The organism is Pseudomonas sp. Con_6 (assembly GCF_059379395.1).
The window spans coordinates 2636165-2748100 of record NZ_CM182011.1; the positions used below are offsets into that span (position 1 = coordinate 2636165).

103 protein-coding genes and 1 pseudogene (2 of these 104 only partly in view) are annotated in these 111936 nt (G+C 64.8%); 41 read left to right on the top strand and 63 right to left on the bottom strand.

The features are described from left to right. From hflD to AC5QPF_RS11800, 4 genes are all read right to left on the bottom strand, one after another. Positions 1–406, bottom strand: the 5' portion of a protein-coding gene (gene hflD / locus AC5QPF_RS11785; protein WP_494963372.1) for a high frequency lysogenization protein HflD. The gene continues 215 nt to the left of window position 1, outside the view; only the first 406 of its 621 coding nucleotides appear in the window; it begins with the start codon at positions 404–406; the stop codon falls past the left edge of the window. Continuing rightward, positions 403–1527, bottom strand: a complete 1125-nt coding sequence (gene mnmA / locus AC5QPF_RS11790; RefSeq protein WP_494963373.1) for a tRNA 2-thiouridine(34) synthase MnmA — start codon at positions 1525–1527, stop codon at positions 403–405. Before mnmA ends, hflD begins: the two co-directional genes overlap by 4 nt. 69 nt (positions 1528–1596) lie before the next feature. After that, positions 1597–2037, bottom strand: coding sequence for an NUDIX domain-containing protein (locus tag AC5QPF_RS11795; protein WP_494963374.1), 441 nt, complete (start codon positions 2035–2037; stop codon positions 1597–1599). Positions 2038–2167: 130 nt separating this feature from the next. Then, positions 2168–4393, bottom strand: coding sequence for an NADP-dependent isocitrate dehydrogenase (locus tag AC5QPF_RS11800; RefSeq protein WP_494963375.1), 2226 nt, complete (start codon positions 4391–4393; stop codon positions 2168–2170). 416 nt (positions 4394–4809) lie between these two features. On the opposite strand from AC5QPF_RS11800, the gene icd reads away from it, so the two are divergent. Then, positions 4810–6066: an NADP-dependent isocitrate dehydrogenase gene (gene icd, locus AC5QPF_RS11805; RefSeq protein WP_458976251.1), complete on the top strand. Its 1257-nt coding sequence runs from the start codon at positions 4810–4812 to the stop codon at positions 6064–6066. Between the two features lie 62 nt (positions 6067–6128). Here the strand turns inward: icd and cspD are convergent, their stop codons facing one another. Beyond that, positions 6129–6380, bottom strand: coding sequence for a cold shock domain-containing protein CspD (gene cspD / locus AC5QPF_RS11810; RefSeq protein ID WP_494963376.1), 252 nt, complete (start codon positions 6378–6380; stop codon positions 6129–6131). 229 nt (positions 6381–6609) lie between these two features. Here cspD and clpS point away from each other — a divergent pair, with 229 nt between their 5' ends. Both clpS and clpA read left to right on the top strand, forming a co-directional pair. Next, positions 6610–6972, top strand: a complete 363-nt coding sequence (clpS, locus tag AC5QPF_RS11815; RefSeq protein WP_045188377.1) for an ATP-dependent Clp protease adapter ClpS — start codon at positions 6610–6612, stop codon at positions 6970–6972. 30 nt (positions 6973–7002) lie between these two features. Beyond that, positions 7003–9273 carry an ATP-dependent Clp protease ATP-binding subunit ClpA gene (clpA, locus tag AC5QPF_RS11820; protein ID WP_494963377.1) on the top strand — a complete coding sequence of 757 codons (2271 nt, stop codon included), beginning with the start codon at positions 7003–7005 and terminating at the stop codon, positions 9271–9273. 84 nt (positions 9274–9357) lie between these two features. Here clpA and infA read toward each other — a convergent pair whose 3' ends face one another. The 3 genes from infA to aat all read right to left on the bottom strand — a co-directional run bounded on the left by infA (position 9358) and on the right by aat (position 11136). Further along, positions 9358–9576: a translation initiation factor IF-1 gene (gene infA, locus AC5QPF_RS11825; protein WP_002553999.1), complete on the bottom strand. Its 219-nt coding sequence runs from the start codon at positions 9574–9576 to the stop codon at positions 9358–9360. Between the two features lie 102 nt (positions 9577–9678). Continuing rightward, on the bottom strand, positions 9679–10386 hold the full coding sequence (locus AC5QPF_RS11830; protein WP_494963378.1) for an arginyltransferase: 708 nt from the start codon (positions 10384–10386) through the stop codon (positions 9679–9681). A 54-nt stretch (positions 10387–10440) separates the two neighbouring features. Continuing rightward, on the bottom strand, positions 10441–11136 hold the full coding sequence (aat, locus tag AC5QPF_RS11835) for a leucyl/phenylalanyl-tRNA--protein transferase (RefSeq protein ID WP_494963379.1): 696 nt from the start codon (positions 11134–11136) through the stop codon (positions 10441–10443). A 354-nt stretch (positions 11137–11490) separates the two neighbouring features. Here aat and ftsK point away from each other — a divergent pair, with 354 nt between their 5' ends. The 6 genes from ftsK to cysG all read left to right on the top strand — a co-directional run bounded on the left by ftsK (position 11491) and on the right by cysG (position 18995). Beyond that, positions 11491–13896: a DNA translocase FtsK gene (ftsK, locus tag AC5QPF_RS11840; RefSeq protein ID WP_494963380.1), complete on the top strand. Its 2406-nt coding sequence runs from the start codon at positions 11491–11493 to the stop codon at positions 13894–13896. A 64-nt stretch (positions 13897–13960) separates the two neighbouring features. Then, the gene (lolA, locus tag AC5QPF_RS11845) at positions 13961–14584 is read left to right on the top strand and encodes an outer membrane lipoprotein periplasmic chaperone LolA (RefSeq protein WP_494963381.1); all 624 of its coding nucleotides are present in this window, start codon (positions 13961–13963) and stop codon (positions 14582–14584) included. A gap of 18 nt (positions 14585–14602) precedes the next feature. Beyond that, a complete protein-coding gene (locus AC5QPF_RS11850; protein ID WP_494963382.1) occupies positions 14603–15928 on the top strand; it encodes an AAA family ATPase in 1326 nt (441 codons plus the stop codon). Further along, entirely contained in the window at positions 15925–16299 is a 375-nt protein-coding gene (crcB, locus tag AC5QPF_RS11855; RefSeq protein WP_494963383.1) for a fluoride efflux transporter CrcB, read from the top strand. Before AC5QPF_RS11850 ends, crcB begins: the two co-directional genes overlap by 4 nt. 29 nt (positions 16300–16328) lie before the next feature. After that, a complete protein-coding gene (gene serS / locus AC5QPF_RS11860; RefSeq protein ID WP_494963384.1) occupies positions 16329–17609 on the top strand; it encodes a serine--tRNA ligase in 1281 nt (426 codons plus the stop codon). Continuing rightward, positions 17610–18995, top strand: a complete 1386-nt coding sequence (cysG, locus tag AC5QPF_RS11865) for a siroheme synthase CysG (RefSeq protein ID WP_494963385.1) — start codon at positions 17610–17612, stop codon at positions 18993–18995. It begins immediately after the preceding gene. Between the two features lie 55 nt (positions 18996–19050). Here cysG and AC5QPF_RS11870 read toward each other — a convergent pair whose 3' ends face one another. From AC5QPF_RS11870 to AC5QPF_RS11905, 8 genes are all read right to left on the bottom strand, one after another. Continuing rightward, positions 19051–20019 carry a glutathione S-transferase C-terminal domain-containing protein gene (locus tag AC5QPF_RS11870; protein WP_494963386.1) on the bottom strand — a complete coding sequence of 323 codons (969 nt, stop codon included), beginning with the start codon at positions 20017–20019 and terminating at the stop codon, positions 19051–19053. Between the two features lie 112 nt (positions 20020–20131). After that, positions 20132–21127 carry a glycosyl transferase family protein gene (locus AC5QPF_RS11875; protein ID WP_494963387.1) on the bottom strand — a complete coding sequence of 332 codons (996 nt, stop codon included), beginning with the start codon at positions 21125–21127 and terminating at the stop codon, positions 20132–20134. Continuing rightward, positions 21124–21459, bottom strand: coding sequence for a TusE/DsrC/DsvC family sulfur relay protein (locus AC5QPF_RS11880; RefSeq protein WP_494963388.1), 336 nt, complete (start codon positions 21457–21459; stop codon positions 21124–21126). Before AC5QPF_RS11880 ends, AC5QPF_RS11875 begins: the two co-directional genes overlap by 4 nt. After that, a complete protein-coding gene (gene tusB, locus AC5QPF_RS11885) occupies positions 21456–21746 on the bottom strand; it encodes a sulfurtransferase complex subunit TusB (protein ID WP_494963389.1) in 291 nt (96 codons plus the stop codon). Before tusB ends, AC5QPF_RS11880 begins: the two co-directional genes overlap by 4 nt. Beyond that, complete coding sequence (tusC, locus tag AC5QPF_RS11890; RefSeq protein ID WP_494963390.1) at positions 21746–22105, bottom strand: sulfurtransferase complex subunit TusC; 360 nt, start codon at positions 22103–22105, stop codon at positions 21746–21748. The genes tusB and tusC overlap by 1 nt, the downstream gene beginning before the upstream one ends. A 1-nt stretch (position 22106) precedes the next feature. Next, positions 22107–22499: a sulfurtransferase complex subunit TusD gene (gene tusD, locus AC5QPF_RS11895; protein ID WP_494963391.1), complete on the bottom strand. Its 393-nt coding sequence runs from the start codon at positions 22497–22499 to the stop codon at positions 22107–22109. 84 nt (positions 22500–22583) lie between these two features. Then, entirely contained in the window at positions 22584–23960 is a 1377-nt protein-coding gene (locus tag AC5QPF_RS11900; protein WP_494963392.1) for a solute carrier family 23 protein, read from the bottom strand. A 172-nt stretch (positions 23961–24132) separates the two neighbouring features. After that, a complete protein-coding gene (locus AC5QPF_RS11905) occupies positions 24133–24828 on the bottom strand; it encodes a methyltransferase domain-containing protein (protein WP_494963393.1) in 696 nt (231 codons plus the stop codon). 121 nt (positions 24829–24949) lie between these two features. Between AC5QPF_RS11905 and AC5QPF_RS11910 the strand changes: the two genes are divergently transcribed. From AC5QPF_RS11910 to AC5QPF_RS11940, 7 genes are all read left to right on the top strand, one after another. Next, entirely contained in the window at positions 24950–25375 is a 426-nt protein-coding gene (locus AC5QPF_RS11910; RefSeq protein ID WP_494963394.1) for a hypothetical protein, read from the top strand. A gap of 78 nt (positions 25376–25453) precedes the next feature. Beyond that, positions 25454–25693 (top strand): hypothetical protein, encoded by a 240-nt coding sequence (locus AC5QPF_RS11915; RefSeq protein WP_494963395.1) that lies wholly within the window; start codon positions 25454–25456, stop codon positions 25691–25693. A 123-nt stretch (positions 25694–25816) separates the two neighbouring features. Beyond that, positions 25817–26098 (top strand): His-Xaa-Ser system protein HxsD, encoded by a 282-nt coding sequence (gene hxsD / locus AC5QPF_RS11920; RefSeq protein WP_494963396.1) that lies wholly within the window; start codon positions 25817–25819, stop codon positions 26096–26098. Continuing rightward, positions 26095–27582, top strand: a complete 1488-nt coding sequence (hxsB, locus tag AC5QPF_RS11925) for a His-Xaa-Ser system radical SAM maturase HxsB (protein ID WP_494963397.1) — start codon at positions 26095–26097, stop codon at positions 27580–27582. The genes hxsD and hxsB overlap by 4 nt, the downstream gene beginning before the upstream one ends. 4 nt (positions 27583–27586) lie before the next feature. After that, positions 27587–28816 carry a His-Xaa-Ser system radical SAM maturase HxsC gene (gene hxsC, locus AC5QPF_RS11930; RefSeq protein ID WP_494963398.1) on the top strand — a complete coding sequence of 410 codons (1230 nt, stop codon included), beginning with the start codon at positions 27587–27589 and terminating at the stop codon, positions 28814–28816. After that, on the top strand, positions 28813–29439 hold the full coding sequence (hxsA, locus tag AC5QPF_RS11935) for a His-Xaa-Ser repeat protein HxsA (protein ID WP_494963399.1): 627 nt from the start codon (positions 28813–28815) through the stop codon (positions 29437–29439). The genes hxsC and hxsA overlap by 4 nt, the downstream gene beginning before the upstream one ends. Before the next feature lie 134 nt (positions 29440–29573). After that, positions 29574–30122: a TetR family transcriptional regulator gene (locus AC5QPF_RS11940; RefSeq protein ID WP_494963400.1), complete on the top strand. Its 549-nt coding sequence runs from the start codon at positions 29574–29576 to the stop codon at positions 30120–30122. A 233-nt stretch (positions 30123–30355) separates the two neighbouring features. On the opposite strand, the gene AC5QPF_RS11945 is transcribed toward AC5QPF_RS11940, so the two are convergent. Beyond that, entirely contained in the window at positions 30356–30826 is a 471-nt protein-coding gene (locus AC5QPF_RS11945) for an MFS transporter (RefSeq protein ID WP_494963401.1), read from the bottom strand. Positions 30827–30853: 27 nt separating this feature from the next. On the opposite strand from AC5QPF_RS11945, the gene AC5QPF_RS11950 reads away from it, so the two are divergent. Both AC5QPF_RS11950 and AC5QPF_RS11955 read left to right on the top strand, forming a co-directional pair. Beyond that, complete coding sequence (locus AC5QPF_RS11950) at positions 30854–31729, top strand: AEC family transporter (RefSeq protein WP_494963402.1); 876 nt, start codon at positions 30854–30856, stop codon at positions 31727–31729. A 45-nt stretch (positions 31730–31774) separates the two neighbouring features. Further along, positions 31775–32245 (top strand): VOC family protein, encoded by a 471-nt coding sequence (locus AC5QPF_RS11955; protein ID WP_494963403.1) that lies wholly within the window; start codon positions 31775–31777, stop codon positions 32243–32245. A 28-nt stretch (positions 32246–32273) separates the two neighbouring features. On the opposite strand, the pseudogene AC5QPF_RS11960 reads toward AC5QPF_RS11955, so the two are convergent. From AC5QPF_RS11960 to ctpM, 3 genes and pseudogenes are all read right to left on the bottom strand, one after another. Then, positions 32274–32429 (bottom strand): annotated as a pseudogene (locus tag AC5QPF_RS11960) (con-10 family general stress protein); the annotation flags it as partial. Between the two features lie 279 nt (positions 32430–32708). Then, on the bottom strand, positions 32709–33113 hold the full coding sequence (locus AC5QPF_RS11965) for a hypothetical protein (RefSeq protein WP_494963404.1): 405 nt from the start codon (positions 33111–33113) through the stop codon (positions 32709–32711). 150 nt (positions 33114–33263) lie between these two features. Then, positions 33264–35174 carry a methyl-accepting chemotaxis protein CtpM gene (gene ctpM, locus AC5QPF_RS11970; protein WP_494963405.1) on the bottom strand — a complete coding sequence of 637 codons (1911 nt, stop codon included), beginning with the start codon at positions 35172–35174 and terminating at the stop codon, positions 33264–33266. Here ctpM and AC5QPF_RS11975 point away from each other — a divergent pair. Together AC5QPF_RS11975 and AC5QPF_RS11980 are read left to right on the top strand one after the other, a co-directional pair. After that, positions 35110–36054, top strand: coding sequence for a Ppx/GppA phosphatase family protein (locus AC5QPF_RS11975; RefSeq protein WP_494963406.1), 945 nt, complete (start codon positions 35110–35112; stop codon positions 36052–36054). The genes ctpM and AC5QPF_RS11975 overlap by 65 nt on opposite strands. Before the next feature lie 21 nt (positions 36055–36075). Beyond that, entirely contained in the window at positions 36076–37092 is a 1017-nt protein-coding gene (locus tag AC5QPF_RS11980; protein ID WP_494963407.1) for a CorA family divalent cation transporter, read from the top strand. A gap of 160 nt (positions 37093–37252) precedes the next feature. On the opposite strand, the gene AC5QPF_RS11985 is transcribed toward AC5QPF_RS11980, so the two are convergent. From AC5QPF_RS11985 to AC5QPF_RS12000, 4 genes are all read right to left on the bottom strand, one after another. Continuing rightward, on the bottom strand, positions 37253–38866 hold the full coding sequence (locus tag AC5QPF_RS11985; RefSeq protein WP_494963408.1) for an inorganic phosphate transporter: 1614 nt from the start codon (positions 38864–38866) through the stop codon (positions 37253–37255). A gap of 74 nt (positions 38867–38940) precedes the next feature. After that, the gene (gene ppk2 / locus AC5QPF_RS11990; RefSeq protein ID WP_494963409.1) at positions 38941–39858 is read right to left on the bottom strand and encodes a polyphosphate kinase 2; all 918 of its coding nucleotides are present in this window, start codon (positions 39856–39858) and stop codon (positions 38941–38943) included. Between the two features lie 70 nt (positions 39859–39928). After that, positions 39929–40783 carry a GyrI-like domain-containing protein gene (locus AC5QPF_RS11995; RefSeq protein ID WP_494963410.1) on the bottom strand — a complete coding sequence of 285 codons (855 nt, stop codon included), beginning with the start codon at positions 40781–40783 and terminating at the stop codon, positions 39929–39931. A gap of 193 nt (positions 40784–40976) precedes the next feature. Beyond that, positions 40977–41693, bottom strand: coding sequence for a glutamine amidotransferase-related protein (locus AC5QPF_RS12000; protein WP_494963411.1), 717 nt, complete (start codon positions 41691–41693; stop codon positions 40977–40979). 155 nt (positions 41694–41848) lie between these two features. On the opposite strand from AC5QPF_RS12000, the gene AC5QPF_RS12005 reads away from it, so the two are divergent. Further along, a complete protein-coding gene (locus AC5QPF_RS12005; RefSeq protein ID WP_494963412.1) occupies positions 41849–42592 on the top strand; it encodes a TSUP family transporter in 744 nt (247 codons plus the stop codon). On the opposite strand, the gene AC5QPF_RS12010 is transcribed toward AC5QPF_RS12005, so the two are convergent. Next, positions 42589–43056, bottom strand: a complete 468-nt coding sequence (locus AC5QPF_RS12010) for an Lrp/AsnC ligand binding domain-containing protein (RefSeq protein WP_494963413.1) — start codon at positions 43054–43056, stop codon at positions 42589–42591. The two genes, AC5QPF_RS12005 and AC5QPF_RS12010, sit on opposite strands and share 4 nt — an antisense overlap. 126 nt (positions 43057–43182) lie before the next feature. Here AC5QPF_RS12010 and AC5QPF_RS12015 point away from each other — a divergent pair, with 126 nt between their 5' ends. The 4 genes from AC5QPF_RS12015 to AC5QPF_RS12030 all read left to right on the top strand — a co-directional run bounded on the left by AC5QPF_RS12015 (position 43183) and on the right by AC5QPF_RS12030 (position 48613). Beyond that, positions 43183–44412 carry a hydantoinase/carbamoylase family amidase gene (locus AC5QPF_RS12015; protein WP_494963414.1) on the top strand — a complete coding sequence of 410 codons (1230 nt, stop codon included), beginning with the start codon at positions 43183–43185 and terminating at the stop codon, positions 44410–44412. A 73-nt stretch (positions 44413–44485) separates the two neighbouring features. Continuing rightward, complete coding sequence (locus AC5QPF_RS12020; protein ID WP_494963415.1) at positions 44486–45694, top strand: diaminopropionate ammonia-lyase; 1209 nt, start codon at positions 44486–44488, stop codon at positions 45692–45694. A 94-nt stretch (positions 45695–45788) separates the two neighbouring features. Then, on the top strand, positions 45789–47411 hold the full coding sequence (locus AC5QPF_RS12025) for an amino acid permease (protein WP_494963416.1): 1623 nt from the start codon (positions 45789–45791) through the stop codon (positions 47409–47411). Positions 47412–47425: 14 nt separating this feature from the next. Beyond that, positions 47426–48613: an amidohydrolase gene (locus AC5QPF_RS12030; RefSeq protein ID WP_494963417.1), complete on the top strand. Its 1188-nt coding sequence runs from the start codon at positions 47426–47428 to the stop codon at positions 48611–48613. A 99-nt stretch (positions 48614–48712) separates the two neighbouring features. On the opposite strand, the gene AC5QPF_RS12035 is transcribed toward AC5QPF_RS12030, so the two are convergent. The 6 genes from AC5QPF_RS12035 to AC5QPF_RS12060 form a co-directional block, all read right to left on the bottom strand. Continuing rightward, positions 48713–49624 (bottom strand): EamA family transporter, encoded by a 912-nt coding sequence (locus tag AC5QPF_RS12035; RefSeq protein ID WP_494963418.1) that lies wholly within the window; start codon positions 49622–49624, stop codon positions 48713–48715. A gap of 256 nt (positions 49625–49880) precedes the next feature. Next, complete coding sequence (locus AC5QPF_RS12040; protein ID WP_494963419.1) at positions 49881–51371, bottom strand: aldehyde dehydrogenase family protein; 1491 nt, start codon at positions 51369–51371, stop codon at positions 49881–49883. A 1-nt stretch (position 51372) separates the two neighbouring features. Continuing rightward, the gene (locus tag AC5QPF_RS12045) at positions 51373–52275 is read right to left on the bottom strand and encodes a dihydrodipicolinate synthase family protein (RefSeq protein WP_494963420.1); all 903 of its coding nucleotides are present in this window, start codon (positions 52273–52275) and stop codon (positions 51373–51375) included. 40 nt (positions 52276–52315) lie between these two features. Further along, on the bottom strand, positions 52316–53644 hold the full coding sequence (locus AC5QPF_RS12050; RefSeq protein WP_494963421.1) for an MFS transporter: 1329 nt from the start codon (positions 53642–53644) through the stop codon (positions 52316–52318). Positions 53645–53842: 198 nt separating this feature from the next. Next, the gene (locus AC5QPF_RS12055; protein WP_494963422.1) at positions 53843–55162 is read right to left on the bottom strand and encodes an FAD-dependent oxidoreductase; all 1320 of its coding nucleotides are present in this window, start codon (positions 55160–55162) and stop codon (positions 53843–53845) included. Positions 55163–55256: 94 nt separating this feature from the next. After that, on the bottom strand, positions 55257–55976 hold the full coding sequence (locus AC5QPF_RS12060; RefSeq protein ID WP_494963423.1) for an FCD domain-containing protein: 720 nt from the start codon (positions 55974–55976) through the stop codon (positions 55257–55259). Between the two features lie 576 nt (positions 55977–56552). Here AC5QPF_RS12060 and AC5QPF_RS12065 point away from each other — a divergent pair. The 5 genes from AC5QPF_RS12065 (at position 56553) to AC5QPF_RS12085 (ending at position 61470) form a co-directional block, all read left to right on the top strand. Continuing rightward, positions 56553–57404: a glycine betaine ABC transporter substrate-binding protein gene (locus AC5QPF_RS12065; protein ID WP_494963424.1), complete on the top strand. Its 852-nt coding sequence runs from the start codon at positions 56553–56555 to the stop codon at positions 57402–57404. Positions 57405–57510: 106 nt separating this feature from the next. Further along, the gene (locus AC5QPF_RS12070) at positions 57511–58608 is read left to right on the top strand and encodes a betaine/proline/choline family ABC transporter ATP-binding protein (RefSeq protein ID WP_494963425.1); all 1098 of its coding nucleotides are present in this window, start codon (positions 57511–57513) and stop codon (positions 58606–58608) included. Beyond that, a complete protein-coding gene (locus tag AC5QPF_RS12075; RefSeq protein ID WP_494963426.1) occupies positions 58605–59456 on the top strand; it encodes an ABC transporter permease subunit in 852 nt (283 codons plus the stop codon). Before AC5QPF_RS12070 ends, AC5QPF_RS12075 begins: the two co-directional genes overlap by 4 nt. After that, entirely contained in the window at positions 59453–60304 is an 852-nt protein-coding gene (locus AC5QPF_RS12080; RefSeq protein WP_494963427.1) for an ABC transporter permease subunit, read from the top strand. Before AC5QPF_RS12075 ends, AC5QPF_RS12080 begins: the two co-directional genes overlap by 4 nt. Positions 60305–60456: 152 nt before the next feature. Next, entirely contained in the window at positions 60457–61470 is a 1014-nt protein-coding gene (locus AC5QPF_RS12085; protein ID WP_494964160.1) for a helix-turn-helix domain-containing protein, read from the top strand. A 259-nt stretch (positions 61471–61729) separates the two neighbouring features. Here the strand turns inward: AC5QPF_RS12085 and ydiJ are convergent, their stop codons facing one another. Next, a complete protein-coding gene (gene ydiJ / locus AC5QPF_RS12090) occupies positions 61730–64744 on the bottom strand; it encodes a D-2-hydroxyglutarate dehydrogenase YdiJ (protein ID WP_494963428.1) in 3015 nt (1004 codons plus the stop codon). Positions 64745–64896: 152 nt separating this feature from the next. Here ydiJ and AC5QPF_RS12095 point away from each other — a divergent pair, with 152 nt between their 5' ends. Then, entirely contained in the window at positions 64897–65796 is a 900-nt protein-coding gene (locus AC5QPF_RS12095; protein WP_494963429.1) for a LysR substrate-binding domain-containing protein, read from the top strand. 116 nt (positions 65797–65912) lie between these two features. Here AC5QPF_RS12095 and AC5QPF_RS12100 read toward each other — a convergent pair whose 3' ends face one another. The 9 genes from AC5QPF_RS12100 to AC5QPF_RS12140 form a co-directional block, all read right to left on the bottom strand. Beyond that, complete coding sequence (locus AC5QPF_RS12100) at positions 65913–67880, bottom strand: response regulator (protein WP_494963430.1); 1968 nt, start codon at positions 67878–67880, stop codon at positions 65913–65915. Next, positions 67870–68742: an ATP-binding protein gene (locus AC5QPF_RS12105; protein WP_494963431.1), complete on the bottom strand. Its 873-nt coding sequence runs from the start codon at positions 68740–68742 to the stop codon at positions 67870–67872. Before AC5QPF_RS12105 ends, AC5QPF_RS12100 begins: the two co-directional genes overlap by 11 nt. Continuing rightward, positions 68735–69745: an ATP-binding protein gene (locus AC5QPF_RS12110; protein ID WP_494964161.1), complete on the bottom strand. Its 1011-nt coding sequence runs from the start codon at positions 69743–69745 to the stop codon at positions 68735–68737. Before AC5QPF_RS12110 ends, AC5QPF_RS12105 begins: the two co-directional genes overlap by 8 nt. Beyond that, positions 69742–70146, bottom strand: a complete 405-nt coding sequence (locus tag AC5QPF_RS12115; RefSeq protein WP_494963432.1) for an ATP-binding protein — start codon at positions 70144–70146, stop codon at positions 69742–69744. The genes AC5QPF_RS12110 and AC5QPF_RS12115 overlap by 4 nt, the downstream gene beginning before the upstream one ends. Beyond that, positions 70143–70505, bottom strand: coding sequence for an STAS domain-containing protein (locus AC5QPF_RS12120; protein WP_494963433.1), 363 nt, complete (start codon positions 70503–70505; stop codon positions 70143–70145). Before AC5QPF_RS12120 ends, AC5QPF_RS12115 begins: the two co-directional genes overlap by 4 nt. 4 nt (positions 70506–70509) lie before the next feature. Further along, positions 70510–71361 (bottom strand): RsbRD N-terminal domain-containing protein, encoded by an 852-nt coding sequence (locus AC5QPF_RS12125; RefSeq protein ID WP_494963434.1) that lies wholly within the window; start codon positions 71359–71361, stop codon positions 70510–70512. Positions 71362–71564: 203 nt separating this feature from the next. Further along, a complete protein-coding gene (locus tag AC5QPF_RS12130) occupies positions 71565–72323 on the bottom strand; it encodes a methyltransferase domain-containing protein (RefSeq protein ID WP_494963435.1) in 759 nt (252 codons plus the stop codon). Positions 72324–72360: 37 nt separating this feature from the next. Further along, positions 72361–72891, bottom strand: a complete 531-nt coding sequence (locus tag AC5QPF_RS12135; protein ID WP_494963436.1) for a FecR domain-containing protein — start codon at positions 72889–72891, stop codon at positions 72361–72363. A 65-nt stretch (positions 72892–72956) separates the two neighbouring features. Then, a complete protein-coding gene (locus tag AC5QPF_RS12140; protein WP_494963437.1) occupies positions 72957–74384 on the bottom strand; it encodes an aminotransferase class I/II-fold pyridoxal phosphate-dependent enzyme in 1428 nt (475 codons plus the stop codon). 422 nt (positions 74385–74806) lie between these two features. Between AC5QPF_RS12140 and AC5QPF_RS12145 the strand changes: the two genes are divergently transcribed. Next, on the top strand, positions 74807–76225 hold the full coding sequence (locus tag AC5QPF_RS12145) for an amino acid permease (protein ID WP_494963438.1): 1419 nt from the start codon (positions 74807–74809) through the stop codon (positions 76223–76225). 105 nt (positions 76226–76330) lie between these two features. Here the strand turns inward: AC5QPF_RS12145 and AC5QPF_RS12150 are convergent, their stop codons facing one another. The 3 genes from AC5QPF_RS12150 to AC5QPF_RS12160 form a co-directional block, all read right to left on the bottom strand. Next, positions 76331–77545 carry a DUF3422 family protein gene (locus AC5QPF_RS12150; RefSeq protein WP_494963439.1) on the bottom strand — a complete coding sequence of 405 codons (1215 nt, stop codon included), beginning with the start codon at positions 77543–77545 and terminating at the stop codon, positions 76331–76333. A gap of 102 nt (positions 77546–77647) precedes the next feature. Beyond that, complete coding sequence (locus AC5QPF_RS12155; RefSeq protein ID WP_494963440.1) at positions 77648–79051, bottom strand: amino acid permease; 1404 nt, start codon at positions 79049–79051, stop codon at positions 77648–77650. Positions 79052–79118: 67 nt separating this feature from the next. After that, positions 79119–80150, bottom strand: coding sequence for a histone deacetylase family protein (locus tag AC5QPF_RS12160; protein ID WP_494963441.1), 1032 nt, complete (start codon positions 80148–80150; stop codon positions 79119–79121). A gap of 121 nt (positions 80151–80271) precedes the next feature. Between AC5QPF_RS12160 and AC5QPF_RS12165 the strand changes: the two genes are divergently transcribed. Next, entirely contained in the window at positions 80272–80757 is a 486-nt protein-coding gene (locus AC5QPF_RS12165) for an Lrp/AsnC ligand binding domain-containing protein (protein ID WP_494963442.1), read from the top strand. A gap of 217 nt (positions 80758–80974) precedes the next feature. Further along, the gene (sodC, locus tag AC5QPF_RS12170) at positions 80975–81502 is read left to right on the top strand and encodes a superoxide dismutase [Cu-Zn] SodC (RefSeq protein WP_494963443.1); all 528 of its coding nucleotides are present in this window, start codon (positions 80975–80977) and stop codon (positions 81500–81502) included. Between the two features lie 110 nt (positions 81503–81612). Here sodC and AC5QPF_RS12175 read toward each other — a convergent pair whose 3' ends face one another. From AC5QPF_RS12175 to AC5QPF_RS12210, 8 genes are all read right to left on the bottom strand, one after another. Further along, on the bottom strand, positions 81613–83217 hold the full coding sequence (locus AC5QPF_RS12175) for a dipeptide ABC transporter ATP-binding protein (protein ID WP_494963444.1): 1605 nt from the start codon (positions 83215–83217) through the stop codon (positions 81613–81615). Beyond that, positions 83214–84107, bottom strand: coding sequence for an ABC transporter permease subunit (locus AC5QPF_RS12180; RefSeq protein WP_494963445.1), 894 nt, complete (start codon positions 84105–84107; stop codon positions 83214–83216). Before AC5QPF_RS12180 ends, AC5QPF_RS12175 begins: the two co-directional genes overlap by 4 nt. Position 84108: 1 nt before the next feature. Next, positions 84109–85059, bottom strand: coding sequence for an ABC transporter permease subunit (locus AC5QPF_RS12185; RefSeq protein ID WP_494963446.1), 951 nt, complete (start codon positions 85057–85059; stop codon positions 84109–84111). Continuing rightward, positions 85056–86684, bottom strand: coding sequence for an ABC transporter substrate-binding protein (locus AC5QPF_RS12190; protein ID WP_494963447.1), 1629 nt, complete (start codon positions 86682–86684; stop codon positions 85056–85058). The genes AC5QPF_RS12185 and AC5QPF_RS12190 overlap by 4 nt, the downstream gene beginning before the upstream one ends. A gap of 54 nt (positions 86685–86738) precedes the next feature. Next, the gene (locus tag AC5QPF_RS12195) at positions 86739–89147 is read right to left on the bottom strand and encodes a TonB-dependent receptor domain-containing protein (protein WP_494963448.1); all 2409 of its coding nucleotides are present in this window, start codon (positions 89145–89147) and stop codon (positions 86739–86741) included. A 382-nt stretch (positions 89148–89529) separates the two neighbouring features. After that, positions 89530–91104, bottom strand: a complete 1575-nt coding sequence (locus tag AC5QPF_RS12200) for a rhodanese-like domain-containing protein (RefSeq protein WP_494963449.1) — start codon at positions 91102–91104, stop codon at positions 89530–89532. Then, a complete protein-coding gene (locus AC5QPF_RS12205) occupies positions 91101–91709 on the bottom strand; it encodes a cysteine dioxygenase family protein (protein ID WP_494963450.1) in 609 nt (202 codons plus the stop codon). The genes AC5QPF_RS12200 and AC5QPF_RS12205 overlap by 4 nt, the downstream gene beginning before the upstream one ends. Before the next feature lie 138 nt (positions 91710–91847). Next, positions 91848–92429: a TetR family transcriptional regulator gene (locus AC5QPF_RS12210; protein WP_494963451.1), complete on the bottom strand. Its 582-nt coding sequence runs from the start codon at positions 92427–92429 to the stop codon at positions 91848–91850. 297 nt (positions 92430–92726) lie between these two features. Here AC5QPF_RS12210 and AC5QPF_RS12215 point away from each other — a divergent pair, with 297 nt between their 5' ends. Beyond that, a complete protein-coding gene (locus AC5QPF_RS12215) occupies positions 92727–94352 on the top strand; it encodes a methyl-accepting chemotaxis protein (protein ID WP_494963452.1) in 1626 nt (541 codons plus the stop codon). Positions 94353–94626: 274 nt separating this feature from the next. Here the strand turns inward: AC5QPF_RS12215 and AC5QPF_RS12220 are convergent, their stop codons facing one another. The 4 genes from AC5QPF_RS12220 to araD1 form a co-directional block, all read right to left on the bottom strand. Further along, positions 94627–96195 carry an aldehyde dehydrogenase family protein gene (locus tag AC5QPF_RS12220; protein ID WP_494963453.1) on the bottom strand — a complete coding sequence of 523 codons (1569 nt, stop codon included), beginning with the start codon at positions 96193–96195 and terminating at the stop codon, positions 94627–94629. Between the two features lie 31 nt (positions 96196–96226). After that, positions 96227–97780 (bottom strand): UxaA family hydrolase, encoded by a 1554-nt coding sequence (locus AC5QPF_RS12225; RefSeq protein WP_494963454.1) that lies wholly within the window; start codon positions 97778–97780, stop codon positions 96227–96229. A gap of 28 nt (positions 97781–97808) precedes the next feature. Next, positions 97809–99128 carry an MFS transporter gene (locus AC5QPF_RS12230; protein WP_494963455.1) on the bottom strand — a complete coding sequence of 440 codons (1320 nt, stop codon included), beginning with the start codon at positions 99126–99128 and terminating at the stop codon, positions 97809–97811. Positions 99129–99195: 67 nt separating this feature from the next. Continuing rightward, positions 99196–100194, bottom strand: coding sequence for an AraD1 family protein (gene araD1, locus AC5QPF_RS12235; RefSeq protein WP_494963456.1), 999 nt, complete (start codon positions 100192–100194; stop codon positions 99196–99198). 109 nt (positions 100195–100303) lie between these two features. Between araD1 and AC5QPF_RS12240 the strand changes: the two genes are divergently transcribed. The 3 genes from AC5QPF_RS12240 (at position 100304) to yghU (ending at position 102779) form a co-directional block, all read left to right on the top strand. Then, complete coding sequence (locus AC5QPF_RS12240) at positions 100304–101233, top strand: LysR substrate-binding domain-containing protein (RefSeq protein ID WP_494963457.1); 930 nt, start codon at positions 100304–100306, stop codon at positions 101231–101233. A 74-nt stretch (positions 101234–101307) separates the two neighbouring features. Continuing rightward, a complete protein-coding gene (locus AC5QPF_RS12245) occupies positions 101308–101847 on the top strand; it encodes a methylated-DNA--[protein]-cysteine S-methyltransferase (protein WP_494963458.1) in 540 nt (179 codons plus the stop codon). Between the two features lie 92 nt (positions 101848–101939). Beyond that, a complete protein-coding gene (gene yghU, locus AC5QPF_RS12250) occupies positions 101940–102779 on the top strand; it encodes a glutathione-dependent disulfide-bond oxidoreductase (RefSeq protein WP_494963459.1) in 840 nt (279 codons plus the stop codon). Between the two features lie 147 nt (positions 102780–102926). On the opposite strand, the gene hpaC is transcribed toward yghU, so the two are convergent. From hpaC to AC5QPF_RS12285, 7 genes are all read right to left on the bottom strand, one after another. Then, entirely contained in the window at positions 102927–103430 is a 504-nt protein-coding gene (gene hpaC, locus AC5QPF_RS12255; protein ID WP_494963460.1) for a 4-hydroxyphenylacetate 3-monooxygenase, reductase component, read from the bottom strand. Then, positions 103427–104977, bottom strand: coding sequence for a 4-hydroxyphenylacetate 3-monooxygenase, oxygenase component (gene hpaB, locus AC5QPF_RS12260; protein ID WP_494963461.1), 1551 nt, complete (start codon positions 104975–104977; stop codon positions 103427–103429). Before hpaB ends, hpaC begins: the two co-directional genes overlap by 4 nt. Before the next feature lie 85 nt (positions 104978–105062). Further along, positions 105063–105977 carry a 4-hydroxyphenylacetate catabolism regulatory protein HpaA gene (hpaA, locus tag AC5QPF_RS12265; protein ID WP_494963462.1) on the bottom strand — a complete coding sequence of 305 codons (915 nt, stop codon included), beginning with the start codon at positions 105975–105977 and terminating at the stop codon, positions 105063–105065. Between the two features lie 142 nt (positions 105978–106119). Further along, a complete protein-coding gene (locus tag AC5QPF_RS12270) occupies positions 106120–107334 on the bottom strand; it encodes an aminotransferase class I/II-fold pyridoxal phosphate-dependent enzyme (protein ID WP_494963463.1) in 1215 nt (404 codons plus the stop codon). Further along, positions 107331–107972: an RraA family protein gene (locus AC5QPF_RS12275; RefSeq protein ID WP_494963464.1), complete on the bottom strand. Its 642-nt coding sequence runs from the start codon at positions 107970–107972 to the stop codon at positions 107331–107333. The genes AC5QPF_RS12270 and AC5QPF_RS12275 overlap by 4 nt, the downstream gene beginning before the upstream one ends. Beyond that, positions 107969–108634: an RraA family protein gene (locus AC5QPF_RS12280; protein WP_494963465.1), complete on the bottom strand. Its 666-nt coding sequence runs from the start codon at positions 108632–108634 to the stop codon at positions 107969–107971. Before AC5QPF_RS12280 ends, AC5QPF_RS12275 begins: the two co-directional genes overlap by 4 nt. Continuing rightward, positions 108631–109299: an RraA family protein gene (locus AC5QPF_RS12285; RefSeq protein WP_494963466.1), complete on the bottom strand. Its 669-nt coding sequence runs from the start codon at positions 109297–109299 to the stop codon at positions 108631–108633. The genes AC5QPF_RS12280 and AC5QPF_RS12285 overlap by 4 nt, the downstream gene beginning before the upstream one ends. A 105-nt stretch (positions 109300–109404) precedes the next feature. Between AC5QPF_RS12285 and AC5QPF_RS12290 the strand changes: the two genes are divergently transcribed. From AC5QPF_RS12290 to AC5QPF_RS12300, 3 genes are all read left to right on the top strand, one after another. Continuing rightward, on the top strand, positions 109405–110298 hold the full coding sequence (locus tag AC5QPF_RS12290; protein WP_494963467.1) for a LysR substrate-binding domain-containing protein: 894 nt from the start codon (positions 109405–109407) through the stop codon (positions 110296–110298). A gap of 127 nt (positions 110299–110425) precedes the next feature. Beyond that, a complete protein-coding gene (locus tag AC5QPF_RS12295) occupies positions 110426–111208 on the top strand; it encodes an alpha/beta fold hydrolase (protein WP_494964162.1) in 783 nt (260 codons plus the stop codon). Between the two features lie 108 nt (positions 111209–111316). Next, positions 111317–111936, top strand: the 5' portion of a protein-coding gene (locus AC5QPF_RS12300) for an SDR family oxidoreductase (RefSeq protein ID WP_494963468.1). 145 nt of this gene lie beyond the right edge of the window; 620 of the gene's 765 nt are visible here — the first part of the coding sequence; it begins with the start codon at positions 111317–111319; its stop codon lies beyond the right edge, outside the window.

The window sequence follows — 111936 nt, forward strand, 5'->3', positions numbered from 1 at the left end:
ACAGCGCGCCGCTCGACGCGATGACGTTTTCATGAACCAGGCCGAAGTGATCGGCCTGGGACTGGATCTGCGGCAGGCGGTTGCCGATGATTTCCAGCATGTCGCCACGCTTGGCCAGCTGGCGCTCCAGACCGAGCATCGACAGGGCGTAGCGCAGCGGCTCGCGCTGCAGGCTGCCGGGGTCGCGCTCCAGGGCGCTGGCCAGGGCGCGGTAGCCATCGCGCAGGTTGATATCATCGCCGCCAAAGACTTCCAGGGTGTCCTTCGGATCACGCACCAGCAGGCTGCCAAGCATGCAGCCGATATTGGCTTCGCTGGCCGAGCCGGTGCGGGCGATGCGGTCCACCAGTACGGCGGCCTGGAACACACCACCCAGCGCGATCAATTGCTCCTGCGTCTGGTTCATCCGCGGGCGCTCCACGGCTCGGCGATCTCGATCACGCCGCCACCGAGGCAGACTTCACCGTCGTAGAAGACCACGGACTGGCCGGGGGTGACGGCGCGCTGTGGCTCGTCGAACACCGCGCGGTAGCCGCTTTCGGTGCGTTCCAGGGTGCAGTCCTGGTCGCTCTGGCGGTAGCGCACCTTGGCAGTCAGGCGCCGTGGCGCGGACAGGTCGATCGGGTTGACCCAGAAGATCTCCGAGGCGAGCAGGGCGCGGGAGAACAGCCACGGGTGCTCGTTGCCCTGGCCGACCACCAGCACATTGCGCGACAGGTCCTTCTCCAGCACGTACCACGGCTCGTCGCCGGCGTCCTTGAGGCCGCCGATGCCGAGGCCCTGGCGCTGACCGATGGTGTGGTACATCAGGCCGTGGTGCTGACCGATGACTTCGCCTTCGGTAGTCTGGATCTCGCCCGGCTGAGCTGGCAGGTATTGCTTGAGGAAATCGCTGAAGCGACGTTCGCCGATAAAGCAGATACCGGTGGAGTCCTTCTTCTTCGCCGTGGCCAGACCGTGTTTCTCGGCGATGGCTCGCACTTGCGGCTTCTCCAGTTCGCCCACCGGGAACAGGGTGCGGGCGATCTGCTCGCCGCCGACGGCGTGGAGGAAGTAGCTCTGGTCCTTGTTCGGGTCCAGGCCCTTGAGCAGTTCGGTGCGGCCGTCGATATCGCGGCGGCGCACGTAGTGACCGGTGGCGATCAGGTCGGCGCCGAGGGACAGGGCGTAGTCGAGGAACGCCTTGAACTTGATTTCGCGGTTGCACAGGATGTCCGGGTTCGGCGTACGGCCGGCCTTGTACTCTTCGAGGAAGTGCTCGAAGACGTTGTCCCAGTATTCCGCGGCGAAGTTGGCGGTGTGCAGCTTGATGCCGATGCGGTCGCACACGGCCTGGGCGTCTGCCAGGTCTTCACGGGCGGTGCAGTACTCGGTGCCGTCGTCCTCTTCCCAGTTCTTCATGAACAGGCCTTCCACCTGGTAACCCTGCTCCATCAGCAGGAGGGCGGAGACGGAAGAGTCCACGCCGCCGGACATGCCGACGATGACGCGCGTCTTTTCGGGTGCTTGGAGAGCTGGTTCGGACATGGGCATGGGTGCGTATCTGGAAAAAGACGACGATTCTAACAGGCTGCGTCCTGCAAGGCGAAAGGCGCCTTAATTGCGGATCAGCGCCAGGCTGTGGAGCGGGCCGGCAAGGTAATCGTCGATGCACTGTGGTACCAGTTCGCTGCGCCAGCGCTGCGGATCGGCCAGCAGTTCCTCGCGAGTCATCCAGACGGCGCGGACGATATCGCTATCCAGGGCGCGGTCGGCATGGTGCTTGACCGGTCTGGCGGCGAAGCAGATGCGCTGGTAGGTCACGCCGTTGCTCGGGGCTGTATAGAGGTAGATGCCCACCACGCCGGTGAGCTCGACGTCCCAGGCGGTTTCCTCGAGGGTTTCGCGCAGGGCGGCCTGGAGCAGGGTTTCGTTGGCTTCGAGATGGCCGGCCGGCTGGTTGAGCACGTGCTTGCCAGCCTTGAACTCCTCGACCAGGAGGAAGCGGTCCTGGTCTTCGACGACGGTGGCGACAGTGATGTGGGGTTGCCAGGTCATGGTGTATTCCTTTCGGAGCTGCACGCTCCAAGCGGTCAGCTGCAAGACGGCGCTGTGTGCTTGAAGCTTATGGCTGAAAAAGAAAACCCCGGTGCGTGGCCGGGGTTTTCCTTGTTACTTCAAGCTGCCTTTACAGTGCGGCGATCGCGCTGTTGAAGGTCTGGCTCGGGCGCATCACCTTGCTGGTCAGCTCGGCGTCGGTGAAGTAGTAGCCACCGATCTCGGCTGGTTTGCCTTGCACGGCGTTGAGTTCGGCGACGATGGTCGCTTCGTTCTCGGTCAGTGCCTTGGCCAGCGGGGCGAAGCGTGCCTGCAGGGCGGCGTCTTCGGTTTGTGCAGCCAGTGCCTGCGCCCAGTACAGGGTCAGGTAGAAGTGGCTGCCACGGTTGTCGATACCGCCGACCTTGCGCGCAGGGGACTTGTTGGTGTCCAGGAACTCGCCGGTGGCCTGGTCCAGGGTCGCCGCGAGTACCTTGGCTTTCGGGTTGGCGTAGGCATTGCCCAGGTGCTCGAGGGAGGCGGCCAGGGCCAGGAATTCACCCAAGGAATCCCAGCGCAGGAAGTTCTCCTCGACCAGTTGCTGTACGTGCTTCGGAGCCGAACCGCCGGCGCCGGTCTCGAACAGGCCGCCGTTGTTCATCAGCGGCACGATCGACAGCATCTTGGCGCTGGTGCCCAGTTCCATGATCGGGAACAGGTCGGTCAGGTAGTCGCGCAGTACGTTGCCGGTGACCGAGATGGTGTCCTGGCCGGCGCGGATGCGCTCCAGGGAAACCTTCATCGCCTCGACCGGTGCCAGGACGCGGATGTCCAGGCCGGTGGTGTCGTGGTTCTTCAGGTAGGTCTGCACTTTCTCGATCAGCACGCCGTCGTGGGCGCGTTGCGGGTCGAGCCAGAAGATCGCCGGGGTGGCGCTTGCGCGGGCACGGTTGACGGCCAGCTTGACCCAGTCCTGGATCGGCGCGTCCTTGGTCTGGCACATGCGGAAGATGTCCCCCGCTTCCACTTCCTGTTGCAGCAGCAGGTTGCCCTTGCTGTCCAGGACGCGGATGGTGCCATCGACCTTGGCCTGGAAGGTCTTGTCGTGGGAACCGTACTCTTCGGCTTTCTGCGCCATCAGGCCGACGTTCGGCACGCTGCCCATGGTGGTCGGGTCGAAGGCGCCGTGCTGCTTGCAGTCTTCGATCACGGCCTGGTAGATGGTCGCGTAGCAACGATCCGGGATCAGTGCCTTGGTGTCCTGCAGCTCGCCGGCGGCGTTCCACATCTTGCCCGAGTCACGGATCATCGCCGGCATCGAGGCGTCGACGATCACGTCGCTCGGCACGTGCAGGTTGGTGATGCCCTTGTCGGAGTTGACCATGGCCAGGGCCGGGCGAACGGCGTAGACGGCCTGGATGTCGGCTTCGATCTGCGCCTGCTGCTCGGCTGGCAGGGACTTGATACGGGCGTACAGGTCGCCGATACCGTTGTTCAGGTTGAAGCCGATTTCTTCCAGGACTGCGGCGTGCTTGTTCAGCGCGTCGGCGTAGTACTCGGCGACGATCTGGCCGAACATGATCGGGTCGGAGACCTTCATCATGGTGGCTTTCAGGTGAGCCGACAGCAGTACGCCGCTGGCCTTGGCGTCTTCGATTTCCTTGGCGACGAAGGCGCGCAGGGCCTTGGTGCTCATGACGGCGCAGTCGACGATCTCGCCGGCCTTGACCGAGGTTTTCTCTTTCAGGACGGTGGTGGCGCCGTCCTTGCCCAGCAGTTCGATGCGCAGGCTGTCATCGGCTTCGATCAGTGCGGCTTTTTCGCTGCCATAGAAGTCGCCGCTGTTCATGTGCGCGACGTGGGATTTCGAATCGGCAGCCCAGGCGCCCATCTTGTGCGGGTGCTTGCGCGCGTAGTTCTTGACCGACAGCGGGGCACGACGGTCGGAGTTGCCTTCGCGCAGGACCGGGTTCACGGCGCTGCCCTTGATGCGGTCGTAGCGAGCGCGGGCTTCCTTCTCGGCGTCGTTGGCCGGTGCTTCCGGGTAGTCCGGGATGTTGAAGCCCTTGCCTTGCAGTTCCTTGATCGCGGCTTTCAGTTGTGGAACCGAGGCGCTGATGTTCGGCAGCTTGATGATGTTGGCTTCAGGGGTGGTCGCCAGTTGGCCCAGTTCCGCCAGGTGATCGGCCACTTGCTTGTCGGCGCCGAGCTGTTCTGGGAAGGCGGAAAGGATACGGCCCGCGAGAGAGATGTCCCGGGTTTCTACCGCGATGTCGGCAGTAGCGGTGAAGGCTTCGACGATGGGCAGCAGGGAGAAGGTGGCGAGGGCGGGGGCTTCGTCGGTGAAGGTGTAGATGATCTTCGAACGGGTGGACATATTCGGGTTAACTCTCTGTTTTGCTGAGCGTGCTCGGAATCTCGGTAGGGCGCGCAGGGTAAGCGCTTCGCTCAGACACATCCATGAGCGGAAAGTCGAGGATCCCGGGCTGTGATGGTGGGTTGCATCAGTCGAGTGTCAAACGGCTGCACTGCTGTAACAGTTCAGTCTTGTCGGGGCCGTGGGGCCTGTGGCGGACATCTCGCCCCCGAGTGACCCTTGAGTCACCGGCGTAGTATACCAATTCCTAGGTCCTAATCATCAAGCCGAACCTGTCGGATAGTCGTTTATAGACCAAAGATGTAGAGCTTTTTGCCGCTTCATGACGGTTTTGGCGACATGGTTTCCGTTCTCCGTCAACTGGGTTAGGCTCAGTGGATTGCATGACTTCAAACCAAGAAAAAGCGGAGTGCAGCATGGGATACCAGAAAATCGAGGTTCCGGCAGTCGGCGACAAAATCACCGTCAACGCAGACCATTCTCTAAATGTTCCAGACAATCCGATCATCCCGTACATCGAAGGCGACGGCATTGGCGTCGACGTTACCCCGGTCATGATCAAGGTGGTCGACGCTGCGGTCGAGAAGGCTTACGGCGGCAAGCGCAAGATTTCCTGGATGGAAGTCTATGCCGGCGAGAAGGCCACCCAGGTGTATGACCAGGATACCTGGCTGCCCCAGGAAACCCTCGATGCGGTGAAGGATTACGTGGTTTCCATCAAGGGCCCGCTGACCACCCCGGTCGGTGGCGGCATCCGCTCCCTCAACGTGGCCCTGCGCCAACAGCTTGATCTGTACGTCTGCCTGCGCCCGGTGGTGTGGTTCGACGGCGTGCCGAGCCCGGTGAAGAAGCCAGGTGACGTCGACATGGTGATCTTCCGCGAGAACTCCGAGGACATCTACGCTGGCATCGAGTGGAAGGCCGGCTCGCCCGAGGCGAACAAGGTCATCAAGTTCCTCAAGGAAGAAATGGGCGTCACCAAGATCCGTTTCGACCAGGACTGCGGCATCGGCGTCAAGCCGGTATCGAAGGAAGGCACCCAGCGCCTGGTGCGCAAAGCCCTGCAATATGTCGTGGACAACGACCGCAAGTCGCTGACCATCGTGCACAAAGGCAACATCATGAAGTTCACCGAAGGTGCCTTCAAGGATTGGGGCTATGAGGTGGCGAAGAACGAGTTCGGCGCGGAGCTGCTTGACGGCGGCCCGTGGATGAAGTTCAAGAACCCGCGCACCGGCCGCGAAGTCATCGTCAAGGACGCCATCGCCGACGCAATGCTCCAGCAGATTCTCCTGCGTCCGGCGGAATACGATGTGATTGCCACTCTCAACCTCAACGGTGACTACCTGTCAGACGCTCTGGCGGCGGAAGTGGGCGGCATCGGTATCGCCCCGGGTGCCAACCTGTCCGACACCGTGGCCATGTTCGAGGCGACCCACGGTACCGCGCCGAAGTACGCCGGCAAGGACCAGGTCAATCCGGGGTCGGTCATCCTTTCCGCCGAGATGATGCTGCGCCACCTGGGTTGGACCGAGGCGGCCGATCTGATCATCAAGGGCACCAACGGCGCGATCCGGGCCAAGACCGTGACCTATGACTTCGAGCGCCTGATGGAAGGTGCGACTCTGGTCTCGTCGTCCGGCTTCGGTGCTGCGCTGATCAAGCACATGTAAATAAAAACCGGCCAGCCGCGCGAGCGCGGTTGGCCGGTTTCATGAGGTGCCGCTTTTGGTGATCAGGCGTTTGCAGCTGTGGTGGCCGCGATCGGCGCCTCGCTGCTGGCTGACACTCCATTGATATTGATGGCCTGTAGTCCCTTGGGCCCTTGGGCAATTTCGAATGTTACGGCCTGTCCGGCTTTCAGCGTCTTGTAGCCTTCCATACGGATTGCCGAGAAGTGAGCGAACAGGTCCTCGGATTTTCCATCTTCATTGATGAAGCCGAAACCCTTGGCATTGTTGAACCACTTGACTTTACCGCTTGCCATCCTCATATCCCTCTGCAAAGGACTCCATCACTGGAGTATCATCCACTCCATCCGCATACGAACCTGCGAAATTCCTGGTTGACTGCGCGGATCTTTACGACCACGGTGGGTTCTTATTGGTTGTAACACCGTTTTGCCGATAGTCAAGGTCAGGCGACGGGCCGTATCCTGCGCCGGTTACAGCGGTCAACCCACAACGTTAACCTGCCGAAATGATGAAATTCTTTCCATGCATGCACATAGCCAGATTCGACTAACATTCAATCAGGATCGCCCGCAGTCGCATGAGGACGATGGCGCTGGCCTGGCCGTACAGGAAGCCAAGCCGGCGCTGCAGGCGCCACCGATGTACAAGGTGGTTTTGTTCAACGATGACTACACGCCGATGGATTTCGTCGTCGAAGTGCTCGAGGTGTTTTTCAACCTGAACCGCGAGCTGGCGACCAAGGTCATGCTGGCCGTCCATACAGAAGGACGGGCAGTGTGCGGATTGTTTACCCGCGACATCGCCGAGACCAAGGCCATGCAGGTCAACCAATACGCAAGGGAAAGCCAGCATCCGCTACTCTGTGAAATCGAGAAGGACGGTTAATCGCCGACCACTTGGGTATGAGGTGAAGCTATGTTAAACCGCGAGCTCGAAGTCACCCTCAATCTGGCCTTCAAGGAGGCGCGCTCGAAGCGTCATGAGTTCATGACCGTCGAGCACCTTCTGCTGGCATTGCTGGACAACGAGGCCGCCGCCACGGTATTGCGTGCATGCGGGGCAAATCTCGACAAGCTCAAACACGATCTGCAGGAGTTCATCGACTCCACCACGCCGCTGATCCCCGTTCACGACGAGGACCGCGAGACCCAGCCGACCCTGGGCTTCCAGCGGGTGCTGCAGCGTGCCGTTTTCCATGTACAGAGCTCGGGCAAGCGTGAAGTGACCGGCGCCAACGTGCTGGTAGCGATTTTCAGCGAGCAGGAAAGCCAGGCCGTATTCCTGCTCAAGCAGCAGAGCGTTGCCCGCATCGATGTGGTCAACTACATCGCCCACGGCATTTCCAAGGTGCCCGGGCACGGCGAACACCAGGAAGGCGAGCAGGACATGCAGGATGAAGACGGCGGGGAAACCTCGTCGTCGAGCAATCCGCTGGATGCCTACGCGAGCAACCTCAACGAACTCGCCCGCCAGGGCCGGATCGATCCTCTCGTCGGGCGTGAGACCGAAGTCGAGCGGGTCGCGCAGATCCTTGCCCGGCGCCGCAAGAACAACCCGCTGCTGGTGGGCGAGGCCGGTGTCGGCAAGACCGCCATCGCCGAAGGCCTGGCCAAGCGCATCGTCGACGGCCAGGTGCCGGACCTGCTGTCCCACAGCGTGGTCTACTCGCTGGACCTCGGTGCCCTGCTGGCCGGGACCAAGTACCGTGGCGACTTCGAGAAGCGCTTCAAGGCGTTGCTCGGCGAGCTGCGCAAACGCCCGCAAGCCATCCTGTTCATCGACGAGATTCATACCATCATCGGCGCCGGTGCGGCGTCCGGTGGGGTAATGGACGCCTCGAACCTGCTCAAGCCACTGCTGTCCTCGGGCGATATCCGTTGCATCGGGTCCACCACCTTCCAGGAGTTCCGCGGCATCTTCGAGAAGGATCGGGCCTTGGCGCGGCGCTTCCAGAAGGTCGACGTCAGTGAGCCATCGGTGGAAGACACCGTCGGCATCCTGCGCGGCCTGAAAGGCCGTTTCGAGTCGCACCACAGCATCGAGTACAGCGATGAGGCCCTGCGCGCAGCGGCCGAGCTCGCGGCACGCTACATCAATGACCGGCACATGCCGGACAAGGCCATCGACGTGATCGACGAGGCCGGCGCCTACCAGCGCCTGCAACCGGTCGAGGCACGGGTCAAGCGCATCGAGGTGCCTCAGGTCGAGGACATCGTCGCCAAGATCGCGCGGATTCCACCAAAGCACGTCACCAGTTCCGACAAGGAACTGCTGCGTAACCTGGAGCGCGACCTGAAGCTGACGGTGTTCGGCCAGGATGCGGCGATCGATTCGCTGTCCACGGCGATCAAGCTGTCCCGTGCGGGCCTGAAGGCACCGGACAAGCCGGTTGGTTCCTTCCTGTTCTCCGGTCCGACCGGGGTGGGCAAGACCGAGGTGGCGCGGCAGTTGGCCAAGGCGCTGGGCGTCGAGCTGGTACGCTTCGACATGTCCGAGTACATGGAGCGGCATACCGTGTCGCGCCTGATCGGTGCGCCTCCGGGCTATGTCGGCTTCGATCAGGGTGGCCTGCTCACCGAAGCGATCACCAAGCAGCCGCATTGCGTGTTGCTGCTCGACGAGATCGAGAAGGCGCATCCGGAGGTCTTCAACCTGCTGCTGCAGGTAATGGACCACGGTACTCTGACCGACAACAACGGGCGCAAGGCGGACTTCCGCAACGTGATCCTTATCATGACCACCAACGCCGGCGCGGAAACTGCAGCCCGTGCGTCGATCGGCTTCACTCACCAGGATCACTCCAACGATGCGATGGAAGTGATCAAGAAGAGCTTTACGCCGGAGTTCCGCAACCGCCTGGATACCATCATCCAGTTCGGTCGCCTCACTCACGAGACCATCAAAAGCGTGGTGGACAAGTTCCTCACCGAGCTTCAGGCGCAACTGGAGGACAAACGCGTCCTGCTGGAAGTGTCCGATGCGGCGCGCAGCTGGCTGGCCGCTGGCGGCTACGATGTGCAGATGGGCGCGCGGCCGATGGCCCGGCTTATCCAGGACAAGATCAAGCGGCCGCTGGCCGAGGAGATCCTGTTCGGCGAGCTGGCCGAGCACGGTGGTGTGGTCCACATCGATATCCGCGATGGCGAGCTGGTTTTCGACTTCGAAACCACGGCGGAAATGGCCTGACGAGGATCGCGGGGTTTACCCCGCGATTTTCCTGCAGCGACAAAAAAGCCCGGCATCTACCGGGCTTTTTTGTTGTATCGACTGTTAACGGGCGCGGTAGGTGATGCGCCCTTTGCTCAGGTCGTACGGCGTCAGTTCGACGCGGACCTTGTCGCCAGTCAGGATACGGATGTAGTTCTTGCGCATCTTTCCGGAGATGTGCGCGGTTACGACGTGCCCGTTTTCCAACTCCACGCGGAACATGGTGTTGGGCAGGGTGTCGACGACAGTGCCTTCCATTTCGAAGCTGTCTTCTTTCGACATGCAGTAAAGCCCTCGGTGTTCAGTTATGGCCGGCCACAGAAGCACCCGGCTACAAAAAGTGGCGTGCATTGTGCCCGAAAAAGGGAGGTCAAGCCAAGGTTTTCAATTAAGGGTGACCCAGCGCTGGTTGATCAGCAACTCAATAGGGCGGTATTGGGTCTTGTAGTTCATTTTTTTGCAGTTCTTGATCCAGTAGCCAAGGTAGACCGCATCCAGTCCCAGGCGCAGGGTTTCGCCGATCTGCCAGAGAATGGCGAAGCGGCCGAGGCTGCGCCGCTCCTCGTTCGGTTCATAGAAGGTGTACACCGCCGACAGGCCGTTGGGCAGCAGGTCGGTCACCGCCACGGCGACCAGGCGGCCGTCCAGGCGGAACTCGTAGAAGCGCGAGAAGGGCAGGTCACGGACCAAGAAGGTGGAGAACTGGTCGCGGCTCGGCGGGTACATGTCGCCGTCGGCATGTCGCTGCTCGATATACCGCCGGTACAGGTCGAAGTATTCTTCATTGAAGGAAGGCCGGGCAGCCCTCACCACCAGATCGGCGTTGCGCTTGATGATGCGTTTCTGCTGACGGTTCGGGGTGAAACGCGCAGCCGGGATCCGCGCCGGAACGCAGGCGTTGCAGTTCTGGCAGTGGGGCCGGTACAGATGGTCGCCACTGCGACGAAAGCCCATTTCCGACAGGTCCGCATAGACGGTGGCGTCCATTGGCTGGCTCGGGTCGAGGAACAGCGTGGTGGCCTGCTCGTCAGGCAGGTAGCTGCAGGCATGGGGTTGAGTGGCATAAAACTTCAGGCGCGCCAGCTCGGTCATGATCAACCCCTCGGCAGGTGTTTTTCTAAGTGTAAGCCAGCTACGAAAACTCGCCTAGGTAACGACTTGGGTGCAGACCCACGTGGCACGATTGGGCTGGTCCAGATATTGACGCAGATAATCGGCGAAGGTTGCCCTGGCGATGGGGCGAGCACCTAGACTGTGCAGGTGCTCGGTTGGCATCTGGCAATCGATAAGAACGAAACCGGCCTCGCGCAGGTGTTCGACCAGGGCGACGAAGCCGACTTTCGACGCATTGTCGGCGCGGCTGAACATCGATTCGCCGAAGAACAGCCGGCCCATGGCCAGGCCATACAGGCCGCCCACCAGCTCACCGTCGCGACGGACCTCCACGGAGTGGGCGAAGCCTTGGCGATAGAGTTCGATATAGGCCGCTTGCATGCTGTCGGTGATCCAGGTGCCATCGGCATAGGCCCGCGGCGCGGCGCAGGCGTGGATCACCGCGGCAAAGTCCTGGTCGAAGCTGACCTGGTAATGGCCTTGGCGGATCACCTTGCGCAGCGAGCGCGACACATGCAATTCATCGGGGAACACGACGGTGCGCGGATCCGGCGACCACCAGAGGATTGGCTGGCCATCCTGGTACCAGGGGAAGCAGCCATGGCGGTAGGCTTGAACCAGACGCTCCGGGCGCAGGTCGCCGCCGGCGGCGAGCAGGCCGTTGGGTTCGCGCAGGGCTTTTTCCAGCGGCGGGAAGTCCAGGGTGGTGCGGTTCAACCAGGTCAGCATGGTGAAGTTTCGCGTGATGGCGGGGCAGGGGAGGGCGCCCAGCATGACCCGAAAGCGCGCTGCGGGACAAGCCCGGCGCAGACGCATCTGCGCAGGGTCGGTAGTGGCCAGTTGCCTGGGGCGCAACTTAAATCAAGGGCAGTTGTCCCAACTACGCAAAAACCCCGTATAAGCCTTTGTCACAAAAGAAAATGCGTGCTCAAATTGTTGCATGGGAATTTGTTCCCGCCATGGCCTGTTCCGCCGAGCCGTCATGGCGATCGATTGGCAGTAATGATAAAAGTAGTGATTTGTTGACCGGCCCCCTTGGTCAATCACGGTTGGACGCGCAAGTAGCGCAGGAATAGACGAGTTTTGAAGAAACCCACAGCAACACCCAATCCCGAGCCGCTCTGGCGCCAGCAGTTGCACTACAGGCTCAAGGAAGGTGCCCTGATCGCCATGGGCGCCCTGTGCCTTTATCTGTGGATGGCCTTGCTGACCTACGACCAGGCCGACCCCGGCTTCAGCCACACCAGCAACGTCGACCAGGTGCAGAACGCCGCGGGCCGTGCTGGTGCGTTCTTCGCCGACATCCTGTTCATGGTCCTGGGCTACTTCGCCTATATCTTCCCGCTGCTGCTGGCGATCAAGACCTGGCAGATCTTCCGCGAGCGCCACCAGCCCTGGCAGTGGAGCGGCTGGCTGTTCTCCTGGCGTCTGATCGGCCTGGTATTTCTGGTCCTCTCTGGCGCCGCCCTGGCGCATATCCACTTCCATTCCACGCCAAGCCTGCCGGCTTCGGCGGGCGGTGCGCTGGGCGAAAGCCTTGGCGACCTGGCGAAGAACGCCCTGAACGTGCAGGGCAGCACCTTGATGTTCATTGCCCTGTTCCTCTTCGGCCTGACCGTGTTCACCGACCTGTCATGGTTCAAAGTCATGGACCTGACAGGCAAGATCACCCTCGACCTCTTCGAACTGTTCCAGGGCGCTGCCAGCCGCTGGTGGTCGGCGCGCAACGAGCGCAAGCAACTGGTCGCGCAATTGCGCGAGGTCGATGTGCAGGTCAATGAGGTGGTGGCCCCGGTGGTCCCGGACCGACGCGAACAGGCCAAGGCCCGCGAGCGCATCATCGAGCGCGACCAGGCCCTGGCCAAGCATGTCGCCGAACGCGAGGAAAAGACCCCGCCGGTGATCATGCCGGCCCCGGCCAAGGCGCCGGAGCCGAGCAAGCGCGTGCAAAAAGAAAAGCAGGCGCCGCTGTTCGTCGACAGCGCTGTCGAAGGTACTCTGCCGCCGATCTCCATCCTCGATCCGGCCGAGCAGAAGAAGGTCAACTACTCGCCAGAATCCCTGGCCGGCGTCGGCCAGTTGCTGGAAATCAAGCTCAAGGAGTTCGGCGTCGAGGTTTCGGTGGACTCGATCCACCCGGGGCCGGTGATCACCCGCTACGAAATCCAGCCCGCTGCCGGTGTGAAGGTCAGCCGCATCGCCAACCTGGCCAAGGACCTTGCCCGTTCCCTGGCGGTGACCAGCGTGCGCGTGGTCGAGGTGATTCCCGGCAAGACCACCGTCGGCATCGAGATCCCCAACGAAGACCGGCAGATCGTGCGCTTCTCCGAAGTGCTGTCGTCGCCGCAGTACGACGAGGCCAAGTCGCCGGTCACCATGGCCCTGGGCCATGACATTGGCGGCAAGCCGGTGATCACCGACCTGGCCAAGATGCCCCACCTGCTGGTGGCCGGTACCACCGGTTCCGGTAAGTCGGTGGGCGTCAACGCGATGATCCTGTCGATCCTGTTCAAGTCCGGCCCGGAAGACGCCAAGCTGATCATGATCGACCCGAAGATGCTCGAACTGTCGATCTACGAGGGCATCCCGCACCTGCTCTGCCCGGTGGTCACCGACATGAAGGACGCCGCCAACGCCCTGCGCTGGAGCGTCGCCGAGATGGAGCGGCGCTATAAGCTGATGGCGGCCATGGGCGTGCGCAACCTGGCCGGCTTCAACCGCAAGATCAAGGACGCCGAGGAAGCCGGCGAGCCGATCTACGATCCGATGTTCCGTCGCGAAAGCATGGACGATGTGCCGCCGACCCTGACCACCCTGCCAACCATCGTGGTGATCGTGGACGAGTTCGCCGACATGATGATGATCGTCGGCAAGAAGGTCGAGGAACTGATCGCCCGGATCGCGCAGAAGGCGCGGGCCGCGGGTATCCACCTGATCCTCGCCACCCAGCGGCCGTCGGTGGACGTGATCACCGGCCTGATCAAGGCCAACATCCCGACGCGGATGGCCTTTCAGGTATCGAGCAAGATCGACTCGCGGACCATCATCGACCAAGGCGGCGCCGAACAGTTGCTTGGCCATGGTGACATGCTCTACATGCCGCCGGGTACCAGTCTGCCGATCCGCGTGCACGGCGCCTTCGTCTCCGACGATGAGGTGCACCGCGTCGTCGAGGCGTGGAAGCTGCGCGGTGCCCCGGACTACAACGACGACATCCTCAACGGTGTCGAGGAAGCCGGCAGCGGCTTCGACGGCGGTGGTGGCGGTGAAGGCGGCGACGACGCCGAGACCGACGCGCTCTACGACGAAGCGGTACAGTTCGTCCTGGAAAGCCGCCGTGCCTCGATTTCCGCGGTGCAGCGCAAGCTGAAGATCGGCTACAACCGCGCCGCGCGGATGATCGAGGCCATGGAAATGGCTGGCGTGGTCACGCCCATGAACACCAACGGCTCCCGCGAAGTCATCGCGCCGGGATCGCCGCGGGACTGATACCCCGGTTTCGCCAGCGGGCAACGACGCCCGCCGGTTCATTCATTCTGCAACGAGGATTGCCATGCGCCTGATTCGCATGATGTTGGTATCCGCGCTGGGCCTGTCCAGCGCCGCGGTGTTCGCCGGTGAAGCCGACGTGGCCCGCCTGACCCAGCTGTTGAACAACTCGAAGACCATCAGCGCCAACTTCTCCCAGCTGACCCTCGACGCCAGCGGCACCCAGCTGCAGGAAACCACGGGGCAGATGGCGGTACAGCGTCCGGGCCTGTTCTACTGGCACACCGACGCGCCGCAGGAGCAGGTGGTGGTCTCCGACGGCGCCAAGGTCACCCTGTGGGACCCTGACCTGGAGCAGGCGACCATCAAGAAGCTCGACCAGCGCCTGACCCAGACTCCGGCGCTGCTGCTGTCCGGCGACGTGTCGAAGATCAGCCAGAGCTTTGACATCAGCTCGAAGGAGCAGGGCGAGGTGATGGACTTCGAACTGCGCCCGAAGACCAAGGACACCCTGTTCGATTCCCTGCGCCTGTCGTTCCGCAAGGGCCTGGTCAATGACATGCAACTGATCGACAGTGTCGGCCAGCGCACCAACATTATCTTCACCGGGGTCAAGGCCAACGAGGCGGTCCCGGCGAGCAAGTTCAAGTTCGACATCCCCAAAGGCGCGGATGTGATCCAGGAATAAGAGGTCGTACAGCTGTCCATGGACCTGTTTCGCAGTGAACCGGTTGCCCAGCCACTGGCCGCGCGCATGCGCCCGGCCAACCTGGACGAATACGTCGGGCAGCAGCATCTGCTGGCCCGCGGCAAGCCGCTGCGCGAAGCGCTGGAGCAGGGGGCGCTGCATTCGATGATCTTCTGGGGCCCGCCCGGGGTTGGCAAGACTACCCTGGCGCGGCTGCTCGCGCAGTTCTGTGACGCCCACTTCGAAACGGTCTCGGCGGTGCTTGCCGGGGTCAAGGAAATCCGCCACGCCGTGGAGATCGCCAAGCAGCAGGCGGCCCAGTACGGGCGGCGGACCATCCTCTTCGTCGACGAAGTGCACCGTTTCAACAAGTCGCAGCAGGATGCCTTCCTGCCCTATGTCGAAGACGGCACGCTGATCTTCATCGGTGCCACCACCGAGAACCCGTCCTTCGAATTGAACAACGCGCTGCTGTCGCGGGCGCGGGTCTACGTGCTCAAGAGCCTCGACGAAGAGGCCCTGCGCCGCCTGGTGCAGCGAGCCCTGAGCGAGGATCGCGGCCTCGGCAAGCGCAACCTGCGCCTGTCCGACGAAGCCTTCACCATGCTCCTGGCCGCCGCCGACGGCGATGGCCGGCGCATGCTGAACTTCCTCGAGAATGCCTCGGACCTGGCGGACGACGGCGGTGAGATCGGCGCCGAACTCCTGCAGAGCCTGCTCGGCGACAGCCGCCGACGCTTCGACAAGGGCGGCGAAGCCTTCTACGACCAGATTTCCGCGCTGCACAAATCCATTCGTGGCTCCAACCCGGACGCCGCGTTGTACTGGTTTGCGCGCATGCTCGACGGCGGCTGCGACCCGCTGTACCTGGCCCGCCGCGTGGTGCGCATGGCCAGCGAGGACATCGGCAACGCCGACCCCCGCGCCCTGAGCCTGTGCCTGTCGGCCTGGGACGTGCAGGAACGCCTTGGCAGCCCGGAAGGCGAGCTGGCGGTGGCCCAGGCAATCACCTATCTGGCCTGCGCACCAAAGAGCAACGCCGTGTACATGGGCTTCAAGGCCGCCATGCGTGAAGCGGCCGAGCACGGTTCACTGGAAGTGCCGCTGCACCTGCGCAATGCCCCGACCAAGCTGATGAAGCAACTGGGCTACGGCGAGGAATACCGCTACGCCCACGACGAGCCGGGCGCCTATGCAGCCGGCGAAGACTACTTCCCCGACCAGCTCGAACCGCGCCAGTACTACCAGCCAGTGCCCCGTGGCCTGGAACTGAAGATCGGCGAGAAGTTGCGCCAGCTGGCCGAACTCGACCGCAACAGCCCCCGGCAACGGAGAAAACCGTGATCGCACTTATCACCGCTGTCAGCGCCGGCGGCGTCGCCGGTACCCTGCTGCGCTTTGCCACGTCCAATTGGGTGGCTGGCCACTGGCCTCGACACTTTTATCTCGGTACGCTGGCGGTCAACCTGGTTGGCTGCCTGCTGATCGGCCTGCTCTACGGGCTGTTCCTGCATCGTCCGTACGTGCCGGTCGAGCTGCGTGGCGGCCTGATCGTCGGCTTCCTTGGCGGCTTGACGACGTTTTCATCCTTTTCACTGGATACCGTGCGCCTGTTCGAAAGCGGACAGGCGCCACTGGCCTTCGGCTATGCCGCGGTCAGCGTGCTGGGCGGCCTGCTCGCAACCTGGGCCGGCCTGGCAATCACCCGAATCTGAACCAACACCACACATAACGAGAGAACGACATGCTCGATTCCAAACTGTTACGCGGCCAACTTCAGGAAGTGGCGGACCGCCTGGCCTCCCGTGGCTTCAGCCTGGATGTCGCGCGCATCGAATCCCTGGAAGAGCGCCGCAAGACGGTGCAGACCCGTACCGAACAACTGCAGGCCGAGCGTAACGCCCGTTCCAAGTCCATCGGCCAGGCCAAGGCCAAAGGCGAGGACATCGCCCCGCTGATGGCTGACGTCGAGCGCATGGCGGGCGAACTGGCCGCTGGCAAGGTCGAGCTGGACGAGATCCAGACCGAGCTGGACCAGATCCTGCTGACCCTGCCCAACCTGCCGGATGCCAGCGTCCCGGTCGGTGAAGACGAAGACGGCAACGTTGAAGTGCGTCGCTGGGGCACCCCGCGGACTTTCGATTTCCCGATCCAGGACCACGTCGCCCTCGGCGAGCGTGACGGCTACCTCGACTTCGAGACCGCCGCCAAGCTGTCCGGCGCCCGCTTCGCCCTGCTGCGCGGCCCTATCGCCCGCCTGCACCGCGCCCTCGCGCAGTTCATGATCAACCTGCACATCAACGAGCACGGCTACGAAGAGGCCTACACCCCATACCTGGTTCAGGCCCCGGCGCTGCAAGGCACCGGCCAACTGCCGAAGTTCGAGGAAGACCTGTTCAAGATCAGCCGCGAAGGCGAAGCCGACTTCTACCTGATCCCGACTGCCGAAGTGTCGCTGACCAACATCGTTGCCGGCGAGATCGTCGACGCCAAGGAACTGCCGATCAAGTTCGTCGCCCACACCCCGTGCTTCCGCAGCGAAGCCGGTGCGTCGGGTCGCGACACCCGCGGCATGATCCGCCAGCACCAGTTCGACAAGGTCGAAATGGTCCAGGTGGTCGAGCCGTCCAAGTCCATGGAAGCCCTGGAAGGCCTGACCGCCAACGCCGAGCGCGTGCTCCAGGCGCTGGAGCTGCCGTACCGCGTGCTGGCCCTGTGCACCGGCGACATGGGCTTCAGTGCCACCAAAACCTACGACCTGGAAGTCTGGGTGCCGAGCCAGGACAAGTACCGCGAGATTTCCTCGTGCTCCAACTGCGGCGACTTCCAGGCTCGACGCATGCAAGCCCGCTGGCGCAACCCGGAAACCGGCAAGCCGGAGCTGGTGCACACCCTCAACGGCTCGGGCCTGGCCGTTGGCCGTACCCTGGTCGCGGTGCTGGAGAACTACCAGCAGGCCGACGGTACCATCCGTGTACCGGAAGTCCTCAAGCCCTACATGGGCGGCATCGAGGTCATCGGCTAAATGGAATTCCTGCCGCTGTTCCACAATTTGCGCGGCAGCCAGGTGCTGGTGGTTGGCGGCGGCGAGATTGCCTTGCGCAAATCCCGCCTGCTGGTCGATGCCGGGGCGAAGCTGCGGGTAGTTGCGCCGGAAATCGAAAGCCAGCTCGCCGAGCTGGCCCTCAAGGGCGGCGGTGAACTTCTGGTCCGCGGCTATGAAGAACGCGACCTCGACGGCTGCCAGCTGATCATCGCCGCCACCGATGACACCGTGCTCAATGCGCAGGTGTCGGCGGATGCGCGGCGGCGTTGCGTACCGGTCAACGTAGTGGACGCACCGGCGCTGTGCTCGGTGATCTTCCCGGCTATCGTCGACCGTTCGCCGCTGGTGGTCGCGGTCTCCAGTGGCGGTGACGCCCCGGTGCTGGCGCGCTTGATCCGCGCCCGCCTGGAAGCCTGGATTCCTTCTGCCTATGGCGAACTGGCCGGGCTGGCCGCGCGTTTCCGCGAGCGGGTCAAGCAGCTCTATCCGGACGTCAACCAACGTCGTGGTTTCTGGGAAGACGTGTTCCAGGGCCCGATCGCCGAACGCCAGCTGGCGGGGCAGGGCGGTGAAGCCGAGCGCCTGTTGCAGGCCAAGGTCGAAGGCGCCGCGCCGCAGAACGGTGGCGAGGTGTACCTGGTCGGTGCCGGCCCGGGTGACCCGGACCTGCTGACCTTCCGTGCCTTGCGCCTGATGCAGCAGGCCGACGTGGTGCTGTACGACCGCCTGGTTGCCCCGGCGATCATCGAGATGTGCCGGCGTGATGCCGAGCGCATCTATGTCGGCAAGCGCCGCGCCGATCACGCCGTACCGCAGGAGCAGATCAACCAGCAACTGGTGGACCTGGCTCGTCAGGGCAAGCGGGTGCTGCGTCTCAAGGGTGGCGATCCGTTCATCTTCGGCCGGGGTGGCGAGGAGATCGAGGAGCTGGCGGAGCAGGGCATTCCGTTCCAGGTGGTACCGGGGATCACCGCGGCCAGTGGTTGCTCGGCCTATGCCGGGATTCCGCTGACCCACCGGGACTATGCCCAGTCGGTACGATTCGTCACCGGCCACCTGAAGGACGGCACCAGCAACCTGCCCTGGAATGACCTGGTCGCGCCGGCGCAGACCCTGGTGTTCTACATGGGGCTGGTGGGCTTGCCGACCATCTGTGCCGAGCTGATCCGCCATGGTCGCGCGGCGGATACGCCGGCGGCGCTGGTGCAGCAGGGCACGACCAAGAACCAGCGGGTGTTTACCGGCACCCTGGCCGACCTGCCGCAACTGGTGGCGGAGCATGAAGTGCATGCGCCGACATTGGTGATCGTCGGTGAGGTGGTGCAACTGAGAGACAAGCTGGCCTGGTTCGAAGGCGCCCAGTAAAGCGCGGACCTTGTGGGAGCGGGCGAGCCCGCTCCCACATTGGTCTCGGTGATCCTCAGATTCCGCTTTTCTTCCAGATCCCTTTCCCGTCCAGCCGTTCCCGATCATGCGCCTGCCCGAAGTCCTGCAGCGGCCCTTTCGGCACGATCCCGTTCGGGTTGATGGTCTTGTGGCTCATGTAGTAGTGGTGCTGGATATGCTCCATGTTCACCGTCTCCGCCACCCCCGGCCACTGGTACAGCTCGCGCAGCCAGTTGGACAGGTTCGGGTAGTCGCTGATGCGCCGCAGGTTGCACTTGAAGTGCCCGTAGTACACCGCATCGAAGCGCACGATGGTGGTGAACAGACGGATATCCGCCTCGGTCAGGTATTCACCCGCCAGATACCGTTGCCCATCCAGTAGCTGTTCCAGGGTATCCAGCTCGCTGAACAGTGCATCGAACGCCTCTTCATAAGCCCCTTGCGAGGTCGCGAAACCAGCGCGGTATACGCCATTGTTCACGGCCGGATAGATGCGCTCGTTCAACGCATCGATCTTCACTCGCAGCGGCTCCGGGTAAAGGTCCAGGCGATTGCCGGTCAGGTCATCGAAATCGCTGTTGAAGATGCGGATGATCTGCGACGACTCGTTGTTGACGATGCGCTGCTCCTGCTTGTCCCACAGTACTGGCACGGTGACGCGGCCGGTGTAGTGCGGGTCGTCATGAGTGTAGCGCTGGTGCAGGAAGTCGATGCCGTCGAGCGTGTCGCCGGTGGAGCCCTGGCTCTGGTCGAAGGTCCAGCCATGCTCGCCCATCAGCCAGCTGACCACGGACACGTCGATCAGGCTTTCCAGGCCCTTGAGCTTGCGATAGATGAGGGTGCGGTGTGCCCACGGACAGGCCAGCGACACATACAGGTGATAGCGCCCGGCCTCGGCGGCGGGCAGGGGATTGTTGCGCTGCGCGCTTTCGCGCTCGAAGGCGCCGTCCTTGCTGCTTTTGTACCACTGGTCATGCCAGCGTCCATCGATCAACAGGCCCACGGGGAGACTCCTTGGCAGATTCGTTTGAAGATTTGAGGCCAGTGTACGGACTCAAGTTCGAACGAATAGCGCAAAGATCGCGCCTGTTTGATCGATGGATTCGATGGTTTCCTCAGGCCAGTCGCGCGGCCCAGTATTCACGGGCCTTGGCGAAGGCGTCCTGCTGCGAATGACCGAGGCCACGCAGGGCCAGGGCCATGGTCGCCACCACCGCCATCTCGCCATAGCTGTCGCTGGCCTCGCCGCGCCAGACCGCCATCAAGTGCTCCGGCTCCAGGCTGGCCGGTTTCACATGGCGCTGGGCGGACATCTGCGGCCATTCCTCGTCCCAGTCCGCGCCGTCGGCGGTGCCGTAGAGGTGGCTGGTGGCGTCCGGGTTGATCTCGATCTCGCCGCCGTCGCCCTTGACCACGATGGCGCGATCGCCGAGCAGTCGGCTGGCTTCGCGGTGCACCGCCTGGTAGCCGGGGTGGAAGATGCTCTGCAGGCCGCAATGGGCGCCCAAGGGGTTGAGCACCCGGGCCAGGGAATGGATCGGCGAGCGCAGGCCGAGGGTATTGCGCAGATCGATCATGCGTTGCAGGCGCGGCGCCCAGTCCATCAGGGGAATGAAGGCGATATTGCCGTTGTTCAGCGCCTGCTCGACTTGCGTCCAGTCGCGGCACAGCGGGATGCCCACCAGTTCCAGCACCTGCTCGGTGTACAGGCGCCCGGCGGTATGCGCGCCGCCGCCATGCATGAGGATGCGCACGCCATTTTTCGCCAGGCAGCGCGCGGCCAGCAGGTACCAGGGCAGGTGGCGCTTCTTCCCGGCGTAGCTCGGCCAGTCGATGTCCACGGCAACCGCCGGGGCGTCCAGGCGGGCGCGCAGGGCTTCGGTGAAGCCGGCCAGTTCGTCCGGGCTTTCTTCCTTGTGCCGCAGCAGCATCAGGAAGGCGCCGAGCTGGGTGTCCTCGACCTTGCCGTCGAGGAGCATGCCCATGGCGTTGCGGGCTTCCTCGCGAGTCAGGCCGCGGGCGCCGCGCTTGCCCTTGCCGAGGATGCGTACGAATTCGGCGAAGGGATGTTCGGCCGGGGTTTCGGTAACGAGCGGGAGTGGCTGGGTCATATGCAGTTGGTCGGCTTGGGCAGGCCCGCCAGCTTGGCAGCGAGTTTGGCGGGAGTGCCGTTGAACAGGCGGTTGAGGTGCGGGCTGTTGCCTTTTTCCGGGCCCAGCTTGAGCGCGGTGTACTTGATCAGCGGACGGGTCGCTGGCGACAGTTGGTACTCAGCGTAGAACTGGCGCAGCAGCTCCAGCACTTCCCAGTGATCGGCACTCAGCTCGATGGACTCGCGTTCGGCCAGGACCCGGGCGACGTCCGCCGACCAGTCGTCCAGCTCCACCAGGTAGCCGTCCTTGTCGAGGGCGATGTCCTGGCCGTTGACGGTGAGGGTGCTCATAGCCAGCTGTTGACCTTGTCGTAGTCCAGGGACAGGGCGACGAAGCCCGGATAGTCCACGGCGCTCGCCGGGCTGTCGGTGATGGCGCGGGCCAGCAGGTCTTCTTCCAGCGCGAACAGGCGCGGGCCCAGGGTGGTCAGGCCAGCGATGGTGGCGGTGCCGGGGTTCAGCGCGTAGACCGCGTCGCCGCAGAGCAGCAGGCCGTCCTCGGGACCAAGCAGACGCAGGCAACTGGCGAGACGGTCGTCGCCGAACGGCGAATGGGAAATGACGTGCAGGGTGCTCATCAGAGGGTTACCACCTGGTCGAATCGGTCGATCAAGGCCGCGAGGCCGGCGTCATCCAGCACCTCCACCGGCAGGCCCAGGCCTTCGGCGGCGAGGCCGCGTTCCCGGAGGCTGCTGGCGGCGACGAACAGCTCGTCGACACCGAACATCGGCAGGGCCTGGAGGTTGGCCGCGAGGTTCTTCTGTTGCAGCAGCGCCGGCTGCTGGTGGGCGGCGAGCTGGAACACGCCGTCATCGAGGAAGAGCATGCCCAGGGGCAGGTCGAAGGCGCCGCCGGCCAGGGCGATATCCAGCGCCTCGCGGGCGGACGGGCCGCTCCACGGCGCCTGGCGGCTGATGATCAGCAGGGACTTGGCCATTTCAATCTCCTCCGAAGCAGACCAGGCGGTCGGCGACCTGCGCGGCCTCATGCAACTGGCCCAGGCCCGACAGTTCCCACGGCGCCGGCAGGTTCACCGCCGGGCGCTGGTAGCGGCTGGCTTCTTCTTCGTTCAGCACACCGCGGCGCAGGGCGGCGGCGATGCACACCACGGCGTCCAGTTGGTGATCGCTGATGAAGGTGCGCCACTGCGCGGGGACATCGTTCTCGTCCTGCGGCGTGACCACGTTGGCCGAGGCGCTGTGCACGCCGTCCTGGTAGAAGAACAGGCGGGCGATCTCATGGCCGCCGGCCAGGGCCGCCTGGGCGAACAGCAGGGCGCGACGGGAGGAGGGCGCGTGGCCGGGGGAGAAAACCGCGATGGCGAACTTCATGGTAAGTCCTGTGGGAAAAACACCCGGCATTCTAAAGCAAAAAGCCCGCAGCAGGCTGCGGGCTTGTCTGAAGCGGGCGAGGGATCAGGCCTCGTGCTTGCTCTCAGGCAGGAACCAGTTCAGCACCAGGGCGCAGATGCCGCCGGTGGCGACGCCGGACTCCAGCACGTTGCGCAGTGCCGCCGGCATGTGCGCGAGGAACTCCGGCACCTGGGCCACGCCCAGGCCCAGGGCCAGGGACACGGCGATGATCAGCAGGGCACGACGGTCCAGGCTGACGCTGGCGAGGATGTTGATGCCCGAGGCCGCTACGGCGCCGAACATGACCATCGCCGCGCCACCCAGCACCGGCTCCGGCACCGCCTGGATCACCCCGGCCACCGCCGGGAACAGGCCGAGCAGCACCAGCATCAGGGCGATCCAGATACCGATATGGCGGCTGGCGATGCCGGTCAGCTGAATCACGCCGTTGTTCTGCGCGAAGATCGAGCTGGGGAAGGTGTTGAACACCCCGGCCAGCAGCGAGTTGGCGCCGTTGACCAGTACGCCGCCCTTGATTCGTTGCATCCACAGCGGGCCTTCCACCGGCTGGCGTGAGACCTTGCTGGTGGCGGTGACGTCACCGATGGCTTCCAGCGAGGTGACCAGGTAGATCACCAGCATCGGGATGAACAGCGCCCAGGAGAAGCCGAGGCCGAAGTGCAGCGGCACCGGCACCTGGAACAGCGCGGCTTCGTGCATGCCGGTGAAGTCCAGTCGGCCCAGGTAGCCGGCCAGGGCATAGCCCACGGCCAGGGCGATGACGATGGCGCAGCTGCGCATCCACACCAGCGGGATGCGGTTGAGCACCACGATGATCGCCAGCACTACGCCGGACAGCAGCAGGTTCTCGCCGTTGGCGAAGGTGCCGTTGCCCATGGCAGCGAAACCGCCGCCCATGCTGATCAGGCCGACCTTGATCAGGGTCAGGCCGATCATCAGCACGACGATGCCGGTGACCAGCGGGGTGATCAGGCGCTTGACGAAGGGCAGGATGCGCGAGATGCCCATCTCCACGAACGAACCGGCGATGACCACGCCGAAGATCGCCGCCATCACCGCTTCGACCGGCGTGCCTTGCTTGACCATCAGTGCGCCGCCGGCGATCAGCGGGCCGACGAAGTTGAAGCTGGTGCCCTGGACGATCAGCAGCCCGGCGCCGAATGGCCCGAAGCGCCGGCACTGGACGAAGGTGGCGATGCCGGAGATTACCAGCGACATGGACACGATCAGGTTGGTGTCGTGGGCCGAGACGCCGAGGGCCTGGCAGATCAGCAGGCCCGGGGTGACGATCGGCACGATGATCGCCAGCAGGTGCTGCAGCGCGGCCAGCAGGCCGATCACCAGGCGCGGCCGGTCTTCCAGGCCGAGGACCAGTTCATTGGCCTGCGCGGGGGCCGGCCCTTGTTCGAGTGAGCTCATGGACGGAGTGCCCTGAAAAAATGGAGGCGCATTCTACGGTGCAGACAGGGATTTCGGTAGTGTGTCGATGGCCCATCGCGAGCAATGCCCGCTCCCACGTCCGTGTACACCGCCCAACCCTGTGGGAGCGGGCGTTGCCCGCGATGAGGCCATCAGCAACACCCCACGACCTTCAAGGCATCCGGCTCACCCACCCCTGCATCAACCCCGCCTGGAAGAACACCACCGAACTCTCGAACCCCGCCGCCTCGATGATCCGCCCCACCCGCGCCGCCGGCAGGATCGCCACGTCCCGGGCATAGGCCGCGCGGGCGCGTTCCAGCATTTCCGGCTGCACCCCGGAGGAGGACATCAGGGCCATCCAGGCATGCAACAGCACTTCATAGGCCGGCGATGCGGTATCCGCCGCCAGGTCGGCACTGGCCAGCACGCCACCTGGTTTCAGGCGCGCCGCGATTTCGCCAAAGAACCCGCTGCGCACCTGTGGATCGAGGAAGAACTGCGAGACCAGGAAGCAGGTGGCAGCGTCATGCTTGCGGGCACTGTCCAGCGTTTCCAGATACCCCTCATGAAAGTCGCAGCGCTCAAGAAATCCGCCTTGGCGCGCACGCTCCCGACACACCTCCAGCATCGCCCCCGAAGGATCGACGGCGGTGAACCGCCAACCCGGGAACCGCTCGGCAAGATAGCCAATCTCCACCCCGGTCCCGACACCGACGCAGAGAATCCGCGCATCCGCCGGCAAACCGCTGAACAGCGACCCCACGAGGAAATGCAGGTTGTCGCGGATCGGCGCCATGCCCGCCCATTGCTGGTCGTAGCCGGCGGCCTGCTGGTCGAACAGGGCCTTGAGTTCTTCGTTGCGCATGGGAAAAACCTTCCATTCTTCGAGGGAGAGAGTGCCGCGATTCCTTCAATTGTCGCAGAGCTGTCAAGCCCTCACGTGGACGGGTATGCTCCGGGGCTTTCAAGGATGAGGACAACCGTCAATGGACTACAACCTCGCGTTGCTGCTCGGTGCAGCGCTCAGCCTGCTCGCTGCCGTCATGCATCTCTGGTGCATCGCCGTGGGACCTGCCGGTTACCGCCTGATGGGCGCGGGAGAGCGGATGGTCCGTGCTGCGCAGAAGGGCAAGCGTTTTCCCACGCTCATCACCCTGGCGATCGCTCTGGTCCTGGTGATATGGGCCGCCTACGCACTGTCCGGCGCTGGTCTGATCGGCCCGTTGCCTTTGCTGCGCCCGGCGCTGTGCGCCATCACCCTGGTCTATCTGCTGCGCGGTTTCGGCGGGCCACTGATATTGCGTAATACCGGACACACACGCCGGTTCGTCGCTGTCAGTTCGATGATCTGCGCAGGCTATGGGCTGGTGCATCTGTTTGGGTTGATGCAGGTGTGGGATCGGTTGGGCTAGGGCGGGCAGGCAACTGAACTAAAAACTGACTAGTAAGTCAGCTCATTCAGTTGCCCTTTCATTTGCCCGGAGGCGTCCATGCCTCACTACACCGTCGACTACCTGTTCCACGGCAAGCCCGAATCCCGCACCTTCGAACTCAAGCAGGTCGAACTGCCGCCCCATGAAGCGGCGATGCACCTGCTGATCCTGCATTTCGGCGATGGCGAGAACAGCCTGGTGATGCCTGCCGCCGACGCGACGCCGGCGCAGGTCATGGAGCAAGCCGAGCGGGTGGGGTTGAGCGGGATCGAGGTGGTCGAGCGGTCGGATCCATAAAGCCGCTGGGCAGAAATTGGATCCAGCACCTCAATCGTTGGTGGCAATTTGCCTCTGGTCTCGGCAGAATCCGCGCTTCTTGTAAGGATTCAGGGATCGATTCCGATGATGTGGCCCGTAATCATGCGTCTCAGCGAGACGGCCTACCCGCTGAGTGTTGCGCAGCGAACGGCCTACATTGTGGCCGATGCACTGGCTGTGGAGATTGATCTCGAGTCTGGTCACGTCGTCCTCTCGGTGATGCCAGGTCCCAACTTCTGCAGCCATTCGGCTGATCAGGTGCGGGCCCTGCTTCTCCAGCATCTCAATGACTTTGCCTTGCGCGATCAAATCAACCGCGAAACAGCCGGTTTGCGCGAGACATTGGCGCGAGCCGCATTGGCCGGCTGCGGATTGACCCAATGACGCTGATCGCTTCCGACGCCGGTGGTTATCGTCTGCTGCCATTCCGCTTCATGCGCATGAGCCCGGCTGATGATCGGGACGTGCTGCTCACTTCGGAAACCGGCGAGTACCTGATGGTGACCGACGCGCAACTGCAGGTGTTGAGTCAGAAGCAGTTGAGTCAGGATACGTCGCTTTACAGGGATCTTCTCGCTCGTCATTTCCTCTACGAGCCGACCGGCCATGATCCGTTGCCGGAAATGGCCGCGCAGTATCGCAGTCGCAAGGACTTTCTGTTCCAAGGGCCCGCGCTGCATCTGTTCGTAGTGACTCTGCGATGTAACCACACGTGCCAGTACTGCCAGGTGTCGCGCGCGCCTCTCGGTGGATCGGGGCATGATCTTTCCGAGGGCGACGCCCGCGCTGCCGTTGAACGGATGTTCGAGTCGAACTCGCCGGTACTTACCGTGGAGTTTCAGGGTGGCGAACCGCTCCTGGCATTCGAGCGTGTCCGTCAGATCGTCGAGCACGTGTCCGAACGAAATGTGTTTGAGCAGCGGGATATCCAGTTCGTGATCACCACGACGCTGCATCATCTGACCGACGAGATTCTCCAGTTTGCCAGGCAGTACCGCATTCAGTTCTCGACATCGCTCGATGGGCCGGCCGCCTTGCACAATGCCAACCGCCCGACGCCCTCCCGCGATTCTTATGAGCGGACACTGGATGGGGTTCGACGTGTTCGTGAGGTTCTGGGACAGGATGCGGTTTCCGCGCTCACCACCTTGACGGCCAGAAGCCTCGAGCAACCGCGGGCGATCATCGATGAATACATCAAGCAAGGATTCACCAGCATTTCGCTGAGGCCCTTGAGTCCTTATGGGTTCGCTTCCAAGAGTGCACGGCGTCTGGACTACCCGATGGCCAGCTACCTGGCGTTCTATCGCGAAGCCCTGGATTACCTGTTGGAGATAAACCGCCAGGGTGTGTACCTGTCCGAGAGCTACACGGGGCTTCTCCTGAAAAATGTCCTGACGCCATTCTCCTCCGGCTATGTCGACCTCCGCTCGCCAACGGGGGCCGGCACGGCAGCGCTGGTCTACAACTATGACGGCCATGTGTATCCGTCCGACGAAGCACGGATGTTGCTGGAGATGGGGGAGGATGGACTGTGCCTGGGGAGCGTGCATCAGCCACTGTCTGAACTATTGAGCTCGCCGGTCATGAGCCTGTTGCTGGCAAGTGGCGTTGCCGAAAGCCTGCCCGGGTGTTCGGACTGTGCATTCGTTCCTTATTGCGGAGCGGATCCGGTAGAGCACTTCGCCCGCCAGGGCGACCCGATCGGGCACCGTGCGTTCAGTAGTTTCTGCGAGAAGAACATGGGGATCCTCCGCTATCTGTTCGGCTTGCTGCGCGATGGCGACGAAAGTGTTCAGCGCGTTCTGCTGTCCTGGCTCAACCGGCGGGCGTACCCGGAAGTTCGGGTTGCGGGCTTCAGAGGGTAATCAGATGCTGCGAAAAGATACCCACTTTGAAATCCGCCACCTCTCTGAACCGCGCCTGCTGAAGGTCGTCACCCTCGATGAGTTCATCGAGCAAGGCGCTGCCATCTGCGCCGGAAATGCTGATTTTGGGGATTTACTGCTGTGGGCACCTGCGGTGGAGATCCAGGGTAATCCCTATTTGCTCTCGCTGCCTGTTGCGGGCTTCCTGATTCCTGAAGCGGTGACCGATCAGATAGATACAGGCAGGCTGCAGTTGCACTCGCCACGGGATGCCGACGTCGTGCGTCCTGGAGACGTCATTGCGCTGACTCCCGGCAACTCGATGGTGCGCGTGCTGTATCGACGAGGCTCCGACAGCAACCTGCTGTTCATGACCGATCGCTGCAACAGCTTGTGCCTGATGTGCTCCCAGCCACCTCAGGACGTCGATGACCGTTGGCATATCGAAGAGAACCTGCGCCTTATCGACCTGATGGATCCGGTAGAGGAAAACCTCGGCATCAGCGGCGGAGAACCAACGCTGTATCGCGATGGCTTGCTCGAGATACTCGCCAAATGCAAGTCGGTACTGACCCGCAAGTCGGTACATGTCCTGAGTAACGGTCGGCTTTTCCGCGACCCAAGCTGGATCGAGGCCTTGATCTCCATCGATCATCCCCAGCTCAGTTGGGGAATTCCGTTGTATGCCGACAACGCACGCGATCATGACTACGTGGTCCAGGCTCATGGCGCATTCAGCGAGACATTGCAAGGGCTGTACAATTTGGCGAGGGCCAACCAGATCGTCGAGATTCGTGTCGTGCTCAGCAAACAGACGACACCGCGTTTGCCGGAACTGGCCCACTACATCTTTCGAAACCTGCCATTCGTTCGTCACATCGCGCTGATGGGAATCGAAAGCACCGGCCTGGCGCGCAAGCACCATGAAGAACTATGGATCGATCCGCTGGACTATCAGGAGTCACTCGTCCAGGCCATTTTCTTCCTGCACAATCGAGGCATGCAGGTCTCCATCTATAACTTGCCCCTGTGCCTGGTGCCGCCGCAACTCTCGCGCTTTGCCCGGCAGAGTATTTCCGACTGGAAGAACCTGTTTATCGATGCCTGCCAACAATGCGCAGCCATCGAGCACTGTTCCGGTTTCTTCAAATCCCACACCACGCGCTGGCAAAGCCGTGGAATCCAAAAACTGACGACGGAGGCATTCGATGCCTACGCAAGGAGTGCGTTGTGAAAATGCTTGAGCGCTGGAAACTTCTGATCGGCGGCCTGACCCTGCTGCCTGTCGCCGGTTCACCGTTCGCCGAGGCCAGCCAAGGTGCGCTGGCTGATGCGAACTGGGAGTTGACCGACAAGAACAAGTTGCCGGTATTCGCCGATACCCTAAATGCTCCCAATGTCGTGAACATGTATGCAGCGCATCGCTCGCACAGTTCACACCGTTCGCATAGCTCTCACAGTTCCCACTACAGCGGCTCCGGTGGTGGCTACAGCGCACCTCGCTATTACAGCCCGCCCGTCACCAGTACTCGTAGTTACAGTGCCCCAAGCTCAGGCACAAGCAGTGGTTCCAGTGGATCATCCACGGGGAGCTCGTTGTATCAGCCTTCTGGCTCCAGTGTTGGAAGCAACGCGGCGGCCTCCCGTACGCGGCCTACGGAAGAGCAGAAAAGCAACTTGGTCATCCGTGTGCAAACTGCACTCACTGTGCGCAAGTATTACCAGGGGGCTATCGATGGCGTCATGGGCAAGGTCACCCGGGGTGCCTTGATGGCATTCCAGAGTGACAACGGCTTGTCTGTGCACGGGAAAATGGATACGCCGACCTTGAATGCATTGGCTATCCGTATTCCCTGACGCCTTTGCAGGTAATGAGGCGACCGGTGTCGCGACCGCAAGGCGCGTGCCGGCGACTGTATGAATCTTGCCTTCTTGACGTAGGAATCTGCTGTTATCCTCGCCGGCCATTACTCCGGGATAACGAGACAGGCATGGGCAGACCGCGCAAAGAGGATTCCCTGGGTTCCGAGATCAAGCAGGTGATCATCGCCGCGGCGCTGGCGGTGATCGTCGAGGACGGCGTGAGCGGTGCCACCTACCGGCGCATCGCCGCGTGTACCGGGTTGTCGCCGGGGACTCTCACTTACCACTTCGGTAGCATCAACGAGATCGTCGCGGCGGCGTTCGTGCGCATGTCCGAGGAAATCGCGGCGGTGTACTTCAGCAAGCTGAGGGAGGCGGCTGACAAGGATCGGGCACGGGAAGTGGTGGCGGACCTGATCTGCGGCGACCTGTGGAAGGCGTCGGGGCAGATGCTGCTGATTTTCGAGCTGTATTCCTTCGTTTCGCGCTTTCCCGAGCACATGCACATCATGGACGACTGGATGGCCTTGTCGCGCCAGGCCCTGCAGCTCCATTTCGATGAACGGGAGGCGCGGGCCATCGATGCGCTGATCGAGGGGTTCACCATCCACAATGCGCTGGGCAAGGTGCCGGTGGGGCGGGAAGAGATCCTGGGGTTGATTCGGGCGGTGTCCTGAACAGGGTCTTCGTTGATTTCGAGGGCCTCATCGCGGGCAACGCCCGCTCCCACAGGGTTCTGCAGTGCATGCGGTCAATGTGGGTGCGGGCGTTGCCCGCAATGAGGCCCTCAAGAGCAGCCAGAAGGCCTACAAGGAATGCGCAGGCCCCGCAGCCTTCCCGCCATCCTGCAACGCCGACGCCAGCACGAACGCCAGCGCCACCAGCCCCAGCACCGGCAGCATCGCCAGCCTCAAGCCGAAATGCTCGCCAATGAACCCCAGCAACGGCGGCCCACCAGGAATGCCAGATACCCCGCCGTGGCCGCCACCCGCACGCGCTGATCGCCGTGCTCGCCGCTTTCCCCGGCGGCGGGTATCGCCAGGGGGAAGCCCAGCGACGCGCCCAGTCCCCACAGGACCACCGCCGCCGCAGCGATCCACTGCACATCGCAGAGCACCACCAGGCTCAGTGCCCCGAGCAGGGCGCTGCCCCGCAAGGTCGCGGCGCGCCCCAGGCGCTCGATCACCCGCCCGCCGGTAAAGCGCCCGATGCTCATGCCAAGGGTGAAGGCGACATAGATGAGCGTCCCGGTGGTGTGGGCAAAACCATGCCCGTCGATCATCAATAGCGGTAGCCAGTCGTTCGCCGCGTCCTTACCCGCACAAGTGCCCGGTTCAATCGCTTCGAAGCCTTGCGCCAAGGGGCGGCGGGCTTCTAGCATGGCCGTTTTGCGCAAGGATCACGCCCCATGCTGGCTTCGCTGTTCGCCGTCCTGGCCCCGGTCTTCATCGTTGCTGGCATCGGTTTCATCTGGGCGCGCAAGGGCCATGCCTATCCGACCGAGTTCATCGCCAGTCTGGTGATGACCATCGGCACGCCGTGCCTGGTGCTGTCGACACTGCACCGTACCCGTCTTGACCCGCAGGCGTTCACCAGCATGGCCCTGGCCTGCGTGCTGTGCATGCTGGCAATGGCGGCGATCGGCTACGCGGTGAGCCGCGCTTTTCGCCAGCACTGGCGCGTGCTGATGCCGGCGTTCATGTTCCCCAATACCGGCAACATGGGCCTGCCGGTGGCGCTGTATGCCTTCGGCGACCAGGGCCTGGCGCTGGCGGTGGCGTTCTTCCTGACCCTGTCCAGCTTCCAGTTCACCCTCGGCATCGCCATTTCCGGTGGCGCCACCACCTTCCGCTCGCTGCTCAGGAACCCCATTGTCATCAGCCTGGCGCTGGCCTTGCCGATGATCTTCTTCGACCTGCACCTGCCGCTGTGGCTGGCCAACACCGTGGACCTGGTGGGCGGCATGGTGATCCCGCTGATGCTGCTGACCCTCGGCGTGTCCCTGGCCAGCATCCGCCTGCAGCATGTCGGCAGTGGCATGCTGATCGGCGCGCTGCGCATTGTTCTTGGCGCCGGCATTGGCTGGGGCATCGGCGTGCTGCTGGACATGGATACGCTGCCGCGGGCTGTGCTGGTGATGCAATCGGCGATGCCGGTGGCGGTGTTCAACTACTTGCTGGCAGTGCGCGCCAATCGCTCGCCGGAGCAGGTGGCCAATGTGGTGATGTGTTCTACGGTGCTGTCCTTTGCCTGGCTGCCGATCGTGCTGGCCGGATGGATGTAGCACAGTTACGCTGAGCGCCTTGTCCCGGTCTTCTGGAAACCCGTCATGGACCTGAAATTCAGCCACGTGGATGTGTTGGTCAACGACCTCGAAGCCGCCTGCACCCATTACGCCCGGGTGTTCTCGGCGCGGGTGTCGCGGCCGTTCACCTGGCAGCGCGACAGCCTGCACGTGCGCTATGCGGTGGTCCTGTTCGGCAGCGAGCGCTTCATCCTGGTCCAGCCCCTGGCCGGCAACCTTCACGACCTGCTGTTGCGCTGCGGCGAGGGCACCATCTACCGTCAGTGCTACACCACCCCGGATATCCTCGTGGCCTACGACGAACTGGTCGCCAAGGGCGAGCAGCCCGAGGACGAGAACGGCAAGCCGCTGCTGCGCGAGCAACTGGATTCGCCCAGCGGCGTGCGGATCATCTGGCTGCCCAAGCGCTTCGGGCATTTCTCCATCGAGATCCTCCAGGCCGACGAGCTGGAGCATTTCATTCGCAGCGCGTTTTCCGTCTCTGATCTGCAGTAAGCGAAGGGCCGCAAAGCGGCCCTTTTATCTACTGACTCTTACGACCCCCGCCATGGCTTTTCTGCCCGCCGACGCGACCGGCTTCCGAGGCGCGCTGACGGTCGTTGGCGAAGTTGCCACCGGAGGCCTGGCCCCCTTTGCGCCCGGCTTCCGACGCCTTCTGGCGGTCATTGGCGAAGTTGCCCGGATTGGTGTTGACTGGCTTGCCTTGATTGTTGGCCATGAGCTTCACCTCACTGTGATTTCACGTTCAAGTCGCACAGGGCACCCTGTGTTCAAGTACGACGTGGTCCGGTAGACCGGCGCTCAACGGGATTTGCCGAAGGCCGACGAATTGCCCTAAAGGCCGGGCGGCCAATGGCTTGCGAGCCAACGGCCCGATGGCTGGAAGCGACTGAGGAGTCCTGGATCCTCAACTGGCCCCCGGGGCCCGGCAAGGCCCCGCAGGGCGGGCCGGGTCCTGTCAAAGAGTGATTGTCGTCGTCGGATAGAACAGCACGTTGAGCACGAACAGGATCATCCAGAAGCCAATCTCCAGTGTTTCGCTGAGCGGCTGGATCTTCCTGATCGCACCGTAGACGTGCACCACGAACATCAGCGCGAAGACCAGGAACAGCACGTCGAAGGCGTAGTTGAAGCTGGTGCCGGTGGTGGCCGAACGCAGCATGGTGGCTTCCACCACCAGGATGAAGGCGCCGAGACAGCGACCGAAGTAGATCGCCAGGTGCTCGTGTTCGGGGATCGTCCAGCCCATCAGCCGGGCCCAGCGTAGCGGAGCGATGAAGATCGGCAGCGCGAAGAACAGGGTGGTGAGGATCATCAGGGTGGTGATGTATTCGCGGCTGTATTGCGCGTAATGGCCGAGCATGGTGGAACTCCTTGTCCCGTTTTTTCTTGTTGTGCGGGCAAGGATTGGTGGGGCGGGGTGGTGAGTCAAGGTCACCGGTACCAAAGGATGCCGATGTCGTTCTTTCGGGCCCTATCGCTGGCTTGCCAGCGATAGGGCCCGAAAGGCCACCTAGATCCGGAACTGCTTCACCAGCGCCCGCAACTGCCCCTCCAGCGCCGACAGGCTGCGCGCCGTCTGCGTCCCCTGGCGGGTCTGCTCGGCCACGCTGTCCACCGACTGGGCGATCTGGTGCACGCTGCGGTTGATCTCCTCGGCCACCGCGGTCTGTTCCTCCGCCGCACTGGCGATCTGCGCGTTCATCGAGCTGATGGTGCCGATCAACCCCGCCATGGCATCCAGCGACACCCCGGCTTCACTGGCCTGGTCACGGGTGCTGTCACCGGTCTCGCAGGAATGCCGCATCGACTCCACCGCCGAGTGGGTACCGGCGGTCAGGCGGTCGATCATGCCCTGGATTTCCTGGGTGCTCTGCTGGGTCCGGCTGGCCAGGCTGCGCACCTCGTCGGCGACCACCGCGAAGCCGCGTCCGGCCTCGCCGGCCCGTGCCGCTTCGATGGCGGCGTTGAGGGCGAGGAGGTTGGTCTGTTCGGCAATCGAGCGGATCACCCCGAGCACGCCGACGATTGACTGCACGTCCTGTTGCAGGCTGTCCAGCGAGGTGCCGCTACCGCGGATATTCTCCACCAGTGCGTGGATGCGCTTGATGCTGCCGTCCACCACCTGCCGCGCCTGCTGGCCCTGGCTGTCGGTTTCCTGGGCGGCCTGGGCGGCGTTCTGCGCGCTGTGGGCCACTTCCAGGGCGGCGGCGGACATCTGGTTGATCGCCGTGGCGACCTGGGTGGTTTCGTGGCGCTGGGCTTCCATCGCCTGCTCCGAACGGCGGCTCTGGCTTTCCACGGCCTCGACCAGGGTCGACAGCTCGCCGCTGACTTCGACCACCTGGCGCACCAGGCCCTGGATCTTCTCGACGAAGCGGTTGAACGAGCCGGCCAGTTGGCCCAGCTCATCGTTTCCGGCCCGCAGGCGGTGAGTCAGGTCGCCATCGCCGTCGGCAATCGCGTCGAGGTTATCCTTCATCGCCTTGAGCGGCTTGAGCAGGGTGTTGCTGAGCATCAACCCGGCAATGCCGAGGATCACCAGCAGCACGGCGGCGATGGCGACGATGCTGGTGAGGATCGAGTCGATGCGCTGGTCGATCTCGCCGCGCAGCTCGGTGATGCGCAGCTCGATGTTGTCCAGGTTCACCGCGGTGCCGACCGCCATGTCCCATTTCGGCAGGTAGAAGCTGTAGGCCAGCTTGGGCACCTGCACGCTTTCGTTGCCGGGCAGCGGCGAGCTGTAGTTGACGTAGTGGCTACCGTCCTTGGCCACCCGCACCAGTTCCCGGTTGATATAGACGCCATTGACGTCCTTGCGGTCGCTGAGGTTCTTGCCTACGTCCACCGGGCTGTCGCCGCGGAACAGGCGGACCACGCTGGAATCGTGGGCGAAGAAGTAGCCGTCCTTGCCGTACTTGATTCTGGACAGCAGGGCGATGGCCTGGTCGCGGCTGGTCTGGTCGCCATTGGCCGAGGCGTCGTAAAGGCTCTGGACCGCGCCGATGGCGATCTGCATCGAGTTTTCCAGGTTCTGCCGGCTCTCATCGAGCAGGCGCTGGCGGGTTTCGGCGATCTCGTTGTCGGCGAGGCTGCGCAGGATGCGGTCGGCGGCGCCGCTGATGACCAGGGCGAAGAGCAGGACGGGGAGTACGGCGAGCAACAGCAGTTTTGTTTTTAGAGTCAGCTGCATGGGCAAATCCTCAGTGGCACGGCACAAGGCGAGGGGGATTAACCGGTTCATCGGCCTGAGGCGCAAAAGCTGAAGGCGCAGCCGGGCGCGGACCGCCGTCACCGAAGTGTCATGAAATGAGAGGTAACATCCGGCCATTGGTCCCCCGGGCCCCAGGAACTCTCGCATGAAAGGCAGCGCCCCCCTGTTTGCAGCGGTCGATCTCGGCTCCAACGCGTTTCGCATGACCATCGGTCAACCCATCCTGTGCAACCGTCGCCCGGTGATCCGCAAGGTGAAAAGCCTGCGCGAGCCGGTGCGCCTGGCCGAAGGCCTGCGTGGCGACGCCCTGGACAAGCTGGCCCTGGAGCGCGGCTGGCAGGCCCTGGAGCGTTTCGGCAAGCACCTCAGTGGCTTTCGCGAAGGTCAGGTACGCGCCGTCGCCACCAGTGCTGTGCGCCAGGCGCGCAACGCGGCGGTGTTCCTCGAAGGCGCCGAGGCGCGCCTGGGTTTTCCCATCAGCGTGATTTCCGGTCAGGAAGAAGCCGAACTGGTGTTCTCCGGCATCGCCCACACCATGCCCTGCGACAAGACCACCCGACTGGTGGTGGACATCGGCGGTGGCTCCACCGAGCTGATCGTCGGGCGCGGCAAGCAACCTATCTTCACCGAAAGCCTGACGATCGGCAGCGGCACCTTCGGCAAGCGCTACTTCCCCGATGGCCGCGTCGAGAGTCGCGCCCTGCAACAGGCGGAGCAGCACGCCACCCTGGAATTCTCCCAGGTCGACGGCTACATCCGCGAACACGGCTGGCACGCGGCGATCGGATCGTCCGGCACCGCGCGGATGCTGTCCCGGGTGCTCAAGGCCAACGGACTGAATGAAGGCGGACGCGACGGCATCACCTATGCCGGCCTGCTGCGCCTGTCCCTGGCCCTGCTGGACGCCGGCCAGGTCAAGCGCCTCAAGCTCGGCGGCCTGCAGGAGCATCGCCAGGGCATGCTGCCCGGCGGCCTTGCGATCATGCTGGCGGCGTTCAAGGTGTTCGGCATCGAGGACATGACCCCGTCCGAACCCGGCCTGCGCTTCGGCCTGCTGCACAGCCTGATGGACACCGGTTCCCGCCACTGATCCAACCCCTTGAGAGCCCGCATGATCACGACCCAGGGCCATCATCAGGACGCGGATCTCAACGGCCTGCTCTACGGCTTCGTCTTCCGCCCCGGCCAGCCGGGGCGCGAAATCGACTCCACCGAAGCGCGGGCGCTGTTGCTCGATCCCCGCGATCCCGAAGAATTCCTCTGGCTGCACATGAACCTCGCCCACGCCGCCTGCGAGCGCTGGATGAAGGGCAGCCTGGATTTGCCTGAAACCTTCTTCGAAACCCTGCGCGAAGGCTCGCGCTCGACTCGCATCGAACACGCCGACGACGCCTTGCTCGCGGTGATCAACGACGTGGTGTTCAATTTCGGCCTGGTCTCGTCCGACGTCTCCACCCTGTGGGCCTGCGTGCGCCGTCGCCTGCTGGTGAGCACGCGCCTGCAGCCGTTGCACTCGGTGGATCGGCTGCGTTCCTCGGTGAAGCGTGGCGAACGTTTCAGCTCGACCATCGAGCTGCTGGTGCACCTGCTGGGCGACCAGGGCGACGTGCTGACCCAGATCGTCCGGGAGACCACCATGAACGTGGACCGCATCGAAGACCAGTTGCTGTCCCAGCGCCTTTCCGTCAACCGCGCCGACCTCAGCGCCATGCGCCGCGTGCTGGTGCGCCTGCAGCGTCTACTGGCGCTGGAGCCAGGGTCCTTGCTGCGCCTGCTCAACCGCCCGCCGGAATGGCTGCAAGAACAGGACATCCGCCAACTGCGGGCGGCCACCGAGGAGTTCTCGGTGATCATCAATGACCTCACGGCGCTGGTGGAGCGGATCAAGCTGTTGCAGGAAGAGATTGCCGCCAAGCTCACCGAAGAGAACAACCGCACCCTGTTCACCCTGACCGTGGTCACGGTGCTGGCGCTGCCGATCAACATCATTGCCGGTTTCTTCGGGATGAACGTCGGCGGGGTGCCGCTTTCGGATGACCCGCACGGGTTCTGGGTGCTGGTGGTGCTGGTGGCGACGTTCACGGCACTGGCGGGGCGCTGGGCGTTTCGCAAGCGTGGGGATTACTGACAGTCTTCTGTCGCTCTTTCAGGCCTCATCGCAGGCTGTCGCCAGCTCCCACAAGGACCACGTGCACCGCGAAACCTGTGGGAACTGGCGACAGCCTGAGATGAGGGCCTGAAGAACAACACAAGGGCCAGGGTCATCCAGACCCCGGCCCCTGCAACACTCAGAACAGCTTGCTCAGGATCCAGTACAGCGAACCCGACAACAAGATAGCCGCCGGCAGGGTCAGCACCCAGGCCATCAGCAGGTTGCGCACCGTGGCCCATTGCAGGCCGGTGCCGTTGGCGGTCATGGTCCCGGCCACGCCGGACGACAGCACATGGGTGGTCGACACCGGCAAGCCATACATGTCCGCCGCACCGATGGTCAGCATCGCCACGGTCTCGGCCGAGGCGCCCTGGGCGTAGGTGAGGTGGGTCTTGCCGATACGCTCGCCGACGGTGACGACGATGCGCTTCCAGCCGACCATGGTGCCCAGGCCCAGCGCGATGGCCACGGCCACCTTGACCCACAGCGGGATGAAGCGGGTGGCGTCGTCGATCTGCTTCTTGAACGCCTGGACCTTGGCCGTGGTATCGGCATCGAAGTTGCCGACCTTGTCCTTGTCCATCAGGCGGATCGCTTCCGAGGCCAGGTACATGTCGTTACGCACGTTGGCCATGGCTTCCGCCGGCACCTTGGCCAGCGAACCGTAGCCCTTGACCTGCGCACCGATCTGCCCGGACAGCACCGCCAGCGCAGGCACCAGTTCCGGCGTCGCCTGCTTGGTCCGCACGTAGGTCTCCAGCACCGGACGCGGCTCGGCCGGGGCGGCCAGCGGGGCGCTGCGTTGCAGGGCCTGCTGGGTCACCTCGGCGACCGCAGCGAACTGGGTGGCCTGGCCTTCCGGCATGGTGCGGTTGAGGGCGTAGGCCATCGGCAGGGTGCCGATCAGGATCAGCATGATCAGGCCCATGCCTTTCTGGCCGTCGTTGGAACCGTGGGCGAAGGACACGCCGGTGCAGGTCATGATCAGCAGGCCACGGATCCACCATGGCGGTGGCGTGTCGCCTTTCGGTGCCTTGTACAGCTCGCGGTTCTTCACGAACAGGCGCAGGGCCAGCAGCAGGAGGGCGGCGCAGACGAAACCGACCAGCGGCGACAGCAGCAGCGAGTAGCCGACCTTGGTCGCCTGGGCCCAGTCCACCCCGGAAGTACCATCACGCCCGTGCATCAGGGCGTTGGCCACGCCGACGCCGATGATCGAGCCGATCAGGGTATGCGAGGACGAGGCGGGCAGGCCCAGCCACCAGGTGCCGAGGTTCCAGATGATGGCGGCGATGAGCAGGGCGAAGATCATTGCAAAACCGGCCGAGGAGCCGACCTGGAGGATCAATTCCACCGGCAGCAGGGCGATGATGCCGAAGGCCACCGCACCGCTGGACAGCAGCACGCCGAGGAAGTTGAAGAAGCCCGACCAGATCACTGCGAAGTGCGCGGGCAGGGCGTTGGTGTAGATCACCGTGGCCACCGCATTGGCGGTGTCGTGGAAGCCGTTGACGAATTCGAAGCCGAGGGCGATCAACAGGGCGATGCCCAGCAGGAGGAAGGGCGTCCAGGTGGTGATGACGGCGTTCATGTCGCCGACGTCCTGCACCAGGCTGTAAGTGGAGAAGCCGATGCCGGCCAGGAGGATGACGACGAAGATGGCCGAGGCGACCACCCCGGGTTTGTGGTTGAGCCGAGGGCGATGGCCCTCGGCGGTCGAAGCAGGCGAGGCGAGGGTGCTGGAGTCCATGTTCCGATACCGGTGAGTGTGTGACACCGGTGATTATCGGAAGCAGATGTTACAAGCTGTGTCACACCTTGCGATCAGTAGATCTCCGGCACGATCAGCTCGTTCGGTGTTGGCGTGCGGCTGTAGTCGCCCTTTCGCTCCCGTTGCGGCAGGGACACGCTGGGGGCTTCCACTTCCTCGTAGGGCACCTGGCTGAGCAGGTGGCTGATGCAGTTGAGGCGGGCCTTCTTCTTGTCGTCGGCCTGCACCACCCACCAGCGCGCCTCGTCGATATGGGTGCGCTCCAGCATGATTTCCTTGGCCTTGGTGTAGGCCTCCCAGCGCCGGCGGGACTCCAGGTCCATGGGGCTGAGTTTCCATTGCTTGAGCGGGTCGTGGATGCGGCTGAGGAAGCGCAGGTTCTGTTCCTGGTCGGAAATCGAGAACCAGTACTTGATCACCTTGATCCCGGAGCGCACCAGCATGCGCTCGAACTCCGGCACGCTGCGGAAGAATTCCTCGTACTGCTCGTCGTTGCAGAAGCCCATGACCCGCTCGACCCCGGCGCGGTTGTACCAGCTGCGGTCGAACAGGACGATCTCGCCCGCTGCCGGCAGGTGCGGCACGTAGCGCTGGAAGTACCACTGGGTCTGTTCGCGGTCGTTGGGTGCCGGCAGCGCGGCGACCCGGCACACCCGCGGGTTGAGGCGCTGAGTGATGCGCTTGATCACGCCGCCCTTGCCGGCGGCATCGCGGCCTTCGAAGATGATCACGATCTTCTGGCCGCTCTTGACCACCCAGCTCTGCAGCTTCACCAACTCGCCCTGGAGCCGGAACAGCTCCCGGAAATAGCGGCGGCGTGCCGCTTTTTCCGGGCTGTCGGGGAGGTTCTCGTCGAATAGCTCGTCGAGGTGCTCGGCGTCTTCGGCCAGCTCCAGTTCGAGTTCTTCGTCGCTATGGTCGACCAGCTCGTGGTAGATGCGCTGGATCAGGGAGTCATCGGTCAGCAACATGATGTGCCTCGTTCACGGTTGTGCCGCCGATGTTAGGGCGCCTGCGTGGCAGGCAGGTGACAGCGGCGGCTCACTGCAGGGGTACGTAGATATCGGTCTGCCATTGCTCCAGTGGCGTTTGCGGAAACACGCTCAGGTAGTGGAAGAACAACGGGTCGTCGCGCAGTTCCTCGCCGCTGGAGGGCAGCCAGTCGCGGTACACCGGGTAGATGGTCTCGCCGATAGTGTCTGGCGAGCCGTGATGGCGTACCACCGCGTAGCGACCACCGGCGATGCGCAGTTCGCCGACGCCCGCGTCGTTGGGCTTTACATCTTCCTCGATCTCGCCGCACACGGCGAAGCGGAATTCTTCCGGTGGGGTGGTATCCGGGTTGTTGAAGGGGATGCCGAAGGTGCGGCTGCTGGCTACCGGCGACTGGCCGCTGAGCTGGCGCCAGTCGATGAAGCGGCGCACGGTGTCCTGGACCAGGCCGGGCGGGCCGAGGTGTTGCAGGGCGGCGACGCGCACGGTGGCGAACTCGACGATCTTCACTTGCATGCTGATGCTCCTTGAGAAGTGGGGGATGGCGAATACCGCATTCCACACCTGCCATTCCGGCCGCTGGCGGAAGGCGCTGGGGCTGGTGCCGAAGTCCCGGCGAAAGGCCCGGCTGAAGGCCTCCGGGCTTTCGAAACCGGCCTCCAGCGCCGCCTCCAGCACCGAACAGTCGGCCTGGCCTGCCAGCCGCCGCGCCGCCCGGCGCAGGCGCATCAGTTGCACGTAGCGGGCAACCGGCACGCCGACGTAGGCGCTGAACTGGCGGTGGAAGTGGTACGCCGAGAAGTTCGCCAGTTGGCTCAGGGTCTTTACCGACAGGTCGCCTTCGAGGTTGGCGTCGATGTAGGCGAGGACGGTGGCGAAGCGGGTGGCGTAGGGGCTGGGCATCTGCGGGGTACCGGCGGGTGTGGTTGTGCGATGGAGCAGAGGATGAGGGAGTGCTGATGGCGAAGCCTAGCCGGAGTTGCTGGGTTGAGGGTTGTCAGGTGCATGCCTTGAGCCTTTTGGCGCCCTTGAGATCGAGCGCCGCCCGCGCGGCGCTGGATCTCAAGGGCGCTACAAGGCTCAAGGCGAGCACCTCTCAGCCCCGATACGCCTCCACCAGCCGGTCTAGGAACCCGAACAGCTTCTGATTCATCTCCTCGAAATCATGCCCTCGCAACACTTCCGGCTGTTGCACGAACCGCCGATCGGTCAGCGTCGCCAGCTCCGCCTCCGAAGCGGCGATCAGCAGTTCCACCACCTGCGGCGTGAACTCCATATGGCACTGGAAGCCATACACCAGCGGACCGTATTCGACGATCTGCCGCGGACAGCCTTCGCTGTAGGCCAGCACCTGGGCGTCCGTGGTCAGGCCGGGCATGTCGTTATGCCAATGGCCCACTTCCAGGACATCGCCGAAATGGGCGACTTTGTCGTTGGCCCGGCCCTGTGCCGTCAGCGCGATGGGGAACTTGCCGATCTCCTTTTCCGGACTGTGCTCGAAGCGGGCTCCCAGGGACTCGCCGATCAATTGCGAGCCCAGGCAGATACCAACCACCGCGCGCCCGGCCTCGATGGCCTGGGCAATCAGGCTCTGTTCCGCCCGGGCATCGAAGTGCGGGCATTCTTCCACCGTGGTTGCCGGCGATTGCGGACCGCCGAGCACCACCAGCAGGTCCAGCTCCGTGGCGTTGTCCGGCAGCGCTTCGTTCAGGTAGACCCGCGAGTAGCTGGCGCGGTAGCCCCGGGATTGCACCCAGGTTTCATAGGCGCCAGGGGCTTCGAAGGATTCGTGGACGATGAAATGGACGTTCATGGCGGATTCCGTAGAGGGGAGGGATGACACTTGGTGGATATTAATGACACAGAGTGTCATTTGCAAGATGGCCCCATCGCATCCCCTGGCATTGGATCTTTATCGCCCCGCGCCGACCCCCTATGCTGCTGCCCCCTCTACCTGAAACGGCAAGCATGGACTCCCTCTGGCTGATCATCCTCCTCGGCGCCGCACTGGCCGGCTTCATCCAGGGCCTGTCCGGCTCCAACTTCGGCCTGGTGGCCATGGCCATCTGGGCCTGGGCGCTGCCGCCGGCGCTGACCGGGCCGCTGGTGGTCTGTGGCTCGCTGGTGGGGCAGGTGCTGGCTGCCCGCACGCTGCGGCGCGGGTTGAAGCGCGAGCACCTGTTGCCGATGGTCATCGGTGGCCTGCTCGGGGTACCGCTGGGCGTGTTGTTGCTGTACCAGATCGACCCGCTGCTGTTCCGTCTGCTGGTGGGTATCGTGCTGATGATCTGGTGCCCGCTGATGCTGTTTTCCGCCAACTTGCCGCGCATTCGTGCTGGCGGTAGCGGTGCCGACGCGGCGGTCGGCGTGCTCGGCGGGGTCATGGGGGGACTGGGTGGCCTGACCGGGCCGGCGACCGCGCTATGGTCGGTGCTCAAGGGCTGGGATCGCGACACCCAGCGCTCGGTGATCCAGGGCTTCAACCTGGCCATGCAGTTGCTGACCATGATCGTCTATCTCGCTTCCGGCACCATCACCGCCGAGGCGTTGGGCCTGTTCCCGCTGGTGATCGCCAGCGTCTTGCTGCCGACCCTGCTGGGAGTGCGCCTGTACCGGCATGTCAGCGACCTGGCGTTCCGCCGCATTGTCCTCGGCCTGCTGGCCCTGGCTGGCCTGCTGCTGGTCGGGCAGTCGCTGCCGCACTTCTTCTAACGCACATCCACCGGCACATTCAGGCCCACCTTCACATTGCTCATCGACACCAGGGTCTTGAAGCGCTTGACGTTGTTGCTTTCGAAGAACAGCGTCCGGGTCAGCTCCGTGTACTGCTCCATATTGCGCACCGCCATGATCAGCACGAAGTCGCATTCGCCGGCCACGTAGTAGCACTGCTGCACCTGCGGGCAGGCGAGGAAGGTGCGCTTCATCGCATCGAGCAGGTCGAGGCGTTCGTTCTCCACCTCCACTTCGGTGATCACCGTCAGGCTGTAGCCGAGCGCCGGCGGGTCCACCAGGGCCACGGTCTTGCGTACCACGCCATCGGCATTGAGCTTCTTCAGGCGGCGGTTGACCGCGGCGGGGGACAGGCTGACCCGTTCGCCCAGTTCCTGCTGCGAGGTGGTGGCGTCCTGCTGCACGGCGTCGAGCAGGGCGAGGTCGAAGGTATCGAGGCTCATGACGGTGGATTTCCGGAAAGGTCGTGGATGCGGAATAAAATTTCATTTCCCGGGCAAAAATCAAGAAATAAGTGCAGGGCATTGAAATAGCATTTACCCATCGATGAACAGCCACGGAGTACCTTGATGAACCTTCAGCTCGACGGCGCGCTGCTACTGGAGCAGATCCGCATCCTCGGCGAACTGGGCGCCGACCCGGTGCAGGGTGGTCGTACCCGTATCGCCCTGACCGATGCGGAAAAGGCTGGTCGCGACCAGGTGGTGGCCTGGATGAAGGAACTGGCGCTGGAGGTGCGTATCGACCGCATCGGCAATATCTTCGGCACCCTGCCTGCGGCTGCCGGTACTGACCTGGCGCCCTTGATGATGGGGTCGCATATCGACACCGTGACCAACGCCGGCGCCCTCGACGGCTGCTACGGCGTGCTCGCCGGCCTGGCGGTGGCCCGTGCGTATCGTGCCGCCGGTGTACTGCCGGCACGGCCGATCACCGTCGCGGCCTTCACCAACGAAGAGGGTGTGCGCTACCAGCCGGACATGATGGGCTCGCTGGTCTACGCCGGCGGCCTGGCGGTGGACCAGGCGCTGGACACGATCGGTACCGACGGCACCCGCCTGGGCGACGAACTGGCGCGCATCGGCTACGCCGGCGACCTGGAGCCCGGCGCCATCGTGCCCCATGAATACCTGGAACTGCATATCGAGCAGGGCCCGATCCTCGAAGCGGAGGGCATCCAGATCGGCGTGGTGGAAAACCTCCAGGGCATTTCCTGGCAGCAGGTAACGGTGCAGGGCAATGCCAATCACGCCGGCACCACCCCGACCCGCCTGCGCCACGACGCCGGCTACGTGGCCTGCGCTGCCGTGGCCGAGGCCCGCGCCATCGCCCGCGACGCTGGCAGCACCCTGGCCACCACCGGCTGCATCGCCTTCGAACCCAACGTGATCAACGTGATCCCGCGCAAGGCGGTGTTCACCGTCGACCTGCGCGACCCGGACGAAACCCGTCTGCAACAGGCCGAACAGCGTTTCGCCGGCACCCTGGAGCGCCTCGCCGCGGAAGAGGGCGTGAAGATCACCAGCGAGCGCCTGGTGCGCTTCGAGCCGGTCAACTTCGACCGCGACCTCGCCGGCCAGATAGAAACCAGCGCCACGCGCCTGGGCCTGAGTCACCGGCGCATGACCTCCGGCGCCGGCCACGACGCGCAGATGATCGCGCGCATCGCCCCGGCGGCGATGATCTTCGTGCCCAGCCACGGCGGCATCAGCCACAACCCCCGCGAGCACACCGACGATGCACAGCTGGTGATGGGCGCCCAGGTCCTGCTGGACGTGGTCACCCGCCGACTCGCCTGACCTTCATTTTCACGCCAACACCCGCGGCCCTGCGTCGCGGGTGACGGCCCCGCCTTGCCCGATGGAGACCGAAATGCTACTCGCCAACCCCAATGTCACCCGCGCTGCCTACCCCGAGGAGCTGCGCGACATCATGAGCATCGCCAAGGCCCGCCAGAGTCGCGACTGGCTGTCGCACTGGAGCGGCATCAACCGTGGTGCCACGCCACTGCAAAGCTTGCCTGACCTGGCTGCCGAACTGGGCGTGGGGCAATTGCTGGTCAAGGACGAGTCGCGGCGCTCGGCGCTGGGCAGCTTCAAGGCCCTCGGCGCGCCTATCGCCCTGGTGCGACTGATCCTGCGCCGCTTCCCCGAGCACAACTTCAACGTGCGCGCCTTGCTCGCCGGCGAGCATGCCGCCGAGTTGGCCGGCTTCACCGTAATCAGCGCCACCGACGGCAACCATGGCCGCGCCCTGGCCGCCGCCGCGCAGACCCTTGGCTGCCGCTGCGTGATCGTGTTGCACGCCAATGTCAGCGTCGAGCGTGAGCAGGCCATCGCCGCCTATGGCGCCGAGATCGTGCGTATCGCCGGCAACTATGACGAGTCGGTGGAGGAGGCTGCTGCCCTGGCCTTCCGCAATGGCTGGCTGGTGGTGTCCGACACCTCCTATGACGGCTACGAGGAAATTCCCCGGGACGTGATGCAGGGCTACGGGACCATCGCCGCGGAGATCGTCGAGGCATACGACCAGGGCTTCACCCATGTCTTCCTGCAAGGCGGCGTCGGTGGCCTGGCCGCCGGCATCGCCAGCTATTTCTGGGAACTGCAGGGCGCACAGCGGCCGACTTTCGTCGTGGTCGAGCCCACCCAGGCCGACTGCCTGTACCAGAGCGCCCTGGCCGGCCGTGCGGCCAAGGCCACCGGCTCGGTGGACTCGGTGATGGCCGGGCTGGCCTGCGGGGAAACCTCGCCGCTGGCGTGGAAGTTCCTGCAGCCGTGCGTGGACTTCTTCATGACCTTGGAGGACGACGAGGCGGTTGCTGCCATGCGTCGCCTGGCTGCCGGCAGCGCTCGCGACATCCCGCTGGAAGCCGGCGAGTCGGCGGTGGCCGGCCTGGCAGCGTTGCAACGCCTGGCTGGCGCTCCGGCGCTGGCCAAGGACCTCGGCCTGGACGCCGACTCCCGGGTCTTGCTGATCAGCACCGAAGGCGCCACCGCACCGGGTGTCTACGCCGAACTGGTGGGCGAGTCCGCCGACTCCGTGCGCGCCCGCCAGCGCGAGTGGTCGGCCCGCGCCTGACCCCTGCCGTTTCCCTGTTTTCCCACGTCGACCAGGCCCACGCAGCCTGGTCCGGCGTGTCCTGCTCCAGAAAAAAACAACAATGGAGAACACGATGCACACTACCCAACGCAATATCGGACCCTGGTCGCTGATGCTCACCGGCCTGGGCTCCATCATCGGCTCGGGCTGGCTGTTCGGTGCCTGGCACGCCTCGGCCATCGCCGGGCCGGCGGCGATCCTGGCCTGGGTGATCGGGGCCGTGGTGGTCCTGGCGATTGCCCTGACCTATGCCGAAATGGGCGCGATGTTCCCGGAGTCCGGTGGCATGGTGCGTTATGCGCGCTATTCCCACGGCTCGCTGGTGGGCTTCATGGCGGCCTGGGCCAACTGGATTTCCATCGTCTCGGTGATCCCCATCGAAGCCATCGCCTCGATCCAGTACATGGCTTCCTGGGATTATCCCTGGGCGCGGGCCATGGTCGCCCATGGCGAGCTGACCACGCCGGGACTGTGGGCCAGCGCGGCATTGGTGCTGGTCTACTTCGGCCTCAACTACTGGGGTGTGAAGCTGTTCGTGCGGACCAATACCGCGATCACCCTGTTCAAGCTGATCGTCCCGGCGCTGACCGGCGTGGCGCTGATCTGGGCCGGTTTCAACAGCGAGAACTTCGGCGACGGCTCCGAGGCCAGCTTCGCCCCCTATGGCTGGTCGGCGGTGCTCACCGCAGTGGCGGCCAGCGGCATCGTCTTCAGCTTCAACGGCTTCCAGAGCCCGGTAAGCCTGGCTGGCGAGGCGCGCAATCCGGGGCGCAGCATTCCCTTCGCGTTGATTAGCTCGGTGCTGATCGCCCTGGTGATCTATGTGCTGCTGCAGGTCGCCTTCATCGGCGCGGTGAGCCCGGACAGCATTGCCGCCGGCTGGCACAGCCTGCAATTCGATTCGCCGTTGGCACAACTGGCCCTGGCCCTCAACCTCAACTGGCTGGCCATGCTGCTGTACCTGGATGCCTTCGTCAGCCCGTCCGGCACCGGTTCGATCTACACCGCCACCACGGCACGGATGATCTACGCCATGGAGCGTAACAACACCATGCCCAAGGTCTTTGGCCGCCTGCATCCGTTGTATGGCGTGCCGCGCCCGGCGATGTGGCTGAACCTCGCGGTGTCCTTCGTCTTCCTGTTCTTCTTCCGTGGCTGGGGCACGCTGGCGGCGGTGATCTCGGTGGCCGTGATCATTTCCTTCCTCACCGGGCCGGTAAGCCTGATGGCCCTGCGCAACAGCGCGGCCGACGTACCGCGCCCACTGGTGATCAAGGGCATGGCTGTGCTCGCGCCGTTCGCCTTCGTCTGCGCTTCGCTGGTGCTGTACTGGGCGCGCTGGCCGCTGACCGGCCAGGTGATCCTGCTGGTGGTGGGGGCCTTGCCGATCTTCTTCTGGTTCCAGGCCAGGTCCGGCTGGAGCGGCTTTGCCAAGGACCTGTACGCGGCGCTGTGGCTGATCGGCTTCCTGCCGGCCATGGCCCTGGTGTCGTGGCTGGGCAGCACGGACTTCGGCGGCATCGGCGTGATCCCGGCCGGCTGGGACATGCTGGTGGTCGCACTGTTGGCCCTGGCCTTCTACTACGCCGGCGTGCGCAGCGGCTATCGCACCCGTTACCTGCAAGAAAGCGTGGTCTGGCGTGCTGACGTCGACGACGCCACGCCGACCCCGGCGGCACAACCCGTGATTTCCTGAGAGAGCCCCCAAACATGAACGACACATTCGAACAACGCCTGAAAGCCTGGCGCCACGCCTTCCATCGGCACCCGGAAACCGGCTTCGAGGAAGTCGACACCAGCGAGCGGGTCGCCGGGATCCTGCGCGACATGGGCCTGGAGGTGCACCGTGGCATCGGCGGCACCGGCCTGGTGGCCAGCCTGACGGTGGGCGAGGGCAGCGGTGTGATCGGCCTGCGCGCCGACATGGACGCCCTGAACATCCACGAACAGGCACCGCAGCGCGAGCATGCCTCGCATATCGCCGGCAAGATGCACGCCTGCGGGCATGACGGGCATATGGCGATGGTCCTCGGCGCCGCCGACCTGCTGTGCCGGGAGGGTGGTTTCAACGGCACTGTCCGCTTCATCTTCCAGCCGGCCGAGGAACATGGGCGCGGGGCCAAGGCGATGATGGCCGACGGTTTGTTCCAGCGCTTCCCGGTGGATGCCATCTATGGCGCGCACAACATGCCGGGGATGCCGGCGGGGCATATCGCCACGCGGGCTGGGGGGATCATGGCCAGCGAGGACAATTTCGTCATTCGCATACAGGGCCGTGGGACTCATGCGGCGCGGCCGCACATGGGTATCGATCCGTTACTGACAGGGGCGCAGATCGTCGTGGCATTGCAGTCGGTGGTGGCGCGCAATGTCGATCCGGGGATGTCGGCGGTGGTGTCGTGCACCGAGTTCCTTACCGATGGGATCCGCAATGCGATTCCGACCCACGTGACCATCAAGGGCGATACCCGCAGTTACAGCCCGGCGGTGCAGGCCTTGCTGGAGACGCGGATGCGCGAGATCTGCCTGGGCATCTGCGCGGCGAACGGGGCCAGTTGCGAGTTCGAGTACACCCATGAGTTCGCGCCGACGGTGAACTGGGCGGGCAACACTGCGCTGGCGGTGGACGCGGCGCGGGCGGTGGTGGGGGAGGCAGCGGTGGAGGCCGAGGTAGCGCCGATGATGATTTCCGAGGACTTCGGTGCGTTCCTGCAGCAGGTGCCGGGGAACTTCGTGTTCATCGGCAATGGCGTGGAGGGCGAGGCGGGCGGGACGCCATTGCATAACGCTTGCTATGACTTCAACGACGGGATCCTGGCGACGGGGGCGCGGTATTTTGCCGAGGTGGTGCGGCGCAGTTTGCCGGTAGCGTATGGCATGGAACCGATTCAGGGCTGACAGGTGCTCGCCTTGATAGGTGCAGGGCCCTTGAGATCGAGCGCCGCGCGGGCGGCGCTCGATCTCAAGAGCGCTGCACATCTTGAGACTAGCGCCGACTCAATGCACCTGCTCCGCCGTCAATTTCCCCCACGCCGACAGCACCGTGGCCAGGATGATCAACGTCGCACCGGCCATCATCCGCAGCGACGGCTGCTCGCCGAACAGCCACCAGGCACAGGCGATCGCATACACCGGTTCCAGGGCAATGATTATCCCTGCGCTGCGCGCCTCCAGCCCTTCCAGGCTCTTGACGAACAGGTACTGGGACAACCCGGTGCAGAAGATCCCCAGCATCGCCAGGTAGATCCAGTCACTGTGGCCCAGCCCGTGCACCAGCAGGGTATCCAGGGCGAACGGCACCACCAGCACGGCCACGGTGAAGTTCTGCCAGAACGCCACTTGCACCGCATTCATGCCTTGCAGGCCACGGCGGTTGGTGATCGCCAGCAAGGCGAAGGAGAAGCCCGAGGCCAGGCCCCAGAGCAGGCCGACGGTGCCCTGGTCTAGCAGGTCGAAGGACGGCACCACCAGCACCAGGCCAAGGCTGACCAGCAGCAACAGCAGGCCTTCGGCAGCATGGATGCGCTCGCGGAACACCAGCAGGTCGAGGATCGCGATAAAGGCCGGGAAGCTGGCGAAGCCGAGGGTCGCCACGGCCACGCCACCGACCTTGATGGCGATGAAGAAACTGACCCAGTGCGAGGTCAGCAACACGCCACTGAAGGCCATGATGCCGAACTTGCGCCAGTTCAACTGGTGGAACACACCGCGTTTCTGCAACTGCGCCACCGCCCCCAGGGCGAGCACGGCGAAGGCCGCGCGACCGAAGGTGATGACCGAGGCGGACGAGTGGATAAGGGCGCCGAGAATGCCGGTTAGACCGAACAGTACCGCGGCGATATGGGCCACGATCAGCGCATTGCGGTGACCGAGGGTGGAGCTGTGGGTTGAAACGTTCGAGGCGAGCATGGGCAGTAGAAAAGTCTGTGCATGTGTGCGCACGCGAGCGCTCTGCGGCGGTCGTGCGGACGGGTTTTGGGGTTATGGGAGTTGTGTGGTCGCCCGAAGACTCGGGAACCGTCAGCGCCGCAGCGTTGTAGTGGCCTGCACGGGCCGTGCTGCTCGTTCGCCGTACTGCGAAAGGAAACGGGGGTGGCCACCGCCTGCGTGGGGCGGTGGCCGGGTCAGGTACCGAACTCCGTCAGAACAGCACCCGGGTTTCAGCTCACGAAGCGTCGATCCATATGGTCTTCAGCTCCGTGTACTGATCATGCGCCCAGATCGACTTGTCGCGACCGCCAAATCCGGACTCTTTGTAGCCTCCGAACGGCGTCGAGGCGTCGCCTTCGCCGAAGCAGTTGACCGTGACCACGCCGGCGCGGATCTCCCGCGACAGGCGCAGGGCATTGCGCAGGCTGCCGGTGTAGGCCGAAGCAGCGAGGCCGTAGATGGTGTCGTTGGCAAGTGTGATGGCTTCGTCGATGGTGTCGAAGGTGGTCACGCTCAGCACCGGACCGAAGATTTCCTCGACGAACAGGCGGCTGTCGCGGGCCACGCCATCGACGATGGTCGGCTGCACGTACACGCCGTCCTGGGTCTCGCCACCCAGGGCGACGCTGAGCTTCTGCTCGGCGGCGTATTCCAGGTAGGAACGGACCTTCTCGAAGTGCGCCTTGCTGACCATGGCGCCCAGGCGGTTTTCCGGGTCCAGCGGGTCGCCCAGTTTCCAGTCCTTCACATGCTTGGAGATCAAGGACAAAAGCTCGTCCTTGACGTCCTTGTGCACGATCAGGCGCGAGGAAGCGGAGCAGTTCTCGCCCATGTTCCAGAAGGCACCGGCGGTGACGAACTGGGCCACGGAATCCAGGTCCTCGCAGTCGTTCATGACCACGGCCGGGTTCTTGCCACCCAGCTCCAGGACCACGCGCTTGAGGTTGGATTCGGAGGCGTATTTGAGGAACAGGCGACCGGTATCGGTGGAGCCGGTGAAGCTGACCATCGCCACATCCATGTGCCGGCCGATGGCTTCGCCGGCTTCGCGACCGCCGCCAGGGACGATGTTGAACACGCCGGCCGGGATCCCGGCTTCATGGGCCAGTTCGGCAACGCGCAGGGCGGTGAGGGTGGTTTCCTTGGCCGGCTTGACCACGATGGAGCAACCGGCAGCCAGGGACGGGCCGATCTTCCAGGCCAGCATCAGCAGCGGGAAGTTCCACGGCAGCACCAGACCGACCACGCCGATGGCCTCGCGGACCACCATGGTCACCGCGGCCGAACCGGTCGGTGCAGTGGCGTCGTAGATCTTGTCGATCAGCTCGGCGTGCCAGCGCAGGGTGTGGATGGTCTCCGGCACGTCGACGTTCTGGCACTCGCTGACCGGCTTGCCGCTGTCCAGGGCTTCCAGCACGGCCAGCTCATGGGAATTGTCTTCCAGCAACTGGGCGAACTTCAGCAGTACCTTTTTACGGGTACCCGGGGTCAGCGCGCTCCAGCGGCCGTCTTCGAAAGCGGCCTTGGCGGCGGCAACGGCGACGTTGACGTCCTGCACGTCGCAGGCGGCCACTTCGGCCAGCTTCTCGCCGGTGGCCGGGTTGGTGGTGACGAAGGTGCGGCCGCCGATGGCGTCGCGGAATTCGCCGTCGATGAAGGCCTGGTTACGCGGTTGCAGTTTCGCGGCCAGGGCCACGTATTCTGCCTTGCTCAGCAGTTCAGCCATTTCACTTGCCCTCGACGATGGTGGCGATGGTGCTTTTCAGGGTGGCGACGACCTGGGCCAGTTCGGCCTGCTCGGCAGCGTCCAGGCCTTGCAGCGGGGCGCGCACGCCGCCGGTCCGCAGGCCGTTGAGGCTGACGCCGTGCTTGATCGACTGGACGAACTTGCCGCCTTCGAGGAAGTCCATCAGCGGCATCATGGCCGCCATGATGCGGCGGCCCTTGGCGAAGTCCTTCTCGATCACGCAGGCCTCAAACAGGGCCACGTGCTCGCGCGGGATGAAGTTGGAGCCGGCGCAGACCCAGCTGTCGGCACCCCAGGCGAAGAATTCCAGGGCCTGGTCGTCCCAGCCGCAGGACAGGGAGATGTGCGGGTACTGGGTGGCCAGGCGGTGCAGCTGGTTCATGTCGCCCGAGCTTTCCTTGATGGCGACGATGTTCTTCACATCGGCGACTGCATCGAAGAACTCAGGACCCATGCTCACGCTCATGCGGCCTGGGTAGTTGTAGAGCATGATCGGCAGGTCGGCGGCGGCATCGACGGCCTTCACGTGCACGGCGATTTCCTGCTGGGTCGGCAGGGCGTAGGGCGGGGTGCCGACCAGCAGCGCGTCAGCCTTGATTTCTTTCGCGTGCTTGGCGAAAGCCACCGAGTCTTCGGTGCGGATGGCGCCGGTACCGATGATCAGCGGCAGGCGGCCGTTGATCACGTCCTTGGCCTGGGCGGCCAGCTCGAAGCGCTCCTGGGTGGTGTGGGCGTAGTACTCGCCGGTGGAGCCGCCGATGATGATGCCGTGGATCTTCGATTCCACCAGGTAGTCGAGGACTTCGGCGAAGCCGGCCTTGTCGATGCTGCCATCGGCGTTCAGAGGGGTAACGGCCGGGGTGTAGATGCCTGCGAATTTCATGTGGGTCTCTCCAGTTGGACGCAAGGAAGTTTCGAGCCGATCAGCCAAGCGATGCGGCTTGTTGCAGAGTCAGGGAACGGGTTTCCGGGGCCAGGGCCCAGGCGAACAGCAGGCCCACCAGGGTCACCACGGCGGCGGCGTACATGGTGGTGGCGATGCCGAAGCTTTGCAGCGACATGGGGACCAGCCAGGTGCCGACGGCAGCGCCGACACGCGACAGCGAGGTGCCGACGCCGACCGCGACTGCGCGGATCTCGGTGGGAAACAGTTCGTTCGGGTACACCAGTTGCAGCACCTGGGCACCGCCGATGAACAGGGCGTAGGCACCGAACAGCACCAGTACCAGGGTCGGCGAGTCGTCGTGCATCGAAGCCAGGCCGAGCAGGGCCAGGCCGGACCAGAGGAAGCTGTGGATCAGCATGCTGCGCCGGCCCATGCTGTTGATCAGGCGGGTGGCGATGATGCAGCCGATGACGAACAGCAAGGTGATCGCCACGGAGCCGAAGGAGGCCCAGTCACCTTTCAGGTTCAGCGCTTCGAGGACCTTCGGCGCGAACGAGTAGACGGCGAATACCGGGATCACCGAGCACGACCAGAACATGCTGACGAACAGCATGCGTTTGCCGTAACCGGAGTGCAGCAGGTTGAGGAACGAGACTTTCTTTTCCTTGGGCTGCTCCGGCAGGTTCTTCAGCGAGAAGGCATTGCCGTAGACCTGCTTGATGATCGCCTCGGCTTCCGCCGCACGGCCCTTGCTCAGCAGCCAGCGTGGCGATTCCGGAGTGCCCATGCGCAGACCGAAGAGGATCGCGCCGATCACCACCGGGCTGGCCAGCACCAGGCGCCAGGCGTTCTCGTTCTCCGAGGCGAGCAGGAAGTGGCCGACGATATAGGCGAAGGCGGCACCGGCGAACCACAGGATGGTCAGGGTTGCCAGGCGCGGACCGCGGTATTTCTTCGGCAGGAATTCCACCAGCAGCGCGGTGGCCACCGGGTATTCGATGCCGACCGCGACGCCGATCAGGAAACGCAGGGCGAACAGCATGGGCCCGGACTCGACCCAGAACTGCGCCAGCGAACCGAGGATGAACAGGGTAGGGCCGACGAAGAAGATGCGCTTGCGACCGAAGTGGTCGGTCAGCGCGCCGCCGAGGAAGCCGCCGAAGAAGATGCCGATCAGCGCCGAGGCGGCGATCATGCCTTGCCAGAAGGCGGTCAGGCCCAGGCCTGCGGACATCTGCACCATGGCCACGCCGATGATGCTGAGCACGTAGCCGTCGACGAACGAACCGCCGCCGGAGCGGGCGGTGAGCAACTGGTGAAAGCGGTTGAGTGGAACGTCTTCAACGGATTGATTGGAAGTTGTCATTATTGTTTCCTGCACTATCGAACCTGTTTTCCGGCCGAGCGGGTCCGCGGCGCTGAAAAGGAACTTCAGTCCGGGGAGTTGCGCCTGGCCGGCGCGACACTGTTTGCTACTTCTTTACTTCAACTACCTGGGTGATCTTTGGGAGCGCTTTGCGCTCCTTCGCGAGCAAGCTCGCTCCCACAGGGCAGACCTTCAGGGCTAGCTTTCCTTGCCGGCGCGCATCTGGCCCCAGGCCAGGTTGGCGTTCACGCCCAGCGACAGGAACGGCTGCGGCGGGTTGGCATTCGGGCCGGGTGACTTCAGCAAGAAATCGATCAGGTCGTTCTTCTCGCCGGCCAGCCAGTCCGCCAGCAACTTGCCGGTGGCGGTGCCACGGGTGACGCCGAGGCCGTTGCAGCACAAAGCGCCGTAGACATTCGGGGCCAGTTGGCCGAAATAGCTTTCATGGTTGCGCGACATGGCCAGCGCACCGCCCCAGGTGTACTCGATGCCCACGTCCGGCAGCATCGGGAAGCGGCGGTCGAACGAAGCCTTGTGGCGTTCGACATAGCGGTCCAGGTACTTGCGGTTGGCACGGCCGTCGGGGTTGAAGCTGAAGCTGTTGCGGATCAGCAGGCGGTTGTCCGGGGTGCGGCGCACCGTGGTGCCGAACGGGTCGGCAGGGATCACGCCCCAGTACGGCTTGCCGCCCAGGCGCGCCTGTTCCTGCTCGGTCATCGGCCGGGTCAGGCTGGCGTAGGTGAAGATCGGCAGCATGGCGCCCTTGAGGAAGCCGAAGTGGCCGCCGAAGGCGTTGTTGGCCAGCACCAGCTTGTCGGCGGTGATGCTGCCACGGGCGTGGCGCAGCACGGTCTTGTCGCCGTACTCGACGTCGAGGATCGGCGTGTGCTCGTACAGGCTGACGTTGGCCGGCAGGCTCTCGGCCAGGCCCTTGACCAGCGCCGACGGCTGGATCAGCGCGGTGCCGGGGGTGAACAGGGCCTTGCGATAGAAGTGGGTGCCGATATGGTCGGGGAGGTCGGCGCCTTCGATCACCTCGAAGGGCTGGCCGAGCTTTTCCAGGCCACGGCGGTAGGCGTCGAGCACGGCGATGCCGCGATCCTCGACGGCGGCCTGGTACTTGCCGCAGAACTTCATCTGGCAGTCGATGTTGTGCTGGGCGACCAGGTCCTTGAGGTAGTCCTGCCCGGTCATGTTGATACGCAGGCAGGTCTTGGCGATATCGATGTCGCCGATATAGTCCTCGGCACCGATATCGTGGGGCAGGTCGATGGCGAAGCCGGCGTTGCGGCCAGCGGTGCCGAAGCCGACTTCCTGGGCTTCGATCAACAGGATCTGTTCATCGGGGAAGTTCAGCGCGAGCTGGCGCGCGGCGGCAAGGCCGACATAGCCGGCGCCCAGCACCACCCAGCGGGCATGACGGGTGCCGGAATGCGCGGGCCTTGGCGTGCGCTTTGGGCTCAGGTGATACCAACCGCACGAACTGTCGTCGGCCGGCAACGAGGTTACTTTTGTCATTTCAGGGACCTGGCTGTTCTTGTTTGATCCGGTGTTGCCACCCAGGCCGAAATGACTCGCGAAACCTCGCTGAATCTTCATGCTCCGGGGTCTTTCAAAACGCGAGCGATACCTCCATGCCTTCCGGTGCGGCGTACTCCGCCATGCGCCGGCGCGACAGCTCCATGTGCTCGCGAATCAGTTGGCCCGCCGCCTCGGTGTCGTGGCGGGCGATGGCCTCGATGATCTGGTCGTGCTGGTCGCAGGCCAGTTCGAGGTCCTTCTGCATGTCCACGGTGGTCGGGTGGCGGTAGAAAATCTTGCCCAGTCGCGCGTGGTCGATAAGCACACGGCGCAGGCTCGGCATCAGGTAGTCGTTATGGGCCATCTTGCCGATTTCCAGATGGAACTCGTCGTTGTAGATGACGCGGTTTTCCACGTGCTGTTCTTCGATGGCCTCGCGGAACAGGGCCTGGATACGGCGCAGTTCTTCGATCTCGGCCTCGGTGGCGCGAGTCGCGGCCAGTTGGGTGGTGGCGATGTACACCAGCGGCGCGGCCAGGAAGAAGGCGCGCAACGACTCGTGACTCATGGCCGCCACGCGCGGGGCGCGGTTGGCTTCCAGCTCGATGTAGCCCTCGGCGGCGATCTGTCGCAGCAACTCGCGTACTGGCGGTCGGGACAGGCCGAATTCGTCGCACAACGCCAGTTCATCCACCACCGCGCCGGGGGCCAGTTCCATGCTCAGGATGCGCCGACGCAGGGCTTCGGACAGAAGCGCCTTGCGATCAGGGCCGGCATCGGCAGTGGAAAGGGCGGTTGCGGTGGCTTTCATGGGAGCCTTTTTTGTACTCATCAGGTTGTGTCTACAATTTGTATAACGACTATAGGGGAGGATTAGACAATGTGTCTACAGATATTTCGGCGAGCGGTTTTCGCTGCTTATCTAGGTATCCGAGACAGGGTCTGATCCCCGGTTTCATTGGGTTTTGTGCCTGGCTTGCCAGCGATGAGGCCATGACAGGCGATGCAAGAGAGAGGCCTTTATGGCATCCAGAAGACACACTCTTATCAAATCCCGCCATCACCATATCTACCCGCGACGGCTTTTTCCCAGGGTCCGCTACCCTCGGAACCCAGTAAACACTGGGGAAAATAGCACTTTCGATGAATTCTTTTTGAATTCTGTTGGTATACACAAAGAATACAATTCCGTTGACCGTCTTCCGAACCCGTGCGAATCTCGGTTCAACACCCGTGTTCCCGGGGTGTGGCGGGGGTCGGCAGGTCGATCCGAGTGTCAGAAAACCCCCGTCAGAAAGTTGTGAAAGACGCAGTGCACGAAAAAACCAACAACAATCAACGGACGCCCCCAAGCGCCCGGCCAGCACCACAACGGAGACGCACAACGATGAAATTCTTCCGCAAGGCCCTTTGCACCCTCGCAATGGTCGGTCTGACGGTGTTCCAGGCGCAGGCCGAGGAAAAGACCATCACCATGGGCACGCTGTCCTGGGAAGACCTGACGCCGATCACCACCGTCACCAAGAAAGTCCTCGAAGACGCCGGCTACACCGTCAAGGTGACCAACTTCTCCGAATGGGGCATCGCCTACGCCGCCCTGGGCAAGGGTGACATCCAGATCCTCGCCTCGCAGATCGACTACGCCGCGCAGGACTACTGGAACAAGAACAAGAACCGTCTGGAAAAGATCTCGCCGGTTTCCCACGGCCTCTACCAGGCCATCGCCGTACCCAAGTACGTGACCATCGACTCGCTGGAAGAGCTCAACGCCAACGCCGACAAGTTCGGCAACAAGATCGTCGGCATCGAACCGGGTTCGGGCCTGATGAGCGATGCCGCCAAGGCTGTCACCGACTACGGCCTCAAGCTCAACCTGCTCGAAGGCAGTACCGCCGCCATGACCGCCGCCCTCAAGTCCGCCGTGGACCGCAAGGAGTGGATCGCCGTCACCACCTGGGAACCGTCCTGGATGGCGCAGAAGTTCGACGTCAAGTTCCTCAAGGACCCGAAAGGCTCCTTCGCCCCGCCGCAGGGCTACTACTGGATCGGCAAGAAGGGCTTCTCCGCCGAGAATCCGCAGGCCCGTGAGCTGATCGCCGGGGTCTACCTGCCGATTTCCGACATCACCGCGATCAACGGCGCGATGAAGGACGGCCAGACCGTGGAGCAGGCGGTACAGGAATGGGCGACGAGGAACGCCGACTTGATCAAACGCTGGGAAAACATCAAGAAATACTGATTTCGAAACACCGCGTTGCCCGGGAAGGTGTCGGGCAGCGCTTTCAACACTGCCGAACTGAACGTAATAAAAAAGCCAACCAGATTCCTGGTTCGACGGGTGCGAGATGAACACAGCAAGTGAAGTAGCTGAAGACGTATTGGTGGAGTGCCAATCGGTCTGGAAGATTTTTGGCAAGAACGCCGATACCGCCATGCGTGCTTATAAAGAGCGTGGTTTGTCGAAGAAGCAGATTCTTCAGGACCATGGCTGTGTGGTCGGTGTGTCGAATGTCAGCCTCAGGGTCCGGCGTGGTGAGATCTACTGCATCATGGGCCTGTCCGGCAGCGGCAAGTCGACCCTGATCCGCATGTTCAACCGCCTGATCGACCCCACCTCCGGGCAGATCCTGATCAAGGGCAAGGATATCGCCGCCCTCGATGCCGCCGCCCTGCGCGAAACCCGCGCCCGGCATATCGGCATGGTGTTCCAGAGCGTGGCCTTGCTGCCGCACCGCACCGTGCTGGAAAACGCCGCCTTCGGTCTCGAAGTGCGCGGCGTGCCCAAGGCCGAACGGCACAAGATCGCCGAACAGGCGCTGGCGAAAGTCGGCCTGAGCGACTGGGCCGCGCGCTATCCGGACGAACTCTCCGGCGGCATGCAGCAGCGGGTCGGCCTGGCCCGGGCCATCGCCTCCGATCCGGAAGTCATCCTCATGGACGAACCCTTCAGCGCCCTCGACCCGCTGATCCGTCGCCAACTGCAGGACGAGTTCCGCCAGTTGACCAAGTCCTTGGGCAAGTCCGCCGTGTTCATTACCCACGACCTGGAGGAAGCGATCCGCATCGGTGATCGCATCGCCATCATGAAGGACGGGGTGATCATCCAGGAGGGCAGCGCCGAGGACATCGTGCTCAAGCCTGCCGATGCCTATGTCGCCGAGTTCGTCGCCGGCATCTCGCGGCTGCACCTGGTCAAGGCGCATTCGATCATGTCGTCGCTGGCCGCCCATCCGCAGCTCGATGCCGCGCGCCTGCCGAGTGCCGGCCCGCAAGCCGACCTCGATGCCCTGATCAACCTGATGATCAGCTCCGGTGGCGACGCTCTGGCGGTGGTCGACAACGGCCAACTGCTCGGCGTCATCACCCAGCAGGACCTGCTGCGTGGCGTGCAGGGCACGCCGGCGCAGGAGCAGGCCGCCGCGCAACTGGAGACCGCGCTATGAACGTCTCCGGTTTCGCCGCCGGCTTCGACGAGTTTGTCGATGCCCGGCTGGAATGGCTGTCGGACAACGGCGCGTGGTTCTTCGACGGCCTCAACGACATCCTTCATGCCGGCTACCAGGCCATCTACAACGGCCTGACCCTGGTGCCGTTCTACGTGATCATCCTGCTCTTCGGCGTGCTCGGCTGGCGCCTGGTCGGCAACTGGCGCTTCGCCGTGGGGGCCATGGTCGGCCTGTTGCTGTGCGCGATCATGGGCCTGTGGCCGCAGACCATGAGCACCCTGGCGCTGGTCCTCGCCGCCACCAGCATGGCCCTGGTGATCGGCATTCCGCTGGGCGTCGCCGCCGGCCTGATGCCGTCGCTGGACCGCCTCAGCGAGCCGGTGCTGGACCTGATCCAGACCCTGCCGCCCTACATCTACCTGCTGCCGGCCATTGCCTTGCTCGGCTACGGCCCGGGCACTGCGCTGGTGGCCACCTTCATCGTCGCCGTGCCGCCGGTGGTGCGCCTGACCTCCCTGGGCATCCGCCAGACGCCCAAGGTGTTCATCGAACTGGGCCAGGCCAGCGGCACCACGGGCATGCAGCAGTTCTTCAAGATCCGCCTGCCGTTCGCCCTGCCAAGCATCATGGCCGGGGTGAACCAGGGCCTGATGATGGCCTTCGGCATGGTGGTGATTGCCGGCATCGTCGGTTCCGGCGGGCTCGGCGAGGTGATCTACGGGGCGATCCGTACCCTGGACATCGCCATGTCGATCAACGCCGCCATCGCCATCGTCATCCTCACCCTGATCCTCGACCGGATGGCCCAGAGCGCCACCCGCATCGGCCGGAGGGCTGCGCAATGAATCCTGCCGACATCAAGTTCTCCCCAGGCGCCTGGCTGGCACCGTCGGTGGACTGGCTGAACGCCAACCTGCACGGCTTGTTCGCCTTTATCAGCCGCTGCATCGAAGCCGCGCTGGGCGGTATCGAGGGGGGGCTGCTGGCGATCCCGGCCTACGGCATGATCGCCCTGGTGGCGCTGCTCGCCGGCTTTCTAATCAATCTGCGTGCCGCCGTGCTGGCGGTGGTGATGCTCGGCTTCTGCCTGCTCTCCGGGTTCTGGGCTGCCTCCATGCAGACCATCGCCCTGGTCACCGTGGCGGTGATCATTTCGGTGGTTATCGCCTTCCCGCTGGGCGTGCTGGCCTCGCGGATCAAGCGCCTGGATGCCGTGCTCAGCCCGATCCTTAGCGTGATGCAGACCGTGCCGCCATGGGTCTACCTGATTCCGGCGGTGATGGTGTTCAGCCTGGGCAAGGTCCCTGCGATTCTCGCCACCATCATCTATGGCATCCCGCCGATGCTGCGCCTGACCACCCTGGCCTTCAATGGCGTGCGTAGCGACCTGCTGGAGCTGGGCAAGGCCATGGGCGCCTCGCCGCGGGACATCCTGCTGAAGATCGAGCTGCCTACCGCCATGCCGACCCTGCTGGTGGGCCTCAACCAGTGCATCCTGCTGTCGCTGGCCATGGTGGTGCTGGCCGGGCTGGTGGGGGCGGGCGGTCTCGGGGCGGAAGTGACCCGCGGCCTGACCCGCATGGAAATGGGCCTCGGCCTGCGTGCCGGCCTGGCGATCGTCGCCGTGGCCTTGTTGCTGGACCGGCTGTCGCGAGGAGCATTGCAAGGTCGCCGCATCCGGGCCGCAACATAAACAGAAAAAGCTGAACGACAGTTGGACACCGCCACGCCGGCGTGCATCATTCATCGATGCCCGTCGGCGTGGCGGTTTCGACGTTTCGGCGCTCTCCAAAGAACAAGCGTGGAAGACATAACGTGGTTGAAAGAAGGCATTTCAGTGATGCCATGCAGGGCTCGAACCTGCGCTTCACTGGCGAAAAGGGCCAGGCGGCCGGCGGACAGGGCCGGGTCGGCTTCATCCTGCTCGAACACTTCTCCCTGCCGGCCTTCACCCAGGCCCTCGACACCCTGGTCACGGCCAACCTGATCCAGGCGGCGTCGTTCACCACCCGTACCTTCACCCTCGATGGCGGCTCGCGGGTCAGCGACCTGGGGCTGGTGATCTGTCCGGATGCGCCGCTCAACTCGGCGAACCTCGACGACCTCGATTTGCTGGTGGTCTGTGGTGGGCTGCGCACGGTGTTGCGGCCGATTCCCGAACTGGTGCAGGTGCTGCACCGTGCCCAGGAAAAGCACGTGGCCCTGGCCGGGTTGTGGAATGGTGCCTGGTTCCTTGGCCAGGCCGGGCTGCTCGACGGTTATCGCTGCGCGGTGCATCCCGAACACCGCGCGGCGGTGGCCGAGATCGCCAAGGACAGCCAGGTCACCAGTGAAAGCTATATGGTCGATCGCGACCGTCTTACCGCCGCGAGCCCGGCGGGGGGCTTCCACCTGGTCCTGGAGTGGATCAACAGCCGCTGTGGCCGAGGGCTGGTGGATGCCATCGTGGATATCCTGGCGTTCGAGGAGTCGCGCTACCGCCGCGCCCGGCCGACCCTGCACGAGAAGATGAGCGAACCGCTGCGCGAAGCCATCAACCTGATGAGCGCGAATATCGAGGAGCCGTTGAGCCAGGACCAACTGGCTCACTATGTGGGGCGTTCGAAGCGGCAGATCGGCCGGTTGTTCATGACCCAGCTGGGGACCACCCCGGTGCGCTACTACCTGGAGTTGCGGATTACCGAGAGCCGGCGGCTGCTGCAGCATTCCGACCTGTTGCTGATCGATGTGGCGCTGGCTTGCGGCTTCGTTTCGCCGAGTCATTTCAGCAAGTGCTACACGTCCTTCTATGGCTATGGGCCGTCGAAGGAGATTCGCTATGGCCTGGTCAAAGGTGGCAAAGCAAAGAAGGCCGAATAGACGCCGCATACCCTGTGGGAGATTCTATGGCCGGAGGCAGATTTTTGTTTCCGGCCAGCCGCGGGTTTCGGGCTTGACGCGAAACCTGTGGGAGCTGGCGTTGCCAGCGATGAGGCCGGCACTGACAAAGGTGGTGTCCGGGCGGACGCCATCGCGGGCAACGCCCGCTCCCACAGGGACCGCACCGTCCTTGAAGGCAGTGGAGAACCTGTGGGCGCTGGCTTGCCAGCGATGAAGCCGGTAAAGACAGCTCCAGACTTCAGCCAATCACATACTGCAAAACCACCTCCAACGGATGCCGCAACTTGCGATCCGCCATCCGCTTCACCTGGCTACGGCACGAATACCCGGTCGCCAGCGGCTCGCCTTCTTTGTCCAGCTTGCCCGCCCATGACTGCTCGAAGATCACCTTCGAGGTCTCCTGGTTGCGCGCCTCGTGCCCGTAGGTCCCGGACATCCCGCAGCAGCCGGTGGCCTCGGTCGCCAGCTTCAGCCCCAGCCGCGAGAACACCTGCTCCCACTGCTTGGTGCTGGCCGGCACATTGGTCTTCTCGGTGCAGTGCGCCATCAGGCGGAAACTGGCGGTCTTGCCACCACTCTGCTCCGGCAGCACATCCATCAGCCATTCCTGGGGCAGCAGCACCTTCGGCGAACCCTCCAGCCCCGGCACCTTCTGGTACTCCTGGCGATACACCAGGGTCATCGCCGGGTCCAGGCCCACCAGCGGTACGCCGCAGTCGGCCAGGGCCTTGAGCTGGGTGCCGTTGCGGATCGCTGCCTTGGCGAACGCACCGAGGAAGCCTTGCACATGCAGTGGCTTGCCGTTGGCGCTGTACGGCGCGAGGAACACCTTGTGCCCGAGGCGATGAGCCAGGTCGATGAACGAGGCCAGCAGCGGCGTCTCGAAGTAGCGGGTAAAGGCATCCTGCACCAGCACGATGGCGCGCTCGCGCTGCGCCGGGGTCAGTTCGCGCAGCGCCGGCACGCTGGCCGCGCGCACGCCGCAACGCTTGAGGGTGGCCTGGAAGTTGAAGCGGCTGATCAGCGGGCTGTCGACCATGCCGATGCGCTCGGCCAGCAAACCACCGACGAATCTGGAGCCCATCACCGCGTTGTACAGCCCCGGCGCATGGGCCAGGTACGGAATGGTGAACTCCAGCGAGCCGATCAGGTAGTCGCGCAGCGGACGCTGGTAGCGGTTGTGGTACAGCTCCAGGAAACGCGAGCGGAAGTCCGGCACGTTGACCTTGATCGGGCATTGCCCGGCGCACGACTTGCACGCCAGGCAGCCGGCCATGGCGTCGTACACCTCATGGGAGAAGTCGGCCTGGCCCTGCTGCTGCGCCCGCACGTTGCGCAGGCGCTGCGGCAGGCCCTTGAGCCAGGACACGCCGTTGGTCTTGAGCACGTCGACGTTCGCCGCACCCTGCAGCCTCAGCCATTCGCGGATCAGCGAGGCACGGCCCTTGGGCGAATGCTGGCGCTGGCGGGTGGCTTTCCACGACGGGCACATGGCGTCGTCGGGGTCGTAGTTGTAGCAGGCGCCGTTGCCGTTGCAGTGCACGGCGCTGCCGAAGCTCTGCCACACGCGCTCGTCGATCTGCCGGTCGTGCTCGCCGCGTAGCGGCGCCTCGTTGACCTTGATCAGGCCTTCGGCGCTGTCCGGCGGGGTGCAGATCTTGCCGGGGTTGAGCTGGTTGTACGGGTCGAATGCGCCCTTCAGGCGCTGCAGCGCCGGGTACAGTTCGCCGAAGTAGTCCGGCACGTATTCCGAGCGCAGGCCCTTGCCGTGCTCGCCCCAGAGCAGTCCGCCGTAGCGCTGGGTGAGGGCGGCGACGGCATCGGAGATCGGCTTGACCAGCGCGGCCTGGGCCGGGTCCTTCATGTCCAGCGCCGGGCGCACGTGGAGCACACCGGCGTCGACGTGGCCGAACATGCCGTAGGTCAGGCCGTAGCCGTCGAGCAGAGCGCGGAATTCGGCGATGTAGTCCGCGAGCGCTTCTGGCGGTACCGCGGTGTCTTCGACGAACGGCTGCGGGCGCACTTCGCCCTCGACATTTCCGAGCAGGCCCACCGAGCGCTTGCGCATGGTGTAGACCTTGGTCACCGCCGCCGAACCTTCGGCCAGGGTATGGCCCAGGCGTTCGACGCTCTGGTCGCTCTGCAGGTGCTGGATGAAATCCGCGACCCGGGCGTTGACCTCTGCCGGTTCATCACCGCAGAACTCGACGAGGTTGATGCCCAGGGTCGGCTTCTCGGGATCGGCCGGGAAGTATTCGGCGACGCTGTGCCAGACGATGTCTTGCATCGCCAGCATCAGTACCCGCGAGTCCACCGTCTCGATCGACAGCGGCTTGTGCGCCATCAGCGCATTGGCGTCGCGCAGGGCGTCCATGAAGCTGCTGTAGCGCACGTTCACCAGCACCGCATATTTCGGGATCGGCAGCACGTTGAGCTTGGCTTCCACCACGTAGCCCAGCGAGCCTTCGGCGCCGCACAGCACGCTGTTGAGGTTGAAGCGGCCGCCGTCGTCACGCAGGTGTGCCAGGTCGTAACCGGTCAGGCAGCGGTTGAGTTTGGGGAAGGTGCTTTCGATCAGCTCGCCCTGGGTTTCCTGGATCTCCCGGGCCATGCGATAGACCTCGCCGACCCGGCCAGGCAGGGCGCAGGCGGCGTCCAGGGTGGCGTCGTCCACCGGCAGGCTGTGCAGGCGCTCGCCGCCAAGCAGCACGCTGTGCAGCTCCAGTACATGGTCGCGGGTCTTGCCGTAGGTGCAACTGCCCTGGCCGCTGGCGTCGGTGTTGATCATGCCGCCGACAGTGGCACGGTTGGAGGTGGACAGCTCGGGGGCGAAGAACAGCCCGTGGGGTTTGAGCGCGGCATTGAGCTGGTCTTTCACCACCCCGGCCTGGACCCGCACCCAGCGTTCCTCGACGTTGATTTCGAGGATCTGGTTCATGTGCCGCGACAGGTCGACGACGATGCCGTCGGTCAGCGACTGGCCGTTGGTGCCGGTGCCGCCGCCACGCGGGGTCAGCTTGATCTGGCGGAAGCGTGGTTCGGCCATGACCGTGGCGACCTTCGCCACGTCATCGGCATCCAGCGGGAACACCGCAGCCTGGGGTAGGCGCTGGTAGATGGAGTTGTCGGTGGCCAGCACCGTACGGGTACCGTAGTCGGCGCTGAACTGGCCACGGAAACCAGCAGCACGAAGGGCATCGAGGAAGGCGGTGTAGTCGGCGGCGGGGGCGGCGACCGGGAGTTGGGCGATCATCGTGGGATGGCCTCGTAATAATGGCGGCTAATCATGAATACCTGACCTGGATGTATGGTCATCCTTGAGCCAGTAATGGATGATGCCAATGATTCCGTAGTCTCGCAGCGTGCACAAACGGAAATTGGCGCAGCCTTTGATGAGTTTTATGAATGAATTACCGCAGCCTGACCCCGTCCATGTCGTTGCTCCTGGCCTTCGAGGCCGCCGCGCGGCATGAAAGCTACACCCGTGCCGCCGAGGAACTGTCCCTGACCCAGAGCGCGGTGAGCCGCCAGGTGCAGACCCTGGAGCAGCAACTGGGGGTGATCCTGTTCCGCCGTGAAGGGCGCACGGTCAAGCTCACCGAGGTCGGGCGGCTGTACCAGCGCGAGATCAGCGAGGCACTGGGGCGGATCCGCAGCGCCACCCTGCATGCCATGGCCCACCACGGCGGTGGCGGCAGCCTGAGGCTGGCGACGCTGCCGACCTTCGGTTCGAAATGGCTGCTGCCGCGGCTGCACGAGTTCTACCGGCGACATCCCGAGGTGCTGGTGCATATCAACTCGCGGATCGAGCCGGTGGACTTCGCCACCAGCGGTATCGATGCGGCTATCGTCGTTGGCAGTGGCGAGCAGCCGGGGCTGGTCTGCCATCGGTTGCATGCCGAGGAACTGCTGGTGATCCTCTCGCCGGCTCTGGCCGCTTCGCGTGAGGTGTGGACGGCACAGGACATCGCCCGACAGACCCTGCTCAGCGTGGCCAACAATGCCAATGCCTGGGGCGACTGGTTTTCCCATCAGGGCGTGGCGCTACAGTCGATGCGCCTGGGGCCGAGCTTCGAGCTGACTTCGCACCTGATCCAGGCGGTGCGGGCGGATATCGGTATCGGGCTGGTGCCGCGGATTCTGATTGCCGATGAGCTGGCGGAAGGCAAGCTGGTGAGTCCGTTGCCGGCGTATGCCAGCGCCCGGGGGTATTACCTGGTGTACCCGCCGCGCAACCAGGCGTTGCCGGCGCTGGAGGCGTTTCGCGGGTGGTTGCTGGAGGAGCCGGATCTGCGGGAGGAGTGATGTGTCGTTGCTGATGGCTTCATCGCGGGCAACGCCCGCTCCCACAAGGACCGCATGCACCGCCGAACCCTGTGGGAGCGGGCGTTGCCCGCGATGAGGCCATCAGCCGCAAAGAATCAGGAACCTGCAGTCGCGGTCAGCCCGCCATCCAGCGCCCGCCGCACCTTGTCCAGCAACTCGCCGATCTGGAACGGCTTGAATAGCATGTCCATCCCCGGCGCCAGGAACGCCTGGCGGTTCAGCGCCGTCTGCGCATACCCGGTCATGAACAGGATCGGCAGCCCGGCGCGCCAGCCACGGGCGACATCCGCCAGTTCGCGTCCGCTCATCCGCGGCAGGCCGACATCGGTCAGCAGCAGCTCGATCGAGGCATCCTGCTGCAACTGCTCTAGCGCCTGCTCGATGCTTTCCACCGTGGTGCAGCGGTAACCGGCATCCAGCAGCACTTCGCTGACGAACATGCGCACCGACGGCATGTCCTCGACGATCAGGATATGTTCGCCCTGACCCTGGGCATCGCCAGTCCCCAATGGTACCGGCGGCACACCGGGCACATCAGCTCCGGCGGGCAGCACCAGGGTCACCTCGGTACCGCGCCCGACCACGCTGCGGATATGCGCGTCGCCACCGGACTGGCGGGCGAAGCCGTAGATGGTCGACAGCCCCAGGCCGGTACCCTGGCCCAGCGGCTTGGTGGTAAAGAACGGCTCGAATACCTTGTCGATCACGCTGTGCTCGATGCCGATGCCGTCGTCGCGCACCGACAGCGAGACATAGGCGCCGTCCTGCAGCTTCGGATTGCCCCGTGAATGCGCGGCATAGGTGGTGATCCAGATATGCCCGCCCTGGGGCAGGGCGTCGCGGGCGTTGATCACCAGGTTGAGCACGGCGCTTTCCAACTGGACCGGGTCGACCAGGGCGATGGCCGGCTGGTTGGTCAGCTCCAGGGTCAGGGCGATGCGTTCGCCGATGGTGCGGATGATCAGCTCTTCCAGCGAGCGCACATGCTCGTTGACGTCCACCGGGCGGGTGTCCAGCGGCTGCTGGCGGGCGAAGGCGAGCAGGCGATGGGTCAGCGAGGCGGCGCTGGTGGCGGAGTTGAGCGCGGCGTCGGCGTACAGCTGGAGCTTGCCCGAGGTCTTGCCGTCAGCCTGTTTGCGGATCAGCTCCAGGCTGGTGATGATCCCGGTGAGCAGGTTGTTGAAGTCGTGGGCGATACCGCCGGTGAGCTTGCCCAGGGCGTCCATCTTCTGCACCTGCAGCAGTTGCGCCTCGGTGCGTGCCCGCTCCGCGACTTCCTTGGCCAGCTGGGTATTGGCATCGTCCAGCTGGGCCTGGTGCGAGCGCTCGCGGTGGCGGTGCTCGGTGACGTCCTCGACGAACACCAGGCTCGACCCCGGGGTGCGGTACGGCGAGATCTGCCATTCGGTCTCACGCCGCTCGCCCTTGACCTGCATGTTCAGCGTGCCTTTCCAGCGCTCGCCATCGGCCAGGCGCAGGCGTAGCTCGCTGATCACCTGCGCGTCGTTGTCGTCCAGGCACTCGCGCACTGTCTGCGGGTCGTCGACGCCCTCGAGCAAGCGGGTGAAGGCATGGTTGCATTCGTGGATGGTCAGGTTGGTATCGAGCACCGCGATGGGCGCTGAAACGTTGCTGAAGATCTCGCGAAAACGTGCCTCGCTCTCGCGCAGGGCATGCTCCGTGTCGCGCACCCGCAGCAGGGTGCGCAGGGTGGCCAGAAGCACGTCGGGGTCGATGGGATGGATCAGGTAGGCGTCGGCACCGGCGTCGAGGCCGGTGATGATGTCGCCGGTCTGGATCGACGCCGCCGACACGTGGATCACCGGCAGCAGCGCGGTACGCGGGTCGGCGCGCAGCTTGCGGACGATATCGAAGCCGCTCATGTCCGGCAGGTTGACGTCGAGGATCAGTGCATCGAAGTGCTGCAGTTCGATCAGCGCCAGGCCCTCGCCACCGGTGCCGGCTTCCAGCACGCTGTAGCCGTGGCGGTCGAGGCGGCGACGCAGGGCGTAGCGGGTGGCGACGTTGTCGTCGACGATCAGCAACTGCAGGTCACGCTTCATCGGCGGCCTCCGAAGCCACGGCCAGCGGGATGGTGACGAAGAAGGTCGAGCCGACCCCGGGTTCGCTGCACACTCCAACCTCGCCGCCGAGCAGGGCGGCGAAGCGCTTGCACAGCGACAGGCCCAGGCCGGTGCCGCGCAGGCGTTTCTGCAGCGGCGAATCGACCTGGGAGAAGTCCTCGAACAGGGCACCGTGCAGTTCCGTGGCGATGCCGATACCGGTGTCGCTGACGGCGAAGCGGATGCGATCGCTGCCTTCGAGGCTGGCGCAGACCCGCACCTCGCCGGCGGTGGTGAACTTCAGCGAGTTGGAGATGAAGTTACGCAGGATCTGCGCCAGCTTCTTGTCGTCGGTATACAGCCGTGGCAGGCCGGCGGGTTCCTCGAAGATCAGGTCTACATCGGCGCTGTTGACGATCGGCCGGAACATGCCGCGCAGGGCGGCGAACAGGTCGAGCATGTCGAACCAGCCGGGGGAGATGGTGATGCGCCCGGCCTCGATCTTGGCCAGGTCGAGCAGGTCGTCGACCATGTCGCTAAGTTCGCGGGTGGCGTTGCTGACGAAGGCCACCTGCTTGTGCTGCTCGGGGCTGAGCGGGCCGTCAAGCTCGTCGGCGAGCAGGCTGGTGATGCTCAGGATCGAGCCCAGCGGGGTGCGGAACTCGTGGCTCATGTAGGAGAGGAAGCGGCTCTTCAGGTCCGAGGCCTGGCGCAGCTGTTCGGCCTGGGTGTCCAGTTCCGAGTACAGCGCCAGCACGCCCTGGTTGGTTTCCTCCAGTTCGGCGCGCAGGGCGTCGTTTTCGCCGCTCAGGCGCTCGAACAGGCTGCGCTGCTCGGCGGTGAGGGTGGAAAGGTCAGTCATCGGGTGTCTCCAGGGCGGTCACCAGAACGGTCACGTCGTCGCGGCCGCGGCTGAAGTCGCGGTGCAGCACGGTGGCGATCACCGCAGGGTGGCGCTGTACCAGGCCGGCGTAGTCGCGCAGGTTCCAGCGCGATTGCAGGCCATCGCTGTGCAGGATCAACAGGTTTGCGTTCACGGGAGCATAGTCGAAGGTCTGGATCTTCCGGTATTGCGCGCCGACGATGCCCGGATGGGAGGTCAGGCCGCGGGTCTTTTCCGGGGTCACCAGGCTGGCGCTGATGTTGCCGATGCCGGCGAAGTCGAGGCGGTCGTGGCGGGCATCGAAGCGGGCGATGGCCACGGCACCGCCGCGACTGGACTTCATCGCCTGGTGCAGGTCTTCCATCAGCAGGTGCGGCGTGCCGAACGGCTGCGCGAGGAACGCGCCGCGTCCGGCGTGGGCGGCCTGCTCGGCTTCCTCGCCATGACCGAGGCCGTCCACTACCAGGGCCGCGATGCCAGCGCCACCCACCGCCAGGGCCCAGCTGTCACCGCAGTGCGGATCGTTGTGCAGGGAGTGCTGGCTGACGCCGAAACGCAGGTCCGGGGCGCGGTCGCCACTGGCGTGGAACCGTGCCAGCAGCACCGTGCCGCGCTCGTCGGCGTGCAGGTCGAAGACATCGGCCTGGCGCAGCACGGCGCCGAGGCCGATGCCCTGGGTTCCGCCAGTGGAATAGCCGTCGGCCAGGCAGATCCCGGCGTCGAAGCCTGCGGCGCGGTCTACTGCCAGTATCTCGATGGCGTGACCGGACGGACGGGGCAGCACCTGCAGGTGCATCTCGCCACGGCCGGCGTGCTTGAGGATATTGCTGGCCAGCTCGGTGGCCACCAGCGCCACCCGCCCGGCGTCGGTCTCGTTGAAACCGTGCCGTTGGGCCAGCTTCTGCGCGGTACGGCGGGCATGGCCTATCTGGGATACATCTTCGATCGTCAGCACCTGGGTGGACGATCCGGTCACATTCAGGTCCATCGGGTAATCGTCACGCAGGTGCCCTCGCCGGGCGCGGTTTGCAGGTCGAATTCGTCCACCAGGCGCCTGGCCCCGGTCAGGCCCAGGCCGAGGCCGCCGCCGGAGGTCCAGCCGTCGGTCATGGCCAGCTTGATGTCGGGGATGCCGGGGCCCTGGTCACGGAAGCTCAGGCGCAGGCCGGTGCGGCCGATGTCGTCGAGAATCTGCCAGTCCATGTCGCCGCCGCCACCGTAGACCACGGTATTGCGCGCCAGCTCGCTGACCGCGGTGACCAGCTTGGTCAGGTCGATCAGGCGCATGCCGCAGTCCGTGGCGAGCTTGCGGGCGGTCTGCCGGGCCAGGACCACGTCCTGTTCCAGGCGCACCGGTTGGGTACCGCTGCTGCGCAGGTTCATGGTTGTTCCACCAGGTTGCGAAGCTTTTGCATGCCGCGCTCGACATTGAGCGCAGTCATGACGCCGGGCAGAGTCAGGCCCAGTTCCACGAGGGTGATCGCCACCGAGGGCTGCATGCCCACGAGCACGGTCTGGGCGTCCATGATTTTGGACAGCCCGGAGATGGTGCCGATCATCCGGCCGATGAAGGAGTCGACCATGTCCAGCGCCGAAATGTCGATCAGCACGCCCTTGGCCGACGTGCGGCTGATGCGGTCGGCGAGGTCTTCCTGAAGGGTGAGGGCGAGTTGGTCGTGCATGTCCACCTGGATGGTCACCAGCAGGTAGTTGCCCATTTGCAGGATAGGGATGCGTTCCATGGCCTTAGACCGACTTGGCCATGGTCACGCCGATGCGCGACAACGCGAGTTTCAAGGCGTCGGCAAGGTTGGCCTTGGTGCTCACGCCCTGCAGGTCGAGGCCCAGGTGCACGATGGTCTGGGCGATCTGCGGACGCACGCCGCTGATGATGCAGTCGGCACCCATCAGGCGGATGGCGGTGACGGTCTTGAGCAGGTGCTGGGCGACCAGGGTGTCGACGGTGGGCACGCCGGTGATGTCGATGATGGCGATTTCCGAGCCGGTGTCGACGATGCGTTGCAGCAGGGATTCCATCACCACCTGGGTGCGTTGCGAGTCGAGGGTGCCGATCATCGGCAGGGCGAGGATGCCGTCCCACAGCTTGACCACCGGGGTCGACAGTTCCAGCAGTTCTTCCTGCTGGCGCTTGATCACCGCCTCGCGGGACTTCTGGTAGGTGCGGATGGTGTGCATGCCGAGGGCGTCGAGCAGTTCGGAGATTTCCCAGAGCTGTTCGGCCAGCAGCGCCGGCTGGTCGCGGTAGTGGTTTTGCAGCAGGCCGAACAGCGGGCCCTTGAGGGCGAAGATGAAGTTGGCGGTCTGGTGCGAGTCATGGCCGAGCAGGGCGCGGCTGTGGGAAAGCTTTTCCAGGAACAGGCGGGCATCGTCCCAGCCGCTGGCACCGATGTTGGCGCCGGCTTCGTTCTGCAGGCCGTTGATCAGCAGATGGAGGAATTCGTTGGTCTGCTGGTGCAGGTCCTGTTCCTTGAGGTTGCGCGTGGCGCCGCTGGCCTCCAGGCCTTGGGTCCATGTATCGAGGAGTTGCTGGCGCTGGACCTGGATAGCTTCGAGCGTGCTGGAGTTGAGTGCTGCCATCGGGTGTCGCTCCTGGGAAATGGGGCCGGTTTCTGAATACACCGGCTCTTGGATAGTAGCGCGGTAGCAGGGAAACGATGCTGGGCGCTTTGCCAGTATTGGCGGGAATCACGTTCCGAGTATTGACCGCAGCAAATGGTTCCGTGGGGCGAGGGGGATTTTTGTTGCGTTGCGGATCCAGCGCCGCTTGCCCGTGACGGGCGTTACTCGCGAATTCGTCCTGCGCGGATCGTCAACGGCCAGGTCACCCGCCTGCGGCTCTGCGGATCACCCCATTCCTCGGCCAGTTGCTGCGCCACGATGTCCACCGGATTGCTGCCCAGTGCCCGCTCCGCCGCCTTCACCGCCGACCAGGTGTTCAGGTAGCCGATCAGCTGTGGCAAGGTCCAGTGCATCTCGATCTCCTGTGGCGGCACCTCGATTTCCGCGAACGGGAAGGGCAGGTCGCGGTAGCCGGTCTCCACATGGCGGCGCTCCGGCGGCCAGTAGGGGGCGATGGTCTGGTAGTAGAAGTGCTGCAGGTGCCGATCCGGTTCGCCGTCCAGGTGCAGCACGCCGTAGGTGATCAGGGCGATGGCCGCTTGCGGCCGGGCGATGCGCCGGGCTTCGGCGTAGAAGGCGTCGAGGTCCAGCCAGTGCGCGGCCTGGGCCACGGTGATGAGGTCGACGCTGTCGCTGCGCAGGCCGCTGTCCTCGGCCGGGGCGGTACGGTAGACCACGCCTTCGCGGGGTTCGGCGGCGCCGATCTGGGTAGCGCTGGCATCGGTGGCGATCACCTCGTCGAAGCGTTCGGCCAGCAATACCGAGAGCTGTCCGGTGCCGCAGCCGCAATCCAGGGCCCGGCCGGTGCCGGGGCTGATACTGGTGAGTTCGTCGATCAGTTCCAGCGGGTAGCTCGGGCGGTAGGCCGCGTAGCCGGCCGAGCCGCTGGAGAAATGATCCTTGAATGTCGTGCTTGTCATGAAATCGGCCCCTGTCTTTCTTTTTGATCCGCCGATCCTAGCGCTTTGGGTCCGGGGCGGACATTCGACCTTCTTCTGCCCCGGGACTCCAGGCCTGCTCCATGGCCGTGGCGTCCAGCGCATGCACCGGATCCATGCCGTGTTCGGTCAGGCGTACCTCCTGTCCTGCATCCAGCGTCAGCTGCTCGGCGATGCGGCTGCGGCCGGCGAGCTGGCTGATCCGTGTGCTGGTTTCCAGTCGCTCGATGACGACGCGGGCGTCACGGGTTTCCACGACGGCTTGCGGGGTGCTGACCTGCAGCGGGGTGGTGCCGGCTTCGACGAGCACCTGGCCGGAGAGCAGGTGGATCAGGCGGTGATCGTCGTCGAACTGCAGGGCAACGGAGGAACCGGGATGGAGGGTCAGCTGGCTGCCATCGCGCAGGCGCTCGCGGTGCCACTGGTCGGGGCCGGTGCTCAGGTCGGCGATGGCGAACTCCTGGCGCCAGTAGGGCAGGCCGAGCAGGGCCGAGGCGGCGATCAGGGCGGCCATGCCGAGGGCGGTGGTGGTGCGGTTGTAGCGGGACATGGTGGTCCTTTGTGCCGGGTATGGGGCAACGGTAGACCATGAATCACCGGCAGGCTCACTGCAGACTAGCGATCCTTGCCCGCCCGCACATGCTTGACCAGCAACTTCTCCAACTGCTCCCACAACGCCGGATCGGTACTGAACGCCACGTTGAACCTCATCCACCCGGTTGCCTGGGCATCCACCATGAACAACTGCCCGGGGCCAAGCATGATGCCCTGGTCCAGCGCATCGTCCAGCAGCGCCGCACTGTCGGCGATGGCCGGGTGGCGGGTCCAGATGTACATGCCTTCGTCGCCCTCGATGAAACGCTCGAAGCCCAGCCGCGCCAGTTGCCGGCCCACTTCCTGGTGCGCCTCGGCCAGGCGCTGGCGCAGGCGCTTGAGGTGCTTGCGCCAGCGGCCGTCGGTGATCGCCGCATACACCACCCGCTCCATCACCTGGGAGGTGGTCAGGCCCGAGCGCATCTTCAGTTGCAGCAACTGCTGCATCAGCTCGGGATTGGCCAGCATGTAGCCGACCCGCACGTTGGGCGAGATGCTCTTCGAGTAGCTGCCGACGTACACCACCTGCTGCAGGTGGTCGAGGCTGGTCAGGCAGGGCAGGGGTTCCTCGATCATGTCGGCGTAGAGATTGTTCTCCACCAGGCGGAAGCCGTGCTGGGTCGCCAGTTGCAGCAGGCGGTGCAACTGCACCAGCGGCGTGCGCGTGCAGGTCGGACTGTGCAGGTGCGGCTGGGTGAAGAACACCGTCGGGCGGTGCTCGGCCAGCAGGCTTTCCAGATGATCGAGGTCGTAGCCGTTGGGCGTGCGCGGCACGCCGATCAGGGTCGCGCCCTGGAAGCGCAGGATGCTCATCAGGTTGGGGTAGCCGGGGTCGTCCACCAGCACCACGTCGCCGGGCCGCACCAGGGTGCGCACCGCCAGGTCGAGGGCCTGGCTGGCGCCGTGGGTGAGCATCAGCTGGTTTGGCGGGACGACGATGCGCAGGTCCTGCTGCAGGTTCTGTGCGGTCAGCGTGCGCAGTTCGACCAGGCCCATGGGGTCGCCATAGCCACTCAGTTCCAGCACGCTGCTGGCGACCTGGCGCAGGCCGCGACGCAGGCCGTCCTCGAACATCCAGTCGTTGGGCAGCCAGCCGCAGCCGGGCTTGAACGCCAACTGGCGGCTTTCGAAGATCTGCTGCAGGTACCACTCGGAGTTGAACGCCGGCTTGGCCGTGTCCGGCTCGCTGGTCTGGGCGTCGAGCAGATCGCCAGCAGCGCGGTTGACGAAGAAGCCGGCGGTACCGCGGCTGACCAGCAGGCCCTGGGCGACCAGGCGGTCGTAGGCCTCGACCACGGTGAAGGTACTCACCGAGTAGGTCGCGGCGAAGGCGCGGATCGACGGGACCTTGGCGCCGGGCTTGAGGGTCTGGTTCTCGATCGCTTCGCGCAGGCCGTTGATGATCTGGTTCACCAGCGGGGGCGAGGCGTCGGGGCGTAGTTCGAACATGTGGAAGCTGTGCCTTGGGTGAGCATGGTGCCGGCCGCGCCTGCGCTGTATTGCATTGGCGGCCTGTACAGTGCAGTGAAGATTAGTCGGCACTGTGCATGGCTCTTGAGGCCGGACATTTTTACATTAGGTATCAGTTACCGCTAGATCAAAGCCGTGAAGCTTCATGAACAACCGCTCGTCGAACCATGAACCCCTGATGCCCGGCCTGGCCGCGCATTTCACCCGCTGATTCCTCGCAGTACTTCCCAGGCTTAGCGGACGAGCCTGGGCGCGATACGCCTGCCCGTCATTCGACCGTTCGTCGGTCGGGGCGGCGGCGCGCACGTCAAATCAGAGCAGCTGATGCAACAGGGGGCGCGACGTCATGTCACGCCCCTGTCGAGTTTCCTTGGATAAAAAGAACACGGGGTAGACCACTGATGGACGCAACATCCACATCGACTTCGGCAACGAAGTCGGAGCACGAGAGCAAGCTGGCGGCTTCGCTCAAATCACGCCACCTGACCATGATGTCGATCGCCGGGGTCATCGGCGGCGCACTGTTCGTCGGTTCCGGCAGCGTCATCCACAGCGCAGGTCCAGCCGCGGTACTGGCCTACCTGGCCGGTGGCATCCTGGTGGTGCTGGTCATGCGCATGCTTGGTGAAATGGCGACTTCCTCGCCGGACACCGGCTCCTTCTCCACCTACGCCGAGCGCGCCATCGGCCGCTGGGCCGGTTTCACCATCGGCTGGCTGTACTGGGGCTACTGGGTGATCCTGATGGCGTGGGAAGCCTACGTCGCCGGCAAGATCCTGCACGGCTGGTTCCCCTCGGTGAGCATCAACGAATTCGTGCTGATGGCGACCCTGGCGCTGATCTGCGTGAACTTCTTCAACGTCAAGCACTACGGCGAGTTCGAGTTCTGGTTCGCCCTGATCAAGGTGGTGGCGATCGTCTGCTTCCTGGTGGTCTGTGCGGCAGCGGTGATGAACCTGTGGCCGACCGGTGAAGTCAGCGGCATGGCCAACCTGACGGCCCATGGCGGCTTCATGCCGAACGGTATCGAGTCCGTTGTGGTAGCGATGCTCGGTGCGATGTTCGCCTTCCTCGGTGCGGAAATCGTCACCATCGCTGCGTCCGAGTCCAAGGACCCTGCAGGTCAGATCGTCAAGGCGACCAACTCCGTGGTGTGGCGCGTCTGCCTGTTCTACATCGGCTCGATCTTCCTGATCGTCTGCCTGGTGCCATGGAACGACCCGCTGATGGGCACCTCCGGCTACGGTTCGTACCGTCGTACCCTGGAACTGCTGGGCATCCCGGGTGCCGAGTTCGTGATGAACTTCGTGGTCCTGACCTCGGTCAGCAGCTGCCTGATCTCGGCCCACTACACCGCCTCACGCATGCTGTTCTCCCTGGCACAGCGTGGCGATGCGCCGAAGATCTTCAAGATGACCCGTGCCGGCACCGGCGTACCGGTCTTCGCGATCATCGGCTCGTGCTCGATCGCGATCTTCTGCGCCCTGATCAACTTCAGCGAAGCCCTGCGTCCGAAGGACGTGCTCGACACCCTGATGAACACCACCGGCATGATCGCCATGCTGGTGTACCTGGTGATCGCCTGCTCGCAACTGAAGATGCGTCGCAAGCTGGAAGCCGAAGGCAAGCAGATCCGCCTGAAGATGTGGCTGTTCCCGTGGCTGACCTACCTGAGCATCGTGTTCATCGTCGGCTGCCTGGTGACCATGGCATTCGTCGAGGAGTATCAGGTGCTGGTGGTTTCCACTGGTATCGCGGCGATCGTGGTCGCGCTGATCGGTGTGATCGTGCACCAGCGGGCCCTGAAACAGGCCGCTTGATCCCTCGGGGCCGCTTCGCGGCCCATCGCGGGCAACGCCCGCTCCCACAGGTATCGCGTACACCGCTGAACCTTGTGGGAGCGGGCGTTGCCCGCGATGAGGCCCTCAATGTTGCTTGGCCTTCCTGATCCGCAACAGGATCACCCCCAGAATCAACCCCACCACCGGCGCCAGCCCGACCAGGGCATCCTTCGGCGCGATATGCGCCCCCAGCGTATCCAGTCCCGCGTACAGCAACTTGAACAGACTCAGCAGGTAATAGGTGATCGCAATGATCGACAAGCCTTCCACCGCCCGCTGGATCTTGATCTGCGATTCCGCCCGGGCATTCAGGCTGCGCAGGATCTCCGCGTTCTGTTCTTCCATCTCCACCTGCACCCGCGCTTGCAACAGGTCGCCGAGGTTGGCCACGCCCTTGGCCAGGTGGTCCAGGCGCTGCTCGGTCGCCGCGCAATAGCGCACGGTGGGCTTGAAGCGTCGCTCGATGAAGATCCCCAACCGCTGGCAATCGTCCACATGTCCTTCGCGCAGTTCCGCCAGGCGCTCGAACACCAGTTGCGCATAGGCCTGGGTCGCACTGAAGCGATGCCGGCTCTTCACCGTGCTCGCCACCACCTGCCGTGACAGCTCGGCGATATCTTCCAGCAGCACCTTGGCCTGTACACCGCTGGCTCCGGCATTGCGCTCGGACAGGTTGACCAGGCTGCGGTCGAAGCCATCGAGCTGCGGGCCCAGGGCCTTGGCCGTGCTCAGGGCCAGGGAGGCCATCATGCGGTAGGTCTCGATCTCCAGCAGGCGGCGGATCATCCGCCCCAGGCGATAGGCATTGAGCCGGCGATTGACGAACAGCAGGCGGTTGTTGCCCTGCTCATCGAGACGGAAATCACTCCACACCACGGCATCGCCGCCACCCACGCTGGAGCCGCTGGGGTCCTTGAAGCCATAGCGCGCCAGTTGCAGGCCGTCCTCTTCACGCACCAGTACCTGCATGGCATTGATCATCTGTTCGCGGTACGGCGCGATGGCCTCGGCCAGGGCGGCGGGCAGCGCGCTCCAGTCCGGCGCGCTGTCGTTCGATGGAAGCACCAGGGTGAGGGTGAAGAATTCCGAGTGCCGCTCCCACTTGAACGGGCAGCCGTCGAAGCGGGTGATGCCCTGGACGGCGTCGGTGTCGGCCTGCGGGCAGCATCGGCGGAGCAGGGCGTCGCATTCGCGCTGGCCGCCGATGAAGGCAAGGTGGAAGACATGCGCCGGGGCGTCGAAGTACAGCGACGGGCGGGCGTGCAGCTCGTTGTGCAAGGCGGTGCGTTGCGGATGCATGGGGTCTGCCGTGTTGTTGTGATTGTTGTCGTAAAGAGGGAGACAACCACGGCAGACCGGCGGGTCACGTCCTGTGACCCGGGCGAAATGTCGCAGGTGGGATCAGGCGTTGTTCAACTGCGCGGCCGGGCGCTTGTGGCTGCGTCGGCGATACATCAGCAGCAGGAACAGGAACCAGAACGGCATCGCCAGTAGCGCCGCGCGGGTATCGGCCTCCAGGGCCAGCAGGGACAGCACGAACAGCAGGAAGGCCAGGGTCAGGCCCGCCATCGGCACCCCGCCCGGCATCTTGAACGTCGAGCGCTGGTGCGCCGCCGGATTGGCCCGGCGATAGGCGATATAGGCGGCGAGAATCATCGACCAGGTGAAGATCACCAGCACCGCCGACACTGTGGAGATCAGGGTGAACACGGTCATCACCTCGGGAATCACGAACAGCAGGGTCAGCCCCGCCAGCATGCAGATTCCCGAGAACAGCAGGCTGTACGCCGGCACGCTGAGCCGCGACAGGCGCCCGAAGATCGCCGGGGCGTTGTGCCGCTCGGCCAGGCCGAAGAGCATGCGGCAGCCGGAATACACGCCGCTGTTGGCCGAGGAGGCGGCCGAAGTGAGCACCACGAAATTGATCATCCCGGCTGCGGCGGGGAAGCCGGCGAGCAGGAACAGTTCCACGAACGGACTGCGGTTGGCCGGCACTTCGGCCCAGGACACCACGCTGATGATGCACACCAGGGCGAGGATGTAGAACAGCAGGATCCGCGCCGGAATGGTGTTGATCGCCTTGGGCAGGGTTCGCTCGGGGTTCTTCGCCTCGGCGGCAGTGGTGCCGATCAGCTCGGTGCCGGCGAAGGAGAACACGGCGATCTGGAAGCCGGCGAAGAAGCCGCTGAGGCCATGGGGGAAGATCGCTCCCGGCGTAGCCATGTGGCTCAGCGAAGCCTGCACGCCATTGGGCGAGGTGAAGGAGGTGGCGATCATCACCAGGGCGGTGAGGATCAGGGCGACGATGGCGATGATCTTGACGATGGCGAACCAGAACTCCACCTCGCCGAAGATCCGCACCGCCAGCAGGTTCAGGCCGAGCAGGAGGAACAGGCTGAAGAACGCCGGCATCCACGCCGGTACGTCCGGGTACCAGTACTGGAAGAACCCGGCGACCACCACCACGTCACCCACCACCGCGACGCTCCAGCTCAGCCAGTACGACCAGCTGAGGACGAAGCCGGCGCGCGGCCCGAGATAGGCGGCGACGATATCGGCGAACGACTTGAAGCGCAGGTCGCAGAGCAGCAGCTCGCCCATGGCGCGCATCACGAAGAACAGGAAGAAGCCGATGATGGCGTAGACCAGGATGATCGAGGTGCCGGCCAGGGCGATGATCTTGCCCGAGCCCATGAACAGCCCGGTGCCGATCGCGCCGCCGATTGAGATCAGCTGGATATGGCGGTTTTCCAGGGTGCGTTGCAGGTGGCCGGGGGCCTCCGGTTGCGCGGAAGACGGATGCATGGTCGAACCTCTCTTGTTGTTTTTGGCGGATCGCTGTGCCCCGCCGCGAGGGCGGGGCGGGTGTGCGTCAGGTATTGGCTTCGAAGCCTTGCAGGGTGTTCACCGCGTTGATGCCGATCTCGTCGACCATGTAGCCGCCTTCCATGACGAACAGGGTCGGCAGGCCGGCGCTGGCGATGCGCTGGCCCAGGCGCAGGAAATCCTCGCTGGTGAGCAGGAAGTGACTGATGGGGTCGTGCTCGAAGGTATCGACGCCCAGGGAGATGATCAGGAACTCCGGGCGGTAGGCGACGATGCGCTGCAGCGCCTGGTCCAGCGCCTGCTGGTAGTGGCTCCATGTCGTACCGCGGGGCAGCGGGTAGTTGGCGTTGCAGCCTTCGCCGGCACCGTTGCCGGTTTCCTCGGCGTAGCCGGAGAAGTACGGGTAGGAGACATGGGGATCGCCGTGGATCGAGGCGAAGAACACGTCCGGGCGGTCGTAGAAGATGTTCTGCGTGCCGTTGCCGTGATGGAAGTCGACATCGAGGATCGCCACCCGCTTCGCGCCCCGGGCCAGGCAGCGTTCGGCGGCGATGGCGGCGTTGTTCAGGTAGCAGTAGCCGCCCATGTATTCGCGGGCGGCGTGATGTCCCGGTGGCCGGCACAGGGCGAAGGCGCCGTGCTGGCCGGCGATCACCTGGTCCATGCCGGTCAGGGCGACGTCGGCGCTGGCGCGCACCGCGTCCCAGGTGCCGGCGGTGATCGGCGAGCCGGCGTCCATGGCGTAGAAACCCAGCTTGCCGTCGATGAAGCCCGGTTCCGGGGCGCTGGCCAGGTCGCGTACCGGCCAGACCAGGGGCAGGGCGTCGTGCTGCTTGCCGGTGGCGGCCCATTCACCCCAGGCATTCTCCAGGAAGCTCACGTAGCGCTCGCTGTGGGCGGCGACGTAGCAGGCGCGGTCATGTTGCTGTTCGGCGATCACCTCGCCGAGGCCGCTGGCGCGGACCCGGGCCAGAACGGTTTCGGCCCGTTGCGGTTTTTCGAACGACGGCGTCAGTGCGCCGTCCTTGAGCTCGGTGCCATGGTGCAGGCGGTGGCTGGAACTGAAAACGGTCAGCACACGGATGTCCTCTTGGGGTGTTGTTGTGAGGACGATTTTCGCGCTGAAGGCCGGAAATTGTTTTGCTTTATTGCTGGTGAATCCGGTTAAGTGAGCAAAATCATTTTCGCTAGGTGGGTTCATGAGCAAGGGCAGTGCTTTCGATTCTCTGGATGGTGTGGATCGCACCTTGCTGGGCCTGTTGCAGGAGGACGGCACCCTGTCCAGCGCGGCCCTGGGCGAGCGCCTGTCGATGTCGGTGACGCCGTGCTGGCGGCGGCGCAAGCGCCTGGAGGAGATGGGCATCATCCGTGACTACCAGGCCAACCTTGACCGGCGCAAATTGGGTTATGACGTGCTGGCGTTCGCCCAGGTGCGCTTCGGCAATGTCTCGGACAATGCCCCGGACGAGTTCGAACGGGCGATCCTCGGCCTGCCGCAGGTGCTGACCTGCCACAAGATCACCGGCGAGGCGGACTACATGCTGACGGTGGTGGCGACGGACCTGGAGAGTTATGGGCGGTTTGTCGAGGAGGTGCTGCGGCGCCAGCCGGGGATTGCCTCGATCCAGTCGAGTCTGGCGTTGCGCGAGCTGAAGGCGGTCACCCGCCTTCCAGTGCCGCAGTGACCCTGTGGGAGCGAGCGTTCTACGACGGCTGCGCCGCCGTTCGCGACGGTTCGGCGCCCCGACAAGCTCGCTCCCACAGGAGGGCGATGTCCCACCACGGAACCTTCATGGCAGCGCCGTTGCCTTACGTTGCCGCGAGTGATTTTCATTCGAGCCTCTCGCCAGCTTTTGTCTAAGCTCTACAACCGATTTCTCCGCGATATAAGGAACGTGTCTCATGAAAAAGTGGATTGCCCTGTCAGTTGCCCTGTGTGCCAGCGCCGCCGTGCATGCCGCCGATTCGCTCAAGGTCGAACTCAAGGAAGCCACCGCCCAGGGCGAGGGCAAGAGCGTCGGTTTTGTCACCATCACCGAAAGCAAGTACGGGGCAGTGTTCACCCCCGAACTGAGCGGCCTGGCTGCGGGCGTGCATGGTTTCCACGTCCACGCCAACCCGAGCTGCGCGCCCACCGAGGCCGATGGCAAGCCGGTGCCGGCGGGTGGTGCCGGTGGCCACTGGGATCCGCAGAACACCGGCAAGCACAGCTTCCCGTGGGATGACGCCGGCCACATGGGCGACCTGCCGGCGCTGCTGGTGACCGCCGACGGCAAGGCCGGGCAGCCGGTGCTGGCGCCGAAGATCAAGAGCCTGGACGAGCTGAAAGGCCATGCGCTGATGATCCATGTCGGCGGCGACAACCATTCCGATCATCCGGCACCGCTGGGTGGCGGCGCGGCGCGGTTTGCCTGTGGGGTGATCAAGTAAGCCCGGTCTGAACCTGAAAAATCCCGGTCATCTGGCCGGGATTTTTGTTTTGATCATTCTGGCCTCATCGCTGGCTTGCCAGCGATGAGGCCCTCAAGTCCAACGCCGATTCAGGCCACTGCCAGTCGTCTCCCCGGCACTGCCTCCAGCAACTCCCGGGTATACGCCGCCTGCGGCTGCTCCAGCACCTGTCGCGCCTCTCCCTGTTCCACCACCTGCCCCTGCTTCAACACCACCACCTGGTGCGCCAGGCTCGCTACCACTGCCAGGTCATGGGACACCAGCACATAGGCCACGCCCAGCTCCGCCTGCAGTTCCCGCAGCAGGTCGAGTATCTGCGCCTGCACCGACACATCCAGCGCCGATACCGGCTCGTCCAGCAACAGCAGGTCCGGCTGCAAGGCCAGGGCCCGGGCGATCGCCACGCGCTGGCGCTGGCCACCGGACAATTCCCGCGGCAAGCGGTCCAGGTAACTCGCCGGCAACTGCACCTGCTCCATCAACCGCCGTGCGGCCTGCTCCAGCTCACGCCCCTTGAGCAACCCGAACGACACCAGCGGCTCGACCACGCTCTGGTAGATGCTGAACCGCGGATCGAGGGCAGCGAAGGGGTTCTGCTGCACCAGTTGCATGCGCTGGCGCAGCGGTCTGAACTGTTTCCAGCTGAGCTTGCCGATATCCTGGCCGGCAAACCGCACCTGTCCGCTGCTGGGCTGCTCCAGGCCGAGGGCGATACGCAGGCTGGTGCTCTTGCCCGAGCCGGATTCGCCGACGATGGCCAGGGTCTGACCGGGATAGACGGCCAGGCTGAGGTCGTGCAGGGCCCGGAAACTGCGGCCCTGGGGCAGGCTGAACACCTTGCCAACGCCGTCGAAGCTGAGCAGCGGCTTGCGCCCGGCAATGTCCACCGGCAACGGTCGCGGCGTCTCGCCAAACGCCGGCGCGGCGGCCAGCAGGTCGCGGGTGTAGGTATGGGCGGGCGCCGACAACACCTCCCGCGCCACGCCGCTTTCCACCACCTCGCCCTGGCGCATCACCAGCACCCGGTCGGCGCGGTCGGCGGCCACGCCCAGGTCATGGGTGATGATGACCAGGGCGATGCCCCGGGCCTTCACCAGTTGCTCCAGGTGGTCGAGGATGCGTTTCTGCACCGTCACGTCGAGGGCGCTGGTGGGCTCGTCGGCGATGATCAGTTGCGGCTCGCCGGCCAGGGCGATGGCGATCAGCACGCGCTGGCGCATGCCGCCGGAGAGCTCGTGGGGATACTGTGCGGCGCGCAGGACCGGGTCGTCGATACCGACCTGCTCCAGCAGTTCCACCACATCGGCATCCAGCCCCGGGTAACGCTTGCCATGGCGCAGCACCAGGCTTTCGCCGATCTGCTTGCCGATGCTCAGGGTCGGGTTGAGACTGACCATCGGATCCTGCGGCACCAGGCCGACTACCCGCCCACGCAGGTGCTGCTTGGCCCGCTCGCTGGCATGACTGATGTCCTGCCCGGCGACGGCCAGGCGGCCACCGTCGATCCGCGCCGTCACTGGCAGCAGGCCGAGCAAGGCGCTGGCGAGGGTGGTCTTGCCCGAGCCGGATTCGCCGACGATGGCCAGGGTTTCGCCGGGTTCGAGATGAAAGCTGACGCCGCGCACCGCCTCGGTCACGCGGCCGCCGCTGTGGTAGCTGACCCGCAGGTCCTGGACATCGATCAGGCGGCTCATCGTTGCACCTCTTCGACAGTCCGGGCGATATGGTTGAGGCTGAACACCACCAGCACCAGGAACAGCCCCGGCAGCAGCGAGACCCAGGGCGCGGTGATCAGGAAGTGCCGACCGTTGGCGATCAGCGTGCCCCATTCCGCCGCGGGCGGTGCGGCGCCAAAGCCGAGGAAGCTGAGGCCGGCGGTGGCGAGGATCGCCGCGCCCACATCCAGAGTGGCGAGCACCGCCACCGGACCCCAGGCATTGGGCAGCACATGGCGCAGCAGGGTGCGGCCCCAACTGGCGCCGCCCAGTCGCGCGGCCTCGACATAGGGCAGGGTTTTGATGCGCAGCACTTCGGCGCGGGTGGTGCGGGCGAACCCGGGAATGATGCCGACGCCCACCGCAATGGCCACCGGGATGGTGCCGAAGCCGATGGCGGTGACGATGGCCAGGGCCAGCAACAGACCGGGCAGGGCGAGCAGCACATCCACCAGGCGCATGATCACCGCATCCACGCGACCACCGACAAAGCCCGAGACGATGCCCAGGCCAAGCCCGCTGACCAGCGCCAGGCCCACCGCGAGCAAGGCGGCTTCCACCGACAGGCGCGCGCCGTACAGGACGCGGGTGTAAAGGTCGCGGCCCAGTTCGTCGGTGCCGAACCAGTGCGTCAGGCTGGGCGGCAAGAGTTTCGCCGAGGGCTGCGTGGCGTAGGGATCGATCAGAGTGAACAGCCCCGGCGCCAGCGCGGCGACCAGGGTGAACAGCACCAGCAGCAGGGCGATCACGAAACCGGGCCGGCGCAGCAGCGGCGCGGCCTGGTCGAGCAGGCGTTGCAGGCGGCGGCGCGGGCGCCACGCGTCGCTGGCGGGCAGGGCACGGGCAAGACGGCGGTGCAGGACGGTCATCTCAGGTCACCTTGGGCGCATGGGTGATGCGCGGGTCGAGGATCGGATAGAGCAGGTCCACCAGCAGGTTGACCAGCACGAAGGCGGCGGCGGACACCGTGACCACCGCCAGCACCAGGGGAATGTCCTGGCGCAGCACGGCTTCCTGGACCAGGCGGCCGACGCCGTTGCGGGCGAAGATGGTTTCCACCAGCACCGCGCCGGACACCGTGTTGCCCACTTGCAGGCCGACCAGGGTCAGCAGCGGCAGGGCGGCATTGCGAAAGGCATGGCGTGCCTGGACCTGGGCACGGCTCAGGCCCTTGGCCCAGGCGGTGGCGATATAGGGCTCGCGCCACACGTCCTGGAAACCCCGTTGCAGCACTTGGGCGTATACCGCGGCGCTGGGGATGGCCAGGGTCACCGCTGGCAGCACCAGGCTGTCGAAGCCGACGCTGCCGGTGGCCGGGAACCAGCCCAGGCCGAAGGCGAACACCTGGATCAGCAGCAGCCCCATCCAGAACACCGGCACGGCAAAGCCCAGGGCCGGCAGGCGGGCGAGGAACACCTTGAGTGGCTGCCAGCGCACGTAGGCGGCCAGGTAGGCCAGGCCGACCCCGCCAATCAGCGACAGGCCGATGGCCAGCCCGGCCAGGCTCAGGGTCTGCGGCAGGCGCTCGGCGAGGATCTCGGTCACCGGGCGGTTCAGGGTCAGCGACTGGCCGAGATCACCCTGCAACACGCCGAGCAGCAGATCGACGTAGCGCTCGATCAGGCCCTGGTCGAGCCCGTAGTAGGTCCGCGCCTTGGCCAGTTGCTCCGGCGACAACGCGTCGATCTCCATGCCCGAGGCGCTGAGCATGATGCTCAGCGGGTCCCCCGGCAGCAGGTAGAGGATGAAGTAGGTGATGCTGTACGCGCCCCACAGCACCAGCGCGGCCTGGGCGAGGCGGCCGAGCAGGTAGCGGCTCATGGCTTGACCTCGATGTCGTTGAGGAAGGCGAAGCCTTCGGCGCTCCAGCGGAAGTTCTGCACCCGTGGCGAAGTCGCCGCCTGCCACACCCGCTCGTACACCGGGATCGCCGAGCCCTGGTCGATCAGCAGGTCCTGCAGCTGGCCATAGGCGTTGGCGCGCTGCTCGGGCGTGGTGGCGGTCAGGCCGGCGTCGAACAGGTCCTGGGCCACAGGCAGCACCGCCGGGGCGTAGGTATTGGTGGCCAGGGTCGAACTGTTGGCGCTGCGCGGATCGAGGATGGTCTGCAGGACGATCGGGTCGGCGCGGGTCATGTAGGTGTAGGTCAGGTCGTAGTTGCCGGCGGCGTTGCCCGCGGCCCACTCGGCGGTGGTCTGCACCCGTAGCTTGAGGTCGATGCCGACCTTGCGCAGTTGGTCCTGGATCAGTACGTCACCGGGGGTTTCCTTGCCGGCCAGGCTGTAGACCAGAGTCAGGCGCTTGCCGTCCTTGTAGCGGTAGTTGTCCGGACCGAGGGTCCAGCCGGCGCTGTCCAGCAACTGCGCCGCGCCTTGCGGATCGTAGGCGAGCTTGTCGCCCTGACTGCGGAAGTACGGAGTGGTGACGTCGTACACCCCGTCGACCACCGGGAATTCGGCGCTATATACCGTGCTGGCATAGCTCTTGCGGTCGATGGCCTTCTGCACGGCCAGGCGCACCTGGTGGTCGGCGAGGATGCGCTGGTTGCGGGTGTTGGGGTACAGGTTCCAGGCTGGTCCCGGCAGGGAGCGGCTCTGGATGGTCGCGGCATTGCGCTGGAACAGCTGCAGGTCGACTTCCGAGAACGGCACCCGCGGCCACAGGATATCTACCTTGCCCTGCAGGAACAGGCCGTTGCGCACGCTTTCCTCGGGCACGTAGCTGACCTCGATGGCCGCCAGGTGCGCCTCGCCCTTGTTCTGCACGTTGGCCGAGGCCCAGGCATAGCCTTCGCGACGCACCAGGCGCAGGCCGCTTTCCGGGGTGTAGTGGTCGATCTTGAACGGTCCGGTGCCGATCACCGCGCCGAGGGAACGCTCCTTGGCACTCTTGCGGTAGGACTCGGGGGCGAGGATCGACAGGTTGGTGGTGGAGGTGGCCTGGAGGAAGCCCGCGTTGGGTTTGCTCAGCACCAGCTTGATGGTGTACGGATCGAGGATCTCGGCATGATCGTAGCCGGCCAGGTAGGTGGCGCCGAAGGCGCTGGGCAGTTCGGTGGCGAAGGCCTTGTTGCTGTCGAAGGCGGTCTTCACTGCCTGGGCATTGAACACCTCGCCGTTGCTGAAGGTCACGCCCTGACGCAGGTGGAAGGTGTATTCGCGGGCGTCGGGGCTGATCTCCCAGCTTTGCGCCAGCCAGGGAATGATCTGGCCGCTCTGCGGGTCCTGGTCGGTCAGGGCCTCGACCACGTTGCGCAGGACCACCCGGTGCTCGATCCAGTAGACCTGGAACGGGTCGATGCTGACCAGTTGGGTGTTGTCGCTGAAGAAGGCGATCTTCAGTGTGCTGGCGGCCTGGGCGTCAGCCTGGCCGGGCTTGCAGCCGCCAAGGGTCAGGCCCAGGGCCAGCAGGATGGCCGTGCTGGCCAGGGTTCGTTGCAGTCGCATGGGCGGGTCCTCGTCGAGGGCCGCACCGCATCCCGGCGGTGCGGCCGGATGGGCTTAGAAGTCGTAGGCGATCTTGCTGTACCAGTAGCCACCACCAGGGTGGAACGGCGGGTTGCCGTAGGGCGCCAGGCCCAGCGCGCTGTACACCGCGTGCTTGTCGGGACGTACGTCGAACAGGTTGGTGGCGCCGACACTGACCGTCAGTTGGTCGAAGAAGGTGTAGGCGATGTCCAGGTCGGTGATCCACTTGGCGCCGAAGCTGCGGTCGCCGCTGGGGTTGACCGCGAGGGTCTTGACGCTGCCGTAGCGGGTGGTTTGCAGATTGATGGCGAGGTCATCGACCTTCCAGTTTGCGCCGAGGATCCACTTGGTCTCGGGGCTGGCCACGGTCAGGTCGCCCTCGCGGTCCCGGCCCACCAGGGTGATTCCGGAGCCGGCCAGCGAGGCGGGGGTATCGCGTACGTCCTGGATGCTGGTCTTGTTCCAGTTGAACGCCAGGCTCCAGCGCACGTCACCCCAGGCACCGAAATCGGTGCTGTGGTCGGCGACGATGTCCAGGCCCTTGGTCCGCGTGTCATAAGCGTTGGTGTAGTAGTTGACCCAGGTCCCGGGGGCGACGCCCTGGCTTTGCAGGATGCTGGTAATCACCCCGTTGCCTTGGTCGTAGATATTGCTGGTGAGGGTGATGCGGTCGTCGATGTCGATCAGGTAGGCGTCGGCGGTGATGCTGGTGCGCGGCGCGGGTTGCCAGGTCAGGCCGAGGCCGAGGTTGCGTGACTTCTCCGGCTTGAGCTTGTCGCCGCCGAGGGCCGCAGCCAGGCTGCTGTCGGATGGGGTCAGGCGGGTGACGGCCGGGACCACGTTGCCGTTGACGTCGGTGGCGACCCGGTTGTCCGCCACGGTGTAGCCGATCTGGGTCAGCGACGGGGCGCGGAAACCGGTGCCGACGGTGCCGCGCACGGCCACTTCATCGGTCAGCTCGTAGCGGGAATTGAGCTTGAGGCCGAAGGTGTTGCCGGAGTCGTCGTCGTAGTGCTCGACGCGCCCGGCCAGGTCGAGGAACCAGCGCTCGGTGAGGTCGAAGCCGAGGTCCAGGTAGGCGGCGTAGTTGTTGCGGATCAGGCTGACTTCGTCTTCCGGGCGCAGGGTCACGGCGGCCTGGGCCCCGGACGCGGCGGGGTAGCTCCCGGTGATGTAGGCCTCGCGCTCGCCGGCGAAGGTGCTGAAGCGCTCCCAGCGGTGTTCCAGGCCGGCCGAGACCTGTACCGGCGAGGTCAGGCCGAACAGGCTGTCGTAGCGTCGGGTCAGGTCGAAGTTGTTGACCCACTGCTCGAAGCGGAAGGTCGCCAGGTTGTCGAATTTGGTCGGTGTCGCCGTACCCAGCGACGGGTTGATGTTGAAGTCGCTGGAGTGGTGGATGTTGTTGCGCCCGTAGGTGGTGCTCAGGTCCCAGTGCCAGTCGGCGCGTTCGCCCTTGCCGCCGAAGAGGAACTGGTAGTCGCGGTCCTTGATGTTGTTCAGCGGGTAGTAGCCGTCGGGAAACAGCTCGGGGACCGCCGCGGTGCCGGTGGGCAGGCGGAAGTAGTTGTAGGCCTCGGCGTCGCGTTCGCCGTAGGTGGCGTAGGAGTAGAGGGTGAGGGCGTCCAGCGGCAGCTCGGCATTGTAGGCGACATTGAAGGCCTTGATCTGCGGGTCGCCGTTCTTGATCGCGACGCGGTCCCAGGCCGCCTGCTTGGCCGGGTCGGCAAAGGCGCGCACGCTGCTGTCGGCCTTGTCGTTCCACTGCGCGGTGCCGCGCTTGCGGGCGTCGGCAGAAAGGTGCAGGAAGCCGCTTTCACCGAGCTTGAAGCCCTGGTCCCCCGCGACCTTGATGGTTTCGCCCTGGCCGGAATAGAGCTGGCCGTAGCTGCTTTCGACATGCCCGCCGGAGTTCGTGGACTTGAGGATGATATTGATCACCCCGGCCACCGCATCGGAGCCGTACTGGGCGGCGGCGCTGTCCTTGAGTACTTCGATATGGTCGACGGCGCTGACCGGGATCAGGTCGATGTCTACCGCGTTGGCGCCGCTGTTGTCGATATTGCCGCGCTGGCCGACGGCGCCGTTGTGGCGACGTTTGCCGTTGACCAGCACCAGGGTGTAGGCCGGGCCCAGGCTGCGGTTGCTCAGGGGACGGGTGACCGAATTGTAGCCGGCGATGTTGGTACCGAAGTTGAACGACGGCAGCAGGCGCGAGATGGCTTCGGAGAGCTCGGCGCGACCGGTCTTGAGCAACTGATCGCTGTTGATCACATCGATGGGGGCCGGGCTGTCGGCCACCGTGCGTTCCTGGCCGCGCACGCCGGTGGAGATCACGGTGACGGTGTCCAGGTGAGTGTCGCCGCTGGCGGCCTGGGCGGAGGGCGCGAGGCCGGCGAAAAGCAGGGCGGTGGTCAGGGCACTGAAAGGCAAGTGTCGGGGCATGCGGGCTTGGTCCATCGAAGCTGGCACTGGCCCGGGGTGTGGGTACAGAGGGATCGCCTGGTCTTTTTGAGAGGGTGACGAGATCGTCTGGGGTTGATCTTATTTTTATAAGAATTTCATTGGAAATTCTTTTTTGGAATATTAATATTATTCTTTTTATAAATGTTATTTGATTTGAATATGCATTTTTCTGATTTTATCTCGTGATTTCATGAGCGGCACAAACCCCTGTAGGAGCGGATTTATCCGCGATCGGGCGCGAAGCGGCCGTAAACCCTGAGTCCCCGGTGTGTCAGATAAACACGGGACTCAGGTTCTACGGCCGCTTCGCGCCCGATCGCGGATGAATCCGCTCCTACAGTGGGAGAGAGGCGTCTGTGAGTCAGATCACGAAGAACCCATGGGTACCATCCCGGCGCAACTGCTCCACCAGCCCGAACTCCCAATCCAGGTACCCCTGCATCGCCTCCCGGGGATTGTCCGTCCCTTCATAAGGCCGGCGATAACGGTCGCTGCGCGGCACCGCCAGGTGCGTTTCGCCATGCTCCAGCGCACGTCCCTCGGCAATCCAGCGCCCGGTCCCACCCTCCAGCAGGAACACCGGCTTGCGCGTCAGCGCCTGCAGGTCCACGGCGGCGAAGCGCGCCAGCAGGCTGCTGCCGCAGGTCACCACGTAGCGCTCGGTCACCGGCAGCTTCTCCAGCGCCTGGGCCAGTTGCGCGCGGATCGCCCAGTGCGCGCCGGGGATATGCCGCTGCACATAGTTGGCGCTGGTGGTGAAGTCCAGCAGCACGGTGTCGCCGGCGTCCAGCCACTGCTGCAATTGCCCGCCATCGATCGCTGGCGGCTGTGGCAGCTCCGGCAACGCCGGCTGCCAGTCGCCGCTTTCGCTGAAGTCCTTGCTGTTCAGGCCATCGAGCACCGCTACCTGCCAGCCCATCTGCGCCAGCCACGACCCGCTCATGTTGGCGCGCACGCCGTCGTCGTCCACCAGCACGATCCGCGCACCGCGGACACTGGCGTTGTGATCGGTTTCCTGCACCAGTTGCCCGCCCGGGGTCGAGCGGCTGCCGGGGAGGTGGCCGCGGGCATATTCCTCGGGAGTGCGCACGTCGAACAGGTAGGTGGTGCGCCGGGTTTCGCTCTGCCAGGCCGTCAGGCCAGCCTTGGTAATCCGCACCACGCCGGCCTTGTCTGCTACCGCGCGGGCGCGGCGGGCGGCATCGTTGCGCGTAGCGGCGTCGACCTCGGCGAAGCGCTGCGATTGTCCATGGGCCAGGGTCTGCCCGGCCAGGGTCCAGCCGATGGTGCCGTTGCGCAGGGCGGACACCGGGTTGGGAATCCCGGCATTCACCAGCGACTGGGTGCCGATGATGCTGCGGGTGCGGCCTGCGCAATTGACGATGACCCGGGTCGCCGGGTCCGGGGCCAGTTCGGCGACCCGTAGCACCAGTTCCGCCCCCGGCACGCTGATGCCGCCGGGGATGCTCATGGTCTGGTATTCGTCGAAGCGGCGCGCATCCAGCACCACCACGTCGGCCTTGTCGTCCAATAACTGCTGGACCTCCTCGGCCGCCAGCGACGGCGTGTGGCGCAGCGATTCCACCAGTTCGCCAAAGGCCTTGCTCGGCACGTTGACGTCACGGAACAGCTCGCCGCCGGCCTCGCGCCAGCCGGCCAGGCCGCCTTCGAGCAGGGCCACGTCGCTGTAGCCCAGGGCGCGCAGACGTTCGGCAGCGACGGCAGCCAGACCCTCGCCATCGTCATAGACGGTCACCGGCGTATCCCGGCGCGGTACCCGGGGGTAGATCTCGATTTCCAGCTTCGACAGGGGAATGTTGGCGGCGAACAGCGGGTGCTCCAGGGCGAAGGGCGCTTCCTCGCGGACATCGATCAGGGCCAGTTCATGTTTGTCCAGCAGGTGCTGGCGCAGCTCGGCGTAGGAACGGGTGCTCATGGGGCAGGATTCTCTTTGGACAGGTCCCAGATATTGGGCAGGCGGGTATTGGAGTAGCCGGAGATGAAGGGTTTTTCAGTGCCATCGGCGAGGAACACTGCACGCTTCACTGCGCCGATGTTGGCGCCATACACATGGATGCTGATGGACACGCGATCATCGAAGGCATTGCTGACCTGATGCACGTCGCCGATACGGGGCGATACCGCTTCCACATGTCCCGGCTCCAGGCGCACCGGGTTGCCGGCCGGCACCAGGGCGCCGCCTTCGGTACGGGCGAAGCCCTGCGAGTACTCGGCACCGCGCAACATGCCGATCAGGCCCCAGACCCGGTGGTCGTGGATCGGGGTCTGCTGTCCCGGTCCCCAGACGAAGCTGACCACCGAGAAGCGCTGGCGCGAATCGGCATGCAGGAGAAACTGCTGGTAGCGGGTCGGATCGGGTTGGGCCAGTTCCTCTGGCAGCCAGTCGTCATGGGCGACCAGTTGCTGCAACAGGTTCTGGCCGCGGTCGAGGATGGCGGCCTCGTCCTGCTCGTGGTCGAGCAGTTCGGCAAGGTCGCCGATGAACCGGCGAAGGCGGTCCAGGCGGAGCGGTTGGGTCATGGTGATCAGACTCGGCTGCGGTTTTCCATGACCCTAGCAATGGCTGGATGATTCTCAAAATTCAATTTGTGCATAAGCTAATATGCGCAAATTGAATTTTAAGCCGCCGAATTGACTGCCTTGGCGATGTCGCGCCGGTCAGGCCGGAACCATTGCTTCCTGCGGCAGCAAGAATTCCGCCATGCGCGCGCTACGTGCCAGCCGCTGTTGCGGGGATTCTTCGCTGTGCAGCAACGACTGGCTGATCTGGTAGGCATAGATCAGGTAAGCCCGATCCCGTGCTTCCTCCGGCGGCGTCCCGGTCTGGAGCAGCAGGCCCTCGATGTAGTTCAGGCGATGCCTGTCCACCTCATCGATGGCCTGGCGGGCCTGCGGATCGCGCCGCGCCCAGGCACGGACGCCCAGTTCAATAGCGGCTGCCTCTTTCGCCGACGGGCTTTGTGCCGGCAGTTCCAGCAAGCGCTGCAACTGCTTCAAGGGTGAGCTGTGGGCCTTGCGCAGGCTGAGGATCACCTCCTCGGTGGCACGGGCGCGCCAGTTGCCGAGGATGCCCTCGAGCAGTTCGCCGCGGCTCTTGAAGTGGTAGTAGAAACTGCCGCGGGTGATCTTCAGTTCCTTGGCCAGGGTATCGACCCGCACAGCGTCGACGCCGCTGCTGACCAGCACGTGTTGGGCTGCGTGAATCCAGTCTTCGCGGGTGAGGTTGGGGCGTGATGACATCGTGTAGGGACCTTTTCATCGAGCGGCCCGGACGATCATCTGTCGGACTCACCGTGGTTTTCCTGAAATACACAGCTGTAGGTCGAGCCCCATTATTGTCCACGCTTTGCAGTACTTTTCCTTGACGCACGTCAAGGTCGTTTTGCGTAAGGGCGTACAGAATTGTATGTGGGGCGAAATGCAAGAAAGGGCACGATCAGGGTGCGATTGCAGTTTGCCATCATTTTGCGATTAACCTACAATATTTGTGGTTTTTTCAGGCGCACCGCCAACCCAGAAAACTTAAGGAAACGCTCGATGCGGGTCAGAAATCTCTCCATTGGTGCCAGGGCCGGCTTCGCCTTTGCAATCCTGGCGGTGCTCGTACTGCTGTTGGGTGGCGTCGCGATCTTCGAAGCCGAGAAAATGGATTCGTCGACCAAAAGGATCACCGGCTACTGGCAACCCGGCAGTCATGCCCTGGCCGAAGTCGGCCTGGCCCTGGGCCGCGTCCGTGCCTTGACCTTGCGTTCGATCCTGCAGCGCGATCCCCAGGAGCGCCAACGCACCCTGTCCCTGATCCGCGAGCGCCAGGACGAGATCGCCAGCAACCTCAAGTCCTATCAGGACGGTATGGACAGCCCGCGCAATCGCGAACTGTTCGAGGCGTTCACCAACGCCTATGGGCAGTACGCCGTGGAGCAGGGCAAACTCCTCGAGGCCGTGCGCGCCGACCGTCCGGACGAAGCCACCGACCTGCTCAACGGTCCGATCGTGGCCCATGCCGACAACATGATGAACGACCTGAGCAACCTGATCCGCTACAACTACGACGGCCTGCTGGAGTCGGGCAAGGTCAGCGGCGAGGCTTATGACCGTGCGGTGGTGATCATGGCCGTGACGCTGGTGGTGATCTTGTTGGCGATGATTGCCATCGCTGCAGTATTGACCCGCAGCATCGTCCTGCCCCTGCACGAAGCGGTGGTGGTCGCCGACCGTGTGTCCCATGGCGACCTGACCCAGGACATCAAGGTGGTCGGCAAGGACGAGCCGGCGCTGCTGCTGGAGTCCATGCGCACCATGCAGGAACGCCTGCGCACCACCATCAAGCAGATCGCCGAATCTTCCGACCGCCTGGCCTCGGCCTCGGAAGAACTTCATGCGGTGACCGACGACACCAGCCGCGGCCTGCTGCAACAGAGCGCCGAGATCGAGCAGGCGGCCACTGCAGTGAACGAAATGACTGCCGCCGTCGAGGAAGTCGCCAGCAACGCCGTGACCACCTCCGATGCCTCGCGCCGCGCCGACGACACCACCCAGCATGGCCGCGCCCAGGTCGACCAGGCGCTGGCCTCGATCCAGAGCCTGGTCAGCGATGTCGGTGACACCGCCCAGGAAGTCGAGGACCTGGCCAACCATGTCAACGACATCAGCCGCGTGCTCGATGTAATCGGCTCCATCGCCGACCAGACCAACCTGCTGGCGCTCAATGCCGCCATCGAGGCCGCCCGTGCGGGCGAGGCGGGCCGTGGCTTCGCCGTGGTCGCCGACGAAGTGCGCGCCCTGGCCCACCGTACCCAGCAGTCCACCGAGGAAATCGAGCAGATGATCGGCGGCGTTCAGGCCGGCACCCACCGCGCGGTGAGCACCATGCACAGCAGCCAGAGCCAGGCCAGCCAGACCCTGGTGGTGGCCCAGGCTGCGGACGAAGCGCTGAAGGTCATCGCCGAGGCCATCGCTGCGATCAACGAGCGCAACCTGGTGATTGCCAGTGCCTCTGAAGAACAGGCTTCGGTGGCGCGGGAGGTAGACCGCAATCTGGTCAACATCCGCGACCTGTCGATGCAGACCTCGGCCGGGGCCAACCAGACCAATGCGGCGAGCCAGGACCTGTCGCGGCTGGCGGTGGAACTGAACGTGATGATTTCCAAGTTCAAGGTGTGACCAAGGGGTGTGTCGCTCGACAGGAAGTGCTACCAGACCGTCGGTACTTCGACTTATGGCAACTCGTATGGTGATCCGCGCAACTGCATGATCACGGCGCCACCTATCGAGTTGATCCTGAGTCCCGAGTTTGCCTGACACACCTTGCATTCAGGTTTCATGGCCGCTTCGCGCCCATTCGCGAGCAAGCCCGCTCCCGCGAGGTCCGCGTGCACCGCAGAACCTGTGGGAGCGGGCGTTGCCCGCGATAGCGGTGGAACAGGCACCGCCTCAGTCAGTGGTCACAGCGCTGGCCATCCACCAACCGCTGGATCCCCAGCGGATTGCCATCGCGCAACGCTTCCGGCAACAACGCATCCGGATAATTCTGGAAGCACACCGGCCGCAGGAAGCGGTCGATCGCCAGGGTCCCCACCGAGGTCCCGCGGCTGTCCGAGGTCGCCGGATAGGGGCCGCCATGCACCATGGCATCGCACACCTCGACCCCGGTCGGGTAGCCATTGATCAGCACCCGGCCCACCTTTTCCTGCAGCAGCTCGCTCAACCATGCTTGCTCCAGCAGTTCCTGCGGTTCACCGATCAGGGTTGCCGTCAACTGGCCGCGCAGCGCCTGCACGGCATTCCGCAGTTGCGCCAGGTCATCGACCTGAACCAGCACGGTAGCCGGGCCGAACACCTCTTCCTGCAACAGCTCGTCCCCCTCCAGCAACAGCCGCACATCCGCCTCGAACAACTGCGCCTGGGCCTGTCCCTCGCCTTGCGCGGCGCCGGCCAGATGACGCACGCCGGGATGCCCGTGCAGATGCTCCAGGCCCTTGCGGTAGCTGGCCAGTGTCCCGGCATTGAGCATGGTCTGCGCCGGCTGGTCGGCCATCCGTGCCTTGAACTGCTCGATGAAATCGTCGAGCTCCGCCGAGCGCAGGCCGATGATCAGGCCCGGATTGGTACAGAACTGGCCGCACCCCTGGGTCACCGATCCGCTCAGTTCACGGGCGATGGTCTCGCCACGACTGCGCAGTGCGTCGGGTAACAGGATCACCGGGTTGATGCTGGACATCTCGGCGAACACCGGGATCGGCTGCGGCCGCTCCGCCGCCATCCGGCACAGGGCATTGCCACCGCGCAGCGAGCCGGTGAAGCCCACCGCCTGGATCGCCGGATGCTTTACCAGCCATTCGCCGACGCCACCGCCATAGACCATGTTGAACACCCCGGCCGGCATGCCGCTGCGTTCGGCCGCCCGCTGGATCGCGTCGGCCACGGCCTCGGCGGTGGCCATATGGCCGCTGTGCGCCTTGACCACCACCGGGCAGCCGGCGGCCAGCGCGGCCGCGGTATCGCCGCCGGCAGTGGAGAAGGCCAGGGGGAAGTTGCTGGCACCGAACACGGCGACCGGACCGATGCCGATGCGCATCTGGCGCAGGTCGACCCGCGGCAGCGGCTGGCGCTCGGGCAGGGCACGGTCGATGCGCGCGCCGAGGAAATCACCACGGCGCAGCACCTGGGCGAACAGGCGCATCTGCCCGCTGGTGCGGCTACGCTCGCCCTGGATGCGCCCGGCGGGCAGGGCAGTCTCGCGACAGACGGTGGCGACGAAATCATCGCCCAGGGCGTCCAGCTCATCAGCGATGGCGTCGAGGAACACGGCGCGCCGTTCCGGCGCCAGGTTGCGCAAGGCCGGGAAGGCCGCTGCGGCCGCACGTGCCGCGGCATCGACCTCCGCTTCGGTAGCCTGGAAGAACTCGCCCGGCAGCGCCTCGCCGGTGCTGGCGTCGAGGCTGTGCAGGCGCGTCTCGCCTTGGGCAGAGCGCTGGCCGCCGATGTAGTTGTGGCCGAAAGTCATGGGGTTCTCCTGTATCGGACAAGACGGAAAATCAGGTGATCGCACCGATCTGCCACGGCACGAACTCGTTCTGCCCGTAGCCGTGCTGCTCGCTCTTGCTGCGCTCGCCCGAGGCGATGCGCAGCATCAGGCGGTAGATGTGCTCGCCGCGTTCCTCGATGGTCATGCTGCCGTCGGCGATGCCGCCGCAGTTGACGTCCATGTCCTCTTCCTGGGTTTCCCACAGGCGGGTGTTGGTCGCCAGCTTGATCGACGGCGAGGGTGCGCAGCCATAGGCCGAGCCGCGGCCGGTGGTGAAGGCGATGAGGTTGGCGCCGCCGGCTACCTGGCCGGTGGCCGAGATCGGGTCGTAGCCGGGAGTGTCCATGAACACCAGGCCATGGGCGCGCACCGGTTCGGCGTATTCGTAGACATCCACCAGGTCGCTGGAGCCGGCCTTGGCCACGGCGCCCAGGGATTTTTCCAGGATGGTGGTCAGGCCGCCGGCCTTGTTGCCGGCGGACGGGTTGTTGTTCAGCTCGGCGCCCATGCGCTGGCAGTAGGCTTCCCACCACTGGATGCGGGCGATCAGCTTTTCTCCTACCGCCTGGCTCACCGCGCGGCGGGTCAGCAGGTGCTCGGCGCCATAGATTTCCGGGGTTTCCGAGAGGATCGCCGTGCCGCCTGCGGCCACCAGGCGGTCCACCGCATTGCCCAGTGCCGGGTTGGCGGTGATGCCAGAGTAGCCGTCCGAGCCGCCGCATTGCAGGCCGACGGTAAGGTGACGAACGCTGACCGGCTCGCGCTCGACCTGGTTGGCCTCGGCCAGCAGCGATTTGACCTGGGCGATCCCGCTGGCGATGGTCTTCGAGGTGCCGCCGGTGCCCTGGATGGTGAAGGTGCGCAGGGTATTGCAGCTTTCCAGCCCCTGGGCGGCGAGCAGGTCGGGGATCTGGTTGGTCTCGCAGCCGAGGCCGATCATCAGCACCGAATGGAAGTTGGCGTGCACCGCATAGCCGCCGAGGGTGCGCTGGAGCATGGCCAGGGCTTCGCCGCCCGGATCCACGGCGCAGCCGACGCCGTGGGTCAGGGCCACCACGCCATCGACGTTGGGATAGGCGGCCAGCGCCTCGGGGTGGATGTCGCGGCGGAAATGGTCGGCGATGGCCCGGGCCACGGTAGCCGAGCAGTTCACCGACGTGAGGATGCCGATGTAGTTGCGCGTGGCGACGCGGCCGTCGCTGCGCACGATGCCCATGAAGCGGTCCTCGACCAGCGCCTGCACACCCTTGGCATCGACACCGAAGGCGTAGTCGCGGCTGAAGTCGCCCATGGCGACGTTGTGCACGTGGACATGCTCCCCGGCGCCGATGGCCTGGCTGGCGAAGCCGATGATCTGCCCGTAGCGGCGCAGCGCCTCGCCGGCGGCGATATCGCGGGCGGCGACCTTGTGCCCGGCGGGAATCGCCTGGCGCACACGGATGCCTTCCGGCAGTTCCAGGCCTTCCACCAGCGGCTGGCGGGCGATCAGTACATCGTCCAGCGGGTTGAGTCGGATCACGGCGTTGGCAGTGCTGGCACTGCCTGTTGTTGTAATGAGTTGCATGACGGTTACCTCAGATAACAGCGCAGGCTCAGGCCAGCCCACGCTCGCGATAGTCGATCAGGCCCGAGAAGAGCATCAGGCCGAAGGCCATGACCACGAAGAAGATCAGGGCCAGGAAATAGGAACCGGTGAACTGCACGATCAGGCCGATCAGGATCGGCACGATGACCCCGACCATGTTGCCGCAGAAGTTCATGCTGCCGCCCAGCACGCCAGCCTTGGACTTGCCGCCGAGGATCGCCGGCAGGCACCAGTACATGCCGCACCAGCGGATGAAGAACAGGGCCACGCAGAGCAGGCCGATCACCAGCGCGGCATCGGACGTGTAGGCCACCAGCAGGATGCACAGGGCGGCGACGGCAGCGGAGCCGGCGAACATGCTGCGCATCACGGTGTTCGGCTGGCCGCCCTGGGTACGCCATTTGTCGGCGATCCAGCCGCCGACCAGCTCGCCGACGAAACCGCACATGAAGATCAGGAAGGTGGCGCCGCCCATGGCCTTGATATCGAGGTTGTGGGCCTGGTGCAGGTAGCTCGGCATCCAGGTCAGCAGGCCGTAGAACACGCTGTTGTAGCAGGCGTAGCCGGCGAACATGCACAGCACCGAACGGCTTTTCAGCAGCTCCTTGAGTAGCGCCTTGCGCTCGCCGCTGGACAGGCTGGCGGCGTCGTTGGCCTGAGTGATGTAGTCCAGCTCGGCCTTGTTCACCAGCGGGTGTTCGCTGGGGTGGTTGCGGATGTACCACCAGGCCCAGATGCCCACCACCACGGTGCCGACGCCAGCGATGATGAACGCGATGCGCCAGGAGTCGAACCAGGTGATCAGGCCGGCGATGATGATCGCGCCGAAGGCGGTGCCCAGCGGTGCGCCGCCGTCCACCAGGGTGGCGCCGCGGCCACGCTCGTTGGGGGTCAGCCAGGCACCGTTGAGCTTGGCCCCGGCAGGCATGATCGGCGACTCGGCGACGCCCAGGCCGATACGGGTGACCAGCAGGGTGATCCAGTTGTGCGCAAAGCCACCGAGGGCCTGGAAGGCGCCCCAGCCGACGGTGGCCACACCGACGATACTGCGCACCTGAAAGCGGTCCAGGAGCATGCCGCTGGGAATCTGCATCAGCGCGTAGGACCAGAAGAAGGCGCTGAGGATCAGGCCCTCCAGGGCCGGGGTCAGTTCGAATTCGCTGGAAATCAGCGGCAGGGCCACCGACAGCGAGGCACGGTCGATGTAGTTGATCGCCGCCAGCAACAGCAGGATCAGGAAGATGCGCCAGCGCACGTTGGTCGGCCGGGCGCTGCCGGCAGGGGCGAGGGCGGGCGAGGGGGCCGCCGCATAAGGGCTGTTCTTCATGCTCATCTCACTCTTATGTTTGTTATGAAATGTCGGGGTGGCGCCTCCCTGCGCCCGGATTCACGGTTCAGAGCGTGGCGACGGCTCCCGGTGGCAACGGGCTCTCGGCCTGGGCCACGGCATTGCGCAACGGCGCGCCGAACTCGGCCAGGCTGATCTCGAAGACATCGCCGGCGACGGTGCTGATGCGGTCGGCGAACGACAGGGTCGCGGTGCCGAAGAAATGGATGTGCACGTCACCCGGACGGAGGAACTGCGGGTACTTGAAGTGATGGTATTCGAGGTTTTCCAGGGAGTGGCACATGTTGTCCTCGCCGCTGAGGAAGGGCTTTTCCCAGAGCACGGCATCGCCACGCCGGATGCGGCTGACGCCTTCCAGGTGGCGCGGCAGTTCGCCGACCCGCAGTTCCGGGCCATAGGAGCAATTGCGCAGCTTGGAATGGGCCAGGTACAGGTAGCTGCGGCGCTCCATCACATGGTCGGAGAATTCGTTGCCGATGGCGAAGCCCAAGCGGTACGGCCGGCCATCTTCTCCGATCACGTAGAGCCCGGCCAGTTCCGGCTCCTCGCCGGCATCCTCGGCGAAGGCCGGGCTCTGGAACGGCTGGCCAGGGCGCACTACGGTGGAGCCGTCGCCCTTGTAGAACCACTCCGGCTGGGCGCCGACGCTGCCGGCGGCAGGACGGCCGCCCTCGATGCCCCACTGGAACATGCGTGCGGTGTCGGTGAGGGCGGCGGCATCGTCGACCTTCTGCTGGTGCATCTTGTCCCGGGTCGAGGCGCTGCCCAGATGGGTCAGGCCGGTGCCGCTGATCAGGCAGTGGGCGGGATCCTCGTGGTCCAGCGGTGGCAGCACGCGGCATTCGGCGAGCGCCTGGGAATAACTTTCAGTTTCGGCGTCCAGGCCACGGGCCAGGACCTCGGCACCCAGGCCGCGCTGGTTGCGGATGGCGGCCAGGGCCAGTTCACGCATGTGGGTGGTGTCGCGGACCCGCTGGATCAGGTCGCCTTCCACCACGCCGACGTGGCGCTGGGCGGTTGCGGTTTCGAATTGGATCAGGCGCATGCTGGCTCCGGCTTGTTCTTGTGGGGATCGGATGGAGCCACTTTAAATTCCGTGGGCAATGCTGCCTAATGACAGCTGTTCGCCCTGCGATAACTTTTGGTGATCCCCCATGCTGCCACCCCTGAGTTCCATGGCTTCGCGCTTGCGCCTGCGCCAGCTGCGCCTGTTGATCTGCCTCGACGAACTGGGCTCGATCCACAAGGCCGCCGAGGCCATGTCGATCACCCAGCCGGGGGCGACCAAAGCCCTCAACGAGATCGAGTCGACCCTCGGCGCGGTGCTCTTCGAGCGCACCAGCAAGGGCCTGGAAGCCAATGACCTGGGGCGTTGCGTGGTGCGTTACGCGCGGTTGATCAACACCGACCTGGCCCATCTGCGCGAAGAGATGATCGGCATCTTGCAGGGACATGGCGGGCGCCTGTCGGTGGGCACCATCATGGGCGCGGTGCCGATGCTGGTGGAGGGCCTGGCGCGTTTGCGCGAGGAGCAGCCGGACCTGTCGGTGACGGTGGTCGAGGACACCAGTGACCGCTTGCTCAGCCTGCTCGACCAGGGCCGCCTGGATGTGGTGATCTGCCGGACCAGCGTCAGCCGCCGACCGGACGCCTACGACAGCCGGGTCAAGCACCAGGAGCAACTGGTGCTGGTCGCCAATCCGCAGCATCCGCTGGCGCGCAGCGAGCGCCTGGAACTGGCGCAACTGGCGGATTCGCGCTGGGTGGTGTTCCCGGTGAACATGCCCATGCGCCTGACCCTGGAGCGGGAGTTTCGCGAGGCGGGGCTGGGGTTTCCGCAGTATCCGATCGAGACCTCGTCAACTTTCACCACCCTGTCCATGCTGCGCCAGGATGCCGGGCTGCTGGCGGTGATGCCGTGGGATGTGGCCAAGGTGGCGGTGGAGCACGGGATGCTGGTGCGGCTGCCGTTGCAGGTGAAGTCGCGCAGCGAGCCGTATGAAGTGGTGACGCGCAAGGGGGTGGAATTGAGTGGCGCGGCTCGGGTGTTGGTGGCGATCCTGATGGCCTCATCGCTGGCATGACCACCGGTGCTTCTTGAGATCCGGCACTCGCCCATGGTAAAGACTTCCCCCCGATCCCCGGAGCCCCATCCCCCATGTTCTACGCCACCGCCTACCAATCCCCCGTCGGCACCCTGCACCTGGCCAGCAGCGACAGCCACCTGATGGGCCTGTGGATGGCGGGTCAGAAGTATTTCGGCGGCAGTTCCCCGGGGGAATTGGTGGTCAATGACGAGTTGCCGTTCCTGGTCCATGCGAAGACCTGGCTCGACCGCTATTTCGCCGGCGAACAACCACCCATCGCCGACCTGCCCATGGCTCCCCTGGGCAGCGACTTCCGCCAGGCCGTGTGGACCTTGCTCTGCGAGATACCCTACGGCGGCACCACCACCTATGGCGAGATCGCCAAGGCCGTGGCCGTCCGCACCGGTCTGGCGAGCATGTCCAGCCAGGCGGTCGGCGGGGCGGTGGGGCATAACCCGATTTCCATCATCATCCCCTGTCATCGGGTGATCGGCCGCGATGGCAGCCTGACGGGTTATGCCGGTGGCATCGAGAAGAAGATCCACCTGCTGGAGCACGAAGGGGCGCTGTCTTCGCTGTTCTACACGCCGACCCGGGGCTCCGCCCTGTAAAGCATGGGGATTTGCATAAGCCTGGCTTGCCCAACGCTGCCGAATAACCGATAAACACCCGGTTACCGACACTATCCGCGGAGGGCTCGAACATGTCTGATACCCCGTACACCCCACCCAGGGTCTGGACCTGGGACAAGGCCAGCGGCGGCCAGTTCGCCAATATCAACCGGCCCATCGCCGGCCCCACCCACGAGCGTGAGCTGCCCCAGGGCCGTCACCCGCTGCAGCTTTACTCCCTGGCCACGCCCAACGGCGCCAAGGTCGGCATCCTGCTCGAAGAGCTGCTCGCCGCCGGGCACAAGGACGCCGAGTACGACGCCTGGCTGATCCGCATCGGCGAGGGCGACCAGTTCGGCAGTGGTTTCGTCGACATCAACCCCAATTCGAAGATCCCGGCGCTGCTGGATACCCGCTTCAAGCCGGCGGTGCGCCTGTTCGAATCCGGTTCGATCCTGCTGCACCTGGCCGACTCCTTCGGCGCCTTCATTCCCAAGGACCCGGCCAAACGTGCCGAATGCCTGAACTGGCTGTTCTGGCAGATGAGCGGGGCAGGCTTCGTTGGTGGTGGTTTCGGGCATTTCTTCGCCTATGCGCCGGAGAAGTTCGAGTACCCGATCAACCGCTACACCATGGAGGTGAAGCGGTTGCTGGATGTGCTCGATCGTCAGTTGGCGGAGCACCGCTATGTAGCGGGCGACGAATACACCATCGCCGATATCGCCTGCTGGCCGTGGTTTGGCGAGATACTGCGCAACAAGGTCTATGGCGCTGCCGAGTTCCTCGATGCGCAGAGCTACACCCATGTGCTGCGCTGGGCCGACGAGATCGCCGAGCGGCCGGCGGTGAAGCGTGGGCAGCGGGTGAACAAGACCTGGGGGGATGAAGCGGAGCAGTTGCCGGAGCGGCATGCGGCCAGCGATTTCGACTGAAGCGAACGCAAGAACCGGTTTGCTTGCGAACACCCTGTAGGAGCGAGGCTTGCCCGCGAAGGACCGCACAGCGGTCCCCGATATCAGTTAGGCTTGGGACCGCCTTGCGGTCCTTCGCAGTGGTTCGGCATACCGACAAGCCAGCTCCTACAAGGCCGCGCTCGGCCGCACCAGCGGATGAAACGCCCGGCTGAAATACACCAGCCCGTCACCCCCTTCGCGCACCTGGATATCGTCCAGCTCCACCAGCAACACCGAGTGGGTCCCCACCTCCTGCACCTGGCTCACCCGACCCTCCAGATTGGCCAGGGCATCGCTCAGCCTGGGCTGCGCTGCATCCTGCAACTGCCAGTCATGCAGGCCAAAGCGCTGTTCCATGGTCACCTGGGTAATCCCGGCGAAATGCCGCGCCACGTCCTCATGCTCGCTGGCCAGCACGTTCACGCAGAGCCGGCCATTGGCCTTGATCACCGCATTCAGCGCACTGTTGCGGTTGACGCATACCAGCAGGGTCGGCGGCGTGTCGGTCACCGAGCACACCGCCGTGGCGGTGATGCCGCAGCGCCCGGCCGGGCCGTAGCTGGTGATCACGCTGACCGCGGCGGACAGGTGCGCCATCGCCTCGCGAAACGCTTGCTGTTGGCTGTTCATTGGCGGATCCGCTCCAGCGCGTTGATATCGTCCGGATTGTGCAGGTGCGGCACGGTCCAGCCTTTCTCGTCGTAGTCGGACAGGCACTGCTCCACCAGCCCCTGCATGCCGGCCATGGCGCCGCTGGCGCGGGCATAGGCCAGGGTCTGCAGGCGGATATCGTCCTGGTTGCCGGCGTAGTTGATCTCGTACAGCTCGTGACGGCCGCCGAACTCGCTGCCGATGGCGTCCCACAGCAGCTTGAGGATCTTCACCCGCTGGCGATGGTCCATGCCGCCGGAACCACGGCAGTAGGTGGCCAGGTACTTGTCCAGTTCCGGATTGGCGAAGTCGCGCACGCCGCTGGGCAGGTAGATCAGGCCGCTGGCCACGGTCTGCTCGATGATCTTCTTGATCGCCGGGTAGGCGGTCGGCGCCATCACCCGGTAGACCTGCTGCGCCTGGTTGCTCGGCAGCAGCGCCGGGGTGCTCCAGTTGTCCTGGCGCTCCGGCGCGCCGCACATGGCGTCGGTCAGCGACCAGAACAGATTGCGCCAGGCAATCACCTCGCCGACCTGCGCCGATACGCCGCGGAAGTCCAGGGAGCCGGTGCATTCCAGGGCCTTGGTCAGCAGCCCGGCGATAAAGTCCAGCTTCACCGCCAGGCGCGTGCAGCCCTGCATCGGGTACAGCCGGCCGAAGCCGCCGGCACTGGCGAAGCGTCGGCAACGGTCGTAGTCGCGGTAGACCAGCACGTTTTCCCAGGGTACGAAGACATCGTCGAGGATCAGGATCGCGTCGTTCTCGTCGAAGCGGCTCGACAGCGGGTAGTCGAACGGCGAGCCGGTCAGCCCGGCCTGCAGCTCGTAGGACGGCCGGCAGATCAGCTTCAGGCCCGGACTGTTCATCGGCGCGAGGAACATCAGGGCGAAGTCCGGGTCGTCGCCCATGACCTGGGCCGAGCCGAAGCCGATGAAGTTGTAGTGGGTCAGGGCCGAGTTGGTCGCCACTACCTTGGCGCCCTTGACGATGATCCCGCCTTCCACCTCGCGCACCGCGCGGATGAACACGTCCTTCACTTCGTCGCTGGGTTTGTCGCGGTCGATGGGCGGGTTGACGATGGCGTGGTTGAGGTACAGGCATGACTCCTGGATGCGCTTGTACCAGGCCCGGGCGTTGTCGGCGTACTCGCCATAGAACTCCGGGTTGGCACCCAGCACCGCGCCGAAGGCGGCCTTGTAGTCCGGGGTGCGGCCCATCCAGCCGTAGGACAGCCGCGCCCAGGCGGCGATGGCGTCGCGCTGCTCGCGCAGTTGCTCGGCGGTCTCGGCGATGCGGAAGAACTTGTGGGTGTAGCCGCCGTTGCCAGTGTCGGTCGGCCAGCACAGTTGCTCGTGGTGCTCCGGGTCGTGCAGGGCGTCGTAGAGGCGGGCGATGGAGGCGGCGGAGTTGCGGAACGCCGGGTGAGTGGTGACGTCCTTGACGCGGTCGCCGTAGATGTAGATTTCACGATCGTCACGCAGGCTTTCGAGGTACTCGGCGCCGGTGAAGGGGCGGGCAGTGTGCATGCTGGGTCTCCGCTGATTGTAGTTATCGGAAGCCTTTGGGGCTGCGGAGAATGATGAGGGCTCGCGTTTGGGGGCTGAATGACGGTTAGGTTGGGAAAGTTGTATTTTTCGTAGGGTGCTCGGTGCGGTACTCGCGGGGGCTGATACCGACCTGCTGGGTGAAGAAACGCGAGAAGTAGCCAGGGTCCTTGAATCCCAGCTCATAGCAGATCTCGTTGATCGACATCCCACTGTGCAACAGCAGGCGCCGCGCTTCCTGGGCCTGGCGCTCCCACACCACGCGCTTGGCCGACATCTGCGCGATGCGCCGACAGACCAGGTTGAGGCGGGCGGTGGTCAGGCCCAGCAGCTCGGCGTAGCGGGGCATTGGCCAGTGTTCCTGGAAATGCTGTTCCACCAGCAGGTTGAAGCGGTGGAACAGCAGCAGGTCGGGGCGGTTGACCTGCCAGTCGGGTTGGGCGTTGCCGGCGAGACGCAGCAGGGTGACCAGGATCAGGCGCACCAGGGCCTGCAGGTTGAGGTCGCGGCCGGGGAGGTCGCTGCGGAATTCACGTTGCAGGAGGTGGAAGAGCTGGTCGATCTGCGCGGCCTCGGCGGCCAGTTCGCCGGGCAGGTCGGCGAGGCTGACGCACAGGGGGATTTCCAGGCGCGGGTCCGGGGCGCGCTTGCCGTCGCTGAACATCTGCCAGACCCAGGGCTGGCGCAGGGTGATCACGTGGCCTTCGCAGTCGGCGTCGGTGACGAAGGCGTGGGGGATGCCCGGCGGGGTGAAGAACAGCATCGGGCCTTGCAGGCGGTAGGGGGTGTCGTCGAGGTAGACGTGGACCTGGCCGCAGGTCATGTAGTGCAGCTGGAAGAAGCGGTCGTGGCGGTGCACCGCGACGTTGCGGCCGAACACGGCAGAGAGGCGGCCGTGGGCGTCGTAGTGCAGGTCGGCGTCGGCGTAGCGCTGGTCGTAGTCGCGGCCGAGGTCGAGGATAGGAATCGGGGTGGAGGTCATGGTTTTGTTGTTATGGGCAGAGGCGGGGTGTTTCTAGCCGAGAGATGTTGCTGGTGTCAAACCGGGCCTCATCGCTGGCAAGCCAGCTTGTGTCTTCAAGTCCTCTTAAACTCAAAGGGGTGAGAGCAGTGGAGCTTGCGGTTTACCGGCTTGACGTCCGACAAAACCGCTCGATCGCCTCGCAAGCCTCGACCAACTCCCCATCCTCCAGCGCATAGGCAATCCGCAGATAAGGCCCGAGCCCGAACGCACTGCCATGCACCACCGCTACATTGGCTTCCTCCAGCAACGCCAGCGCCACATCCTCATCCGTCGCCAGCACCCGCCCGCCTGCCGAGGTCGTACCAATCAACCCGGCACAGTCGGCGAAGGCATAGAACGCACCTCCCGGTCTACGACATTGCAATCCGGGAATCTCATCGAGGATATTCACCATCAGATCCCGCCGCCGCTGGAACACCGCGCGACTCTCCAGCAGGAAATCCTTTGGCCCGCGCAGCGCCGCCAGCGCCGCATGCTGGGCAATCGAGCAGGCGCCGGAAGTCTGTTGACCCTGAAGCTTCTCCATGGCTTCCAGCAACCAGCGCGGCCCGGTGGCGAAGCCGATGCGCCAGCCGGTCATGGCGTAGGCCTTGGACACACCGTTCATGGTCAGAGTGCGCGGTGCCAGGCGCGGCTCGACTTGAGCCAGGGTGAGAAACGCCTGCCCATCGAAGATCAGGTGCTCGTAGATATCGTCCGCCAACACCAGCACCTGCGGATGCGCCAACAGCACTTCGGCCAGCGCCAGCAGTTCCTCACGGCTGTACACCGCGCCGGTGGGATTGGACGGTGAATTGAGGATCAACCAGCGCGTGCGCGGGGTGATCGCTGCCGCCAGGGCCTCGGGGGTCAGTTTGAAATCACTGGTGGCATCGCAGGTGACGATCACGCTGCGCGCGCCACACAACTGCACCATCTCGGGATAACTGACCCAGTACGGCGCCGGCACGATCACCTCGTCACCGGGGTTGAGGCTGGCGGACAGGGCGTTGTAGATCACCTGCTTGCCGCCGCTGCACACCAGGGTGTCCTGCCAGTCGACGTCGAGGCCGTTCTCGTCGCGGAACTTGGCCGCCACCACCTCGCGCAGGGCGCGCAGGCCAGCGACCTGGGTGTAGCGGGTGTGACCGGCATCGATGGCCTGCTTCGCCGCCTCGCGGATATGCGCTGGCGTGTCGAAGTCCGGCTCGCCAGCACATAGCGAGATGATCCGTGCCCCATCCGCGCGACGCCGGGCCACGCGGTCGATGATGCCGTAGGTGGCCGAGGGCCGGGCATTGGCCAGGTTGTGATTGAGACGTTGCAGGTCGCTCACGAACGCTCCCTCCATTGCGTCAGACCCATCAGTTCGAGGGTGGTCCGGCCGGCGACGATGGCTTCCATCATCACCGTCTCCTTGTCCGCCCGGGCCTGGCCTTCGGCAAGAATCCGCGCGGCCTCGGCCTGCGGCAGGATGACCACGCCGTCATCGTCCGCCACTACCAGGTCACCCTGGGCAACCCAGGCACCGTTGAAGTTGAAGGGCGTGCCCAGCGACGGGATGCTGGCCTTGACCGTGCCCTTCACCGAAATCCCGCGGGCGAACACCGGGAACTGCCGCCGCCGCAACGCGGCGATATCGCGCACGCCGCCGTCGATCACCAGGCCGACCACGCCTGCGGCTTCGGCGGCCACGGTCAGCACTTCACCCCAGTAGCCGGCGATGAAGCTGCCGGTGCCGACGACCAGCACGCTGCCGCGCGGTACCCGTTCCATGGCCAGGTGCAGGGCGAGGTTGTCCCCCGGCGCGCATTCCAGCGGGTAGGCCGGGCCGGCTACGAAGGCACCATCCCACACCGGACGGATGGCGCTGTCCACGGCGGTGGGTAGGTGCGAGGCCTCGTAGAGGGTCGAGGTGCCGAGCAGGCGGGCGCGTTCCCGGTAGTCGGCGGGGAAGGGCAAGGACGGGGTCATGGGGCTTTCCTCTGCAGGTGGTGGTAGCCAAGCGCCTCGCGGGCCTGGCGCAGGGTCTTGCCCTGGCTGATCTGGTCACGGATCTCGGCTTCCACCGCTTCGATGCGCCGCGCCGTCTCGGCGACTTCCCGGGCACGTTCGCGGGGCACCACCAGCACGCCGTTGGCATCGGCGACGACGATATCGCCGGGGCATACCCGCGCGCCGCCGATGGACACTGGCTGGTTCAGCGCCTGGACCTGCACCCGGTCCTTGCCGGTGCGCATGTAGCGGCCCTTGCTGAAGATCGGGTAGCCGTCGCCGAGCGCCTTGCTCACGTCGCGGCACACGCCGTCGATCACCGTGGCGGCGATGCCGTGCTGGCCGGCGTACTGGGTCATGATGTCGCCCCACACGGTGCAATCGCTGCGGCCGTCGTTGGCGATCACCACCACCGCGCCCGGGGCCACGTCGTCGATGAAGTCGCCGACGGTACCGGGCGGGGTGCTGGCGCTGACGTACTGCACGGTGTAGGCCGGACCGACCACCACCTGGGCGTAATCGGCCAGGGGCATCAGGCCCAGGCACTGGCCGGGCAGGCCGAGCTTGTCGAGGGCGTCGGAAACACCGGGGGTGTCGAGGCCGGCGAACAGGTCGACGAGCTGCTGGTCGGGGTTGCTCATCGCTGTGCCTCCAGGTTGATCGCTTCGAACTGGCTGTCATGCATCACTTCGGCGACCGAACGTCCGCCGCGTACCGCTTCGACCATGCCGGCCTGGCGCCGGGCGATGCGCTCGCCGAGTTCGATGACCTGGTGGATATGTGCCTGGGCGACGAACACCGTGCCGCAGTTGTCGGCGATCACGTAGTCGTCCTCGTGAACCGTCACCCCGGCGACCTCGATGGCGCAGGCGGCATCCACCTGGACCACGCGGTTGCGCGCGCTGATCATGGTCACGCCACGGCCGTAGACCGGGTAGCCGATGGCTGCGCTGCCGTCGATATCTCGGCTGCAGCCGTCGATCACCGTGCCGCGTACGCCGCGGGCATGGGCCGCATTGGCGAGGATGTCGCCCCAGCAGGAAATGCCCTCCAGGCCACCGGCGATCACCAGCACCCGGTCGTCGCTGGCGATGGCTTCCACCACCGGAGTAATGAGGTGCACGGTGGGCGCGGCGTCGGTCTTGGCGGCGAGCCGGACGGTGCTGGCCCGGCCCACCAGTGGCGGACAATGCCACAGCGGGCGCAGGCCGAACGTGGCGCCGGGCAGGCCCAGGAAGTCGAGGGCGTCGGAGACGGTGTTGCTGTCCAGCGCCGCCAGGCGGTGCAGAACGGTGTCCTGGTTCATGAAGCAACCTCTCAGGTGTTGGGAGGCCTGAGTGTTGAACAGGTACTTCGATAGGTATATTCCTTATCCAGGATGTCTCCCATACGCCGAACCTATGGAAAAATCATGATCAATTTCCGCCTGATCCGTCACCTCTGGCTGTTTCTCGCGGTGGCCGAGGAACAGAACTTCGGCCGCGCCGCCAAACGCCTGGGCATGACCCAGCCGCCGCTGACCGAGCAGATCCAGATCCTCGAACAGGCGCTCAAGGTCAAGCTGTTCGAGCGCTCGCGGCGCGGCGCACGGTTGACCCCGGTGGGCCAGGCGATCCTGCCGGCGGTGCGCAAGTTCGCCGACCAGCTGGAGCGTCTGGAACTGGCGGTGGAAGAGGCGGTGGCCGGGCACCAGGGCATGCTCACCATCGGTGCAATTTCCTCGGCGATGTTCGACGTGCTGCCCGGCGCCCTGGAGCGCTTCAAGCAGGACCACCCGCAGGTCACCGTGTCGGTGCGCGAGATCGACAGCGTCGAGGCGGTGCCGGCGCTGGAGTCCGGCGATATCGACCTGGCCTTCGCCCGCCTCGATGGCGACCTGGGCAATACCATCCAGTGGCTGCCGCTGACCGAGGAGCGGCTGATGGTGGCCCTGCCGGCCGAGCACCCGCTGGCGGCGCGCAGCCGGGTCAGCCTGGCGAGCCTGGCGAGCGAGCCGCTGGTGATGTTCGCGCGCAAGGTCAGCCCGGTGTATTTCGACAACCTGGTCGCCACCTGCCGGGCCAGCGGCTTTTCCCCGCGTGTGCTGCACGAGGTGCGCTCGGTGGCGTCGCAGATCGCCTTCGTCAGTTGCGGCCAGGGCATCGCCCTGGTGCCGGCGGCGATGAAGAAACTGGCACCGGCCAACGTGGTGCTGCGCCCGTTGACGCAGAAAGTCAGCGTGGTCACCACTACCCTGGCCTGGAACAGCGCCCGGGCCAATCCGTTGGCGGAGGCGCTGGTGGCGCAGATGCGCGGTTCGGCCTGATAGGTTTGCCGTATGGAATCCATCCTTGAAGCGGAATTTACAGATCACTGCATCAGGCCGAGAGTGTCGGCCTGACCACCAGAGGAGCCTGCGCGTGACCGCATCGTCCACTTTCCGCCAAGCCCGGATTTCCCTCGGCGTCGACGGCATCGACCTGGAGATCGCCAGCGCCAACCGCGATGGCGATGGGGCGCCGATCCTGTTCCTGCATGGCTTCGGCTCGACCAAGGCGGATTACGCCGGCCTGACCCGGCAACCGGCCTTCGAGGGTCGTGGCTTCATCGCCTACGACGCACCGGGCTGCGGTGAAAGCCAGTGCAGCGACCTGTCGCGGATCTCGATTCCGTTGCTGATGAAGACCGCCTTGCAGGTGCTGGAGCATTACGGGGTCGAGCGTTTCCACCTGGTGGGGCACTCCATGGGCGGGCTGACCGCCTTGCTCCTGGCTCATCACTGTCCGGCGCGGGTGATCAGCTTCGTCGATATCGAGGGCAATATCGCTCCGGAAGACTGCTTTCTCAGCCGGCAGATCGTCGACTACCCGGCGGAGGGCGCCCAGGCATTCTTCAGCGCCTTCATCGAGCGCACCCGCCATTCCAGCGACCCGGCCAGCGCGCTGTACGCCGCCAGCCTGCCGCACAACGTGCGTGCCGGGGCGGTGCGGGGCATCTTCGGTTCGATGGTGCAGCTGTCCGACCATGGCGGGCTGATGGACAGGTTCCTCGGCCTGCCGTGCCCGAGGATGTTCATGTATGGCGAGCAGAATGGCCATCTGTCTTACCTGACGAGCATCCAGGCGCAGGGTGTCGAGCTGGCCTGCATTCCCGGGTGCGGGCACTTCCCCATGTATTCCAACCCCATCGAGATGTGGCGGTGCATCGCCGAGTTCCAGCAGCGCCATCCCGGTTGATGAGGCCGGTTGCATCAACACCTATACCGTTCGGCATATGGACGCCTTGGGTGCTCACCTTTAGCTTCTTCTCCATCGATTCTGTAGTGGACAGTCAGGAGAAGAACAATGGGACGCCTTGCAGGAAAAGTCGCTCTGATTACCGGTGGTGCAGGAGGCTGCGGCCTTGCCGCTTCCGAGCTGTTCGCGCGTGAAGGCGCCAAGGTCGCCATTCTCGACCTGCCAGGCAGCGAGGGTGCTGCCGTGGCCGAGCGCATCAGGGCCGAAGGCGGCAGCGCGTGCTTCATCGCCACTGACGTATCGGATGGCGCCCAGGTACAGGACGCCGTCGCGCAGGTCGAGCAGCACTTCGGTGCGATCACGGTGCTGCTGAATCACGCCGGCACCATTCACGTCGGACCATTCCTGGAAACCAGCGAGCAGGACTGGGATCGCCTGATGGCCATCAACGTCAAGAGCATGTACCTGGTCACCCGCGCGGTATTGCCCGGCATGATCGCGGCGGGCGGTGGCAGCATCGTCTGTACTTCGTCGATCTCCGGGGTGGTGGGCACGCCGATGGAGGTTCTGTACTGCACCAGCAAAGGCGCCTGCCATATGTTCGCGCGCGCCATTTCCGTGGAGTTCCGCGACCGCAACATCCGCAGCAACGCCCTCTGTCCTGGCTTCATCGGTACCGCCCACGGCCGCCGCGAACTGGAGCTGCTGAGCGCACATGGCGCCCATAT

Bases quoted from the DNA above. Each gene is read 5' to 3' on its own strand.
- tusB (WP_494963389.1), bottom strand. From the start codon at position 21,746: ATGAGCACCCTGCACGTCATTTCCCATTCGCCGTTCGGCGACGACCGT.
- AC5QPF_RS12105 (WP_494963431.1), bottom strand. From the start codon at position 68,742: ATGACTGACCTTTCCACCCTCACCGCCGAGCAGCGCAGCCTGTTCGAG.
- AC5QPF_RS12095 (WP_494963429.1), top strand. From the start codon at position 64,897: ATGAATTACCGCAGCCTGACCCCGTCCATGTCGTTGCTCCTGGCCTTC.
- AC5QPF_RS11975 (WP_494963406.1), top strand. From the start codon at position 35,110: ATGAAAGGCAGCGCCCCCCTGTTTGCAGCGGTCGATCTCGGCTCCAAC.
- AC5QPF_RS11800 (WP_494963375.1), bottom strand. From the start codon at position 4,393: ATGTCCACCCGTTCGAAGATCATCTACACCTTCACCGACGAAGCCCCC.
- AC5QPF_RS12230 (WP_494963455.1), bottom strand. From the start codon at position 99,128: ATGAAGAACAGCCCTTATGCGGCGGCCCCCTCGCCCGCCCTCGCCCCT.
- serS (WP_494963384.1), top strand. From the start codon at position 16,329: ATGCTCGATTCCAAACTGTTACGCGGCCAACTTCAGGAAGTGGCGGAC.
- clpS (WP_045188377.1), top strand. From the start codon at position 6,610: ATGCATGCACATAGCCAGATTCGACTAACATTCAATCAGGATCGCCCG.
- AC5QPF_RS12220 (WP_494963453.1), bottom strand. From the start codon at position 96,195: ATGACTTTCGGCCACAACTACATCGGCGGCCAGCGCTCTGCCCAAGGC.
- AC5QPF_RS12210 (WP_494963451.1), bottom strand. From the start codon at position 92,429: ATGTCATCACGCCCCAACCTCACCCGCGAAGACTGGATTCACGCAGCC.
- AC5QPF_RS11850 (WP_494963382.1), top strand. From the start codon at position 14,603: ATGGACCTGTTTCGCAGTGAACCGGTTGCCCAGCCACTGGCCGCGCGC.
- AC5QPF_RS12070 (WP_494963425.1), top strand. From the start codon at position 57,511: ATGAACACAGCAAGTGAAGTAGCTGAAGACGTATTGGTGGAGTGCCAA.
- AC5QPF_RS11965 (WP_494963404.1), bottom strand. From the start codon at position 33,113: ATGCTCGGCCATTACGCGCAATACAGCCGCGAATACATCACCACCCTG.
- AC5QPF_RS12205 (WP_494963450.1), bottom strand. From the start codon at position 91,709: ATGACCCAACCGCTCCGCCTGGACCGCCTTCGCCGGTTCATCGGCGAC.
- AC5QPF_RS12190 (WP_494963447.1), bottom strand. From the start codon at position 86,684: ATGCGACTGCAACGAACCCTGGCCAGCACGGCCATCCTGCTGGCCCTG.
- clpA (WP_494963377.1), top strand. From the start codon at position 7,003: ATGTTAAACCGCGAGCTCGAAGTCACCCTCAATCTGGCCTTCAAGGAG.
- ppk2 (WP_494963409.1), bottom strand. From the start codon at position 39,858: ATGTTGCTGACCGATGACTCCCTGATCCAGCGCATCTACCACGAGCTG.
- AC5QPF_RS12085 (WP_494964160.1), top strand. From the start codon at position 60,457: ATGCAGGGCTCGAACCTGCGCTTCACTGGCGAAAAGGGCCAGGCGGCC.
- AC5QPF_RS12040 (WP_494963419.1), bottom strand. From the start codon at position 51,371: ATGGCTGAACTGCTGAGCAAGGCAGAATACGTGGCCCTGGCCGCGAAA.
- cspD (WP_494963376.1), bottom strand. From the start codon at position 6,380: ATGGCAAGCGGTAAAGTCAAGTGGTTCAACAATGCCAAGGGTTTCGGC.
- AC5QPF_RS11900 (WP_494963392.1), bottom strand. From the start codon at position 23,960: ATGAGCTCACTCGAACAAGGGCCGGCCCCCGCGCAGGCCAATGAACTG.
- AC5QPF_RS12145 (WP_494963438.1), top strand. From the start codon at position 74,807: ATGGACGCAACATCCACATCGACTTCGGCAACGAAGTCGGAGCACGAG.
- AC5QPF_RS12225 (WP_494963454.1), bottom strand. From the start codon at position 97,780: ATGCAACTCATTACAACAACAGGCAGTGCCAGCACTGCCAACGCCGTG.
- AC5QPF_RS11980 (WP_494963407.1), top strand. From the start codon at position 36,076: ATGATCACGACCCAGGGCCATCATCAGGACGCGGATCTCAACGGCCTG.
- AC5QPF_RS12150 (WP_494963439.1), bottom strand. From the start codon at position 77,545: ATGCATCCGCAACGCACCGCCTTGCACAACGAGCTGCACGCCCGCCCG.
- AC5QPF_RS12155 (WP_494963440.1), bottom strand. From the start codon at position 79,051: ATGCATCCGTCTTCCGCGCAACCGGAGGCCCCCGGCCACCTGCAACGC.
- AC5QPF_RS12000 (WP_494963411.1), bottom strand. From the start codon at position 41,693: ATGAACGTCCATTTCATCGTCCACGAATCCTTCGAAGCCCCTGGCGCC.
- AC5QPF_RS12075 (WP_494963426.1), top strand. From the start codon at position 58,605: ATGAACGTCTCCGGTTTCGCCGCCGGCTTCGACGAGTTTGTCGATGCC.
- AC5QPF_RS12240 (WP_494963457.1), top strand. From the start codon at position 100,304: ATGCTGCCACCCCTGAGTTCCATGGCTTCGCGCTTGCGCCTGCGCCAG.
- AC5QPF_RS12135 (WP_494963436.1), bottom strand. From the start codon at position 72,891: ATGTCCCGCTACAACCGCACCACCACCGCCCTCGGCATGGCCGCCCTG.
- AC5QPF_RS12285 (WP_494963466.1), bottom strand. From the start codon at position 109,299: ATGAACCAGGACACCGTTCTGCACCGCCTGGCGGCGCTGGACAGCAAC.
- AC5QPF_RS12060 (WP_494963423.1), bottom strand. From the start codon at position 55,976: ATGAAAGCCACCGCAACCGCCCTTTCCACTGCCGATGCCGGCCCTGAT.
- AC5QPF_RS12005 (WP_494963412.1), top strand. From the start codon at position 41,849: ATGGACTCCCTCTGGCTGATCATCCTCCTCGGCGCCGCACTGGCCGGC.
- lolA (WP_494963381.1), top strand. From the start codon at position 13,961: ATGCGCCTGATTCGCATGATGTTGGTATCCGCGCTGGGCCTGTCCAGC.
- tusC (WP_494963390.1), bottom strand. From the start codon at position 22,105: ATGGCCAAGTCCCTGCTGATCATCAGCCGCCAGGCGCCGTGGAGCGGC.
- AC5QPF_RS11950 (WP_494963402.1), top strand. From the start codon at position 30,854: ATGCTGGCTTCGCTGTTCGCCGTCCTGGCCCCGGTCTTCATCGTTGCT.
- AC5QPF_RS12125 (WP_494963434.1), bottom strand. From the start codon at position 71,361: ATGGCAGCACTCAACTCCAGCACGCTCGAAGCTATCCAGGTCCAGCGC.
- AC5QPF_RS12245 (WP_494963458.1), top strand. From the start codon at position 101,308: ATGTTCTACGCCACCGCCTACCAATCCCCCGTCGGCACCCTGCACCTG.
- hxsB (WP_494963397.1), top strand. From the start codon at position 26,095: ATGACGCTGATCGCTTCCGACGCCGGTGGTTATCGTCTGCTGCCATTC.
- AC5QPF_RS11795 (WP_494963374.1), bottom strand. From the start codon at position 2,037: ATGACCTGGCAACCCCACATCACTGTCGCCACCGTCGTCGAAGACCAG.
- hpaB (WP_494963461.1), bottom strand. From the start codon at position 104,977: ATGCACACTGCCCGCCCCTTCACCGGCGCCGAGTACCTCGAAAGCCTG.
- AC5QPF_RS12195 (WP_494963448.1), bottom strand. From the start codon at position 89,147: ATGCCCCGACACTTGCCTTTCAGTGCCCTGACCACCGCCCTGCTTTTC.
- AC5QPF_RS11955 (WP_494963403.1), top strand. From the start codon at position 31,775: ATGGACCTGAAATTCAGCCACGTGGATGTGTTGGTCAACGACCTCGAA.
- ctpM (WP_494963405.1), bottom strand. From the start codon at position 35,174: ATGGTCATGCGAAACGCGTTGGAGCCGAGATCGACCGCTGCAAACAGG.
- AC5QPF_RS11880 (WP_494963388.1), bottom strand. From the start codon at position 21,459: ATGAGCACCCTCACCGTCAACGGCCAGGACATCGCCCTCGACAAGGAC.
- hpaC (WP_494963460.1), bottom strand. From the start codon at position 103,430: ATGAACAGCCAACAGCAAGCGTTTCGCGAGGCGATGGCGCACCTGTCC.
- AC5QPF_RS12140 (WP_494963437.1), bottom strand. From the start codon at position 74,384: ATGTTCGAACTACGCCCCGACGCCTCGCCCCCGCTGGTGAACCAGATC.
- AC5QPF_RS12015 (WP_494963414.1), top strand. From the start codon at position 43,183: ATGAACCTTCAGCTCGACGGCGCGCTGCTACTGGAGCAGATCCGCATC.
- AC5QPF_RS12185 (WP_494963446.1), bottom strand. From the start codon at position 85,059: ATGAGCCGCTACCTGCTCGGCCGCCTCGCCCAGGCCGCGCTGGTGCTG.
- AC5QPF_RS12080 (WP_494963427.1), top strand. From the start codon at position 59,453: ATGAATCCTGCCGACATCAAGTTCTCCCCAGGCGCCTGGCTGGCACCG.
- yghU (WP_494963459.1), top strand. From the start codon at position 101,940: ATGTCTGATACCCCGTACACCCCACCCAGGGTCTGGACCTGGGACAAG.
- AC5QPF_RS12115 (WP_494963432.1), bottom strand. From the start codon at position 70,146: ATGAACCTGCGCAGCAGCGGTACCCAACCGGTGCGCCTGGAACAGGAC.
- AC5QPF_RS12065 (WP_494963424.1), top strand. From the start codon at position 56,553: ATGAAATTCTTCCGCAAGGCCCTTTGCACCCTCGCAATGGTCGGTCTG.
- AC5QPF_RS12120 (WP_494963433.1), bottom strand. From the start codon at position 70,505: ATGGAACGCATCCCTATCCTGCAAATGGGCAACTACCTGCTGGTGACC.
- AC5QPF_RS11940 (WP_494963400.1), top strand. From the start codon at position 29,574: ATGGGCAGACCGCGCAAAGAGGATTCCCTGGGTTCCGAGATCAAGCAG.
- AC5QPF_RS12020 (WP_494963415.1), top strand. From the start codon at position 44,486: ATGCTACTCGCCAACCCCAATGTCACCCGCGCTGCCTACCCCGAGGAG.
- AC5QPF_RS12280 (WP_494963465.1), bottom strand. From the start codon at position 108,634: ATGAGCAACCCCGACCAGCAGCTCGTCGACCTGTTCGCCGGCCTCGAC.
- AC5QPF_RS12025 (WP_494963416.1), top strand. From the start codon at position 45,789: ATGCACACTACCCAACGCAATATCGGACCCTGGTCGCTGATGCTCACC.
- AC5QPF_RS12100 (WP_494963430.1), bottom strand. From the start codon at position 67,880: ATGAAGCGTGACCTGCAGTTGCTGATCGTCGACGACAACGTCGCCACC.
- AC5QPF_RS11905 (WP_494963393.1), bottom strand. From the start codon at position 24,828: ATGCGCAACGAAGAACTCAAGGCCCTGTTCGACCAGCAGGCCGCCGGC.
- hxsC (WP_494963398.1), top strand. From the start codon at position 27,587: ATGCTGCGAAAAGATACCCACTTTGAAATCCGCCACCTCTCTGAACCG.
- AC5QPF_RS11945 (WP_494963401.1), bottom strand. From the start codon at position 30,826: ATGCTAGAAGCCCGCCGCCCCTTGGCGCAAGGCTTCGAAGCGATTGAA.
- AC5QPF_RS12200 (WP_494963449.1), bottom strand. From the start codon at position 91,104: ATGAGCACCCGTTCCTACGCCGAGCTGCGCCAGCACCTGCTGGACAAA.
- AC5QPF_RS12175 (WP_494963444.1), bottom strand. From the start codon at position 83,217: ATGAGCCGCCTGATCGATGTCCAGGACCTGCGGGTCAGCTACCACAGC.
- ydiJ (WP_494963428.1), bottom strand. From the start codon at position 64,744: ATGATCGCCCAACTCCCGGTCGCCGCCCCCGCCGCCGACTACACCGCC.
- AC5QPF_RS11910 (WP_494963394.1), top strand. From the start codon at position 24,950: ATGGACTACAACCTCGCGTTGCTGCTCGGTGCAGCGCTCAGCCTGCTC.
- AC5QPF_RS12010 (WP_494963413.1), bottom strand. From the start codon at position 43,056: ATGAGCCTCGATACCTTCGACCTCGCCCTGCTCGACGCCGTGCAGCAG.
- AC5QPF_RS12275 (WP_494963464.1), bottom strand. From the start codon at position 107,972: ATGACCCCGTCCTTGCCCTTCCCCGCCGACTACCGGGAACGCGCCCGC.
- mnmA (WP_494963373.1), bottom strand. From the start codon at position 1,527: ATGTCCGAACCAGCTCTCCAAGCACCCGAAAAGACGCGCGTCATCGTC.
- AC5QPF_RS11830 (WP_494963378.1), bottom strand. From the start codon at position 10,386: ATGACCGAGCTGGCGCGCCTGAAGTTTTATGCCACTCAACCCCATGCC.
- AC5QPF_RS12180 (WP_494963445.1), bottom strand. From the start codon at position 84,107: ATGACCGTCCTGCACCGCCGTCTTGCCCGTGCCCTGCCCGCCAGCGAC.
- icd (WP_458976251.1), top strand. From the start codon at position 4,810: ATGGGATACCAGAAAATCGAGGTTCCGGCAGTCGGCGACAAAATCACC.
- AC5QPF_RS11915 (WP_494963395.1), top strand. From the start codon at position 25,454: ATGCCTCACTACACCGTCGACTACCTGTTCCACGGCAAGCCCGAATCC.
- hpaA (WP_494963462.1), bottom strand. From the start codon at position 105,977: ATGACCTCCACCCCGATTCCTATCCTCGACCTCGGCCGCGACTACGAC.
- hxsD (WP_494963396.1), top strand. From the start codon at position 25,817: ATGCGTCTCAGCGAGACGGCCTACCCGCTGAGTGTTGCGCAGCGAACG.
- AC5QPF_RS12050 (WP_494963421.1), bottom strand. From the start codon at position 53,644: ATGACAACTTCCAATCAATCCGTTGAAGACGTTCCACTCAACCGCTTT.
- AC5QPF_RS12055 (WP_494963422.1), bottom strand. From the start codon at position 55,162: ATGACAAAAGTAACCTCGTTGCCGGCCGACGACAGTTCGTGCGGTTGG.
- AC5QPF_RS12290 (WP_494963467.1), top strand. From the start codon at position 109,405: ATGATCAATTTCCGCCTGATCCGTCACCTCTGGCTGTTTCTCGCGGTG.
- AC5QPF_RS12030 (WP_494963417.1), top strand. From the start codon at position 47,426: ATGAACGACACATTCGAACAACGCCTGAAAGCCTGGCGCCACGCCTTC.
- tusD (WP_494963391.1), bottom strand. From the start codon at position 22,499: ATGAAGTTCGCCATCGCGGTTTTCTCCCCCGGCCACGCGCCCTCCTCC.
- sodC (WP_494963443.1), top strand. From the start codon at position 80,975: ATGAAAAAGTGGATTGCCCTGTCAGTTGCCCTGTGTGCCAGCGCCGCC.
- AC5QPF_RS11985 (WP_494963408.1), bottom strand. From the start codon at position 38,866: ATGGACTCCAGCACCCTCGCCTCGCCTGCTTCGACCGCCGAGGGCCAT.
- cysG (WP_494963385.1), top strand. From the start codon at position 17,610: ATGGAATTCCTGCCGCTGTTCCACAATTTGCGCGGCAGCCAGGTGCTG.
- AC5QPF_RS11875 (WP_494963387.1), bottom strand. From the start codon at position 21,127: ATGACCCAGCCACTCCCGCTCGTTACCGAAACCCCGGCCGAACATCCC.
- AC5QPF_RS12165 (WP_494963442.1), top strand. From the start codon at position 80,272: ATGAGCAAGGGCAGTGCTTTCGATTCTCTGGATGGTGTGGATCGCACC.
- AC5QPF_RS12045 (WP_494963420.1), bottom strand. From the start codon at position 52,275: ATGAAATTCGCAGGCATCTACACCCCGGCCGTTACCCCTCTGAACGCC.
- AC5QPF_RS12035 (WP_494963418.1), bottom strand. From the start codon at position 49,624: ATGCTCGCCTCGAACGTTTCAACCCACAGCTCCACCCTCGGTCACCGC.
- AC5QPF_RS12130 (WP_494963435.1), bottom strand. From the start codon at position 72,323: ATGACAAGCACGACATTCAAGGATCATTTCTCCAGCGGCTCGGCCGGC.
- araD1 (WP_494963456.1), bottom strand. From the start codon at position 100,194: ATGCGCCTGATCCAATTCGAAACCGCAACCGCCCAGCGCCACGTCGGC.
- AC5QPF_RS12215 (WP_494963452.1), top strand. From the start codon at position 92,727: ATGCGGGTCAGAAATCTCTCCATTGGTGCCAGGGCCGGCTTCGCCTTT.
- infA (WP_002553999.1), bottom strand. From the start codon at position 9,576: ATGTCGAAAGAAGACAGCTTCGAAATGGAAGGCACTGTCGTCGACACC.
- AC5QPF_RS11995 (WP_494963410.1), bottom strand. From the start codon at position 40,783: ATGCCCAGCCCCTACGCCACCCGCTTCGCCACCGTCCTCGCCTACATC.
- aat (WP_494963379.1), bottom strand. From the start codon at position 11,136: ATGCTGACCTGGTTGAACCGCACCACCCTGGACTTCCCGCCGCTGGAA.